Below are 115,343 nucleotides of genomic sequence, written 5' to 3'. Positions count from 1 at the left end.
GCGGACGCGGCGACCGGGTCGTGGGTCACCATGATGATCGTCTGGCCGCCGCTGGACACCGTCTCGCGGAGCAGTTGCAGCACCTCGATGGTGGTCTGGGTGTCCAACGCGCCGGTCGGCTCGTCGGCGAAGATGACCGCCGGCCGCATGATGAGCGCCCGGGCGATCGCGACCCGCTGCTGCTGCCCGCCGGAGAGTTCGCTCGGCAGGTGCTTGCGCCGCTCCGCCAGCCCCACCCGGCCCAGCACCTCCACCACGGAGGAGCGGTCGGGCCGGCGGCCGGCCAGCCGGAACGGCAGCCCGACGTTCTGCTCGACGGTGAGCGCCGACATCAGGTTGAACGCCTGGAAGATGAAGCCGACCCGCTCGCGGCGCAGCATGGTCAGCTGGTTTTCGTTCATGCCGCTGAGTTCCTTGCCGTCCAGCACCACCGAGCCGGACGAGGGCACGTCGAGCCCCGCCGCGCAGTGCAGGAAGGTGCTCTTGCCGGAGCCCGACGGCCCCATCACGGCGGTGAAGCTGCCCCGCGGGAAGCTCATCGTGACGCCGCGCAACGCGTCGACCCGGTTCTCACCGCGCCCGTACGTCTTACGGACGTCCCCCAGCCGGACCGCGTCGACGGCACCGCCGGTGGGCGTCCGATTATCTTTATTCCAGTTCACCTTCATGCTCCCCGCAGAAGAACGTCGCCAGACGGCGGTGGGTATAGGTTCACGGTATGCAACGGGCGGCCGGCGCTCTATGGAGCTAATGACCCGAAGCGGTGGGTCTAGACCCACCGCTTCGGTTCGGGTTCTTGAGCCTTCCGCACCAGCTCAGCTCGCCTGTACTGCTGCCGACTCCCAGTGCGGCCAGGAGCGCTCGGCCCCGCTCGGCGCCACCGCCAGCAGTCCGGCCCCGGTGGCGTCCATCGGGAGGCCCAGCGACAACTCGGTGCGTCGCCGGACGTTGAGCTTCCGGTAGACCCGGGTCAGGTGCTGCTCGACGGTGCTCACCGTGATGTACAGCTTCTTGCCGATCTCCCGGTTGGTGTGACCGAGCGCGGCCAGCGTGGCGACGCGCTGTTCGGCGTCGCTGAGCCGGGACATCTCCTCGTGCTCCGGCGGGGCGTCCGCCTCGTCGCCGCCGCCGGGCAACAGCCGACGACACAGCGCCTGCGCCTGGATGTCCTTGGACAACTGCATCGCGCTGCGGGCCACCACCCGGGAGGTGTTGAACTCGCCGCGCCCGTAGTGCGCGCTACTGAGCGCGGCGAGGGCGAGGAAGAGCTGGTAGCGGTCGCCGGCCTCCTGGAGCAGGTTGGCCGCCTGACGCAGGGTGTTGACCCGTTGTTTGACGTCGAGCGCCGACCCGAGCAGCCGCAGCGAGATACCCCTGGTCCGGGCGTTCTCGGCACCGGGCCGGGAGAGCTGCTCGGTCACCATGCCCCGGGCCAGGTCGGGCCGGCCGGACCGCAGGTAGACCTGGGCCAGGTCGCCCCGCCAGGGAAGCAGGGTGGGCAGATCCAGCCCCCACTGGGTGGCCAGCTGCCCGCAGGTCTCGAAGTCGGCGAGCGCGGCGTGTGACCGTCCTCCGGCCAGGTGCAGGTGGCCGCGGGCGCGCAGGTAGAGCGGCCAGAACCAGGTGTCCCGCATGGCATCCGGCATGACGTGCTTGAGCTGCGCCTCGGCCTCGTCCAACTTGTCCATGCCGATCTTGGCGAACAGCAGGTTGGACAACGGCGAACCGATCGCGACACCCCAGTTGTGCGGTGACATCGCGTCCAGCGCCTCGCGGGCGAACCGTTCACTGAGCGGCAGGTCGCCCTGCCGCAGCGCGATGTGCGACCGGACGTCGGACAGGATGGCGTGCCAGGTGGTGGCACCCCGCGCCCCGGCCTCGGCGCCGAGTACGTCGCACCAGTGCACGGCCCGGTCCATCCGGTCGGCGTAGACCAGCGTCTGCAACGCGCACAGGGCCGACTCCAGTCCGACGTCGACCAGCAGGTGGCTGCCGAGCACCTGCTCGGCGCGGGCGATCACGTCGTCGGTCACCCCGTCGGTGAGGACGGCGGTCAGCGACGGCGTGGCCGACCCGAGCGGGCCCTCCGAGCGGGCCGCGGTCATGGCCGGCGTGGTCACCGACGGGACGCCGGGGGTGGCGTCGAGTTCGGCGAAGGCGACCGGGAAGTGCAGCCGCAGCCACTCGGTGCACCCCTCCAACTCGGCTGCGGTGGTGGCGTCCCAGTGCTGCCGCGCGGCGCGCAGATGGCGCAGCGTCTCCTGGGCGTCCTCCCGATGGCCGTGCCAGAGCTGGTAACGCAGCAGCGCCGCGGCATGCCGCTCGGAGAGGTGCCCGGCCCGCAGCGCGTCGCGCTGGGACTGGAGGTGCTGGCTCACCGCTGCCGGATTGATCCGCCACTGGCAGTCGGCCAGCAGCGCGGTCAGCGCCGCCCGGCGGGGGACGTCGTCACACATCTCGTGGGCCAGTTTGAGTGACTCCACCGCGTCGTCGACGCGGTCATCGGCGAGCGCGTGTGTCGCCGACTCCTGGAGCACGGTGATCGCCCAGGGCTCGACCAGGCCGCCGGCCGCGAGCAGGTGACCCCCGATCGCCGAGGCGGGCGCGCCCTCGGCGTGCAGCAGCTCGGCCGCGCGGGCGTGCATCTCGGACAGCGCCTCCGGGGCGAGGTCGTGCAGCACCGCCGCACCCGCCGCCGGGTGGCGGAACCGGCCGGCGTCCAGCAGTCCGGACGTGGCCAGCGCGTCGAGTACCCATTGGACCCGGGCCGGCTTGCTGTCCAGCAGTCGGCCCAGCAGCGCCGGGGTGGCGAAGTCGCCGAGCAGGGCCAACCCGTGGGCCGTCTCCAGGATCGCCGGGTCCCACCGCCGCAGGCAGGCCAGGACGGCCTGGCGGAACTGGTCGCCGACGACCACCTCGGTGCCGTCGGCCGACCCGGCGGCGCGCCGGTCCTGGCCGAGGGCGTGCAGCAGCAGCGGGTTGCCGCCGCTGACCCGGTGGTACGCCGGAGCGAGCGCCGCGGCGGTGTCCCGGCCCATCCAGCCGCTCAGCAGCTCGACGACCCCCGCCTCGGAGAGCGGAGCCAGCTGGATGTTGCAGAAACACGCGTGCCGGGTGAGCTCGGCGCGGAACTCCGGGTTGAGCGGTTGGGGTTGGGGTGACTCGGTGAGCACCACCAGCAACTGCGCGGCGGTGAGCCGGCGTTGCAGGTAGAGCAGGGTTTGCAGGGTGGTCTCGTCGGCGAACTCGACGTCGTCGACGAGCAGGACGAGCGGCCGGTCACGGGCGATGTCGAGCAGTTCGGCGCACATCCCGCGTACCGCGCTGATGTCGACCGTGCCCTCGGTCGTGGTGTCCCCTGGCTCGATGAACGCTGCGATGCGTCCGAGCGTCTCGGCCGGCAGCGGCACGCTGTGGAACAGCTGCCCCATGACGGCGGCAGGCAGCAGTCGCTCGGCCCGCGAGCAGGCGGCGCTCAGCACCAGAGCGCCGGTCGCCTCTACGCGGTCGGCGAAGGCCCGCAGCAGCTCGGTCTTGCCCGTGGCACCGGGGCCGCTGATCAGCGCGACCCGTCCCCTGCCCGTGGCGCTTCCGGAGTAAAGCTCCCGCAAGATGTCAAGCTCGCGGCTTCTCTCCACGAATTCCACCCGTCTCCCCCCAGGTCAGCGATGACGCATCGAACGGGGCGCTGTCGCCTGGCGGGACAGGCCCCCGACGAAACCGTTCGGCTCGATGCCACGCGGTCCGCCGAGGCCCACCCGACCACTGACCACGTCAGCCCGAAAACCGGGTCTTTCAATGATGATGGTCAATTAAATGACGGCTTTCGCCACGCCTCGACGGCGACCCCAGCATACATAGACACCCGTACAAGACGGTAGTGGGGTGATGATACTTCGTCACTGATATGACGTACGGGCGTGGCGTTTTGTCAGGTTGTCGGCGCCGGCCATCAAATTACCAATCGGTAGCAATTACATGATCCAAGAACCGCCTCACCCCTCCCACCTGCACAGATGGCCGCAGAATCAACCACCCCACAGGTCGCTGACCTGGAAAAGGTCTGCCCCAGAGGGTCCTTACCGGAACTTTGGCATCAAGTCAGCCTCATACCCCACTGACCGCGACGACCTCGTCACACCATCATCCAGGGGACCAGAGGTATTAAAACGGGCAATTCACTCTTGAGGAAAAATTGAGTTTCAGCGAGAAGACGGAGCTATTACGGGCGCAATTCAGAGCTTCCCGCATTCCTGTCGACCTTGCGACATCAGCACGGGTATCGCAAATGCGGCCTGCCGGGTCAGGAAAGTGGCCGCAGGTTGGCCGGCGGTGGAAATCTGGTGGCGGACCGGCGGGTTAGGGGTCGCTTCCGGGTATACGCGGGCCTTCGTTGCCGCCAGGCTGGACCCATCCGAGGGCAGTGACGTACAACACGGTATCGAAAAACGTCTCCGCCCCCAGCCGAGGAGGAAAGCGTGGACGATCTCACATCGGTGAGCAGCGCGCGGCGATTCAGCGACGTTCGCGGCGACGAGCACTTCGAGGTGGTCCTGGAGGGCGGCCCGGTCGGGCTGCCAGCCACCACCCGGGCCCGCAGCGCGCCGACCGGCACCGGCCGGATCAAGGTGCCCTATCTGGGCGGCTACGAGCACTTCGAACGCTCCGGTGACCACGACGGCCTCAACGACGACGCCTCGCGGGTGGTGATCTTCCGCTGGACCATGCGGACGAAGATCGCCGAATGACGGTACGACACAGGGGGCACCGTGGCCGGTGCCCCCTGTGTCGTCGTCGGGATCAGCCGGTCGGCTCGCCGGGCGGCAGCGACGCCAACTCGGTGGCGATCAGCCGGATCACGTCGGCGGCATGGTCGTTGAGGTAGAAGTGCCCGCCCGGATACACCCGTACGTCGCACTCGCCGGTGGTGTGCCGACGCCAGTCGTCCGCCTCGTCCAGGGTGGTCACCGGGTCGGCATCGCCGGTGAGTACGGTGATCGGGGCGGCCAACCGCTGCTCCGGGTCGGCCCGGTAGGTCTCCACCGCCTTGTAGTCCCCGCGCACCGCGGGGAGAATCATCGGCAGCAACTCCGGGTCGCCCAGCACCCGCGGGTCCGACCCGCTGAGCCGGGCCAGTTCCCGCAGTACCCCGGCGTCGTCGCGGGTGTGCACGTACCGCTCGTCGCGGACCCGGGACGGGGCCCGGCGGCCGGAGGCGAACAGCCGTACCGGCGGCCGGCCGGTCTCCCGCTGCAACCGCAGTCCCACCTCGTAGGCGAGCACCGCACCCATACTGTGGCCGAACAGCGCCACCGGTCGGTCAAGCCACGGCTGCAGCGCGCCGAACACCCCGTCGGCCAGGTCGGCGACGGTGTCCAGCACCGGCTCGTGTCGACGGTCCTGCCGGCCGGGGTACTGGATCGCCAGCACCTCCACGGCGGGCGAGAGGGCCCGGGAGACCGGAAACAGGTAGCTGGCCGAGCCACCGGCGTGCGGCAGCGCCACCAGCCGGATCGCGCTGGACGGCGACGGGTGGAACCGCCGTACCCACAGGTCGTTCTCTAGCGTTGCCGTCATCACTGGTCCTCTGGGGATCGACGCCGCGGGCACGCCCGCAGCCGGAGGTTCCCGGGCCGGCGGTGCCTCGGCCGGCACGCCAACAAGCTCGCTGCGGTGCCGGCGCCCACTGACGAAGCGAGCGTAGGAACACCGGGAGAACGGGACAACCCCTAAGCGGGGCGTCTGCCCCCTAGCGCGGCAAGGGGGCAGACGGCCCATCGGGGCACCGGCAGCGGCGTGAGGAGGCGGAGCCGGTCGGCCGCGGGGTGGCGTTCCCGCCCCTGCGCGGGAACGCCACCCCGGCTCAACGGTGCGGTCAGGCCACCGGGTGGGCCGGCCGGGTGCTGGCCGGAGGGGCCGGGACCGGTCCGATCCGGACCTCGGGGCCGGGCACGCCACCGGCGGGGCCGGCGCCCTCGGCGACCCGGCCGACCGGCACCGCGCCGGCCGGAACAGGCGCGGCGTCGGCCGTGGCGGCGTCGGCTTCGGTGTCGACAGCCCCTTCGGCGGGTGGCGGGGTGGCGGCCGACGGGGTGGCGGGGTCGCCCGACCCACCCGACGTGTCCTGTCCGGGCACCGACGCGCCCACATTGCGCAGCAGCACAGCGGCCAGCACCGCCGTCACCAGCAGGATGCCGGCGGCGACGACCGCGGCGACCCGCAGCTCGGCGGCGAAGGCGGCGCGCGCCAGCGCCACCAGCGTGTCCGCCGCGACGGTGGCGAGCCCGCGGCTCTCCTCGACCGCGCCACCCAGGGTCTCCCGGGCGGTGGCCCAGGAATCCGCCGACACCCCGTCCGGTGCCGCACCGGAGAGTTGCTGCCGGTAGACGAACGTGCCGATGCTGCCGAGGATCGCGACGCCGAGCGCCGCACCCAACTGGCTGCCGGTCTCGGAGAGCCCGGCAGCGGCACCGGCCCGCTCCGGCGGCGCGGTGGAGACGATCAGCTCGGCGCTCAACGTGAGGACCATCGCGACGCCACCGGTCATCAGCGCCTGACCGGCCACCACCTGGGCCAGTCCCGCCGCGTCGCCGACCTGGGCGAGCACCAGGCAGCCGGCCGCCCCCACCAGCAGACCACCGGCCGCGACGTAGGCCCGCCGGAAGCGCTGCGCCAGCATCGGGGCCAGCACCGCCGCGCCGATGCCCGCCGCGGCGGCGGCCGGCAGCGACCACAGCCCGGCGGTGAACGGGCGCAGCCCGAGCACCAGTTGGAGGTACTGGCTGATGAAGAACATGAAACCGACCAGCGCGAAGTTGGCGAGCACGTTCATCACCACCGCCGCGCTGAACGCCGGTGCGCGGAACAGCCGAACGTCGATCACCGGGTCGGCGAGACGCCGTTGCCGCCATACGAAGACGGTCAGGAAGACCAGCCCGCCGACCACGCCGGCCACCGGGGGCCAGTCCGCCCCGTGCTCGGCGAACTGCTTGATGCCCCAGACCGTCGGCAGCACCGCGACGAAGGCCAGCACCGTGCTGATCAGGTCGAACCGCCCGGCCGCCGGATCGCGGAACTCGGGCAGCAACAGGGGGGCCAGGATCAGCAGGAGCAGCATGATCGGCACGTTGATCTCGAAGACGGCGCCCCAGGAGAAGTACTGGAGCAGGGCTCCGCCGGCCACCAGACCGATGACGCTACCGGCGGAGAAGCCGGCCGCCCAGAGCCCGATCGCGGCCCGACGCTCGTTCTCGTCGTGGAACATGTTGCGGATCAACGACATGGTCGACGGCATGAGGGTCGCACCGGCGGCACCCATCACCGCCCTGGTCCCGATCAGCATGCCGGGACTGGTGGAGAGGGCCGTGGCCACGGATGCCGCACCGAACACCGCCGCGCCGATCATCAGCAGCCGACGGCGCCCGATCCGGTCCCCCAGCGTTCCCATCGGGATCAGCAGGCCGGCCAGCACGAAGGCGTAGACGTCGGTGATCCAGAGGAGTTGGCTGCTGGTCGGCTCAAGGTCCGCCGTGATGAACGGCAGGGCGTACGACAGCACGGTCATGTCCATGCTGATGATCAGTGTCACCATGACGAGTACCGCGAGGCCGATCCACTCGCGACGGCCGGCCTTTGCCTGCGCTGTAGCCATGGCCGAAAGCTATCACCGGTTATATACAAGCGTATACATCCGGTGGGTGAATTAGGGGGTGGTTCCGAGTAGGGTGACGCCCGTGGGTCATCGGGAACGCCTGCTGGCAGGGGCCAGAGTCTGCCTCTACGAACGCGGCTACACACGCACTACCGCCCGTGACATCGTCGCCGCCTCGGACACCAACCTGGCGTCGATCGGGTACCACTTCGGCTCCAAGGAGGCGCTGCTGACCGCAGCCCTGGTCCAGGCGTTCGAGGAGTGGGGCGTCGAGATCGACCGGGTGCTGCGCGACGGCACGCAACCCGACCTGATGGACCGGCTGGAGTCGATGTGGACCGGTCTGGTCGAGTCCTTCGGCTCGCACCGGCCGCTCTGGGTCGCCGGGATCGAGGCGTTCGCGCTGGCCGAGCACCTACCGGTGCTGCGGGAGCAGTTGGCCGAGAGCTACACCCGGGCCCGCCCGGCGCTGGCCGCCTTCGTCCTCCAGAGCGGCGGCGAGAACGTCACCGAGGAGACCCGCAAGGCCATCGGTTCGTTCCTCCTTGCGCTGATGATCGGATTGACGGTGCAACGGCTGCTCGACCCCGAGGCCGCCCCCTCCGGCAAGGAGCTGGCCGCGGCGCTGCGGCTGATCATCGGCGCGGTCCACGACACCGCCGGAGACTGACCTCCGGAGCAGTGCCCCCTTGCGGGTGACGGACCGGAACAGGGGCCCGGATAGGGGTCGTCTCCGGCCACCCGATCACTCCACCCGCACCAGACCGGCGCGGAGCATGTCCTCCACCCAGACGTCGACGTCCCGCCGGGTGGCCGCCGGATCGGCCGCCCACTGCCGGGCGAGGACGCCAGCCGCGCGCTCCGCCGAGCCGCCCTGCTGCTGCAACGCGATCCACATGGCCGCGGCGGTCGCCCCGAACCGGTATCGCAGTCCGTCCCGTTCGGAGGTCAGCTCCAGCTGCCCACTCCGGGTGACCTTCGCGATGATCCCCTGTTCGAGTCGCACCCGCATCCTCCCTACCTCTCCGCGTCCACCTGGTGGCACCTGCGGCGAACCGGCCCGTCCACCCCGTCCGACCACTACCGTACGAGGTCGGGCGGTAACGCGATACGGTCATGGACCCACGCCGAAGGTGGACAAATACCCACCCTCTACCGGGTAGGAAGCCCGAGGTCCGCCGGCCACCGTGGGTGTCGGCGGACCTCGGGTCCGACAGCCGGAGGGTCAGTCCGACGCCTCCAGTTCGTCGTCGAGGATGTCGAACAGCTCGTCGGCGGACACCGACGCCAGATCCCGGGCCGCCGGCTCCACACTGGCCGTGCCGTACGCCGTGTTCCACCGGGCCATCAACGCCTGGAGCCGGACGGTGATCCGACCCCGCTCCGCGTCGTCCGGCACGGTGCCGTCCAGCAGCACCTCCAACCGGGCCAGCTCGGCCTCCAGCGACGGGGTGCCCGGCAGGTCACCGGAGAGTTCCGTCCGGACGAACCGGGCCACCGCCGCCGGGCTCGGGTGGTCGTAGATGAGCGTCGCCGACAGCCTCAGCCCGGTGGCCGCACCGAGGCTGTTGCGGAACTCCACCGCCGCCAGGGAGTCGAAGCCCAACTCCAGGAAGCCCTTGTCCATGTCGACGACGTGCGGACGGTCGTGGCCGAGCACCTCGGCCGCCCGACTCCGGACCAGCTCGGTGACCAACCGGTCCGCCTCCTCCGCCGGCAGACCGGCGAGCCGGTCGGCCAGCGACCGCTCCCCGGCCACCGCACCGGCCGCCACCCGCCGCGCCGGGGCGCGGACCAGACCGCGCAGCACCGGCGGCACCCCCTCGGCCCGGGCCCGGAACGCGGCCAGGTCGAGGCGTACCGGCAGTGCCAGGGCCGGGATGGGGTGGGTGGTGGCGTCGAACAGGGCCAGCGCGTCGACGGTGGACAACGCGGTCACCCCGGACCGGGCCATCCGCCGCAGGTCCGCCTCGCCCAGGTGGCCGGTCATCCCGCTGCCCGACTCGGCCCACAGACCCCAGGCCAACGAGGTGCCGGCCAGGCCGTGCGCCCGGCGGTGCTGGGCGAGGGCGTCCAGGTAGGCGTTGGCCGCGGTGTAGTTGGCCTGGCCGGCCGCGCCGAGCGTGGCCGCCGCCGAGGAGAACAGGACGAACCAGTGCAACGGCAGGTGCAGGGTGAGTTCGTGCAGGTGACGGGCGGCCTCGGCCTTGGGGGCCACCACCGCCGCCAGCCGCTCGGGGGTCAGCGCGGGCAGCAGACCGTCGTCGAGCGCGCCGGCCGCGTGGACCACCCCGGTGAGCGGGTGCGCGGCGGGCACCGTGTCGAGCAGGGCGGCCACCGCCGACCGGTCGGCCAGATCGCAGGCGGCCACCGTCACCTCCGCACCGGCCGCCGTCAGCCGGGACACCAGCTCGTCCGCACCGGGCGCGGCCGGGCCGCGCCGGCTGACCAGCAGCAGCCGCCGTACGCCGTGCCGGGCGACGAGGTGTTCGGCGACGAGCCGGCCCAACCCGCCGGTGCCGCCGGTGACCAGCACGGTGCCGTCCGGGTCCGGGCCGGCGGGCAGCTCACCGGCGGGCACCGGCAGCGGCGCGAGCCGGGGCGCGAGCAGCCCGCCGGGGCGTACCGCGAGTTGCGGCTCGGCACCGGCGGCGAGGGCCGCGCGCAGCCCGGCCGGGTCCACGCCATCGACGTCGACCAGGACGAACCGGCCCGGATTCTCCTCCTGGGCGGCCCGGACCAGACCCCAGAGGGTCGCGTCCACCGGCCGGGGCAGGTCCTCACCGTCGCTGGTGGCGACCGCGCGGGTCGTCACCAGGACCAGCCGCGACCCGCTGAACCGGTCGTCGGCGAGCCACCGCTGGACCAGGTCCAGCGCCCCGGCGGCAGCCGGCACCGTCGAGTCCGACAGGGCCCGCCAGGGCAGCACGACGGTCTGCGGCGCGTCCCCGGTCCGCTCGATGTCGGCCGCGAGCGCGGCCAGGTCCGGGTGGTGGGGCACCCCGAGGCCGAGGTCGCCGTCGCCGAGCACCACCGTCCGGTCGGCGGACCCGGCCTCCCCGGTCGGCACCGGCACCCAGTCGAGCTGGTACAGCGCCGAGCCGTGGGCGGCCCGCGCCACACCGAGCTGGTCGGCCGCGAGCGGCCGGACCACCAGCGCGGCGACCGAGGCGACCGGGGCACCACCGGCATCGGCCAGCTCGAAGGCGACCTCCTCCGGACCGGTCCGGGTCAGCCGGACCCGCAGCGCCGTGGCACCGGTGGCGTGCAGGGCGACGCCGCGCCAGGCGAACGGCACCTGCAGCCGACCGTCGTCGGGCTGGTCCCCCTCGGCCAGGTCGAGGGCGTGCAGCACCGCGTCGAAGAGCGCCGGGTGCAGACCGAACCGCGCAGCCGAGGACCAGGCGTCCTCAGGGAGCGACACCTCGGCGTACACCTCGTCGCCGCGCTGCCAGGCGGCCCGCAGGCCCTGGAACAGCGGGCCGTAGTGGTAACCGGCATCGGCGAGCCGGTCGTAGCGCCCGTCCAGGTCGACCGGGGTGGCGCCGGCCGGCGGCCAGGTGTCGCCGACCGGTGCGGCCGGGACGGTGGACGCCGCCGGAGCCAGCACGCCGGTGGCGTGCCGGGTCCACCCGTCGACGCCGTCCGCCGGGCGGGAGTGCACGGTGACCGGGCAACGGCCGGTCCCGTCGGGCGCCCCGACCACGACCTGAAGGTCCACCCCGCCGCGCGGGGGAACGGTCAGCGGAGCCTCCAGGGTCAGCTCCTCCACCAGGCCGCAGCCGACCTGGTCACCGGCGCGGACCGCCAGCTCGACGAAGGCCGTCCCGGGCAGCAGCACCGTCCCGGCGAGGGCGTGGTCGGCGAGCCACGGGTGGGTCCGCAGGGAGAGCCGGCCGGTCAGCACGGTGCCGTCGACGCCGGCCAACCCGACCACCGCGCCGAGCAGCGGGTGGGCGGCCGGGCGCTGGCCGAGGCCGGGCACGTCGCCGCCGCCGTCCGCCGCCGCGTCCAACCAGAGCCGGCGACGCTGGAACGGGTACGTCGGCAGTTCGGTGACCCGGGCGCCGGTCGGCGCGAACCAGGCCCGCCAGTCCACCGGCACGCCCCTGGTGTGCAGGGTGGCCAGGGCGGTGAGCAGGGTAGTCGCCTCGTCCCGGCCGCCCCGCAGCACCGGCACCAGGGCGACGCCGTCGGTGCCGGTGACACAGTCCCGGGCCAGCGCGGTGAGCACCGCGTCCGGGCCGACCTCCAGGTACGTGGTGACGCCTTCGGCCTCCAGGGTGGTGATCCCGTCGCCGAACCGGACTGCCTCCCGGACGTGCCGCACCCAGTAGCCGGGGTCGCGGATCTCGTCGGGGTCGGCGAGCCGGCCGGTCAGGTTGGACACCACCGGCACCCTCGGCGGGGCGAAGGTCAGGCCGGCGAGAACCTCGTGGAACTCGGCCAGCATCGGCTCCATGTGCGGCGAGTGGAACGCGTGGCTGACCCGCAGCCGCTTGATCCGGCGACCCCGGGCCCGCCAACCGTCGGCGATCGCGCCCACGGCGTCGTGGTCACCGGAGATCACCACCGCCTGCGGCCCGTTGACCGCGGCGATGCCCAGTTCCGCCTCGCGGCCGGCCAGGTCCCCGCGTACCTCCGCCTCGGACGCCTCGACGGCCACCATCGCGCCGTCCTCGCGCATGTTCTGCATCAGCCGGCCGCGCGCGGTGACCAGGGTGGCGGCGTCGGGCAGCGACAGCACCCCGGCGACGTGGGCCGCGGCGACCTCGCCGATGGAGTGCCCGGCGACCAGGTCGGGTCGGACCCCCCACGAGTCGAGCAGGCGGAACAGGGCCACCTCGATGGCGAACAGCGCGCTCTGGCTGTAGACGGTCTGGTCGAGCAGGGCCGCGTCGGCCACGTCCGGCTCGGTGTAGAGCACCTCCCGTAGCGGTCGGTCGAGCTTCGCGTCCAGGTGCGCGCTGACCTCTGCGAACGCCTCCGCGAAGGCCGGGTACGCGGCGGCCAGCTCGCGGCCCATGCCGAGGCGCTGGGCACCCTGACCGGTGAAGAGCATGGCCAGTTTGCCGGCGACGGGGACGCCCCGCACCACCTCGCTGCCGTCGCTCCCCTGGGCCATCTCCCGCAGGGCACGCACCGCGTCGTCCCCGGCGGCGGCGACCACCACGGCCCGGCGTTCCAGCGCCGCCCGGGTGGTGGCCAGCGAGTACGCCACGTCGAGGCTGGCGCCGGTGCCGGCGACCAGGTCGGCCTGGGCGCGCAGCGCCTCGTCCGAGCGGGCCGCGAGCAGCCACGGCAGGACGGACGGGGCGACCGTCACGTCGACCTCGGCCGGGACGTCCTGCTCCGGGGGTGCCTGTTCGATGACGATGTGGGCGTTGGTGCCGCTGATCCCGAACGACGACACCCCGGCCCGACGCGGCCGGTCCAGCGCCGGCCACCGCTGCGGCTCGGTGAGCAGCCGCACCGCTCCGGCGGACCAGTCCACCTGCGGGGACGGCTCGTCCACGTGCAGGGTGCGGGGGAGCAGCCCGTTGCGCATCGCCAGCACCATCTTGATCACGCCGGCCACCCCGGCCGCGCCCTGGGTGTGGCCGATGTTCGACTTGATCGACCCGAGCCAGAGCGGCCGGTCCTCCGGCCGCCCCTGCCCGTACGTGGCCAGCAACGCCTGCGCCTCGATCGGGTCGCCCAGGGTGGTGCCGGTGCCGTGCGCCTCGACCAGGTCCACCTGCTCGGGGGCGACGTTCGCGGCGGCCAGCGCCTGCCGGATCACCCGCTGCTGGGAGGGGCCGTTCGGCGCGGTCAACCCGTTGGACGCACCGTCCTGGTTGATCGCCGAACCCCGCACCACGGCGAGCACGTGGTGACCGTGCCGCTCGGCGTCGGAGAGCCGCTCCAACAGCAGCATGCCGACACCCTCGGACATCGCCGTCCCGTCCGCGCCGGCCGCGAAGGACCGGCACCGGCCGCCGGCGGCCAGCCCCCGCTGGAGGCTGAACTCGACGAACGTGCCCGGGGTGGACATCACCGTCACGCCACCGGCCAGCGCCAGCGAGCACTCCCCGGCGCGCAGCGCCTGCACCGCCAGGTGGATCGCCACCAGCGACGACGAGCAGGCGGTGTCGACGCTGACCGCCGGACCCTCCAACCCCAGGGTGTACGAGATCCGCCCCGACGCGACGCTGGACATGCTGCCGTTGCTCAGGTAGCCGGCCAGCTCGTCCGGTACGGACGGCAGTCGGCTGCCGTAGTCGTGGTACATCACGCCGGTGAAGACGCCGGTCGGGCTCCCCTTGAGCGACGTCGGGTCGATGCCCGCCCGCTCCAGCGCCTCCCAGGAACTCTCCAGCAGCAGCCGCTGCTGCGGGTCCATCGCCACCGCCTCGCGCGGGCTGATGCCGAAGAAGTCGGGATCGAAGTCGGCCGCGTCGTAGAGGAAACCACCCTCCAGGGAGTACGTCCGGCCGGGCTTGCCGGGCTCCGGGTCGTAGAGGCTGTCGAGGTCCCAGCCCCGGTCGGTGGGGAACGCCGAGATGGCGTCCCCGTCGTCGACGAGGAGCTGCCACAGCTCCTCCGGGCTGCGGACACCACCGGGGAAGCGGCAGCTCATCGCGACGATCGCGATGGGTTCGTCGGCCACCGGGCGGGGCGCGTCGGCCGACCGGACGTCGACCGGGCCGCCGACGATGGTGTGGTGCAGGTGGTCGGCGAGCGCGGTGGGGTTCGGGTAGTCGAAGACCAGGGTGGCGGGCAGCCGCAGCCCGGTGGCGGTGTTCAGCTTGTTGCGCAGCTCCACGGCGGCGAGCGAGTCGAAGCCGAGTTCCTTGAACGCCCGGGTCGGTTCGACGGCGGTGCCGCTGTCGTGGCCGAGGACCGCCGCGACGCTGGCCCGGACCAGGTCGAGCAGCAGACGCCGCTGGTCGTCCACGCCCAGGGTGGCGAGCTGCCGCTGGAGTCCGGAGCCGGTGACCGGGGCGGCCCCGACGGCCGCCGCCCGGCGGGCGGGCAGCCGGACCAGACCCCGGAACAGCGCCGGCATCTGCTGCCCCTGGGCACGCAGCGCGGCGGTGTCCAACCGGATCGGCACCAGCACCGGCTCGGCGGCGGCGACCGCCGCGTCGAGCAGGCCCAGGCCCTGGTCGGAGCTGATCGGCAGGACGCCGGAGCGGGCCATCCGGGCCACGTCGGCGTCGCCGAGGTGCGCGGTCATCCCGCTGCGCTGCTCCCAGAACCCCCAGGCCAACGAGGTGGCGGGCAGACCGAGCGCACGCCGGTGCGCAGCCAGCGCGTCCACGAAGACGTTCGCGGCGGCGTAGTTGCCCTGCCCGGCCCCGTCGATGACCCCGGCGGCCGACGAGAACAGCACGAACGCGCTGAGATCCCGGTCGCGGGTGAGGTCGTGCAGGTGCCAGGCCGGGTCGGCCTTGCCCCGCCAGACCGAGTCGAGCTGCGCCGGGGTCAGGGTGGCCAGCAGCCCGTCGTCGAGGACACCGGTGGTGTGCACCACCGCGGTCAGGGTGGGGATGCCGTCGAGCAGGGCGGCGACGGCGTCCCGGTCGGCCATGTCACAGCCGACGATCTCGACGGTCGCGCCCAGGGCGGTCAGCTCGTCGACCAGTTCCGCCGCGCCGGGGGCGGCGAGCCCCCGCCGCGAGGTGAGCACCAGGTCACGGACGCCGTGCCCGGCGACCAGATGCCGGGCCACCAGCGTACCCAGCACACCGGTGCCGCCGGTCACCAGGACGGTGCCCTCGGCCCGCCATACCTCGCCGGAGCCGGCGAACCGGGCCAGTCTCGGCACCCGCACCTGCCCGGCCCGCAGGGACAGCTCCGGCTCACCGGTTCCCACCGCCGCCAGGATCTCCTCCACCGGCGTCTCCGGGTCGGCATCCACCAGCACGAACTGGCCCGGGTTCTCCGCCTGTGCGGCCCGCACCAGACCCCAGACCGGGGCGTGGGCCAGGTCGGTGCCGCCGTCGACGGCACCATGGGTGACCACCACCAGCTGGGCGGCGGCCTGCGCCGGGTCGGCCAGCCAGGACTGGAGCAGGGCGAGGGTCTCCCCCACCGCCCTCCGGGCGGCGGTGGCCGGGTCGGTGTCGTCGCCGGCCGGGGAGAGCGGGGCGAGCACGACGTCGGGGACGCCGAGGCCGATCCCCTCCAGGTAGCCCCACGACTCGGTGGCGGTGCCGGTGGGGACGGTCGTCCAGTCGATGCGGTAGAGGTCGCCGTCGGTCGGGGCGGCGGCGCTGAGCTGGACCGGACGGGAGACGAGGGCACCGACGACGGCCACCGGGGCCCCGTCGGGGTCGGCAAGGTGCAGGGTGGCGGACTCCGGCCCGGTGGCGGTGATCCGGACCCGCAGGGCGGTGGCCCCGGTGGCGTGCAGGGTGACGTCGGTCCACGCGAACGGCAGGTACGGCGGCCGACCCGCGGGCACCGGCTCGCCGATACCCACCGCCTGGAGGGCGGCATCCCACAGCGCCGGATGCAACCCGAACCGGGCCGCGTCCGCGTGCGCCTCCTCCGGCAGGGCCACCTCGGCGTACACCACGTCGCCGGCCCGCCACGCCGCCTGCACGCCCTGGAACATCGGCCCGTACTCGTAGCCCTGGGCCATCAGGTCGTCGTACAGACCCGCCGTCGGCACCGGCACCGCGCCCGGCGGCGGCCAGGCGGTCAGGTCGAACGCGGGGTCGGTGGTGTCGGCGGAGAGGATTCCGGTGCCGTGCCGGACCCAGCTCTCGGTGTGCTCCGGCCGGGAGTGCACCGTCACCGCGCGTCGGCCGGCGTCGTCGGGAGCGCCCAGCAGGAGCTGCACCTGGACGGCACCCTGCGCGGGCAGGACCAGCGGAGCGTGCAGGGTCAGCTCGTCGAGGTGGCCGACACCGGCGTGGTCACCGGCGTGCAGCACCAGTTCGACGAGGCCGGTGCCGGGCAGCAGCACCGTGCCGTTGACGGCGTGGTCGGCCAGCCACGGATGGGTGTCCAGGGAGATCCGCCCGGTGAAGAGCACCTCACCCGACTCGGCCATGCCGATCGCGGCGCCCCACAGCGGGTGACCGGCGGAACCGAGCCCGGCGGCGGCGAGGTCGGCGGTGCTGCCGGTGGCGTTGATCCAGTACCGGCGGCGCTGGAACGGGTAGGTGGGCAACGGCACCTCGCCGCGCGGACGCGCCGGCAGCACCGGCGACCAGTCCACCGCGACGCCCCGGCTGAACGCCTCACCCAGCGAGGTCAGCCACCGTCGCAGACCACCCTCGCCACGGCGCAGCGAGCCGACGGCGGCCACCTCGACGCCCCCGTCGGCGGCGGTCTCCTCGATACCCATGGTCAGCACCGGGTGGGCGCTGCACTCCAGGAACGTCCGCATGCCGGCGGCGAGCAGGACCCGGGTGGTCTCCTCGAACCGCACCGTCTGCCGCAGGTTCGTGTACCAGTACCGCGCGTCCAACCCGGCGGTGTCGAGCACCCCCGCGGTGACCGTCGAGTAGAACGGCACGCGGGACGCCCGGGGGGTGATCCCGGCGAGGACGTCGAGCAGCCGCTGTTCGATCAGCTCGACCTGGGCGGAGTGCGAGGCGTAGTCCACGTTGACCCGCTTGGCCCGGTGCCCCTCGGCGGTGAGGGTGGCGACCAGGTCGTCGACCGCGTCGGGGTCGCCGGAGACGACCACCGAGGAGGTGCCGTTGACGGTGGCGACGGAGATCCGCCCGGCGTAGCCGGTCAGCCGCTCGGCCGCCGCCCGCTCGGGCAGGCCGACGGAGGCCATCGCGCCCCGCCCCGCCAGGTCCTCCGCGATGGCCAGGCTCCGCAACGCCACCACCGCGGCACCGTCACGCAAGGACAGACCGCCCGCCACCACGGCGGCGGCGATCTCACCCTGCGAGTGACCGATCACCGCGTCCGGCTCCACGCCGTACGAGCGCCACAGCCCGGCCAGCGACACCATCACCGCCCACAACACCGGCTGCACCACGTCCACCCGGTCCACCGACGGGGTGCCCTCCACCCCCCGCAGCACGTCGGTCAACCGCCACGGCACGAACTCCGACAACGCCGCACCGCACTCGTTGATCCGCTCGGCGAACACCGGCGACGAGTCCAGCAGCTCCACCGCCATGCCCAGCCACTGCGAGCCCTGCCCGGGGAAGACGAAGACGGTGCCGCCCTGGAGCACCCCGGGGGCGGTGCCGTTCTCGGCGAAGGCGCGCGCCCCGGCGACGAACTCGGCCCGGTCGCCGACCAGCACCGTCCGCCGGTCCAGCAGCGCCCGCCCGGTCGCCAGCGTGTACGCGAGGTCACCCGGCCGTGCGGTGTCGCTCTCGGCGACGGCTGCCACCCGCCCGGCCTGCTCCCGCAGCGCCTGGTCGGTGCGGGCCGACAGCACCCAGGGCAGGATCTCCGGCTCGGGGGCGTCGGCCGGGGCCTCCTCGGCCGGGGCCGCCTGCTCGATGATGACGTGGGCGTTGGTGCCGCTGATGCCGAACGACGACACCCCGGCCCGACGCGGCCGGTCCACCGTCGGCCAGCGCTGCGGCTCGGTGAGCAGCTGCACGTCGCCGGCCGACCAGTCGACCTGCGGCGAGGGCTCGGTCACGTGCAGCGTGCGCGGCAGCAGCCCGTTGCGCATCGCCAGCACCATCTTGATCACGCCGGCCACCCCGGCCGCACCCTGGGTGTGCCCGATGTTCGACTTGATCGACCCGAGCCAGAGCGGCCGGTCCCCGGGACGGTCCTGCCCGTAGGTGGCCAGCAACGCCTGCGCCTCGATCGGGTCACCGAGGGAGGTGCCGGTGCCGTGCGCCTCCACCACGTCCACCTCGGTGGTGGGGATGCCGCCGGCCGCCGCCAGGGCCTGCCGGATCACCCGCTGCTGGGAGGGGCCGTTCGGCGCGGTCAACCCGTTGGACGCACCGTCCTGGTTGATCGCCGAACCACGGACCACGGCGAGCACGTGGTGACCGTGCCGCTCGGCGTCGGAGAGCCGCTCCAGCAGCAGCATGCCGACGCCCTCGGACATCACGGTGCCGTCCGCACCGGCCGAGAAGGACTTGACCCGGCTGTCGGCGGCCAGCCCGCGCTGGAGGCTGAACTCCACGAAGGTGTCCGGGGCGGACATCACCGTGACGCCGCCGGCCAGGGCGAGGGAACACTCCCCCGCCCGCAGCGCCTGCACCGCCAGGTGGATCGCCACCAGCGACGACGAGCAGGCGGTGTCGACGCTGACCGCCGGACCCTCCAACCCCAGCGTGTACGAGATCCGCCCCGAGGCCACGCTGGCCATGCTCCCGTTGCCCAGGTAACCCACCAGGTCCTCGGGCACCTCCGGCAGCCGGCTGGCGTAGTCGTGGTACATCACGCCGGCGAACACGCCGGTGAGGCTGCCGCGCAGCGAGGTGGGGTTGATGCCGGCCCGCTCCAGCGCCTCCCACGAGGTCTCCAGCAGCAGCCGCTGCTGCGGGTCCATCGCCACCGCCTCGCGCGGGCTGATGCCGAAGAAGTCGGGGTCGAAGTCGGCCGCGTCGTGCAGGAAACCGGCCTCCATCGAGTACGTCTTGCCGGGCTTGCCGGGCTCCGGGTCGTACAGGTTGTCGAGGTCCCAGCCGCGGTCGGTGGGGAACGGCGAGATGGCGTCCGTCCCGTCGACGAGGAGCTGCCACAGCTCCTCCGGGCTGCGGACACCACCGGGGAAGCGGCAGCTCATCGCGACGATCGCGACGGGCTCGTCGTCGGCGATCGCGGTGGCGACGGTCGGGGCGACCGGGGCGACCGCGCCGAGGAGCCGGGTGTGCAGGTAGTCGGCGAGCACCGTGGGGTTCGGGTAGTCGAAGACCAGGCTGGCCGGCAGCCGCAGTCCGGTGGCGGTGTTGAGCCGGTTGCGCAGCTCCACGGCGGCCAGCGAGTCGAAGCCGATCTCCCGGAACGCCCGGGCCGGTTCCACGGTGGCCGGGCTGTCGTGACCGAGCACCGCGGCCACGTCGGCCCGGACCAGGTCGAGCAGCAGACGCCGCTGCTCGGTGTCGGTCAGACCGGTCAGCCGCCGTTGCAGCGCCGACCCGCCGGCCGGCGTCCGGCCCGCCTCGGCGGCCCGCCGGGCCGGGAGCCGGACCAGGCTCCGGAACAGGGCCGGCATCGACTGGCCCTGGGCGCGCAGCGCGGCGGTGTCCAACCGGATCGGCACGAACGTCGGCTCGCCGGTGGCGACCGTCGCGTCCAGCAGCGCCAGCCCCTGTGCGGAACTGATGGGCAGGATGCCGGAGCGGGCCATCCGCGCCAGGTCGGCCTCGCCGAGGTGTGCGGTCATCCCGCTGCGTTCCTCCCACAGCCCCCAGGCCAACGAGGTCGCCGGGAGGCCGAGCCCACGCCGGTGCTCGGCCAGGGCGTCGAGGAACACGTTCGCCGCGGCGTAGTTGCCCTGCCCGGAGCCGTCCACCACGCCGGCGGCCGAGGAGTAGAGCACGAACGCCGACAGCTCCCGGTCCCGGGTCAACTCGTGCAGGTGCCAGGCGGGGGTGGCCTTCGCCCGCCACACGCCGTCGAACTGCGCCGTGGTCAGCGAGGTCACCAACCCGTCGTCGAGGATGCCGGTGGTGTGCACCACCGCCGCCAACCCGGGAATCCCGTCGACCAGGGCGGCGACGGCCCCCCGGTCGGTCAGGTCACACGCGACCACCTCGACGGCGGCACCGAGACCGGCCAGTTCCTCGCGCAGCTCCAGCGCGCCCGGCGCCGCCGGCCCCCGCCGCGAGGCCAGGACCAGATCGCGGACGCCGTGCGTGGCGACCAGGTGCCGGGCGACCAGCGCGCCCAACACGCCCGTGCCGCCGGTCACCAGGACCGTGCCCTCCGCCCGCCAGCCGGTGTCGCCGGTGGCGGCGCGGGCCAGCCGTGGCACCCGTACCTGCCCGTCGCGCACCGACAGCTCCGGCTCGCCGGTGCCCACCGCCGCGACGATGTCCTCGACCGACGTCTCCGGGGCGGCGTCGACCAGCACGAACTGGCCGGGGTTCTCCGCCTGCGCGGCCCGGACCAGACCCCAGACCGGGGCCTGGACCAGGTCGGTGACCCCGTCGGCCGCGCCGCTGGTCAGCACCACCAGCCGGGACTCCGCCGACCGGGGGTCGGCCAGCCAGCGCTGGAGCAGCCCGAGCGTCGCCACGGCGGTGGCCCGCGACGCCGACTCGACGTCGACGGCACCGTCCGGGGTGGCCGACGGGTCGCCGGCCGCCGGGGTGGTGAGCCGGGTGATCACCAGCTCCGGCGCGTCGTCGCCAAGGTCCTCCAGGTACGCCCAGGAGGTGGCCGCGGCGGTGAGCGTCGGCACCGGGGTCCAGTCGACGCGGTAGAGGTTGCCGTCGGCGGCGGTCCCTGCGGCGAGCTGCACCGGCCGGGACACCAACGCACCGACCTCGGCGACCGGTGCTCCCGTCGGATCGGCCAGGTGCAGGGCCACCGCCTCGGTGCCCAGCGGAGTGAGCCGCACCCGCAGGGCGGTCGCGCCGGTGGCGTGCAGCGTCACTTCCGTCCACGCGAACGGCACCGACGGCGGCCGGTCCGCAGCCACCTCCTCGCCGATGCCCACCGCGTGCAGCGCCGCATCGAGCAGCGCCGGGTGCAGGCCGAACCGCGCCGCGTCGGCGTGCGCGTCCGACGGCAACGACACCTCCGCGTACACCGTCTCGCCGGCCCGCCACACGGCCTGCACGCCCTGGAACACCGGGCCGTACTCGTACCCCTGGGCCACCAGATCGTCGTAGAAGCCGTCCACCGGCACGGGCACCGCGCCCGGCGGCGGCCAGGCGGTCAGGTCGAAGGTGGGGACGGCCGGGGTGTCGGCGAGCACCGCGGTGGCGTGCCGGGTCCACGGCAGGTCCGGGTCGGCGTGCTCGGGACGCGAGTGCACGCTGACGGTACGGCGGTTCGCCTCGTCGGCGGCCGTCATCAGCAGCTGGACCTGCATCGCGCCGCCCGTGGGCAGCAGCAGCGGGGCGTGCAGGGTCAACTCTTCGAGGTGCCCGAGGCCCACGTGGCCCCCGGCGTGCAGCACGAGTTCGACGAAGCCGGTGCCGGGCAGCAGCACCGTGCCGGCGACCGCGTGATCGGCCAGCCACGGGTGGGTGTCCACGGAGAACCGGCCGGTGAACAGCACCTCGCCGGACTCGGCCATCGACACCGACGCGCCCCACAGCGGGTGGCCCGCCGCCCCGAGGCCCACCGACGCCACGTCGGTCGCCGCGGTGGTGGCGTTGATCCAGTAGCGACGGCGCTGGAAGGGGTAGGTGGGCAGTGCGGTGGTGCGGGCGCCGGTGGGCGCGAACCAGGCCCGCCAGTCCACCGGGACGCCCCGGGTGTGCAGGGTCGCCAGGGCGGTCAGCAGGGTCGTCGGCTCGTCCCGGCCGGCCCGCAGCACCGGCACCAGGGCCACCGCGTCCTCGTCGGTGACGCAGTCCCGGCCCATCGCCGTCAGCACCGCGTCCGGGCCCACCTCCAGGAACGTGGTGACGCCCGCCGCCTGGAGGGCGGCCACCCCGTCGCCGAAGCGCACCGACTCCCGTACGTGCCGCACCCAGTAGCCCGGGTCGCGCAACTCCTCGGGGTCGGCCACCGCACCGGTCACGTTGGACACCACCGGCAGTTGCGGCCGCGCGAACACCAGACCGGAGAGGACCTCGTGGAACTGCGCCAGCATCGGCTCCATGTGCGGCGAGTGGAAGGCGTGACTCACCCGCAGCCGCTTCGTCCGCCGCCCCTGACCCCGCAGACCTGCGGCGACCGACTCCACCGCCTCGGCGTCACCGGAGACGACCACCGCACGGGGCCCGTTCACCGCCGCGACGCCCACCCGCGCCTCAAGGCCGGCCAGCGCGGCACGCACCTCCGCCTCGGACGCCTCGACGGCGACCATCGCGCCGTCCTCCCGCATCGACTGCATCAGCCGGCCCCGCGCCGTCACCAGGGTCGCCGCGTCAGCCAACGACAGCACCCCGGCCACGTGGGCCGCCGTCACCTCGCCGATCGAGTGCCCGGCCACCATGTCGGGCCGGACCCCCCACGACTCCAGCAGGCGGAACAACGCCACCTCGATGGCGAACAGCGCCGCCTGGCTGTAGACGGTCTGGTCCAACAGCGCCGCGTCGGCCACCTCCGGCCCGGTGTAGAGCACCTCCCGCAGCGGCCGGTCCAGCTTCGCGTCCACCTCCGCGCACACCTGCGCGAACGCGTCGGCGAACACCGGGTACGCCGCCGCCAGCTCACGGCCCATCCCCCACCGCTGCGCGCCCTGGCCGGTGAACAGCACCGCCAGCTTCCCGACCGACGGCGAGCCGTACACCACGTCGGCCGAGTCGGCCCCCTCCGCCACGCACCGCAGGGCGCGGACCGCATCCTCGCCCGCCGCGGCCACCACCACCGCCCGGCGCTCCAACGCCGCCCGCGTCGTCGCCAACGAATACGCCACGTCCAGGCCCGCACCCGTGCCGGCGACCCCGCCGGCCTGCGCCCGCAACGCCTCCACCGAGCGCGCGGACAGCACCCACGGCAGCACCGCCGGGACGACCGGCGCGGTCACCCCGGCCGACGGGGGCTCCTCCTCCGCCGGGGGCGCCTGCTCGATGATGACGTGGGCATTGGTGCCGCTGATCCCGAACGACGACACCCCGGCCCGACGCGGTCGGTCCAGCGCCGGCCACCGCTGCGGCTCGGTGAGCAGCCGCACCTCCCCGGCCGACCAGTCGATCTGCGGCGAGGGCTCGTCGGCGTGCAGGGTGCGCGGCAACAGGTCGTTGCGCATCGCCAGCACCATCTTGATCACGCCGGCCACCCCGGCCGCACCCTGGGTGTGCCCGATGTTCGACTTGATCGACCCGAGCCAGAGCGGCCGGTCCTCCGGCCGACCCTGCCCGTACGTGGCCAGCAACGCCTGCGCCTCGATCGGGTCACCGAGCGCCGTGCCGGTGCCGTGCGCCTCCACCACGTCCACCTCGGTCGCCGGGATGCCACCGGCGGAGGCCAGGGCCTGCCGGATCACCCGCTGCTGGGAGGGGCCGTTCGGCGCGGTCAGGCCGTTGGACGCGCCGTCCTGGTTCGTCGCCGAACCCCGGATCACGGCGAGTACCTGGTGACCGTTGGCCCGGGCGTCGGAGAGGCGCTCCAGCAGCACCATGCCCGCGCCCTCGCCCCAGCCGGTGCCGTCGGCCCCGGCGGCGAAGGACTTCGACCGGCCGTCCTTGGCCAGGCCACGCTGGAGGCTGAAGTCGAGGAACGTGTCCGGGGTGGACATCACGGTGACGCCGCCGGCCAGCGCCAGGGAGCACTCCCCGGCCCGCAGGGCCTGCACCGCCAGGTGGATCGCCACCAGCGACGACGAGCACGCCGTGTCGATCGACACCGCCGGCCCCTCCAGCCCCAGGGTGTAGGCCACCCGGCCGGAGACGATGCTGGCGAGGCTGCCGTTGCCCAGGTAGCCGGCCAGGTCGTCGGGCACCTGGTGCAGCCGCAGCGCGTAGTCGTGGTACATGACGCCGGCGAAGACGCCGGTCGGGCTGCCCTTGAGCGAGGTCGGGTCGATCCCGGCCCGCTCCAGCACCTCCCACGAGGTCTCCAGCATCAACCGCTGCTGCGGGTCCATCGCCACCGCCTCGCGCGGGCTGATACCGAAGAAGTCCGCGTCGAAGTCGGCCGCGTCGTAGAGGAAGCCACCCTCCATCGAGTACGTCCGGCCGGGCTTGCCGGGCTCCGGGTCGTACATGCCGACCAGGTCCCAGCCCCGGTCGGCGGGGAACGACGAGACCGCGTCGACCCCGCCGTCGAGCAGTTCCCAGAGCTGCTCCGGGGTGGCCACCCCACCGGGGAAGCGGCAGCTCATCGAGACGATCGCGATCGGCTCCTGGGTGAAGGAGGCCGGTGCCAGCTCCGGCGTCGCCACGTCCGCGCCGGTGCCCAGCACGGTGGAGACCACGAACTCGGCCAGCGCCGCCGGGGTCGGGTAGTCGAACGCCAGGGTCGCCGGCAGCCGCAGCCCGGTGGCCGCCTTGAGCCGGTTGCGCAGCTCGACCGCGGCCAGCGAGTCGAAGCCCAGTTCGTTGAAGGCCCGGCGCGGTTCGATCGCGTCCGCGCTGTCGTGCCCGAGCACCGCGGCGACGTGCTCGCGGACCAGGTCGAGGGTGAACCGGTCCCGCTCGGCCTGGCTGAGCGCGGCGAACCGCCGGGCCAGGCCCTGCGTGGCGTCGGCCGGACCGGCCGCCTGGGCACTGCGTCGCGCCGGCAGCGGCACCAGGCCACGCAGCAGCGCCGGCACACCCTCCGGCCGGTTGCGCAGCGCGGTCAGGTCGACCCGGATCGGGGCGAGCACCGGCTCGTCGACGCCGAGCGCCGCGTCGAGCAGGGCCAGGTTCTCCGCCGGGCTGAGGCCGGGCATGCCGGAGCGTTCGATGCGTTGCAGGGCGGCGGCGTCCAGCTGGCCGCCCATCCCGCTGTCCCCGGTCCACAGCCCCCAGGTGAGCGCGACGGCGGGCCGGCCCTCGGCCCGGCGGGCGACGGCCAGCGCGTTGAGGGTGGCGTTCGCGGCGGCGTAGTTGCCCTGCCCCGCGCAGTCGAGCAGGCTGGCCAGGGAGGAGAAGAGCACGAACGCCGTCAGGTCGGCGTCGCGGGTCGACGCGTCGAGGTTGACCGCGCCGTCCAGCTTGGCCTTCAGCACCGCGTCGAGCCGGTCCGGGGTGAGCGAGCCGATCGTCGCGTCGTCGACGATGCCGGCGGCGTGCACCACCGCCCGCAGCGGCCGGTCGGCCGGGACGGCGGCGAGCAGCGCGGCCAGGGCGTCGGCGTCGGCCGCGTCGCAGGCGGCCACCTCGACGGTCGCCCCGGCCGCTTCCAGTTCCCCGCGCAGCTCCGCCACGCCGGCCGCCGCCGGCCCACGACGACTGGTCAACAGCAGGTGGCGTACGCCGTGCTGCCCGGCCAGGTGCCGGGCGACGTGCGCGCCGAGCCCGCCGGTGCCGCCGGTGACCAGCACCGTGCCGTCGGTCGGCCAGCCGATACCGGCAGCGGTACCGCTCGGGTCGACCCCGGCGGAGACGTCGTCGGCACCGGTGGTGGCGGCAGCGGTCGTTGCGGTCCCGGTGGCAAAGGTGGTGGCGACCCGGGCGAGCCGGGGCACACTGATCTCGCCGTCGCGCAGCCGCAGCTCCGGTTCGCCGGTGGCCAGGGCGGCGGCCAGCAACGGCGTCGGGGCGTCGGCGAGCCGGACGGTGACGAACCGGTCCGGGTTCTCCGTCTGGGCGGCCCGGACCAGGCCCCAGACCGCCTCGGTGGAGAGGTCGTCGACCCGGCTGACGAAGACCAGCCGGGTGCCGGCCAGCCGCGCGTCGGCCAGCCACTGCTGGAGGATCTCCAGCGCCCCGGCGGTGGCGGTCCGGACGTCCTCGGAGGTGACGCCGACGAACGCCCACTCGGGGGCGGTGGCGCCGGCGTCGATCGCCGCACCCAGCGCGGCCGGGTCGGCGTGCCGGGGGGCCGTGCCGATCCGCTCGTCGCCGAGCACCACCCAGCGGGGGGTGCCCGTCGGGGCGGGCCGCTGGCCCAGCTTCGTCCACTCCAGCCGGAACAGCCGCTCGTGGTAGCCGCCCCGGGCGGCGGTGAGCTGGGCGGTGGAGACCGGCCGGGAGACGAACGACCGCACCGAGGCGACCGGTGCGCCGGTGGCGTCGGCGAGGGTCACCGACACGCTGTCCCCGGCCGCGGGGGCGATCCGGACCCGCACCTCGGCCGCGCCGGCGGCGTGCAGGGTGACGTCGGTCCAGGCGAACGGGATGCGCACCTCGTCGTCGGCGGGTTCGCCCCGACGGGCCGCGTCGATGGCGTGCAGGGCGGCGTCCAGCACCGCCGGGTGCAGGCCGAACCGGGCGGCGTCGGCCCGGCTCTCGGCGGGGAGCGCGACCTCGGCGTACACCTCGGTGCCGCGTCGCCAGACGGCCTTGAGGCCCTGGAAGACCGGGCCGTAGCCGTAGCCCTGGCCGGCCAGCTCGGCGTAGCTGCCGGTCAGGTCGACCGGGCGGGCGTCGCGCGGCGGCCACTCGGTCAGGGGCTGCCCGGCGTCGGCGGCCTCCGGGGCGAGGAAGCCGTTGACGTGCCGGGTCCAGAGCTGACTGTCGGGCGCGTCCGGGCCGGACCGGTCGGGGCGCGAGTAGACGGCCACCGGGCAGCGGCCGGCCGGGTCGGCGGCGCCGACGACGACCTGGAGGGCGACGCCGTGCTCGTCGAGCGCCAGCGGGGCCTCGAGGGTCAACTCCTCCACGGTGGGGCAGCCGACCTGGTCGCCGGCACGGATCGCCAACTCCACGAAGGCGGTGCCGGGCAGCAGCGCCACCCCGGAGATGGTGTGGTCGGCCAGCCACGGGTGACTGCGCAGCGACACCCGGCCGGTGAGCACCACCCCGTCGCCGCCGGCCAGGCCGACGACCGCGCCGACCAGCGGGTGACCGGCGGCGAGCTGACCGAAGCCGGTCGCGTCGGCGCTGCCGCCGCCGGACTCCATCCAGAACCGGCGACGCTGGAACGGGTACGTGGGCAGCGCCACCTGACGGGCGCCGCGCGCGGCGAAGAACGCCGTCCAGTCCACCGGCACCCCCCGCACGTGGGCGCGGGCGACGGCGGAGACGACGTCGGTCTCCTCGTCCTGGTCGGCGCGCAGCAGCGGGGCGAAGACCGCGTCGGCGTCCTCGGCCAGGCAGGCCGGACCCATCGCGGAGAGCACACCGGCCGGCCCGAGTTCGAGGAAGGTGCCGACCCCCTCGTCGGCCATCGCCCGGACCGCGTCGGCGAACCGGACGCTGTCGCGGACGTGCCGCACCCAGTACTCGGGGTCGCACAGCTCGCCGGAGAGCACCGGCCGGCCGGTGACCGTGGAGACGATCGGGATGGTCGGCGGCCGGTAGCTGAGCACGTGGGCGAGCCGGCCGAACTCGGCGAGCATCGGCGTCATCAGCGGCGAGTGGAAGGCGTGGCTGACCCGCAGCCGCTTCGTCTTGTGCCCGGCGGCGGCGAGGGCGGCGACCACCTCCAGCACGGCGGCCTCGTCACCGGAGACCACGACCGAGGTCGGGCCGTTCACCGCCGCCAGGCCCACCTGCGCCTCGCGGCCGGCCAGCAGCGGGCGGACCTCCTCCTCGGTGGCCTGCACCGAGATCATCGCGCCCTCGGCGGGGAGCTGCTGCATGAGCCGGCCGCGCGCGGCGACCAGGAGCGCGGCATCCTCCAGGGAGAGCACCCCGGCGACGTGGGCGGCGGCCAGCTCACCGATCGAGTGCCCGGCGAGCAGGTCCGGCCGGATCCCCCAGGACTCCAACAGCCGGAACTGGGCCACCTCCACGGCGAACAGCGCGCACTGGGTGTAGGCGGTCTGGTCGAGCAGGGCCGCCTCGGCGGTGCCGGGCTCGGCGAAGAGGACGTCGGCCAGCGGCACGTCCAGTTGCAGGTCCAGCCAGCCGCAGGCGTCGTCGAAGGCGGCGGCGTAGACCGGGTAGCTGCGGTACAGCTGCCGCCCGGCGCCGAGCCGCTGGCTGCCCTGCCCGGTGAAGAGGAAACCGAGCCCACCGCCGGTCGCCTGCCCCAGGTGTACGCCGGGCACACCGCCCCCGGCGGCGAGGGCCGCCAGGTCCCGGACGACGCCCGCCCGGTCCCGGGCCACCAGCACCGCCCGGTGCTCCAACGCGGTACGGGTGGTCGCCAGCGAGTAGGCGACGTCGAGCAACTCCGGGGCGTCCTCGTCGGTGTCGACGAGAGCGAGCAGCGCGGCGGCCTGGTCGCGCAGCGCCGCCCGGCCCCGGGCGGAGAGCACCACCGGCAGCACCTCGCTGGGCAGCTGCGGCACGGCGGCGACGGCCTCGTCGGTGACCGCCGGGGGCTCCTCGACGATGACGTGCGCGTTGGTGCCGCTGACCCCGAACGAGGAGACCCCGGCGCGGCGCGGCCGGTCCGGTGCGTCCCACTCGCGGGCCTCGGTGAGCAGCGCGACGGTGCCGGCGGACCAGTCCACGTTGGGGGTGGGCGCGTCGACGTGCAGGGTACGCGGCAGCAACCGGTGCTTCATCGCCATCAGCACCTTGATCACCCCGGCCACCCCGGCGGCGGCCTGCGAGTGACCGATGTTGGACTTCAGCGAGCCGAGCCAGAGCGGCCGGTCGGCGGGGCGTTCCCGGCCGTAGGTGGCGATGATCGCCTGCGCCTCGATCGGGTCGCCGAGCCGGGTGCCGGTGCCGTGCGCCTCGACCAGGTCGACGTCGGTGGGGGCCAGGCCGGCCGAGGCCAGCGCGGACATGATCACCCGCTGCTGGGACGGCCCGTTCGGCGCGGTCAACCCGTTGGACGCGCCGTCCTGGTTGATCGCCGACCCACGGATCACCCCGAGCACCCGGTGGCCGTTGCGGCGGGCGTCGGAGAGCCGCTCCAGCACCAGGATGCCGACGCCCTCGGCCCAGCCGGTGCCGTCGGCCGCCGCCGCGAACGGCTTGCACAGCCCGTCCGGGGCGAGACCCCGCTGCCGGCTGAACGCGGTGAACGCGCCCGGGTGCACCATCACCGCGACGCCACCGGCGAGCGCGGTCGTGCACTCCCCGCGCTGCACCGCCTGGCAGGCCAGGTGCAGGGCGACCAGGGAACCCGAGCAGGCGGTGTCCACGGTCAAGGTCGGCCCCTCGAAGCCGAAGGTGTAGGCGAGCCGGCCGGACACCACGCTCGGCGCGTTGCCGGTGAGCAGGTAGCCGTCCAGGCCCTCCGGAGCCTCGTGCAGCCGGGGGCCGTACTCCTGCGGCTCGGCGCCGATGAAGACGCCGGTCTGGCTGCCGCGCAGCGACGCCGAGTCGATGCCGGCGTCCTCCAACGCCTCCCAGGCGGTCTCCAGCACCAGCCGCTGCTGCGGGTCCATCGTCATCGCCTCGCGCGGGCTGATGCCGAAGAAGTCCGCGTCGAACTCGGCCGCCCCCTCCAGGAAGCCACCCTGGCGGACGTAGGTCTTGCCGGGCTTGCCCGGGTCCGGGTCGAAGAGCCCTTCGGTGTCCCAGCCCCGGTCGGTCGGGAAGTCGGAGATCACATGCCGACCCTCGAAGACCAGCCGCCACAGGTCGTCGGCCGAGGTGCTGTGCCCGGGGTAGCGGCAGCCGATGCCGACCACGGCGATCGGCTCGTCGTCGGCGGCGGCACGGCGCAGCGGCGCGGCGGCCGGGGCGGGTGCGGCGTCGCCGCCGAGCAGCGTCCGCAGCAGCCGTCCGACCGCCTGCGGCGTCGGGTGGTCGAAGACCAACGTGACCGGCAGGTCGAGGCCGGTGGCCAGGGTGAGCCGACGGTGCAGCTCCACCGCGGCGAGCGAGTCGAAGCCCAGGTCACGGAACGGACGGCCCGGCTCGACGGCGTCCGGACCGTCCGGCAGTACGGTCCGCAGCACGTCGCGGGCCTGCTCCCGGACCAGGGCGGTCAGCGCCCGGCCCTGTTCGTCGGCCGTGCGGCCCTCCAGCCGTCGCCGCAGTGCCGACAGCGCGTCGGGCTCGGCACCGGTGGGGTTCACGGACTCGCTCATGGCACGCTCCACTAGGTCTCCGGGTTCGACGCCCGGCTCGGTGTGTCGGCTTGCGGCGCCCGATCACGGCGAGGCCGCCGCGACCGGTAGGGGAACCGGTCGCGGCGGCCTCGCGGCGACCGGTGGGGTTCACCGGTCGGGGCTGTGGTTCACTCCTCGGGCGCGAGCAGCGCGCCGGAGGCGGCGTCGCGGACCGTGATCGCGGACATCGGGCACATGTCGGCGGCGTCGATGACCGCCTCGTCTGGGGCGGTCTCCGGGGCCAGGGCGGACGCCTTGCCGTCCCGGATCTCGATCTGGCGGGGGGCCGCGCCGGCGCAGACCCCGGTGCCGATGCAGGCGTCCCGGTCGACGGTGACCGTCCAGCGGGTGTCCACCGCGGTCACCAGGCCACCAACAGCTTGTTCGGGCCGCGGACCAGCAGGCCGGACTTCCACGACACGCCCGCGTCACCGTCGGCCAGACGCAGCTCGGGGAACCGGTCCAGGATGGTGTGCAGGGCCACCTGCAGCTCCATCCGGGCCAGCTGCGCGCCGAGGCAGTGGTGTGGGCCGTGGCCGAACGCGACGTGCGGGTTCTGCTCGCGGGTGAAGTCGAAGGTCTCCGGGTTGTCGAAGATCTCCGGGTCGCGGTTCGCGCCGGGCAGCGAGACCAGCACCGGCTCGCCGGCGCGAACGGTGATCCCGCTCAGTTCGACGTCCTCCACCGCGTAGCGGGGGAACATGGCGGCCGGGTTGAGCGGGATCATCCGCAGCAGTTCCTCCACGGCGGCCGGCACCAGACTCCGGTCGGCGCGCAGCTGCGCCATCAGCTCCGGCTTGGTCAGCAGCGCGTAGACGAAGTTGGGGATGTGCGTGGAGACCGTCTCGACGCCGGTGAGCAGCAGCCCGACCCCGGCGATGGAGAGCAGCTCCTGCTCGGTCAGCCGGTCGCCCTCGTCGCGGGCCTTGACCAGCGCGCCGAGCAGGTCGTCGGTGGGCTGCTCACGGCGCTGGGCGACGAGGTTGCCCATGTAGCCGAACAACTGCTCGACATAGACCATGAGCTGCTCGCTGGTGCTGGTCAACCCCTCGGTCCAGATCCGGAACTGGGCGCGGTCCTCGAACGGGACGCCGAGCAGCTCGCAGATCACGGTGATCGGGAAGGGCAGCGCGAACATCTCGACCAGGTCACCGGGAGAACCCTTGGCGACCATGTCGTCGAGGTACTCGTTGGCGATCCGCTGCGCGTCCTCGCGAATCCCGTTGACCCGGCGGGCGGTCAGCGCCTTGCCGGCCAGCTTGCGCAGCCGGGTGTGGTCCGGCGGGTCGAGACCGATGATGCCCTCGTAGGTCATCTCCTCACGGAGGCGGGGCTGGTCCTGGCCCTGCGCGGCGGCCCGGCTGAAGCGCGGGTCGGTGAGCACGGTCTTGACGTCCTCGTACCGGGTGGCCAGCCAGCACACCTCGCCGTACGGCAACTGCACCCGGGCCAGCGGCTCGGTGCTGCGCAGCAGCCCGTACGTCGGGTCGATGTCGATCCCGGGCGACTCGCTGAACGGATACTTGCGGATCTCCTGATCGATCGTCACGGAGCACTCCCTCGGGTCGCACCGGGCGCACGTGATCCGGCGCTGGCATCGATGTCTCTTCGGCCGCTCGGTGCGGTACGGCGTATCCGGGCGACACGCCGGGCGCCGGCCGGACCAGGCGAGGGATACGTAATCAGGAAAGGAAATCCACCTACACCCCCGCGACGCCCCTAGCCTCCCCCTACCGGCGGCGCTAAGGGGCGGCTCTGGGGTGCCGCTAGGGGTCCGGGCGGACGGCCCGCCACTAGCGTGGGGTCGAGGCAACGCGCTGTTGACCGTCGAGCGATTCTCGCGGGCGCGCACCGGTGATTGAGTCACGACACGTCGGTGGGCGCAACCCCCCCATGGAGGATGGTTGATGTCCCTGCTCGTTTCCACGACCGCCGATCCGGGGCGGTTCCACTCCTTCGGGCCGCACCACATCGATGAGCTGGGTGCCCGGTACGGATTGTCGGCCGACAATCTGCACGCGATCCGCACCATTTCCCAGGTGCTGCCGTTCCGGGTCAACGAGTACGTCCTGTCGCACCTGATCGACTGGGACCGTATTCCGGACGACCCGATCTTCCGGCTGGTGTTTCCGCAGCGCGGCATGCTCGCCGCCGCCGACGAACGGATCGTCGGCGACCTGCTGCGCGCCGGCGACCGCAAGGGACTGCGCGGTGAGGTGGCCCGGATCCGGGCCGGGCTCAACCCGCACCCCTCCGGACAGCAGCAGCACAACGTGCCCAGCCTGGACGGCCAGGAGTTGCCGGGCATGCAGCACAAGTACCGGGAGACGGTGCTGTACTTCCCGCAGCAGGGGCAGACCTGCCACGCGTACTGCACCTACTGCTTCCGCTGGGCGCAGTTCGTCGGGGACGCCGACCTGCGGTTCGCCGCGCCCGGCCCGGAGCAGCTGGTGGCGTACCTGCACCGGCATCCGGCGGTGACCGACGTGCTGGTCACCGGGGGCGACCCGATGATCATGTCGACGGAGCGGCTGCGCAGCCACGTGGAGCCGCTACTGAAGGTGGACACGGTGCGCACCATCCGGTTCGGCACCAAGGCGGTCGCCTACTGGCCGTACCGGTTCGTCTCCGACAGCGACGCCGACGACCTGCTGCGACTGTTCTCGCAGGTGGTCGCGTCCGGCCGCAACGTCGCGGTGATGGCCCACTTCAGCCACCCCCGGGAGCTGGCCACCGAGGTCGCCACCCGGGCCATCGCCCGGATCCGGTCGACCGGGGCGGTGGTCTACTGCCAGGCCCCGCTGATCCGTTACGTCAACGACGACGCCCGCGTCTGGAGCGAGATGTGGCGGGCCGAGCTGGCCGTCGGCGCGGTGCCCTACTACATGTTCGTCGAGCGGGACACCGGCCCCCGGGACTACTTCCAGGTGCCGCTGACCCGGGCCGCCGACATCTTCCGCACCGCGTACCAGGACCTGCCCGGGCTGGCCCGCACGGTGCGCGGGCCGGTCATGTCGGCGACCCCCGGCAAGGTGCTGGTCGACGGCGTCGAGCGGACCGCGGACGGCGACTTCTTCCAGCTCCGGCTGATCCAGGCCCGCGACCGCCGGCTGGTCGGCCGGCCGTTCCGGGCCCGCTGGTCGGCCGACGCGGCCTGGCTGAGCGACCTGGAGATCGACCCGGCTGCCCCGGCGGACATCCTCGCCGCCGTCAGCCCCAGCGCGGCCCGCCCCGGCGCGGCCGTCACCGCCTGAGTACGTACCGACCCGAAGGGAGCTGGCGATGGCCGGCCGGAAGATATCCCCCAACCTCGCGCTCGACCAACTGGTCGCGCAGCGGATCGCCGCCGGCGAGTCCATCGTGCACCTGGGCTTCGGCGAGTCCCGGCTGCCGGTGTTCGCGCCGCTGCGGCGGGCGCTGACCGAGGGCGCCGACCGCAACGCGTACGGGCCGGTGGTCGGTGACCCGGACACCCGGGACGCGCTGGCCGGGTACTTCTCCCGTCGCCGGCTGCCCACCGAGGCGGACCAGGTGATCATCGCGCCGGGCAGCAAGCCGCTGCTGATGGCCCTGCAACTGGTGGTCGGCGGGGACACCATCGTCGCCGCGCCGAGCTGGGTCACCTACGCCCCGCAGGCCCGGCTGGCCGGCAAGACCGTGCTGGGGGTGCCGATCCCGGCGTCCTGCGGTGGGGTGCCCGACCCGGCGGCGCTGCGGGAGACGATCCGCGCCGCCCGGGTGCTCGGTCACGACCCGCGCATCCTCGTGCTCACCTCGCCGGACAACCCGACCGGCACGCACGCCCCGGACGACCTGGTCCGCGAGCTGTGCGCGATCGCCGAGGAGGAGGACCTGCTGATCGTCTCGGACGAGATCTACCGGGACATCCTGCACACCCCGGGCACGGACCTGCTCTCCCCCGCCGAGGTCGCCCCCCGGCGGACCGTGGTGATCACCGGGTTGAGCAAGAACCTGGCGCTCGGCGGCTGGCGGATCGGGGCGGCCCGGTTCCCGACCGGCGGGTGGGGCGAGCGGCTCCGCGCCGACGTCGCCGCGGTGGCCAGCGAGATCTGGTCCACCCTGGCCGGCCCGATGCAGTCGGTGGCCCGGTACGCCTTCGCCGAACCGCCGGAGATCCGCGAGCGGTTGACGGCGGACGCCGCGCTGCACGGCGCGGTGGCCGGCGCGGTGCACCGGATCATGGTGGACGCGGGTGCCACCTGCCGGCCGCCGACCGGCGCGTTCTACGTCTACCCGGACTTCGCGCCGCTGCGGGAGCCGCTGGCCGAGCAGGGCATCACCGACGGCGCGGGGTTGCAGCGCCACCTGCTGGAGGAGCTGGGCGTCGCGGTGCTCTCCGGCCACCACTTCGGCGACCGGCCGGAGGGGCTGCGGTTCCGCGCCGCGACCAGCATGCTCTACGGCGACACCCCGGAGCAGCAGCGGCAGACCCAGACCGCCGCCGACCCGCTGGCCGTGCCGCACGTCGCCGACGCGCTGATCCGCATCGAGCAGGCCCTGGCCAAGCTCCCCCGGTGACCTCCCCGCCCGGCTCCCCCACCGACCGCGCCCGCGCCGGTCTGCCCCCGACGACAAGGACGCCCCAGATGACCAGCGCCATCGTCTTTCCCGGGATGGGCCCGTGCGACTTCGCCGACGTCGCGAAGTTCATGCTCATCGACCGGGACGCCCGCGAGCTGCTCGCCGCCGCCAGTGACGCCCTGGACTACGACCTGTTCACCCGTTATCGGGACAGCGACAGCGACTACTCCGAGTACGCCCAGGTCGCCTTCCTGGTCAACTGCGTGGCGCTGGCCCGCTGGGCGGAACGGACCATGGACCTGCGGCCGGACCTGATCGCCGGGCCCAGCTTCGGGGGCAAGGCCGCCGCCGTGTTCAGCGGCGCGCTGGACTTCGCCGAGGCGGTCCGGATGACCGCCCGGCTGTCCCGGATCGAGACGGAGTACTTCACCGCCGAGCAGCGCGGCGTGGTGACGATGTCGTTCGTCCGTACCCCGGCCGAGCGGCTGCGGGAGATCCTGGCCGAGCTGGACGAGGCCGGTGAGTGGTACGAGATCTCCTGCTATGTGGACACCGACTTCTGGATGGTGACCCTGCACGAGGCACGTACCGACTGGTTGGCGCAGCGGCTGCGGGCCGGCGGTGGACTGCCGCTGTACGTGATGGACCCCCCGCTGCACGCCGCCGCGTTCCAGCCGCTGCGGGACCGGGTGGAGGCGGAGCTGTTCGGTTCGCTGCACTTCACCGACCCGCAGATCCCGGTGGTCGCCGACCAGGACGGCACGGTACGCACCACCGCCGACGGCGTCCGGACCATGCTGCTGGACGGGATCGTCACCCCGGTGCGCTGGCCGGACGTGGTCGCCACGTTCCAGCAGTCCGGGGTGGAGACGGTGCACGTCTGCGGACCGGACCGGCTCTGGGGTCGGGTCGGCGCCACCGTCCGCAACTTCCGGACCACCATCGTGGACCCCCGGCGGGCGATGCGGCCGATCCGCCGCACCGTGGCCGCCTGACGGTCGGCAGAGCACGGAGGACGAGATGACCCAGCACACCGACTACGCCCTGCACGGCCGGTTCCTCCAGGGGCTGGCCGCCGCACCCCGGGCCACCGCCCTGCACCTGCCCACCGGCCCGGTCAGCTACGAGGAGCTGCACACCACCGCGCTGCGCTGGGCCGGGGCGTTGGCCGCCGGCCCGGACGGGCCACCCCGGGTGGTCGGCATCCTCGCCGGCAAGACCCTGGAGTCGTACGCCGGGCTGCTCGCCACCCTGTACCTCGGGGCGACCGCCGTGCCGCTGCACCCGGAGTTCCCGGCGGCGCGGACCGCCGGGATGCTCACCGCGTGCGGGGTCTCCGTCCTGCTGCTCGACGACGCCGGGCTGGCGGTCCGGGCGGAGATGGGCGACGCGGTGGCCGGGGTGCCGGTGTTCGCGCCGGTGGTGGACCCGCGCGGCAGCGGCACCGGGTTGCGGCTGCCGGTGGTCTCGGCGACGCCGCTGGCCGCGCCCCGCTCCGCCGGCCCCGACGACGTGGCCTACGTGCTGTTCACCTCCGGCTCGACGGGGCGGCCCAAGGGGGTGCCGATCACCCACGGCAACCTGCGGCACTACTTCTCGGTGCTGGACGACCGGTACGACTTCGGGCCCGACGACCGCTTCTCGCAGTCGTTCGACCTGAACTTCGACTGCGCGATGTTCGACCTGTTCTGTGCCTGGGGCGCGGGGGCGAGCGTGCATCCGGTGCCGCCGGCGGCCTACCGGGACGTGCCGGCGTTCGTCGCCGAACGGGGCCTGACCGTGTGGTTCTCCACCCCCAGCGCGATCACCCTGGTCCGACGGACCGGTCGGCTGGGGGCGGCGGCGATGCCGTCGTTGCGGTGGAGCTTCTTCGCCGGGGAGGCGCTGCACGCCGCCGACGCGGTGGACTGGCAGGCGGCGGCCCCCGGGTCGACGCTGGAGAACATCTACGGCCCGACCGAGCTGACCGTGACCATCACCGGGCACCGCTGGTCGCCGCAGACCTCGCCGGGGCTCTGCGTCAACGGCCTGGTCCCGATCGGTGCCCTGCACGACGGGCACGACGGGGTGCTGCTCGACGCCGACGGCGCGGCCAGCGAGGTGGAGGGGGAACTCTGCATCACCGGCCCCCAGCTCACCCCCGGTTACCTCGACCCGGCCGACGACGAGGGCCGGTTCCTGGTCCGCGACGGTCGGCGCTGGTATCGCACCGGGGACCGGGTCCGGCGACTGGAGAACAAGGAACTGATCTATCTGGGGCGGCTCGACTCGCAGGTGCAGGTGCACGGGTGGCGGGTGGAGCTGGCCGAGATCGAGCACGCGCTGCGCGGCTGCCCCGGCATCGAGGACGCGGTCACCGTGGCCCGCGCCGGGGCCGGCGGCACCGAGCTGGTGGTCTTCTACACCGGTGTGCGGACCGCCCCGGCGGAACTGTCCCGGCAGCTGCGGCAGATCCTGCCCAAGGGGATGCTGCCGCGCTCCTACCGGCACGTGCCGGAGTTCCCGCTGAACTCCAACCGCAAGGTGGACCGCTCCCGGCTGGCCCGCGAGGCCGCGGAGGGCTGACCCGGTTGATCGACGCTGTTGCGCCGAGGTGGCGGCATCCGACGGACCGGATGCCGCCATTTCAGCGACCTGGCGGCGACGCAGAGAAACCCCTGGCCGGTCCCCCTCCTGAAGGGACCGGCCAGGGGTCGTTCGGGGGCGGGTCAGCGCTGTGCGGGCTGTCCCGCGCGGTCGGCCAGAGCCCGCCGGTCGACCTTGCCGTTGGCGTTGACCGGCAGCTCGTCGATGACCCGGACCTGCTGCGGCACCATGTAGTCGGGCAGCGCCTCCAGGCAGAACGCGCCCAGCTCCATCTCCTCCACGCCGGTGACGCCCTCGTCGAGCACCACGAAGGCGGCCAGCACCGGGTCCTTGCCCTCCTGGGGCAGCATCAGCGCGGCGGCGCCGGCGATGCCCGGGAACTCCCGGACCCGACGCTCCACCTCGCCCAGTTCGACCCGGTTGCCGCGCACCTTGACCAGGGAGTCGGCCCGGCCGGTGAAGTAGAGTTCGCCGCCCTCACCCCGGTAGGCCAGGTCGCCGGTGCGGAAGACCACCTGCCCGGTGGCCGGGTTGAGCGGGTCGGGGACCAGCGCGGCGGCGGTGGCCTCCGGGTCGTTCCAGTACCCGTGGAACAGGGCGGCGCTGCGCAGGTGGATCTGGCCGATGACACCCGGCTCGTCGACCGGCCGGCCGTCCTCGTCGATCAGCAGCATCTCCGCGCCGGGGTGGGCGTGGCCGATGGAGATCCGGTCGATGTCGTCGGGCAGCGGATTCGGCACGTCGGTGAAGGACGCGGCGATGGACTCGCTGCTGCCGAAGCAGTTGACCACCCGGGCGTGCGGCAGGGCACGTTGCAGCTCCCGCATCTCCGGCAGGGGGAAGTTCTCGCCGGAGTAGAGCACCCCGCGGATCTGCTCACCGAGCGCGGCCAACCCGGCGAACTCGTGCCGCAGCACCCCCCGCCAGATCGACGGCACGCCGTTGACCTGGGTGGCCCCGCTGTCGGCGAGGAACTGCACGAAGCGGCGCGGCCAGCGCAGCAGCGACCGGGGCACCGGCACCACGGCCGCGCCGCTGCCCAGCGCCAGCCCGATGTCGAGCAGCGAGAAGTCGAACTGCAGCGGCGAGGTGGTGGCGACCCGGTCCTCGGCGGAGACGATGCCGTGCCGCAGCATCCCCCGGAAGAAGGCGAGCACGCCCCGGTGGCTCATCACCACGCCCTTGGGCCGGCCGGTGGTGCCCGACGTGAAGATCATGTAGGCCGGGTCGGTGGGGACCAGCTCCCGGCGGTGCCGGGTGCGCGGCGCGGGCGCCCGCTCGACCTGGATGCCGTCCGGGCCGAACCGGGCGGTGCCCAGCGGCGCGGGCACGCCGTCGCGGCGGCCGTCGACGGGTTGCAGGTGCAGCGCGGCGGCGGTGCTCTCGGCGATCAGCGCGAGCCGCTGGGCGGGGGTCTCCGGGCTGACCGGGATGAACGTCAGGCCCAGCGAGGAGCAGGCGAGGAAGACGGCGATGGCGGTCGGCGAGGTGTCCGACTCCAGAATCACCCGGTCGCCGATGTCCAGGCCGAGTTCGTCGAGGGCGGCGGCGTAGCCGTCCACCCGCTGGGCGAGCTGACGGTACGAGATGGAGCCGACCTCGCCGCCGACGGCCTGGATGACGGCCGGCTTGTCGGGCGTCAGCCGGGCGCCCGCCAACAGGAACTCGTGCAGCGTCTCCACGGAGGCGTGCGTGCGCGCGAAGTTCTCTCGACTCATGGCCGGAGCGTATCCGCGGCCCCGGCGGCCCCCACCCGCATCGACCCCCCTAGCCACCCCTTACCCCGACCGGCCGGGGACCGGAGATTTGTCGGGTCGTCACCGTCCGGTGGGCATTGTTAGCGTCTTCTCACCCTGCACCGGAAGGAATCGCGGACATGTGGGATCAACGGTTCGAGGCCATCCTGCGCCAGCACCTGCCCTTCCTCGACCCCGAGGAGCCGCTGCTGGACGGCACCAGCCTGCGCGACTCGGGCCTGGACTCCCTCGCCATGGTCGAACTGCTGGCCACCCTGGAGAGCGAGTACGACGTGCGGTTCGTCGACGAGGCGATGTCGATGGAGACGTTCGCCACCCCGCAGACGCTGTGGCGCGTGCTGACCGACATGCGTGGCGCTCCCGCTCCCGTGTGAGCGGCCCGCGTCCCAGAAAGTGCCCGTGACCAGGCTGGTCACGGGCACTTTCCATCACCTCAGCCGGTCAGCGGCCGATCTCGTCCAGCGCGGTGAGGTCGTCGGTGGAGAGTGTCAGCCCCGCCCCGACGACATTTTCCCGCAGGTGCGCCACCGACGAGGTGCCGGGGATGAGCAGGATGTTGGGCGAACGCTGCAACAGCCAGGCCAGGGCGACCGACATCGGCGTGGCGTCCCGCCGGGCGGCCACCGCCGAGAGCGCCGCGGACTGGAGTGGGCTGAAGCCACCGAGCGGGAAGTACGGCACGTAGGCAACCCCCTGCCCGGCGAGCCGGTCGATCAACGCGTCGTCCCGGCGGTACGCGAGGTTGTAGCGGTTCTGCACGCAGACGACGGGCGCGATCGACTGCGCCTCGGCGACCTGCTCGGCCGTCACGTTGCTCACCCCCAGGTGCCGGATCAGGCCCTGCCGCTGGAGTGTGACGAGCGCCCCGAACGGCTCGGCGAGCGAGCCGGGCCGGGGTCCCTCGGCGTCACCCAGCCGGAGGTTGACCAGGTCGAGCACCCCGACGCCCAGGTTTTCCAGGTTCTCGTGCACGGCCCGGCGCAGTTGCGCCGGCTCCCGGGCCGGTGGCCAGCCGCCCTGCCGGTCCCGCGTCGCGCCGACCTTGGTCACCAGGCGCAGCCCCTCGGGGTACGGGTGCAGCGCCGCCCGGATCAGCCGGTTGGTGACGTGTGGCCCGTAGGCGTCGCTGGTGTCGATGTGGGTGATGCCGAGGGCGACCACCTCCCGCAGGACGGCGAGCGCGCCGTCGGGATCGGCGGGCGGTCCCATCACCCACGGGCCGGCGAGCTGCATGGCGCCGTAGCCGAACCGGGTGACGGTCAGGTCGCCGAGCGTCCAGGTGCCGCCGGGCAGGGAACGGGTGAGCATGTGGTTACCTCGGGCTTTCGTGGTGAGCGGAGTGCTGCCCGACCACTATCCGTGGAGTAGCTTTCTGCCGGGAAGTAGGCACCTGGAAGTGCGTAGCGCACCGGGCACGGGAGGAACGACCGATGGCGACGAGGACGGCAGCCCTGCGACGGGCGGAGGCGGCTGCGGGATATGACGCCTTCCTGGCGCAGTGTCCCAGTCGGGAACTGCTCGCCCGGATCTCCGACAAGTGGGTGGCGCTGGTGCTGGCCGCGCTGCGCACCGACGGCTCGCACCGGTTCGGCGCGGACTGCGCCGGCACCCCCCGGCCGATGCGCTACTCGGAGCTGTCCCGCCTGCTGGCCGGCGTCAGCCAGAAGATGCTCACCCAGACGCTGCGCTCCCTGGAACGCGACGGCCTGGTCATCCGCACCGCGACGCCGACCGTGCCCGTCACGGTCACCTACGAGCTGACCGACCTCGGCTTCTCCCTGCACGAGATGATGCGCGGCCTCAAGACCTGGGCCGAGCGGCACCTGGACGACGTGCACGCCCACCGCGCGACGTACGACGCCCGCCCGTCCGAGCCGGACGCCCGCCCCGCCTGAACCGGCGGCGCGGGCGTCGAGGCGGGTGGCTCAGAGCTTGTCGAGGAACTGGGTGAGCACCTCGGTGAACCGCTGCGGGGTCTCCAGGTGGGGCAGGTGGCTGGCCCCCTCGATGATCTCCCAGTGGGCCCCGGGGACGAGGTCGTGGAAGGGGCGGACCGCGGCGGGGGTGACCTCGTCGTGCTCGCCGCTGATCACCAGGGTCGGCGCGTCGATCTGCGGCAGCCGGTCGACCAACGAATAGTCGCGCAGCGTGCCGATGATGTGGAACTCGCTCGGCCCGTTCATCGCGTGGTAGACGGTCGGGTCCCCGTTGATCTCCATGAAGGAGGCCATCAGCTCCGGGGGCAGCGGCTTGCACCGGCACACGTGCCGCTGGTAGAAGACCATCATCGCGGCCGTGTAGGCGGCGCTGTCGGTGGTGCCCGCGGCCTCGTGCCGGCGCAGCGTCGCGTCCACCCCCGGGGGCAGCGCGGCCCGCAGCACGTCCAGCTCCGGCAGCCACAGCGGGTACGACGCGGGCGCGTTGGCGATCACCAGGCCGCGCAGCCCGGCCGGCCGGCGCACCGCGTGGGCCGCCGCCAGCACCCCGCCCCAGGACTGCCCCAACAGCACATACCCGTCGGCGATGCCGAGCCGCCGCAGCAGGTTGTCCAGTTCGGCCAGGAACAGGTCCACCGTCCAGAAGTCGGCCCCCCGCCCCCGCAGGTGGGTGGAGCCGCCGTTGCCGAGCTGGTCGTAGTGCACCACCGGCCGGCCGGTACGGCTCAGCTCGGCCAGGTTGAGCAGGTAGTCGTGGGTGCTGCCGGGGCCGCCGTGCAGCACCACCAGCGGCGGCCGGTCGCCGGGCAGCTCCCCCGTCACCCGGTACCACGTCCGGTGGTCGCCGAACTCGACGGTGCCCTTGGCGGTCGGTGCCAGTGTCATGTCGTCCACTCCAGCTGTCGTCACTGCGAGATCCAGTCCCGGACCACCCCGGCGGTCGTGCCGACCTGACCCTCCATCATGGTGAAGTGGTCGCCGGGCACCTCCCGGAGCGTGTGCGGGGTTTCCCAGGTGGCCCGCCACCCGTCGTCGTCGCCACCGGCCACGATGGACTCCTGCGGCCGGACGAAGAGCACCGGCGCGTCGATCGCCTCGATCGGGCAGCTCTCCAGCAACCGGATGTAGCGGCCCATCGCCGACAGCCGGGCGCTGCTGAACTCGCCGAAGGCGGCCTCCTTGGCCAGCAACGACTCGAGCATGTGGGTGAAGAACGTCGCCGTGGTGCTGCCGGTGGTCAGGTAGGTGTCCAGCAGCACCACCCCGGTCGGGCCGTGCCCCTGCCGCGCCAGCTCACCGGCGGTGGCGTGGGCGAACAGCCCGCCGGAGGAGTAACCGACGATGACGTACGGCCCCTGTTCGGCGATCGGGCGGACCATCTCGGCGAAGACCCGGACCGCCGCGTCGGACGAGGCGGGCAGGCTGTCGTCGCGATTGAAGCCCGGCACCGGCAGGGTCCACACGTCCCGGGTGCCGCCGAACTCGGCGGTGAACCGGGCGTACTGCTGGTCGCCGCCGAGTGCCATCGGGGAGGGGAAGCAGACGATCGCCGGCCCCCGGTCGCCTCGGGCGAGCCGCCGGGGGGCGGGGATCTGCGGCAGGTCGGCCGGCCCGTCGAAGCTGGGTCGGATGTCGGCCACCGCGTGCAGCAACGCCAGGCCCTGCTGCACCCGACCGCCCCGGACGGCGGTGCCGAACAGCGCACTCATCGTGTCGGCGGCGGCGTCGGGCGCACCGGCGCCGTCCTGCGCCGGCGGGGCGGCCAGCTCGGTCCGCAGCAGGGCGGCGAGTTCGTCGACGCTGCCGTGGTCGAAGACCACCCCGGTGGCCAGCCGCAGCCCGGTGGCCTCGTTGAGGGCGTTGCGCAGCTCCATCGCGGTCAGCGAGTCGAAGCCCAGCTCGACGAAGCGCAGCGCCGGGTCGACGTCGTCCGGCCCGCCGTGGCCGAGCACCGTCGCGGCCCGCGCCCGGACCAGGTCGCGCAGCAGCGCCGCCTGGCCGTCGTCGTCGAGCCCGCCGAGGGTACGCCGCAGCGCCGCCGGGTCGGGCCGGGCGCTGCCGGACGCGGTACGCCGGGCCGGGGTGACCAGGGACCGGAGGATCGGTGGCACCTCTGCGCCCGGCTGGCCGCGCAGGTCGGCCTTGACCGGGACGAGCACCGCCTCGGTACGGGCCAGCGCCGCGTCGAGCAGCGCCAGCCCCTCCTCGGCGGACATCGGCAACACGCCGCCCCGGGACATCCGGGCCCGGTCGGTGCCGCCGAGGTCGTCGGCCATCCCACCGCCGGCCCACGGACCCCAGGCCAGGGACTGGGCGGGCAGCCCGGCCGCCCGCCGGGCTCCGGCCAGCGCGTCGAGGAAGGCGTTCGCCGCCGCGTAGTTGCCCTGGCCCGGCCCGCCGAGCACCCCGGCCGCCGAGGAGAACAGCACGAACGCGGTGAGTCCCGCGTCGCGGGTCAGCTCGTGCAGGTGGCTGGCCGCGTCGACCTTGGGGCGCAGCACCGCGTCGAGGCGGTCCCGGGTCAGCGACGGGATGATCCCGTCGTCGAGCACCCCGGCGGCGTGCACCACCCCGGTCAGCGGGTGCGCGGCGGCCACCCCGGCCAGCAGCGCGGCGACCGCGTCCCGGTCGGCCAGGTCGCAGGCGGCCACGGTGACCTCGGCGCCGGCCGCAGTGAGCTCGGCACGCAGCGCGGCCATCCCGTCCGCGTCGGGGCCACGCCGGCTGGCCAGCAGCAGGTGCCGCACCCCGTACGCGTCGACCAGGTGCCGGGCGACGAGCCTGCCGAGGGTGCCACCGGCCCCGGTGACCAGGACGGTGCCGTCGGCGGTGAAGGCGCTGCCGGGGGTGCCGTCGGGCGTGGTGGCGGGCACCAGCCGGGCGGCGTGCGCGACGCCCTCGCGGACGACCAGTTGCGATTCACCGCCGGCCAGCACCGCCGGGAGGGCCTGCGCCGACTCGTCGTGGTCGTCGAGGTCGACCAGGACGATCCGGCCCGGGTTCTCCGACTGGGCGGAGCGGGCGAGACCCCAGGCCGCTGCGGCGGCGGGTTCGGTGACCGGCGTGCCCTGCGCGCCGTGGGTGAGCACCAGCAGGCGGGACGACGCCAACCGCCCGTCGGCGAGCCAGCCCTGGAGCAGGGTGAGGAGCTGCCCGGTGGTGTGCCGGGCTCCGGCCGCGAGGTCCCGGGAGTCGGGCTGCACGCTGGCGACCAGCACCACGTCCGGTGCCGCCTCGCCCGCGTCCAGGGCGGCGGTGAGGGTGGCCAGGTCCGGGTGGGTCTCGGCGCGCAGGCCGACGGTGTCGAGCGCGGCGGCCACCTTGAACTCGTCGGCGCCGACCAGCGCCCAACGGCCGGTGGCGGGGGTGGCGGGCAGCGGCACCGGAGTCCAGTCGACCCGGTAGAGGTGCTCCTGCCGCCCGGTGCGGGCGGCGGCGAGCTGGCTCGGTTCGATCTCCCGCAGCACCAGCGAGTCGACCCGGGCGACGGGCAGGCCGGCCCCGTCGGTGAGGGTGAGGGCCACCTCGTCGGGCCCGGCGGGGGTGACGGTGACCCGCAGGGTGGCCGCGCCGGTGGCGTGGACGCTCACCCCGGTCCAGGTGAACGGGACGGCGGGCGCGCCTTCGCCCCGGCTGAGGCCGATGGCGTGCAGGGCCGCGTCGAACAGGGCCGGGTGCAGGTGGAACCGGTCGGCGTCGAGCACGTCGGCGGGGAGCGCGACCTCGGCGTACACCTCGTCGCCGTGTCGCCAGGCGGCCCGCAGGCCCTGGAAGACCGGGCCGTAGACCAGGCCGGCGTCGGCCATCCGCGGGTAGAGGTCGTCGAGGTCGACGGGGGTGGCGGCGGGCGGCGGCCACACCGCCGGTCCGTCGGCCGGCGGGCTGGTCGGGGTCGGGGTGAGCAGGCCGGTGGCGTGCCGGGACCAGGGTGCGTCCCGGTGCCGGGAGTAGACGGTGACCGACCGGCCGCCGTCGTCGCCGGCGGCCCCGACGGCGACCTGCACCTGCACACCGTCGTCGTCGGGGACGACCAGCGGGGCCTGGAGGACGAGTTCGGCCAGCCGGCCGCAGCCGACCTGGTCACCGGCCCGCACGGCGAGTTCGACCAGCCCGGTGCCGGGCAGCACGATCGTGTCGCCGAGCGCGTGATCGGCCAACCACGGGTGGGTACGCCGGGACAGCAGCCCGGTGGCGATCAGCCCGTCGGTGTCGGGCAGGGTGGTGACGGCCGACAGCAGCGGGTGCTCGGCGTCGAGCAGCCCGGCGGCGGTGACGTCCCGGTCCGCGCCGGTGTCCTGCATCCAGTAGTGCTGGTGTTGGAACGCGTAGGTGGGCAGGTCGACGGACCGGCCACCCGGGTTGACCGCCGCCCAGTCGAGGTCGACGCCGCTGATCCACGCCTGCGCCATCCCGGTGGCGTAGGCGGTCAGCGGGTCCCGGTCGCGGCGTTGCAGCGGGATGGTCACCGCCTCGTCGAGGGTGTCGGCGACCATCGCGGTGAGCACGCTGTCCGGCCCGATCTCGACGAACCGGGTGACCCCACGGGCAGCCAGGGCGGCGACCGCGTCGGCGAACCGCACCGTGCCCCGCACCTGACCCTGCCAGTATTCGGCCGAGCCGAGTTCGGCGTCGCCGGCCAGGTCGCCGGTGGCGGTCGACACCAGCGGGATGTCCGCCGGGTTGGCGGTGACCCCGTCGAGGACCAGCCCGTAGCCGGCGAGCATCGGGTCCATCAGGTGTGAGTGGAACGCGTGCGACACCCGCAGGCGGCGGGTCTTCACCTCCAGCGACGCCTCCAACGCGGCGATCTGCTCCTCGGTGCCGGACACCACCACGGCCCGGGGGCCGTTCACCGCCGCCACATCGATGTCACCGAGATCCAGCTCCGTCAACGGAGCGGCGATGGCCAGCATCGCGCCGCCGGCGGGGAGGGCCTGCATCAGACCACCCCGCGCGGCGACGATCCGGCAGGCGTCCGCCAGGGACCACACCCCGGCTACGTGCGCGGCGGCCAACTCACCGATCGAATGCCCGGCCACGAAGTCCGGCTTCAACCCCCACGACTCCGCGAGGCGGAACAGGGCCACCTCCACCGCGAACAGGGCCGGCTGCGTCCACCCCGTCTGATCCAGCACACCATCCGGATCGGCGAACATCACCTCCCGCAGATCACCACCCAGCAACGGCCCGAACGCCGCACACACCTCGTCCAGGGCGGCGGCGAACACGGGGAACGACGCCGCCAGGTCACGACCCATGCCGACGCGCTGCGCGCCCTGACCGGTGAACAACACCGCCGTACGGCCGGTGGTGATCCGACCCGACAGGCCGCCACCGGCGGTCAGGGCTTCGAGGCCGGCGGCCAGGTCGGCGGCCGTACCGCCGACGGCGACGGCCCGGTGGTCCAGGGCGGCCCGGCCGGCGGCCAGGGAGTGCCCGACGTCGACCGGTCTCTCGTCGGTGAGGAAGTCGCGCAGGCGGGTGGCCTGCGCGGTGAGGCCGGTGGTGGAGCGGCTGGCCAGCGGCCAGAGCACCACGGCCGGAGCCGGCGTCGGCTCGGGTGTCACGACGGGCTGCGGGTACTCCTCGACGATGACGTGCGCGTTGGTTCCACTGATGCCGAACGACGACACCGCCGCCCGGCGGGGGTGACCGTCGGCCGGCCAGTCGACGGCCTCGGTGGCGAGCCGTACGTCACCGGCGGACCAGTCCACGTGCGGACTCGGCGCGTCCACGTGCAACGTCCGGGGGACCACCCCGTGCCGCATCGCCAGCACCATCTTGATCACACCCGCCACACCGGCCGCAGCCTGCGTGTGGCCCAGGTTCGACTTCACCGACCCCAACCACAGCGGCTGCGCCCGGTCCCGACCGTACGTCGCCAGGATCGCCTGCGCCTCGATCGGATCACCCAGCGTGGTGCCCGTACCGTGCGCCTCCACCACGTCCACCTCGGCGGCCGACACCCGGGCGTTCGCGAGGGCCTGCCGGATCACCCGCTGCTGCGCCGGTCCGTTGGGCGCGGTGAGACCGTTGGACGCGCCGTCCTGGTTGACCGCCGAACCGCGGACGAGGCCCAGGATCTGGTGCCCGTGCCGACGCGCGTCGGAGAGCCGTTCGAGCACCAGCACGCCGACGCCCTCGGACCAACCCGTCCCGTCGGCCGACGCCGCGAACGGCTTGCACCGACCGTCCCGTGCCAACCCCTGCTGCCGGGAGAACTCCACGAACGTCTCCGGCGTCGCCATCACCGTCACCCCACCGGCCAACGCCAGATCACACTCACCCGACCGCAACGCCTGACCCGCCAGATGCATCGCCACCAACGACGACGAACACGCGGTGTCCACGGTGACGGCGGGGCCTTCGAGGCCGAGGGTGTAGGCGATCCGGCCGGAGACGACACTGCCGGCGCTGTGCCCGGTCACGTAGTCGTGGTACATGAGGCCGGCGAAGACGCCGGTGGCGGAGCCGCGTACCGAGGCGGGGTCGATGCCGGCCCGCTCGAACGCCTCCCAGGAGACCTCCAGCAGTTGCCGCTGCTGCGGGTCCATCAGGACGGCCTCGCGGGGCGAGATGCCGAAGAAGGCCGGGTCGAAGCCGGCCGCGCCGGGCAGGAACCCGCCCTGGTCGGCGTAGCTGGTGTCGGGGCGGGTGCCGGTCGGGTCGTAGAGCCGGGCCAGGTCCCAACCCCGATCGGTCGGGAAGCCGTCGATGGCGTCGACGCCGTCGGCGACGAGCCGCCACAGGTCCTCGGGCGAGGAGACCCCACCGGGGTAACGGCAGGCCATCCCGACGATCGCCACCGGGTCGTCACCGACCGCCGTGCTGGCGGTCTGCCGGGCCTGCGGTACGTCGAGAGCACCGCTCAACTCGCCGTACAGGAACCCGGCGAGGGCGACCGGCGTCGGGTAGTCGAAGATCAGGGTGGCCGGGAGTCGCAGGCCGGCCGCCGTGGCGAGCGCGTTGCGCAGCTCGACGGCGGTGAGCGAGTCGAAGCCGAGACTCTGGAACGTCCGGTCCGCCTCGACGGCCTCCGGGCCGGCGAGGCCGAGCACGGCGGCGACGTGGGTGTGCACCAGGTGCCGGACGGCCCCGGCCCGCTCGCCCGCCGGCACCCCGGCCAGCCAGTCGCCGCCCGGCCGGTCGGTGGCGGTGGCGGCGGTGCGCCGGGTCGGACCGGCCAGGCCACGCAGCACCGGCGGCAGCCGGTCACCGAGGGTACGCAGCGTCGGCACGTCGAGCCGGGCCGGGACGAGGGTGGCCGGTCCACCGGCGACGGCGGCGTCGAGCAACGCCAACCCGTCCTCGGTGGTCAGCGGCAGCACCCCGCCCCGGGACATCCGTTCCCGGTCGGTGTCGGCGAGCTTGTCGGTCATCGCCGAGCCCTCACCCCACAGCCCCCACGCCAGCGACACCCCGGGCAGTCCCGCGGTACGACGGGACACGGCCAGCGCGTCGAGGTAGGCGTTCGCCGCCGCGTAGTTGCCCTGCCCGGGCGCGCCGATCACCCCGGACAGCGAGGAGAACAGCACGAACGCCGACAGGTCCCGGCCCCGGGTCAGCTCGTCCAGCAGCGCCGCCGCGTCCACCTTGGGGCGCAGCACCCCCGATACCCGCGCTGCCGTGAGCGACGAGACGACGCCGTCGTCGAGCACCCCGGCCGTGTGCACCACCGCCGACAGGTCCGGCACCCCGGCCAGCACGGCGGCCACCTGCTCCCGGTCGGCCACGTCGCAGGCGACCAGGTCGACCTGTGCGCCGGCCTCGGACAGCTCCGCGACGAGGTCGCCCGCGCCGGCGGCCGCCGTACCGCTGCGTGACAGCAGCAGCAGCCGGGACACCCCGTGTGCCGTCACCAGGTGCCGGGCCACCGCCGAGCCGAGTGCACCGGTCGCGCCGGTGACCAGCACCGTGCCGGTGCCGTAGCGCGGGGCGTCCGGCGGGGTCGTCGGCAGCGTCCGGCGGACGATCCGGGGTACCCGGACGACGCCGTCGCGGATCAGCACCTGCGGGTCGCCGGTGGCCAGGGCCAGCGGGAGGACATCGTCGAGCCGGTCGGTGTCGGCGTCGACGAGGAGGAACCGGTCGGGGTTCTCCGCCTGCGCGGAGCGGATCAGCCCCCACACCGCAGCGCCGGCCAGGTCGGTCACGTCGTCGCCGACGGCGTGCCGGGTGAGCACGACGAGCGGGGCGGGGGTGGTCCCCGCCAGCCAGCGCTGGGCGACGTCCAGCACCCGGTTCACCTCGGCGTGCACGTCGTCGGTGCCTCCGGCGCGCAGCACCACCAGCTCGGCCGCGCCGTCGGCGGTCGCCGTGCCACCCTCACCGTCACCCGGTGCGGCGGTCGTGGTGTGGCCGTCGCCGGTCGGGGCGGTGTCGGGGTGCCAGGTCCAGGCGGTGGCGGTCGGGGTGACGGTGACGGGCTGCCAGTCGAGGCCGAACAACGCGTCGGCGACGCCGGCGGTGGCGGTGGCGACCTGCACCGGGCGAAGCACCAGCGACTGCACGGTGGCGACGGGCGCGCCGACCGCGTCGGCGACGGCGATCCGCACGCCGGCGCCGGCGGGGGTGAGCCGGACCCGCAGGCTGGTCGCGCCGGTGGCGTGCAGCGCCACCCCGGACCAGGCGAACGGCAGGCCCCGGTGGGTGTCGCCGTCGGCGCGGGTGAGGACGTGCAGGCCGGCATCGAAGAGGGCCGGGTGCAGTCCGTAGCCGTCGGTGTCCGTACCGTCGGGGAGGTCGATCTCGGCGAGGAGTGCGTCGCCGGCCCGCCAGGCGCGACGCAGGCCCCGGAAGGTGGGGCCGTAGTCGAGGCCGCCGGTGGCGAGGTCGTCGTAGAGGCCGGCCAGCGGCAGGGGTTCGGCGTCGGCGGGGGGCCACTCGGTGAGGGCGACGCCGGGGCTGTCCCCGGCGGTGAGGACGCCGGTGGCGTGCCGGGTCCACGGGGCGTCGTCGCGTTCCCGGGAGTGCACCTGGACGGCACGCCGGCCGCTCGGGTCGGGCGGCTCCACCGCGACCTGCACCTCGACGCCGCCGCCCTCGGGGACGACCAGCGGCGCGTGCAGGGTCAACTCGTCGAGCAGACCGGTGCCGACCTGGTCGCCGGCGTGGATGGCGAGTTCGACCAGGCCGGTGCCGGGGAACACGACGGTGCCGCCGACGGCGTGGTCGGCGAGCCACGGGTGGGTGTGCCGCGACCAGCGGCCGGTGAAGACGACACCGTCGGTGTTGGCCAGCGGCACGGCGGCGTCGAGCAGCGGGTGGGTGGCGGCGAGCAGTCCGGCCCCGACCAGGGCCGGGTCGTAGAGCCAGTAGTGCTGGCGTTGGAAGGCGTAGGTGGGCAGGTCGACCTGCCGGGCGGTGGGTTGGATGGCCGACCAGTCGAGGTCGACGCCGGTGGTCCACGCCCGGGCCATCCCGGTGGCGTAGCCGGTGACCTGGTCCCGGTCGCGGCGCTGCAACGCGATGGTCACCGCGTCGCCGACGCCCTCGGCGACCATGGCGGTGAGCACGCTGTCCGGCCCGATCTCGATGAACCGGGTCACCCCACGGTCCTTGAGTACGGCGACCGCGTCGGCGAACTTGACGGTGCCGCGCACCTGCCCCTGCCAGTACCCGGCGGAGCCCAGCTCGTCGTCGGTGGCGAGGTCACCGGTCGCGGTCGACACCAACGGGATGGCTGCCGAGTTGGCGGTCACTGCATGGAGGACCTGCCCGTAGCCGGCCAGCATCGGGTCCATCAGGTGCGAGTGGAACGCGTGCGACACCCGCAACCGGCGCGTCTTCACCTCAAGCGACGCCTCCAACGCCGCGATCTGCTCCTCGGTGCCAGAGACGACGACGGCCCGCGGACCGTTCACCGCCGCCACATCGATGTCACCGAGATCCAGCTCCGTCAACGGAGCAGCGATCGCCAACATCGCCCCACCCGCCGGCAGGGCCTGCATCAGACCACCCCGCGCCGCCACGACACGACACGCATCCTCCAGCGACCACACCCCGGCGACGTGCGCGGCAGCCAACTCACCGATCGAATGACCCGCCACGAAATCCGGCTTGAGACCCCACGACTCCGCCAGACGGAACAGGGCCACCTCCACCGCGAACAGGGCCGGCTGCGTCCACCCCGTCTGATCCAGCACACCATCCGGATCGGCGAACATCACCTCCCGCAGATCACCATCCAGCAACGGCCCGAACGCCGCACACACCTCATCCAGGGCGGCGGCGAACACCGGGAAGGCGTCCGCCAGCTCACGACCCATGCCGACCCGCTGCGCGCCCTGACCGGTGAACAGCACCGCAGTCCGGCCGGTGCTCAGGTGGCCGTGCACGCCCTGACCGGCGGCGAGCGCGCGGAGACCGGCGACGCCGTCACCGACGGCCACCCCGCGGTGTTCCAGCGCCGCCCGGCCGGTGCCGAGGGTCAGCGCGACGTCGGCGGGGTGCAGGTCGGTGTCGGTGAGGAAGTCGGCGAGGCGGGTGGCCTGGGCGGCGAGGCCGCTGGCGGAGCGGCCGGAGACCGGCCAGAGCGACACCGGCGCGGTGACGGGGTCGGTGACCCTCGTGGTGGCGGAGCCGGCCGTCGGCGCGGTGGCGGGGGCCTGCTCCAGGATCAGGTGGGCGTTGGTGCCGCTGATGCCGAACGACGACACCGCCGCCCGACGCGGACGACCCTCCACGGGCCAGTCCACCACCTCGGTGGCGAGCCGCACCTCACCCGCCGACCAGTCCACGTGCGGACTCGGCGCATCCACGTGCAACGTCTGCGGCACCACCCCGTGCCGCATCGCCATCACCATCTTGATCACACCCGCCACGCCCGCGGCAGCCTGCGTGTGACCCAGGTTCGACTTCACCGACCCCAACCACAACGGCCCCACCCGGTCCCGGCCGTACGTCGCCAGGATCGCCTGCGCCTCGATCGGATCACCCAGCGTGGTACCCGTACCGTGCGCCTCCACCACATCCACCTCGGCCGCCGACACCCCCGCATTCGCGAGCGCCTGCCGGATCACCCGCTGCTGAGAAGGACCATTGGGCGCGGTCAGACCATTCGACGCGCCGTCCTGATTCACCGCCGAACCCCGCACCACACCCAGAATCCGATGCCCGTTACGCACCGCATCCGAAAGACGTTCGAGCACCAACACCCCGACACCCTCGGACCACCCCGTACCGTCCGCACCCGCCGCGAACGGCTTGCACCGACCGTCCCGCGCCAACCCCTGCTGCCGGGAGAACTCCACGAACGTCTCCGGCGTCGCCATCACCGTCACCCCACCGGCCAACGCCAGATCACACTCACCCGACCGCAACGCCTGACCCGCCAGATGCATCGCCACCAACGACGACGAACACGCGGTGTCGACCGACACCGCCGGTCCCTCCAGCCCGAACGTGTACGCCACCCGACCGGTGACGATGCTGCCGGAGCTGTGCCCGGAGACGTAGTCGTGGTACATCACCCCGGCGAACACACCGGTGGACGAGCCGCGCAGGGTGCCCGGGTCGATGCCGGCCCGCTCGAACGCCTCCCAGGACGTCTCCAGCAGCAACCGCTGCTGCGGGTCCATGATCACCGCTTCGCGGGGGGAGATGCCGAAGAAGACCGGGTCGAACTGGGCGGCGTCGGTGAGGAACCCGCCCTTGTCCACGTACGTGGTCTCCGGGCGGGTGCCGGTCGGGTCGTAGAGCCGGGCCAGGTCCCAACCCCGATCGGTCGGGAAGTCGTCGACGGCGTCGGCGCCCTCGGCGACGAGCCGCCACAGGTCCTCCGGCGAGGTGATGCCGCCGGGGTAGCGGCAGGCCATCCCGACGATCGCCACCGGCTCGTCGGCGACGGACGTGGTGACCCGCTGCACGGTGTCGGCGTCGTCCGGGCCGGCGATCTCGCTGAGCAGGTGCCGGGCCAGGTCACGCGGGGACGGGTAGTCGAAGATCAGGGTGGCGGGCAGCCGCAGACCGGTGCTGACGGAGAGTCCGTTGCGCAGCTCGACGGCGGTGAGCGAGTCGAAACCCAGCTCCTGGAACGCCCGGCCGGCGTCGATCCGCTCGGCGGAGGTGTGCCCGAGCACCGTGGCCACCTGGCTGAGGACCAGGGCGGTCGCGGCGCGGTCGCGCTCCTCGGCGGAGAGCGCGGCGAGGTCCGCCGCCCACCCGGTCGCGGTGGTCCCGGCGGCACGGGCGGCCGTCCGGCGGGCCGGGCGGACCAGGCCGTGGAACGGCAACGGCAGGTCGTCGCCGAGGGCACGCAGGGCGGCCAGGTCGAGCCGGGCCGGCACCGCGGTCGGGTACGGGTTGGCGACGGCGGCGTCGAGCAGGGCCAGCCCGTCGGCGGTGGCCAGCGGCAGCACCCCACCCCGGGACATCCGCTCCCGGTCGGCGTCACCGAGCCGGTCGGTCATCGCCGAACCCTCACCCCACAGCCCCCACGCCAACGACACCGCCGGCAACCCGGCGGCACGACGGGTGACCGCCAGCGCATCCAGGAAGGCGTTCGCCGCCGCGTAGTTGCCCTGCCCCGGCGCACCCAGCACCCCGGACAACGACGAGAACAGCACGAACGCCGACAGGTCCCGGCCCCGGGTCGACTCGTCCAGCAGCGTCGCCGCGTCCACCTTGGGACGCAGCACCGCGGAGAGTCGGGCGGCGGACAGCGACGACACCACGCCGTCGTCCAGCACGCCCGCCGTGTGCACCACCGCCGACAGGTCCGGGTGGCCGTCGACCAGGGCGGTGACCTGAGCCCGGTCGGCCACGTCGGCGGCGACCAGCTCGACCTGCGCGCCGGCCCCGGTCAGCTCCGCGACCAGGTCGTCGGCGCCCTCGGCGGCCGGGCCCCGGCGGGACACCAGCAGCAGCCGGGCCACCCCGTGCGTCGCCACCAGGTGCCGGGCCACCGCCGTGCCGAGGGCACCGGTCGCACCGGTGACCAGCACGGTGCCCGTACCGAACAGGGGGGTGTCCGGGGTGGACGGGGCGACGACCTGGCGGGTGAGCCGGGGCACCGAGACGACGCCGTCGCGGACCCGTACCTGCGGTTCACCGGTCGCCACCGCCACGGCGAGGGACGCGGCCACGTCCGCGTCCGGGTCGGTGTCGACCAGCAGCAACCGGTCGGGGTTCTCGGCCTGCGCCGAGCGGAGCAGGCCCCACACGGCCGCCCCGGTCGGATCGGTCCCGTCGTCACCGACGGCGCGTCGGGTGAGCACCACCAGCCGGTGGGTGTCCGGGCCGGCCAGCCACTCCTGCACCAGGCCGAGCACCCGGTTCACCTCGTCGTGCACCGCCTCGGGGCCGGTGACGTCCCCGGCGGCTCCGGCGGTCAGCACCAACAGTTCGAGGTCGGACGCCGCCGGGGCCGACGTGGTCGGGGCGGTGCCGGTGGGCCGGGCGGCCGGGTGGTGGGCCCAGTGCGGGGTGGTCGTGGTCGTGGGGGTGCCGATCTCCTGCCAGGTCAGGTCGAACAGCGCGTCGGCGACCCCGCCGGGGCGGGCCACCTGGACGGGGCGCAGCACCAGCGAGTCGACCGTGGCGACCGGGGCGCCGACCGCGTCGGCGACCGCCACCCGGACCCCGGAGCCGACCGGGGTGAGCCGGACCCGGACGCCGGCCGCGCCGGTGGCGTGCAGGGTGAGACCGGACCAGGCGAACGGCAGCCCCCGGAAGGTGTCACCCTCGGCGAGGCCGAGGGCGTGCAGGCCGGCGTCGAGCACGGCGGGGTGCAGGCCGAACCCGTCGGCGTCCACCCCCTCCGGCAGGCTCACCTCGGCGTAGAGCTCGTCGCCGCGTCGCCAGACCCGGCGCAGGCCCCGGAAGACCGGGCCGTAGACCAGGCCGCCGGTCGCCAGGTGGTGGTAGAGGTCGTCGGTGGGCACCGGTTCCGCACCGGCGGGCGGCCACTCGGTGAGGGCAGTCCCGGTGGTACGCCGACCGGCGGCGAGCACCCCGCTGGCGTGCCGGGTCCACGGGGCGTCGGTGTCGGCGCTGCGGGCGTACACCTGAAGGGTGCGGGCCTGGCCGGCGTCGGCGGGGCCGACCACGACCTGGAGTTGGACACCGCCGCGTTCGGGCAGCACCAGCGGGGTCTCGATGGTGAGTTCGTCGACGGTCTCGACGCCGACCTGCGCGCCGGCGTGCAGGGCGAGGTCGACGTAGCCGGTGCCGGGGAAGACCACCGCGCCGTCGACGGCGTGGTCGGCGAGCCACGGGTGCCGGTCGAGGGAGAGCCGGCCGGTGAGGACGGCCCCGTCGGCGTTGGCGAGGGTGACGGCCGCGCCGAGCAGCGGGTGGTCGGCGGAGTCCAGCCCCATGGCGGTGGCGTCGCCGGGGTCGGCCGGGGCGTCCAGCCAGAAGCGTTGGCGTTGGAAGGCGTAGGTGGGCAGGTCGACGGACCGGCCGCCCGGGTTGACCGCTGCCCAGTCGAGGTCGACGCCGCTGATCCACACCTGGGCCATCCCGGCGGCGTACGCCTCGACCTGCGCACGCTTGCGGCGCTGGAGCGGGATCGCGGTGGCGTCCTCGACGCAGTCGGCGACCATCGCGGTGAGCACGCTGTCCGGCCCGATCTCGACGAACCGGGTCACCCCGCGCGCCGCCAGGGCAGCGACCGCGTCGGCGAACCGCACAGTCCCCCGCACCTGCCCCTGCCAGTACCCGGCCGAGCCCAGCTCGGCCTCGGTCGCCAGGCCGCCCGTCGCCGTCGACACCAACGGAATAGTCACCGCATTGGCGGTCACCCCGGCGACGACCCGCCCGTACTCGGCCAGCATCGGATCCATCAGATGCGAATGGAACGCGTGCGACACCCGCAGGCGGCGGGTCTTCACCTCAAGCGACGCCTCCAACGCGGCGATCTGCTCCTCGGTGCCAGAGACGACGACGGCCCGCGGACCGTTCACCGCCGCCACATCCACGTCACCCAGATCCAACTCCGCCAACGGCGCAGCGATCGCCAACATCGCCCCACCCGCCGGCAGGGCCTGCATCAGACCACCCCGCGCCGCCACCACCCGACACGCATCCTCCAGCGACCACACCCCCGCCACATGCGCGGCGGCCAACTCACCGATCGAATGCCCGGCCACGAAGTCCGGCTTCAACCCCCACGACTCCGCGAGACGGAACAGGGCCACCTCCACCGCGAACAGGGCCGGCTGCGTCCACCCCGTCTGATCCAGCACACCGTCCGGGTCGGTGAACATCACCTCCCGCAGATCACCATCCAGCAACGGCCCGAACGCCGCACACACCTCATCCAGGGCGGTAGCGAACACCGGGAACGCCGCCGCCAACTCACGACCCATCCCCACCCGCTGCGCACCCTGACCGGTGAACAACACCGCCGTACGACCGGAAACCACCCGGCCGGACAGGCCACCACCGGCCGCCAGGGTCTCCAGGCCGGCCACGTCGTCGCCGAGCACCACGCCCCGGTACGCCGCGCTGCCCCGGGTGGTGCCGAGCGAGTACCCGACGTCCACCGGACGTTCGTCGGTGAGGAACTCCCGCAGCCGGTCCGCCTGCCCGGCGAGCGCCGCCGCCGACCGACCCGACAGCGGCCAGAGCACCACCGGCGGCTCGGCGGCCTCGACCGGCGCGACGGTCTCGACCGGCGGGGCCTGCTCCAGGATCACGTGCCCGTTGGTGCCGCTCACCCCGAACGACGACACCCCGCCCCGGCGCGGCTGGCCGTGGTCGGGCCACTGCCGCGCCTCGGCCAGCAGTTGCACGGTGCCGGCGGACCAGTCCACGTGGGTGGACGGCTCACCGACGTGCAGGCTCTTGGGCAGGACGCCGTGGCGCAGCGCCATCACCATCTTGATCACACCGCTGACGGCGGCGGCGGCCTGGGCGTGGCCGATGTTCGACTTGACCGAGCCGAGCCAGAGCGGCCGGTCCGCCGGCCGGTCGCGCCCGTACGTGGCGATCAGCGCCTCCGCCTCGATCGGGTCGCCGAGGGTGGTGCCGGTGCCGTGCGCCTCGATCAGGTCGACGTCGCCGGAGGTGAGCCCGGCGTTGGCGAGCGCCTGGAGGATGACCCGCTGCTGAGCCACCCCGTTGGGGGCGGTCAGCCCGTTGGACGCGCCGTCCTGGTTGATCGCGGAACCCCGGATGACGGCGAGCACCCGGTGGCCGTTGCGCTGGGCGTCGGAGAGCCGTTCCAGCAGCAGCATGCCGACGCCCTCGCCCCAGCCGGTGCCGTCGGCGTCCTCGGAGAACGGCTTGCAGCGGCCGTCGGAGGCCAGCCCCCGCTGCCGGCTGAACGCGACGAACGCGCCGGGCGTCGACATCACGGTGACGCCGCCGGCCAGCGCCAGGCCGCACTCCCGCTGGCGCAGCGCGTGCGCGGCCAGGTGCAGCGCGACCAGCGACGACGAGCAGGCGGTGTTGATGGTGACCGCCGGCCCCTCCAACCCCAGGCTGTACGCGACCCGCCCGGAGATCACCGCGCCGGAGCTGCCGGTGCTCATGTACGCCTCGACCGGCTCGGGCAGCACGGTGAGCCGGTCCCAGTAGTCCTGCCCGCCGCAGCCGACGAAGACGCCGACCGGGCCGCCGCGCAACGAGTCGGGGTTGATGCCGGCCCCTTCGCACGCCTCCCAGCTCGCCTCCAGCACCAGCCGCTGCTGCGGGTCCATCGCCAACGCCTCGCGGGGCGAGATGCCGAAGAACTCGGCGTCGAACTCGGCGGCGTCGTGGACGAAGCCGCCCTGCTGGACGTAGCTGCTGCCGGCGGTGTCCGGGTCGGCGTCGTAGAGGGCGGCGGTGTCCCAGCCCCGGTCGGTGGGGAAGTCGCCGATGGCGTCGACACCGTCGGCGACCAGCCGCCACAGGTCCTCGGGCGAGTTGACCCCGCCCGGGTAACGGCAGGCCATGCCGACGATCGCGATCGGGTCCTGCTCCTGCGACTCGACCTCGCGCAGCCGCTCCCGGGTGCGGTGCAGATCGGCGGTGACCCGCTTCAGGTAGTCGAGGAGCTTCTCTTCGTTCGCCATCCGAACCTCACCAAACTCGTTGCCAGCGGGACACGTTGCTCCGGGAGCGCGGTGGCGGCTCAGGTCATGCCGAGTTCCTTGTCGATCAGGTCGAACACGTCGTCGGCGGAGGCCGTTTCCAGCCGGTCGGCCAGGGTGGCGCCCGCGGTGGTGCTGAGGGTCTCGTTGAGCTTCGCCAGCAGCGACTGGAGCCGGCCGGTGACCCGGTGACGTTCGATCTCCTCCGGCGTGAGGCCGGCGACGGTGACCTCCAGCCGGTCCAGCTCGGCGAGCAGGCCCCCGGCGGTGTCGCCGGTGTAGCCGAGTTCGGCCCGCAGCTGGTCGGCCAGTGCGGTCGGGTTGGGGTGGTCGAAGACCAGGGTGGCGGAGAGCCGTACGCCGGTGGCGGCGCTGAGCCGGTTGCGCAGCTCGACGGCGGTCACCGAGTCCATCCCGAGTTCCTTGAACGCGCGCTGCGGCTCGACCGGGTCGGCGTCGCCGTAGCCGAGGACGGCGGCCACATTGGTGCGGACCGTCTCCAGCAGCAGGGCACGTTGTTCGGCCTCGGGCAGCGTGCCGAGCCGGTCGGCGAGCGCCGAGGACGACGCCGGGTCGGGGGCCCCGGTGTCCTCGGGCGCGGCGTCGGGCAGCTCGGCGAGCAGCGGCCGGGGCCGGGCCAGGGTGTAGATGGGGCCGAACCGGGCCCAGTCGACGTCGGCGACGACGAGGTGGCTCTCGTCGTGGTCGAGGGCCTGACCGAGCGCGCCGACGGCGAGCCGGGGGTCCATCACACCGACGCCGAGCCGGTCGAGGTGGGCGCCGACCTCACCGCCGGCCATCCCACCGCCGCCACCCCAGCTACCCCAGGCCACCGAGGTGGCCACCGCACCCCGGGTCCGCCGCCGGTGCGCCAACGCGTCGAGGAAGGCGTTCGCCGTCGCGTACCCGGCCTGCCCGGCGCTGCCCCACACCGCCGCACCGGACGAGAACACCACGAACGCGTCCAACGGCCGGTCGGCCAGCAACTCGTCCAGGTGCACCGCGCCGAGCACCTTGGCCCGGCACACGTCGGCGAAGTCGTCGAGGCCGGTCTGCCCCAACGGCATCTCGGGGTGCAGCACCCCGGCGGCGTGGAAGACGGCGGTCAGCTCGTCACCGAGGTCGGCCAGGAGCGCGGCGACCGCGTCCCGGTCGGCCACGTCCAGAGCGACGACGTCGACGCCCGGGTGCCGGGCCATCAGGTCGGCCGCGCCCGGGGCGGCCGGGCCGCGCCGGCTGGCCAGCACCACCCGCTGCGCGCCCTGCGCGACCAGCCACTCGGTGACGTGCCCGCCGACCCCGCCGGTGCCGCCGGTGACCAGCACGGTCCCGGTGGGTCGCCAGTGCCGCTCGGGCGTCCCGGTCACCGGGTGGCGGACCATCCGGCGGGCCAGCGGACCGGACGGACGCAGCGCGACCTGGTCCTCGCCGCCGCCGGTCAGCACGTCGGCCAGCCGGTCCACGGTCTCCGGCTTCCACTCGGCGGGCAGGTCGACCAGGCCGCCCCACCAGCCGGGGTAGTCGAGGGAGAGCACGGTGCCCAGGCCCCACAGCGCGCCCTGGGCCGGGTCCGCGACCGGCTCGAACCGGTCCACGCCGACCCCGCCGGCGGTGACGCACCAGAGCCGGCCGGTGAAGTCGGACGCGGCCAGCGCGTGCACCAGCGACACGGTGGCGGTGATCCCGGCGGACAGGCCGACGCCCAGCGGGTCGGGGCCGTCGTCCAGGGCGAGCAGGGAGAGCACCCCGGCGGGGGCCTCCCGGCCGGCGTGGTCGGTGCCGGTGACGGTGACCACCTCGGCGCCCCGCGCGGCCAACCCGTCGGCGAGGGTACGCAGCCGGTCGTCGTCGGCCAGCGTCGCCGGGGCGACCACCCACCACACCCCGCTGAGCTGACCACCGGCCGGCAGCTCGGTCGGCCGCCATGCCACCCGGTAGCGCCAGCCGTCCACGGTGGCGACGTCGCGCTGCCGGGACCGCCACGACGTCAGGCCGGGCAGCACCTCGCCGACCAGCGCGCTGGCGACGCCGAGGCCGTCGGCGAGCGTGTCGACGTCGGCGCGTTCCACCGCGTCCCAGAACCCGGCGTCGGTGCCGCCACCGGCCGGGGCGGCGGTGGCCGGCGCGATCCAGTACCGCTGGTGCTGGAAGGCGTAGGTGGGCAGGTCCGCCCGGCGGGTGCCGGGCAGGGCGGCGGCCCAGTCCACCGCGACGCCCCGCACGTGCAGTTCGGCCAGGGAGGTGAGCAGCCGGTCCAGGCCGCCGTCGTCGCGGCGCAGGGTGCCGGTGACCACCGTCGGGCGGTCCGCCGACTCCAGCGTCTCCTGCATCCCCATGCCGAGCACCGGGTGCGGGCTCACCTCCACGAACCCGGTCCAGCCCTGCCCGGCGAGAGAGCGGATCGCCGGGTCGAACCGGACCGTGTTGCGGAGGTTGTCATACCAGTAGCGGGCGTCGAGGGTGGCGGTGTCCACCCAGTCGCCGGTGACGGTGGAGAGCATCCGGATCGTCCCGGTACGCGGGTTGATCGGGGCCAGGTCCTCCAGCAGCCGGTGTTCCAGCGCCTCCACCTGCGCGGAGTGTGAGGCGTAGTCGACGGCGACCTGCTTGACCCGGACCCCCTCGTCGGTGAGCACGGCGATGAGTTCGCGCAGCGCCTCGGGGGTGCCGGAGACCACCACCGAGCCGGCCCCGTTGACCACGGCGAGGGAGATGTCGCCCGCCCACCGGGCGATCCGCTCCTGCGCCCGGTCGGCGGGCAGCCCGATCGAGACCATGCCGCCCCGACCGGCCAGCTTCTCGCCGATGGCCCGGCTGCGCAGGGTGACCACCCGGGCCCCGTCGGCGAGGGACAGTCCGCCGGCCACGCAGGCGGCGGCGATCTCACCCTGCGAGTGCCCGACCACGGCGTCGGGTTCCACGCCGTACGCCCGCCAGGTGGCGGCGAGGGAGACCATCATCGCCCACAGGGCGGGCTGCACGACGTCCACCCATTCCAGCGACGGCGCACCGGGCACCCCGCGCACCACGTCGAGCAGGTCCCAGTCGACATAGGCGCGCAGTTCGGTGGCGCAGCGGCGCATCTGCGCTTCGAAGACCGGCGAGGAGTCCAGCAGCGCGGCGGCCATGCCGACCCACTGGGCGCCCTGGCCGGGAAAGACGAAGACGACCCGGCCGGCGGCGTCGGCGGTGCCGGTGACGGCGTTCGGCGCGGGCTGGCCGGCGGCGACCGAGGCGAGCCCGGCCCGCAACTGCGGCAGGTCCCCACCGAGCACCACGGCCCGGTGCGCGAGCCGGGCCCGGCCGACCAGCGTACGGCCCACCGCGGCGGGGTCGGCCGGAGCGGCGTCCAGGTGGGACAGCAGCCGTTCGGCCTGGGCACGCAGCGCCCGGTCGGTGTACCCGGAGACCACCCACGGCAGCACGGTGGGAGTGGCCGGCTGCGCTTCCTCGTCGGCCGGGGGCACCTCCTCCAGCACCACGTGGGCGTTGGTGCCGCTGATGCCGAACGAGGAGACCGCGCAGCGGCGGGCCCGACCGGTCTGCGGCCAGTCGACCGGCTCGGTGAGCAGCTTCACGGTGCCCGACGACCAGTCGATCTCGCCGCTGGGCTCGTCGGCGTGCAGGGTACGGGGGAGCAGCCCGTGCCGCATCGCCTGCACCATCTTGATCACCCCGCCGACACCGGCGGCGGCCTGCGAGTGGCCGATGTTGGACTTCAGTGAGCCGAGCCAGAGCGGCCGGTCGGCGGGGCGGTCCCGGCCGTACGTGGCGAACAGCGCCTGCGCCTCGATCGGGTCGCCGAGCCGGGTGCCGGTGCCGTGCGCCTCGACCGCGTCGATCTCCTGCCCGGCGAGCCGGGCGTTGGCGAGCGCGGACCGGATGACCCGGCGCTGGGAGGGGCCGTTGGGGGCGGTGAGGCCGTTGGACGCGCCGTCCTGGTTGATCGCGGAGCCCCGCACGACGGCGAGCACCGGATGCCCGTTGCGGCGGGCGTCGGAGAGCCGTTCCAGCACCAGCACGCCCGCGCCCTCGGCCCAGCCGGTGCCGTCGGCGGCGGCGCCGAACGCCTTGCACCGGCCGTTGAAGGACAGCGCCCGCTGCCGGGAGAACTCGACGAACGCGGCGGGGGTGCCGATCACGGTGACCCCGCCGGCGACGGCGAGCGACGACTCCCCGGCGCGCAGCGACTGACACGCCCAGTGCAGGGCGACCAGCGACGACGAACAGCCGGTGTCGACGGTGACCGCCGGCCCCTCCAACCCGAGGGTGTACGACAGCCGGCCGGAGACGATGCTGCCGGCGCCCCAGCTGTCCGGGTAGTCGTGGTAGACGACGCCGGTGAACACGGCGGTGGGGCTGCCCTTGAGCGACAGCGGGTCGATGCCGGCCCGTTCCAGCGCCTCCCAGGACGTCTCCAGGAACAGCCGCTGCTGCGGGTCCATCTCGGCGGCCTCGCGGGGCGAGATGCCGAAGAACGTCGGGTCGAAGTCGGCGGCGTCGTAGAGGAAGCCGCCTTCCCGGGTGTAGCTGGTGCCGGGGTGGTCCGGGTCCGGGTCGTAGAGCCGGTCGAGGTCCCAGCCCCGGTCGGTGGGCATGCCGGAGATGGCGTCGGTGCCGGCCACGACGAGGTCCCAGAGGGCCTCGGGCGAGTCGACCCCGCCGGGGTAGCGGCAGCCCATGCCGACGATGGCGATCGGCTCGGCGGCGCGCTCCTCGATGTCGCGGAGCCGCTCGCTGGTCTCGTGCAGGTCGGCCGTGACCCGCCGCAGGTAGTCACGAAGCTTCTGTTCGTTGGACATCAGGAACCCATTCCTGGACGGGGCCGACGGAGCGGACGGATCATGAGGTGCCGAACTTGCTGTCGATGAAGTCGAAGAGGTCGTCGTCGGAGGCGGTGTCGAGGTCCTCGGTGACGCTGGCGACCTCGGCCGGGCGTTGACCGGTGGTCCAGGCCGCCAACAGGCCCTTGAGCCGCTCCCCCACCCCGGCCCGGGTGCTCTCGTCGAGGGCGGCGACCGCGTCGGCGTCCAGGGTGGACAGCGCGGCCTGGAGCCGGTCGAGGTCGTCGAGCAGGGTGACGCCCCCGGCGTCGGCGGGCACCAGCTCGGTGAGCAGTTGCTGGGCCAGCTCGGTCGGGGTCGGGTAGTCGAAGACCAGGGTGGCGGGCAGCCGCAGCGCGGTCTCGGTGCCGAGCCGGTTGCGCAGCTCGACGGCGGTCAGCGAGTCGAAGCCGGCCTCCTTGAACGCCCGCTCGGGGTCCACGTCGGCACCGGAGGCGTACCCGAGGACGGCGGCGACCTGGTCGCGGACCAGCGCCAGGACGGTGTCGAGGCGGTCCGGTGACGGCATCGCGGCGAGCCGGCCGGCGAGGTCGGCGGTCGTGGCGACCGGGGCGGCCGGTTCGGTCTCCGGGTGGGCGTCGGGCAGCGCGGCGAGCAGTGGCCGGGGCCGGGCCAGGGTGTAGACGGGGGTGAACCGGGCCCAGTCGATGTCGGCGACGACTAGGTGGCTCTCGTCGTGGTCGAGGGCCTGACCGAGCGCCCGGACGGCGAGCCGGGGGTCCATCGGCGGGGTGCCCTGTCGGCTCAGGTGGGCGCTGGCTTCCCCGTCGGCCATGCCGCCGCCGGCCCAACTGCCCCAGGCGACCGACGTGGCGACCGCCCCCCGGGTCCGCCGCCGGTGCGCCAACGCGTCGAGGAAGGCGTTCGCCGTCGCGTACCCGGCCTGACCGGCGCTGCCCCACACCGCCGCACCGGACGAGAACACCACGAACGCGTCCAACGGCCGGTCGGCCAGCAACTCGTCGAGGTGCACCGCGCCGAGCACCTTGGCCCGGCACACGTCGGCGAAGTCGTCGAGGCCGGTCTGCCCCAACGGCATCTCGGGGTGCAGCACCCCGGCGGCGTGGAAGACGGCGGTCAGCTCGTCACCGAGGTCGGCCAGGAGCGCGGCGACCGCGTCCCGGTCGGCCACGTCCAGAGCGACGACGTCGACGCCCGGGTGCCGGGCCATCAGGTCGGCCGCGCCCGGAGCGGCCGGGCCGCGCCGGCTGGCCAGCACCACCCGGTCCGCACCGTGGTCGAGCAGCCATCCGGTGAGGTGCGCGCCGATGCCCCCGGTGCCGCCGGTGACCAGCACGGTCCCGGTGGGTTGCCAGCGGCGTTCGGGGCTGCCGGCGGCGGGCCAGCGGACCAGCCGCCGGGCCAGCACCCCGGCGGTACGGACGGCCACCTGGTCCTCCGCACCGGTGGCGAGGACGTCGGCGAGCCGCGCCACGTGCTCGCCGGTCCAGTCGGTGGGCAGGTCGACCAGGCCACCCCAGGAGTGCGGGTACTCCAGGGACAGCACGGTGCCGAGGCCCCAGAGCGCGCCTTGCGCGGGGTGCGGCAGGTCCTCGAACCGGTCGACGGCGACGCCGCCCACGGTGAGGCACCAGATCCGGCCGGCGAAGTCGGTGGCGGTGAGCGCCTGGATCAGCGCCACGGTGTCGGTGACGCCGACGGAGAGCCCGGCGTCGGTGGCGTCGGGGGTGTCGTCGAGGGCGAGCAGGGACAGCACCCCGGCGGGGGTGTCCCCGGCGGGCAGGTCGGTGCCGGTGACGGTGACGACGTCGGCGCCCCGGGCGGCCAGTCCGTCGGCAAGGGCGGTCACCCGCGCGTCGCCGGTCGATGCCGGCGGTACGACGAGCCACCAGGTGCCGGTCAGCTCCCCGCCGTCGGGCAGTTCGGTGGAGCGCCACACCACCCGGTAGCGCCAGTCGTCCACGGTGGACGCGTCCCGTTGGCGAGCCCGCCAGGCGGCGAGGCCGGGCAGCACCTCGGTGACGACGCCGGGGGCGACGCCGAGGCCGTCGGCGAGCAGGTCGGTGTCGCCCCGGTCGACGGCGTCCCAGAACCCACCGTCGGCGTCGTCGGTGCCGGTGCCGGTGGTGGGGTCGGGCTCGATCCAGTAGCGCTGGTGCTGGAAGGCGTAGGTGGGCAGCTCGACCGGCCGGCCGCCGGGGTGGATGGCGGCCCAGTCGAGGTCGACGCCGGTGGTCCAGGCCCGGGCCATCCCGGTGGCGTAGGCGGTGACCTGGTCGCGGTCCCGGCGTTGCAGCGGAATGCAGGCGACCCCGTCGACGCTGTCGGCGGCCATCGCGGTGAGCACGCTGTCCGGGCCGATCTCCACGAACCGGGTCACACCCCGCGCGGCCAACGCGGCAACCGCGTCAGCGAACCGCACCGTCCCCCGCACCTGCCCCTGCCAGTACCCAGCGGAGCCCAACTCGGCCTCGGTCGCCAGGTCACCCGTCGCCGTCGACACCAACGGAATAGTCACCGCATTGGCGGTCACCCCGGCGACGACCCGCCCGTACTCGGCCAGCATCGGGTCCATCAGGTGCGAGTGGAACGCGTGCGACACCCGCAACCGGCGCGTCTTCACCTCAAGCGACGCCTCCAACGCGGCAACCTGCTCCTCGGTGCCAGAGACGACGACGGCCCGGGGACCGTTCACCGCCGCCACATCCACGTCACCCAGATCCAACTCCACCAACGGCGCGGCGACCGCCAGCATCGCCCCACCCGCCGGCAGGGCCTGCATCAGACCACCCCGCGCCGCCACCACCCGACACGCATCCTCCAGCGACCACACCCCCGCGACGTGCGCCGCAGCCAACTCACCGATCGAATGACCCGCCACGAAATCCGGCTTCAGACCCCACGACTCGGCCAAGCGGAACAACGCCACCTCGACCGCGAACAACGCCGGCTGCGTCCACCCCGTCTGATCCAGAACCCCATCCGGATCGGTGAACATCACCTCCCGCAGATCACCATCCAGCAACGGCCCGAACGCCGCACACACCTCGTCCAGGGCGGCGGCGAACACCGGGAACGCGTCCGCCAACTCACGACCCATCCCCACCCGCTGCGCACCCTGACCGGTGAACAGCACCGCCGTACGACCGGCGCTGACCCGGCCCGAGAGTCCGGTGCCGGCTGCCAGAGCCGCCAGGCCGGCGGTCAGGTCGGGGCCGCCCGGGACCGACGGGTCCGCGCCCGGCTCGGTGCCGTCGGTCGAGGCCGACCGCCCGGCGGTCGGGTCGGTGCCGGGTCGGCCGACGACCACGCCCCGGTGGTCCAGGGCGGCCCGGCCGGCGGCCAGCGCGTGCCCGACGTCCACCGGCCGTACGTCGGTGGGGAGTTCGTCGTGGAGCCGGGCGGCCTGCCCGGCCAGCGCGGCGGCGGACCGGGCGGACAGCGGCCAGAGCACCACCGGCGGCTCGGCGCCCTCGACCGGCCCGGCGGACTCGACCGGTGGGGCCTCCTCGACGATCACGTGCGCGTTGGTGCCGCTGATCCCGAACGACGACACCCCGGCCCGGCGGGGCCGGCCCCCGGCCGGCCAGGCGACCGGCTCGGTGAGCAGCCGGACGTCCCCGGCTGCCCAGTCGATCTGTCGGGACGGGGTCCCGGCGTGCAGGGTGCGCGGCAGCGTCCCGTGCCGCATCGCCATCACCATCTTGATCACCCCGGCCATGCCGGCGGCGGCCTGGGCGTGCCCCATGTTCGACTTGATCGAGCCGAGCCACAGTGGCCGGTCCCGGTCCCGGCCGTACGTGGCGAGCAGCGCCTGCGCCTCGATCGGGTCACCGAGGGTGGTGCCGGTGCCGTGTGCCTCGACGGCGTCGACCTGGTCGGGGGTGAGCCGGGCGTTGGCCAGCGCCGCCCGGATCACCCGCTGCTGGGCCGGCCCGTTCGGCGCGGTCAACCCGTTGGACGCCCCGTCCTGGTTCACCGCCGAACCCCGGATCACCCCGTAGACGCGGTGACCGCGCCGCTGGGCGTCGGAGAGCCGCTCCAGCACCAGCACGCCGACCCCCTCGGACCAGCCGGTGCCGTCGGCGTCGTCGGAGAACGACTTGCAGCGACCGTCCGGGGCGAGGCCCCGCTGCCGGCTGAACGCCACGAACGGGGTGGGGTTCGACATCACCAGCACCCCGCCGGCGATGGCGCTGTCGCACTCCCCGGCCCGCAGCGCCTGGGCGGCGAGGTGCAGCGCGACCAGCGACGACGAACACGCCGTGTCGATCGTCATCGACGGCCCCTCGAACCCGAACGCGTACGACACCCGGCCGGAGATCACCGACGCGGAACTGCCGGTGCTCAGGTACGCCTCCGACTCGGCGGGGGCGAGACCGAGCAGGTCGCCGTAGTCCTGGGCACCGGAGCCGACGAAGACCCCGACCGGGCTGCCGCGCAGCGCCTCGGGGTTCATTCCGGCCCGCTCGCACGCCTCCCAGGTGACCTCCAGCATCAACCGCTGCTGCGGGTCCATGGCGATCGCCTCGCGGGGCGAGATGCCGAAGAACTCGGCGTCGAACGCGCCCGCCTCGTAGACGAAGCCGCCGGAGCGGACGTAGCTGGTGCCGGGCCGGTCCGGGTCGGCGTCGAAGAGCGCGTCGGTGTCCCAGCCCCGGTCGACGGGGAACGGGCTGATCGCGTCGGTGCCGCTGTCGACCAGCTGCCACAGGTCCTCCGGGGACCGGACGCCCCCCGGGTAGCGGCAGCTCATCCCGACGATGGCGATCGGCTCGTCGGGGTCGGACCCGCCGCCGGAGGTCACGTTCGTCGGGGCGGTGGTGCCGACGAGTTCGTCGTACAGGTGGCGGGCCAGCACGGCGGGGGTCGGGTGGTCGTAGACCATGGTGGCCGGCAGGCGCAGCCCGACGGCCGCGCCGAGGGCGTTACGCAGCTCCACCGCGGTCAGCGAGTCGAAGCCGAGTTCCCGGAATGGCCGCTGGACGTCCACGGTGGTGGCCGCGTCGTACCCGAGGACGGTGGCGACCTGCGCGCGGACGGTGTCCAGCAGGTACGGCAGCCGCTCGGCGTCGGGTAGGCCGGCCAGCACGGAGGTGTCGGCGGGCGTGGCCGGGGCGGTGGCTGCCGGGCCCTGGTGGGCCTCGGGGAGCGCGGCGAGCAGCGGCCGGGGCCGGGCCAGGGTGTAGATCGGGGTGAACCGGGCCCAGTCGATGTCGGTGACCACGAGGTGGCTCTCGTCGTGGTCGAGCACCTGCTGCAACGCACCGAGGGCGAGGCGCGGCGCCATCGGCGGGGTGCCCTGGCGCAGGAGGTGTTCGGTGGCCTGCTCGTCGACCATGCCACCACCGCCCCAGGTGCCCCAGGCGACGGAGGTGGCGGTCCGACCCCGGCGGCGGCGCTGGTGGGCGAGCGCGTCGAGCCAGGCGTTGCCGGTGCCGTAGGCGGCCTGCCCGGCGCTGCCCCAGACGGCCGCCCCGGAGGCGAACAGGACGAACGCGTCGAGCGGCCGGTCGGCGAGCAGCGCGTCGAGGTGGGTCGCGCCGCGCACCTTGGCCCGGCACACGGCGGCGAAGTCGTCGAGGCTGGTCGCGTCGAGGGGGGCGGGGTCGTGGAGCACCCCGGCGGCGTGGAAGACGGCGGTCAGGTCGTCGCCGATCCCGTCGAGCAGCGCGGCGACCGCGTCCCGGTCGGCCACGTCGCACGCGACGACCTGCACGCCGGGCAGGCGGGCGGCCAGGTCGGCGGCGCCGGGGGCGGCCGGTCCCCGCCGGCTGGCCAGCACCACCCGCTCGGCGCCCTGGTCGAGGAGCCATTCGGTGAGGTGCGCGCCGATGCCGCCGGTGCCGCCGGTGACCAGCACGGTGCCCCGGGGTCGCCAGCGCCGGTCGGGGCTGCCGGCGGCCGGCCAGCGGACCATCCGCCGGGCCAGCACGCCGGCGGTACGCACGGCGACCTGGTCCTCACCGCCATCGGCGAGCACGTCGACGAGCCGGTCGAGGTTGTCGGGCGTCCACTCGGTCGGCAGGTCGACCAGGCCGCCCCACCAGCCGGGGTAGTCGAGGGAGAGCACGGTGCCGAGGCCCCAGAGCCCGGCCTGTGCGGCGTGCGGCAGGTCCTCGTACCGGTCGACGGCGACACCGCCGCTGGTGAGGCACCAGAGCCGGCCGGTGAACCCGGCGGCGGCGAGGGCGTGCACCAGCCGTACGGTGCCGGTGACCCCGACGGACAGCCCGGCGTCGTACGGGTCGGGGGTGTCGTCGAGGGCGAGCAGCGAGACGACCCCGGCCGGGATGTCCCCGCCGACGGGCCCGGCTGCGTCGCCGCTGCCCTCGGTGTCCCGGTCGGGTCCGGTGACCTCGCTGGCGGTACGTCGGATGACGGTGGCACCACGGGCGGCGAGCGCGTCGGCGGCGGCGGTGACCCGGGGGTCGTCCGTGAGCGCGTCCGGCGTGACGATCCACCAGTCCCCGGTCAGCTCCGGGCCGGTGGGCAGGTCGGTGGCCCGCCACACCACCCGGTAACGCCAGCCGTCGGTGGCGGTGGCCGGCGCGGCGGTGGGCGTCTCCAGCCAGTACCGTTGCCGGGCGAAGGCGTAGGTGGGCAGGGCGACCTGGCGGGCGTCGGGGTGCACACCCGCCCAGTCCAGGTCCGCCCCGGTGACCCAGGCCTGGGCCATCCCGGCGGCGTAGCCGGTGACCTGGTCGCGGTCCCGGCGTTGCAACGGGATCGCGGCGGTGTCCTCGACACACTCCCCCACCATCGCGGTGAGCACGCTGTCCGGCCCGATCTCCACGAACCGGGTCACGCCCCGCGCGGCCAGTGCGGCCACCGCGTCGGCGAACCGCACGGTGCCGCGCACCTGCCCTTGCCAATACTCCGCCGAACCCAGCTCGGCATCGGTGGCAAGACCACCGGTCGCCGTCGACACCAACGGGACGACCGCCGGATTGGCGGTGACCCCGTCGAGGACCCGCCCGTACTCGGCCAGCATCGGGTCCATCAGATGCGAGTGGAACGCGTGCGACACCCGCAACCTGCGGGTCTTCACCTCAAGCCGAGCCTCCAGCGCCGCGATCTGCTCCTCGGTGCCCGACACCACGACGGCCCGGGGACCGTTCACCGCCGCCACATCGACGTCACCGAGATCCAACTCCGCCAACGGCGCGGCGATCGCCAACATCGCCCCACCGGCGGGCAGCGCCTGCATCAACCCACCCCGGGCCGCCACCACCCGGCAGGCATCTTCAAGCGACCACACGCCTGCCACATGCGCCGCAGCCAACTCACCGATCGAGTGACCCGCCACGAAATCCGGCTTCAACCCCCACGACTCCGCGAGGCGGAACAACGCCACCTCCACCGCGAACAACGCCGGCTGCGTCCACCCCGTCTGGTCGAGAACCCCGTCCGGATCGGTGAACACCACCTCCCGCAGATCACCACCGAGCAACGGCCCGAACGCGGCACACACCTCGTCCAACGCCGACGCGAACACCGGGAACGCGGCGGCAAGCTCACCACCCATCCCGACCCGCTGCGCACCCTGACCGGTGAACAACACCGCCGTACGACCGGTGGTGACCCGACCCGACACACCCGACCCGGCGGCCAGTGCCGCCAGGCCGGCGGCGAGGTCGGCCGTCTCCCGACCGACCGCCACGCCCCGGAACTCCAACCCGGCCCGGCCCGCACCCAACGAGAACCCGACATCCACCGGACGCGCGTCGGTGCCGGCGGCGTACTCCGCGATGCGGGCGGCCTGGCGGGCGAGTCCCTCGGGCGAGCGTCCCGACACCGGCCAGAGGGTGACCGGCGGGGTCGCCCCCGGCGGGACGTCCTCGACGGCCGGCGCCTGCTCGACGATGAGGTGCACGTTGGTGCCGCTGATCCCGAACGACGACACCGCGGCCCGGCGCGGCCGGTCCACCACCGGCCAGGCGACCGGCTCGGTGAGCAGCCGGACGTCCCCGGCGTCCCAGTCGACCTGCCGCGACGGCGTCTCGGCGTGCAGGGTGCGCGGCAACGTCCCGTGCCGCATCGCCATCACCATCTTGATCACCCCGGCGACCCCGGCGGCGGCCTGGGCGTGCCCGATGTTCGACTTGATCGAGCCGAGGAAGAGTGGCCGGTCCCGGTCCCGGTCCCGGCCGTAGGTGGCGAGCACCGCCTGCGCCTCGATCGGGTCACCCAGCGTGGTGCCGGTGCCGTGCGCCTCGACCACGTCCACGTCGGCGACGGAGAGCCGGGCGTTGGCCAGCGCCGCCCGGATCACCCGCTGCTGGGCCGGCCCGTTCGGCGCGGTCAACCCGTTCGACGCCCCGTCCTGGTTCACCGCCGAACCCCGGATCACCCCGTACACCCGGTGCCCGTGGCGCTGGGCGTCGGAGAGCCGCTCCAACACCAGCACCCCGACCCCCTCGGACCAGGCCGCGCCGTCGGCACCGTCACCGAAGGAGCGGCACCGGCCGTCCGGGGACAGGGCGCGCTGCTTGCTGAACTCGACGAAGAGCTGCGGGGTGGCCATCACCGCGACCCCACCGGCCAGGGCCAGGCTGCACTCCTCCTTGCGCAGCGACTGGCAGGCCAGGTGCATCGCCACCGACGACGACGAGCAGGCGGTGTCGACGGTGATCGCCGGCCCCTCCAGGCCCAGGTGGTAGGCGACCCGGCCGGAGACGAGGCTGCCGGAGGTGGTGCTGTCGACGTAGTCGTGGTGCATCACCCCGACGAACACGCCGGTGGCGCTGCCCTTCATGGCGACCGGATCGATGCCGCCGTGCTCGAACGCCTCCCAGGACGCCTCCAGCAGCAACCGCTGCTGCGGGTCCGTCTCGACCGCGTCCCGGGGGCTCATCCCGAAGAAGCCCGGGTCGAAGTCGGCGGCGTCGTGGAGGAAACCGCCCTGCCGGGTGTAGCTCTTGCCGGGCTTGCCGGGCTCCGGGTCGTAGACGCCGTCGACGTCCCAGCCCCGGTCGGTGGGGAAGCCGGAGATGGCGTCGGTGCCGTCGGCGACGAGCCGCCACAGGTCCTCCGGTGACCGGACCCCGCCGGGGTAGCGGCAGCCCATGCCGACGATCGCGATCGGCTCCTGGTCCCGGCCCTCCACCTCACGCAGCCGCCGGTTGGCCTGTTGCAGTTCGGCGGTGGCGCGCTTGAGGAAGGTCCGGAGCTTGTCGTCGTTCGCCATCGTTCACACCAATCTTTCCCGCGCCGGAGGTTCGTCGAGACTGCCGTCAGGAGATGCCGAGCTCGTTCTCCAGCACGTCGAACAGTTCCTCGTCGGTAGCGGACTCGTAGTCGTGCGGGGTGTCGTCGTCGGGGCGGCCGGCCCGGTCCTGCCAGCCGCGCAGCACCGCCTCCAGCCGGGCGGTCAGCCGGGCGTACTCGTCGCCGGGCACCTCGGCCAGGGCCTTCTCCAGCCGGTCGAGGTCGGCGAGCACCGCACCGGCCGGGTCGGCGTCGGGCACCACCAGTTCGGCCTTGAGCGCGCGGGCCAGGGCGGTGGGTTCCGGGTGGTCGAAGACGAGGGTGGCGGGCAGCCGAAGCCCGGTGACGGTACTGAGCACGTTGCGGAACTCGACGGCGGCGAGGGAGTCGAAACCGAGATCCTTGAACGCCCGGCCGGGTTCCACCGACGCCGGGCCGGGAAAACCCAGCACGGCGGCGGCGTGCGTGCGGACCAGGTCGAGCAGCACGGTTTCCCGGTCGGCATCGGAGAGACCGGCGAGCCGCTGCGCCAGCGGCGGGCCGCCGGCCGTCGCGCCGGTGGCGCTGGCGGTGGGCCGGGCCGGGGTGCGGACCAGGCCGCGCAGCACGGCGGGGAGCGCATCGGTGCGCCGCCGCAGCGCGTCCAGGTCGACCCGCACCGGTACGACGGTGGCCCGGCCGGCGGCGACGGCCGCGTCGAACAGCTCCAGCCCTTCGTCGGTGCTCATCGCAGGCATCCCGAGCCGGCGCATCCGGTGCAGGTCGGCGTCGTCGAGGTGACCGCCCATCCCGGTGCCGGTGGCCCAGAGGCCGAAGGCCAGCGAGGTCGCGGGCAGCCCGTCGGCGCGGCGGCGTTGGGCGAGCGCGTCGAGGAAGAGGTTCGCCGCGGCGTAGTTGGCCTGCCCGGCGCCGGCCGCCCAGCCCGCCGACGAGGAGAAGAGCACGAAGGCGGTCAGGTCGTGGTCGCGGGTGAGGTCGTGCAGGTGCCAGGCGGCGTCCACCTTGGGCCGCAGCACCCGGTGCAGCTGGTCGGGGGTGAGGGCGTCGACCAGCGCGTTCTCGGCGGTGCCGGCGGCGTGCACCACCGCCCCGAGCGGGCGGTCGGCGAGCAGGGCGGCGACCGCGTCCCGGTCGGCGACGTCGCAGGCGGCGACCGTCACGTCGGCACCGGCGGCGGTGAGGTCCGCGACCAGGTCCGCCGCGCCGGGCGTGGCCGCGCCGCTGCGCCCGGTCAACAGCAGCCGGCGTACGCCGTGCCGGGTGACCAGGTGCCGGGCGACGAGGCTGCCCAACCCGCCGAGTCCACCCGTGATCAGGACGGTGCCGTCGACGGGCCACGGGCTGTCCACGGCGGTGTCGACGGCCAGCCGGGCCAGCCGGGGCACCAGCAGCTGTCCGTCCCGGACGGCCACCTCGGGTTCACCGGTGGCCAGGGCCGCCGCGAGGTGTGCGGTGCCGGCTCCGCCGGGGTCCACCCGGTCGGCGTCGACCAGCACGAACCGGCCGGGGTGTTCGGCCTCGGCGGCCCGGACCAGCCCCCAGAGGGCTGCGGAGGCCGGGTCGACCGGGGTGTCGCCGGCCCCGACCGCGTCCCGGGTGAGCAACGCCAGCGTGCTGTGGGCGTACCCCGGGTGGGTGAGCCAGCGGCGCAGCAGCCCCAGCAGGCGTGCGGTGGCCTCGTGCACGGCGGCCGGCGGGGTGCCGGGCGGGTCGAGGGTGACCACGACGGTGTCCGGGGCCGGATCGGGCAGCTCCGCATCGACGTCGACCAGGGTCCAGCCGTCGGCGACGGCGTCCGGGGTGGGGACCGGCTGCCACTGCACCTCGTACAGGTGGCGGTGCTGGCTGCGGGCGGCGGCGTCGAGCGCGTCGGCGGCGACCGGTCGGACCACCATCTGGTCGATGGTCGCGACCGGGTTGCCGTGGCCGTCGGCGACGGTGACGGCCAGCTTGTCGCCGGTGGCCGGGGAGATCCGGATGCGCAGGCTCGCGGCGTGCGCGGCGTGCAGGGTGACCCCGCGCCAGGAGAACGGCAGCGGGGTGTCGTCCGCGCCCTCGTCGACGAGGTTGGCGTGCAGGGCCGCGTCGAGCAGCGCCGGGTGCAGCAGGAACCGGGGCGCGTCGGTGGCGGCCACCTCGGGCAGCGCCGCCTCGGCCCAGATCTCGGTTGCGTCGCCGTCACCGCGCCGCCATACCGCGCGCAGCCCCTGGAACACCGGCCCGTAGCCGTAACCCTGGTCGCGCAGCCGGTCGTAGAGGCCGTCGAGGTCGACCGGTTCGGCCCCGGCGGGCGGCCACTCGGTGAGGTCGGCGGCGGCCGGGTCGGCCCCGGCCTGCCGGACCAGGACCCCTTCGGCGTGCCGGGTCCAGTCGGTGCCGTCGGCCGCGTCGTCGGCCCGGCTCCAGATGCCGAGGGTACGCGCGCCGCTGTCGTCGGCGGCGTCGACGGTGACCCGCAGGGCCAGGCCGCCGTCGGTCGGCAGCACCAGCGGCGCGCTGATGGTCAACTCGTCGAGTACGGGGCAGCCGACCTGGTCCCCGGCGCGCAGGGCGAGTTCGACCAGTCCGGTGCCCGGGACGAGCACGGTGTCGAACACCGCGTGGTCGGCGAGCCACGGCTGGACGGTGCGGGAGAGCCGGCCGGTGAGCAGCACGCCGCCGGTGCCGGGCAGGTCGACGACCGCACCGAGCATCGGGTGTTCGGCGGGTAGCTGGCCGAGTCCGGTGGTGTCGCCGGCACCGGGGGGCACGTCGAGCCAGTAGCGCTGGTGCTGGAAGGCGTAGGTGGGCAGGTCGACCTGCCGGCCACCCGGGTTCACCGCCGCCCAGTCCAGCACGGACCCGCTGATCCACGCCTGCGCCATCCCGGTGGCGTACGCCTGCACCTGGCCGTCGTCGTGCCCTGACGCCGGGTCGTGCGCCTGTCCCCGGTGACGTCGCTGCAACGGGATCGCCACCGCGTCCTCGACGCAGTCGGCGACCATCGCGGTGAGCACACTGTCCGGCCCGATCTCGATGAACCGGGTGACTCCCCGGGCGGCGAGGGTGGCCACCGCATCGGCGAACCGGACGGTCCCCCGCACCTGCCCCTGCCAGTACCCGGCCGAACCGAGCTGGTCGTCACCCGCCAGGTCACCGATGGCAGTCGACACCAACGGAATCGTCGCCGGACTCGCGGTCACCCCATCGAGGACCCGCCCGTACTCGGCCAGCATCGGGTCCATCAGATGCGAGTGGAACGCGTGCGACACCCGGAGCCGACGCGTCTTCACCTCCAGCGACGCCTCCAGAGCGGCGATCTGCTCCTCGGTGCCGGACACCACCACCGCCCGGGGGCCGTTCACCGCCGCCACATCGACGTCACCGAGATCCAACTCCGCCAACGGCGCGGCGATCGCCAACATCGCCCCACCGGCGGGAAGTGCCTGCATCAACCCGCCCCTGGCCGCCACCACCCGACACGCATCTTCGAGAGACCACACCCCCGCCACATGCGCGGCAGCCAACTCACCGATCGAGTGACCCGCCACGAAATCCGGCTTCAACCCCCACGACTCGGCAAGGCGGAACAACGCCACCTCCACCGCGAACAACGCCGGCTGCGTCCACCCCGTCTGATCCAGGACACCATCCGGATCGGCGAACACCACCTCCCGCAAGTCACCGTCCAACAACGGCCCGAACGCGGCACACACCTCGTCCAGCGCGGCCGCGAACACCGGGAACGCCGCCAACTCACGACCCATCCCCACCCGCTGCGCACCCTGACCGGTGAACAACACCGCCGTACGACCGGTGGTGATCCGACCCGACAGGCCGGCACCCGCGGTCAGGGCTTCCAGACCGACGGACAACTCGGCCGCCGCCCGACCGACCGCCACCCCCCGGAACTCCAACCCGGCCCGGCCCGCACCCAACGAGAACCCGACATCCACCGGACGCTCGTCGGTCAGGAACCCGCCCAGCCGGGTAGCCTGCCCGGCCAACGCGTCCGCCGACCTGGCCGACAGCGGCCAGAGCAGCACCGGCGGCGCGGGGACCTCGACCGGCTCGGCGGACTCGACCGGTGGGGCCTGCTCCAGCACCACGTGCGAATTGGTGCCGCTGAGCCCGAACGACGACACGGCCGCCCGGCGGGGTCGCCCGGTTTCCGGCCAGGCGACCGCGTCGGTGAGCAACCGGACGTCGCCGGCCGTCCAGTCGACGTGCGGGGTGGGCCGGTCGATGTGCAGGGTGCGGGGCAGCACGCCGTGCTGCATCGCCAGCACCATCTTGATCACTCCGGCGGCCCCGGCGGCGGCCTGGGTGTGCCCGATGTTCGACTTCACCGAACCCAGCCAGAGCGGCTGCTCCCGATCCCGGCCGTAGGTGGCGAGGATCGCCTGGGCCTCGATCGGGTCACCGAGCCGGGTGCCGGTGCCGTGTGCCTCGACGACGTCCACCTGGTCGGCGGTGAGCCGCGCGTTGGCCAGGGCGTCGGCGATGACCCGGCGTTGCGACGGACCGTTGGGGGCGGTGAGGCCGCTGCTCGCGCCGTCCTGGTTGACCGCGGAGCCGCGTACCACGGCCAGCACCCGGTGGCCGAGGCGTTGGGCGTCGCTGAGCCGCTCGACCAGGAGCACCCCGACGCCCTCGGCCCAGCCGGTGCCGTCGGCGGCGGCGGCGAACGGCTTGCACCGGCCGTCGACGGCCAGCCCCCGCTGGCGGCTGAAGTCGATGAAGGTCTCCGGGGTGGCCATCACCGTCACACCGCCGGCCAACGCCATGGTGCACTCCTCGCGGCGCAGCGCCTGAATCGCCAGGTGCAGCGCGACCAGCGACGACGAGCAGGCGGTGTCCACGGTGATCGCCGGGCCTTCGAGGCCCAGCACGTAGGCGACCCGGCCGGTGAAGATGCTGCCGGTGTTGCCGTTGCCGATGAAGCCCTCCAGCTCGGCGGGCACCACCGGCAGCCGGCTCGAATAGTCGAGGTACATCAGCCCGGCGAACACCCCGGTACGACTGCCGCGCACCGACGTCGGGTCGATACCGGCCGATTCGAACGCCTCCCAGGACGCCTCCAGCAACAGCCGTTGCTGCGGGTCCATGGCGATCGCCTCGCGCGGGGAAATGCCGAAGAAGTCGGGATCGAAAAGTGCGGCGTCGGAAAGGAACCCACCGGTCCTCGCGTACGTCTTGCCGGCCTTGGAATCGTCGGGGTCGTAGATGTCCTCGACGTTCCAGCCCCGGTCGTCGGGGAAGTCGGAGACCGCGTCGGTCCCGTCGGCGAGGAGTTGCCACAGCGCCGCCGGATTGTCCACCCCACCGGGGAAACGGCAGCTCATACCGACGATGGCGATCGGGTCGTACTCCCGACGCTCGGCCTGGCGCAGCTGCCGGCGAGCCTCCCGCAGATCGGTGGTGGCCCGCTTCAGATACCCGAGAAGCTTCTCTTCGTTCTCCATCTACGCCTCCCGCCACTAGCCCAGCCGGGCAGACCCGGGCCAATATCGACGCACGGGTCAGCACGGTGGCAATTGTCGAAACAGAGAGCTTCTTCAGGCATTGTTGGTTGTTCGCGATGACCCTACGGCGGCCCGGCGCACCCTTAACCCCCTACCGCCCCCAGAGCGCCCCCTAGCCCGCGACCGTCCGACCTCGACCGTGGGCAGCCACTCCCCGGCTCACCCCGGCGGCGGCTGGGGTGAGCCGTCGGGGTGGCTCCGGCTTCCCGCCGTCGCGGCGGACGTGAGTCCGGACATGACGGATGGCTTCTCGGCGCGCGCCGAGAAGCCATCCGTCATGTTTCGCCGCGCCCCCTCACGGGTGCACCACCCACACGGCACGGCGCGTCCGCATCAGTGCGGTGCCGGGCATGACACCCGGCGGGCCTGACACACCATCGAGCCGTATGACGGTGCGGCATGAATATGCCGACCGTCATACCGTCACCCGGGGACGTTGTCCTCCGGGCGGCACCACCAGCGGACGCCCCCGCAGAGGGTCGCGCGGGGCCCCGGCCGGCAGATCGGGACGAGGTCGGCTCAGGTCAGAAGCGGGACCACTTCTGGCTGCTCACCCCGAGGCAGTCCCACAGGTGCAGTTTGCCGCCGTTGTTGGGGTTCTGGTCGCGGACGTCGACGCACCGGTTGGCACTGAGGTTGACCAGGTCCCCGGCACCGCTCAGGGTGAACCGTTGGGCCGGGTTGCCGTTGCAGGTGACCAGGTTGACCTCGGTGCCGTTGGCGGTGCCGGCCCAGGCCGGATCCATGCACTTGCCCATCGCCCGGACGGTGCCGTCACTGGCGAAGGTCCAGGCCTGGGCGGCGCTGGTGTTGCAGTCCCAGATCTGGAGCTTGGCGCCGTCCACCGGGTTGGCGCTCGGGATGTCGATGCACCGGCCGCTCTGCGCGCCCCGGAGCCGGGTGGTGCCGGACGGCGGGTTGCCCCCACCGGGCACGTAGCCGGAGACCCGGACGTAGTCCACGAGCATCTGCTGGGGGAACTGGGTGGAGCCGTCGGGGTAGCCGGGCCAGTTGCCGCCCACCGCCACGTTGAGGATCATGAAGAACGGGTGGTCGTAGACCCAGCGGTTGCCGCCGAGCCGGGACGGGTCGACGCGGTGGTACTCGACGCCGTCGAGGTACCAGACGATCAGGTTCGGCTCCCAGTCCACCCGGTAGGTGTGGAAGGCGTCGGCGAGGGGCTGGCCGATGGTGCGGCTGCCGGTGATGCCGCCTCCGCCGGAGTAACCGGGGCCGTGCACGGTGCCGTAGACGGTGTTCGGCTCCCGGCCGATGTTCTCCATGATGTCGATCTCACCGGCGGCGGGCCAGCCGGCGCTGCCCATGTCGTTGCCGAGCATCCAGAACGCCGGCCAGATGCCCTGACCACGCGGGATCTTGATGCGCGCCTCGAACCGGCCGTACGCCTGGGTGAAGGTGGCGGCGGTGAGCAGCCGGGCGGAGGTGTACTCGCACCGGCCATAGTGGCACTGGTAGTTGGCCGGGTTCTCCTTGCGGGCGGTGATCACCAGGTTGCCCTGTCCGTCGTGGACGGCGTTGCTGGTGCTGTTGGTGTAGTACTGCCGCTCGTTGTTGCCCCAGCCACCGCCGCCGGTGTCGAAGCGCCACCTGTTCTGGTCGACGGGGGTGCCGGCGGAGGAGTTGAACTCGTCCTGCCAGGTGATGCCGCCGATGGCGGCCGAGGCGGGCTCGGCCTGGGCCGGCAGGACGAGGGCGGCGGCGAGGGTGACCAGGGCGACCGCCGCGCGTACGAGGGATCGTGGGACGGGTCGGGTGGTGAGCACGAGATGCTCCTTGGGACGACATCGGGGGCGGGTGGGCTGCACGCGCCGAGGGAGAGCGCTCTCCACGAAGGATGTCGATACGCCACGCTTCTGTCAAGAATGTTGCCAATTGAACTCGGGTGCCCATGGGCAGCTCAGGGCACTCTGGTAACGGAAAATTCACTCTCCGTAATCAGGATTGTTGTGCGGTAGTTCCGCCGGGGCGGGCCTCCCCGAAGGGGGCGCTCAACCGGGGGCGGACGCGGGGGCCGATGACCTTCGACCGGGCCCGGGACGCTCCCACCGGGGGCCGGATGCGGGCGGGACGCGGTGCGGACCGCCCGCCGGCCGGCTCGGCCGATCAGTGATGCAGCCCGCGCCAGGAGGGGTTGCTGCCACGCCAGGCGTCGGCGAGGATTACCGCCGCCGCCCGGCTCGGGCACTGCTGCACGCGGGAGCGACCCGACGCCCCGCCGATCTGCGCCTGGACCTCCCAGGCCTCCCCGTCGGTACGGATGTACACGTCCCGCCGCCCGCGCGGGCTCGGGTCACCGTTCCACCAGTGCTCCTCGACCATCATTTGCCGACCGTATAGCAAATCGGCCTCAGGACGTGAGTCACGAATTCGTGGAGGTCCCCCACCGGCCCGGCCCGGTCACCCCTGCCGGGGGGTGAGCAGGTAGTCGTCGGCGTCCGCGCTCCAGGCCAACGCGACCTCGTTCGCGGTGGCAGCAGCCTTGCAGAACTGGAGGAAGCTGCGGTAACCGAGCTTCTTCTCACTGAACTCGGGGCGGGCCCGGCGGAGCTGGTTCTTGAGGCCGGAGAGCGCCACCGGGCCGCCGGACCCGGCCAGGTCCGCCACCACGCTGCGGAGCAACGCGAAGGCCACCTCCTGGTCGCCGTGCTCGGGCAGGGACACCTCGGGATCACCCTTGGCCGGCCCCTCCGCCAACTCGACGACGTTGAGCCCGGCGAGGTGGCGCAGCAGCTCGCCGAAGGTGCGGAAACCGTAGTCGGACTCACTGAAGGTCGGGTCCTTGCGCAGCAGGGTGCGCTTGAGCCGGGAGGCGGTCACCTCGCCGTCGGAGCTACCCTGGAGGCCGGCCACGGTCTGTGCGACCAGCACGGCGAGCGCGTCGGCGTCGCGTACCGGCTCCTCGGCCGCTGGCGGGCGCTCCGGCTCCACCTGCTCCTGCTCCACCGCTTCCGCCTGCTGCGGCTCCGCCGCCCGGGCCGGGCGACCCCGTCGGCCCCGGACGGGCAGGACGTCGACGCCCTCCAGCCGGTCGTAGTAGAGGAACTCGTCACAGGCGGGCGGGAGCAGCGCCGAGGTGGACTTCTCCACTCCGACCCCGATGACCCGTTTGTTGAGTTCACGAAGTTTGTGCACCAGGGGGGTGAAGTCGCTGTCCCCCGTACAGATCACGAAGGTGGAGATGTAGCCGCGCTCGAAGGCCAACTCCACCGCGTCGACCGCCATCTTGATGTCGGCGGCGTTCTTGCGGGACGCCCCCATCCGCTGTGGAATCTCGATCAACTCGACGTGCGAGCGGGTGAGCATCCGGCGGTCCTCGTCGAAGTACGACCAGTCGGCGTACGCCCGCCGCACCACCACCCGACCCCGCTCCGCCAGGGCGTCGGCGATCGGGCGGAAGTCGAAAGCCCGCCCGCCATGGTGGTCCCGTGCACCCAGCGCCAGGTTCTCGTAGTCGAGAAACAGCGCGATCCGATCCTCTTGATCCACCCCACCACCCTAATCCCGCCCCCTCCCCCCACCGCCCCGCCACGTCGCAGCACCCCGATTACCGTCCGGTGATCAAGAGAAAAGGGTCACCCGCGGAACGGATCCTGACGCATTTCTCTTGATCACCGGGCTTCGCCCGGGGGAGGGGAGGGTGGGGGGCGGGGGTGGGGTGGGGGGTGGGGGTGGGTGGGGTTAGGGGGTTCGGTTTTCGGCCAGGGCCTTGATGCCGTCGAGGACGGACTCGATGTGGGAGCGGAGCTGGCCGAGGCGGGACTCGACGATCTGCTCCTCGTGCTCGGGAGCCTGGTCGATCACGAGGCTGAGCCCGGACCGGCCCGGACCGACCCGCACGGTCTGCCGCAGCCGCGTGCCGTTCTCCTCCGGCTCCAGTTCGAACCGCCAGGTGGCGGCCGGCGAGGCGACGTCGGCCCGTCCGGCACCGTCGGGGCCGGCGAATGCGCCGTCCACGTCGGTGACGACCCACCCGAAGACCCGTTGCTGGTCCAGCTCGGTGACGTACGACGCGGTCCGCCAGTCACCGATGCGCGGGTGGCTGTTGTACCCGAGGAAGCCGGCCCCCTTGGTCAGTTCGTCGGTGCCGTCGAGCCACTCCACCCGCTGCAACTCGGGACTCAGCCGGGCCGGCAGGTGGATGTCGGTCACCAGTTCCCAGACCCGGGACGGAATCGCCTCGACGTAGACCTCGTAGGTCACGCCCGGTCCATCGGCATAACGCAAAACGGCCACCTTCACACTCAGACCCGGCTCGCCGGATCACCCCACAATATGATCGACGATAATGCATATCAGCAATGGGCGGCAGGGTCGCCCGACGCTGAAGCGGTCACCGCCGACAGGGTCGCCCGACGCTCAGGCGATCACCGCCGACAGGGTCGCCCGATGCTCGGCCGGTCACGGACGGCCGGGTCGCCGGCTCCGGACGACCGGACCGCCCCGGTATCAGCCGGGCCGGTCCGGCGGGGTGAACCGGGCCCGGTCCGGCGGGGTCACCGATCCGGCCCGGCGGCCGGTGGCGTGGCCATCTTGTGGTTCTGCCCCGGGATACGGAAGTGGTGGAAACTGACCGTGGCGCTGACCTCCAACGCCTCCACCCAGTGCCACCAGCCCACCGGGACGAACAACAGCTGACCCGGCTCCAGGACGGTGTCGAGCACCGTCGCCTCGGCGTACCGGGGGTGCCGGGTCAGGTCCGGGCTCGCCGCGTCGACCGCGCTGAACGTGCCGCCGCGCGGATAGACCAGGTGCCGCTCGTACGACGGGACCAGCCGGACGCGTTTGCGGCCGAGCACCTGGCCGAGCAGCACCGAACTGTTGTCGACGTGCAGCGGGGTCACCGTGCCGGCCGGCCCGAGCAGCAGGTGCCCGAGCCCCGACGGGTCCACGATGCCCTCCGGCGTACGGATGTCGGCGGCGAGCGGGCGCAGCGCGCCGGACCAGTTCTCGTTGCGCGGCACCATGTAGTAGTCGTTGGTGCGGGTGCCCGAGCCGAGCAGCGCCAGGTAGTCGCGGAACGTCATGCTGGTGCGGTGCCGGTCGTACTGCCAGGCGTGGTCCGGGTTGGCGTTCCGCCCGGTCATCACCTCGACCACGGCGTCGCCGCAGGCCGCGGCCAAGCCGTCCAGCGTCCAGCCGAGCGCGGGCCAGTCGGCCATCAGGCCGTCCAGCACGACCGGCCGGTTGCCGAAGTAGTAGCGGGAGAAGAACTCGTCGGGCGTGAGGTCCGCGCGCCGCTCCAGGGTCCGACCGCCGTCGCTGTTGCGCAGCGTCCGGTACGTGTCGAGCACCGACTCCAGCCAGTCGTAGCGCAACGCGAGCCGGCGGCACACCGCGAGGTACGGATGGTCGGCCAGTTCCCGCAGCTCGGCGTCGACGGCGGCCGGGTCGGCGGACCCGGCGACGGCGGCGGCCCGCGCCTCGGCCACCGACGCGCCCATGGCGAGGTTCTCGACGAGCCACTCCCGCCAGGCGGGGTCGAGTCGGGGCGGGGCGAGTGTGGTCATGCCAGGGCCGCCGGTACGACGGTGAGCCGGGCCGGTCGCGCCGCCTCCTGGCAGGTCGGGTACGAGTTCTTCACGTGCTCGGGGAGGTGCCCGGCGGCCGGCGGCGGGGTGAGCCGCACCTCGCGGGCGTACTCCTGGCAGTTGACGTAGGAGTTCTTGACGTGGGCCGGGATGTGGTCCGGCGGCGGGGTGAGCCGCACTTCGCGGGCGTACTCCTCGCAGTTGACGTAGGAGCCCTTGACGTGGGCGGGGAAGTGGTCCGGAAGGTTGGTCATGGGCCCAGTCAACGGGCCGCCACGTCCCGCCCACCAGGGACCGGCGTCCCGGCCGCCCGGGACGTTCCCGCAGGTCATGGGTAGACTTCCCGCCGAAACGATCATCGGAAGGGCCATGACGAAGAGCTACGAACTGCCGCTGCTGGTGCTGACCGCGGCGACCGGCGCGGTCGACGGCGTCAGCTACCTCGCCCTGGACCGGGTCTTCACCGGCAACATGACCGGCAACGTGCTCTTCATCGGCTTCGGGCTGGCCGGGGTGTCCGGCCTGCCGGTGCTCAACAACCTGGTGGCGCTGCTGGCGTTCATGCTCGGTGCGGTGCTCGCCGCCCGGTTGACCCGGGGTGCGTCGGGGCCGGCGAAGCTGCCCGCCGCCGGCCTGGCCATCCTGGTCGGCGGCAGCGTGCTGTCGCTCGTCCTGGCCGGGATCTGGCTCGCCACCGGCCCGCCCGCGCACGGCACGATGCTGGTCGTCACCGGGCTGCTCGCCCTGGTGCTCGGCGCGCAGGCCGCGGCGGTCAAGCACATCGGCATCCGGGACCTGTCCACGGTGGTGGTGACGATGACCATGGTGAACCTCTCCACCGACAGCCGGGCCGCCGGTGGTCCCGGTACGGCGTGGCTCCGACGGTTCGCGGCGATCATCGCGATGGGGCTGGGCGCGTTCGTCTCGGCGGTGTTGACGTTGCGGGTGAACGGGGCGGTGGCGTTGGTCGTGGCCGGTGTGCTGTTGACGGCCGGCACGGCGCTGATCGCGGTGATCCGCCACCGCGAGGTCGCCGCGGCGTCGACGCCGGGCGGGGCGACCCCCACCGGTCCCTGACCCCGGCACCCACCACGCGCCGGCCCACCACCACGCGCCGACCGGCCCGCACCCCGATCGCGCCGTCGCGGACGGCCCGGCGCAGCAGTGGACCGGCCGCCTCCTCCATCGTCGCCGAGCAGCTGTTCTCGTGCGCCGGGTCGGCCGGAGCGCCGTCGTAGGCCAACGCGGCGGCCAGCCCCCGGGCGGCGACGGAACAGCTGAGCACGCCGTCGAGCCATTCCAGAGCGCCGTCCGGCTGTCCCCTGCCTGTCGATGGCCGAGATCGCCGAGGTGCTCTCCCGGGCGCTGGGCGTCCGGCTGTCCGCGCCGCAGATGACCGAGCGGGAGGCCCTCGCCGGCGGCAGGCCGGCGGCGGGCGCCCACCACGAGTGGCTCAACGCCGTGCCCCCACCGGACCGCCCACGGTACGCGCGGGAACTCGGCCTCCCACTCACCAGCTTCGACACCTGGGCGCACGAGCACATGCGGGCGGACGCCTGACCCCTCAACCTGGGGCGGGTGGCGTGGAGCCGGCCACCCCCGGGCGGGGAGGACCAAAAACTCTTGTGGGGTTCCTACAACGGTCACCGCTCAGGGTTCGGTGATTACGACATGGCGCTACCGGCCGGCACCCGGAAGGGTGATCGCTGTCGGGGGTCGATGCCTTGCGGCGCGTACTCGTGGATCTACCGGAGGAGTCGGTCGGGTGTTCAGCCGTGTCGCCATCGTCAACCGGGGTGAGGCCGCGATGCGCCTCATTCACGCGGTCCGAGAGTTGGCCGCGCAGACCGACACCCGGATCGAAACCGTGGCCCTCTATACCGACGTCGATCGCACCGCGACGTTCGTCCGCGAGGCCGACATCGCCTACGACCTCGGTCCCGCCTCCGCCCGACCGTACCTCGACCTGAAGAAGCTGGAGCACGCCCTGGTCGAGACCGGGGCCGACGCCGCGTGGGTCGGGTGGGGCTTCGTCGCCGAGGACCCGGCCTTCGCGGAGCTGTGCGAGAAGATCGGGGTCACCTTCGTCGGGCCGAGCCCGGACGCGATGCGCAAACTCGGTGACAAGATCGGCGCGAAGCTGATCGCCGAGGAGGTCGGCGTGCCGGTCGCGCCGTGGAGCCGGGGCGCGGTGGAGACCCTGGAGGCCGCGATCGCCGCCGCCGCCGAGATCGGCTACCCGCTGATGCTCAAGGCGACCGCGGGCGGCGGTGGGCGGGGCATCCGCGTCGTCACCAGCGACGCCGAACTGGCCGACGCCTACCAGCGCACCAGCCAGGAGGCGGCCCGCGCCTTCGGCAGCGGAATCGTCTTCCTGGAACGACTGGTCACCGGTGCCCGGCACGTCGAGGTCCAGGTGATCGCGGACGGTCAGGGCACCGCCTGGGCGCTCGGCGTACGGGACTGCTCGGTGCAGCGGCGCAACCAGAAGGTCATCGAGGAGTCCGCATCGCCGGTGCTCGGCCCGGAGCAGACCGCCGAACTCAAGTCGTCGGCCGAGCGGCTGGCCGTCGCGGTCGGCTACTGCGGCGCGGCGACCGTCGAGTTCCTCTACCACCCCGGCGATCGGCTGTTCGCCTTCCTGGAGGTCAACACCCGACTCCAGGTGGAGCACCCGATCACCGAGCTGACCACCGGGTTCGACCTGGTCAAGGCCCAACTGCACGTCGCGTCGGGCGGCCGGCTCGACGGCGTGCCGCCGCTGGAGCGCGGGCACGCCATCGAGGCCCGGCTCAACGCCGAGGACCCCGACCGCGACTTCGCACCCGCCCCCGGCCGGATCGCCCGGCTGGACCTGCCGGCCGGGCCGGGCATCCGGGTGGACACCGGAGTGAGCCAGGGCGACACCATCCCGGCCGACTTCGACTCGATGATCGCGAAGATCATCGCCTACGGTCGGGACCGTGACGAGGCGCTCGGTCGACTGCGCCGGGCGATGGCCAACACCACGGTGATCATCGAGGGCGGCGCGACGAACAAGAGCTTCGTGCTCGACCTGCTCGACCAGCCCGAGGTGATCGACGCCAGTGCCGACACCGGCTGGATCGACCGGGTACGCGGCGAGGGCCGGCTCGTCTCGCACCGGCACTCCGCCGTCGCGCTCGCCGCCGCCGCGATCGAGGCGTACGAGGAGGAGGAGCGCGCCGAGCAGCAGCGGCTGCTGTCGACGGCGTTCGGCGGGCGTCCGCAGGTGCAGCACGCCAGCGGCCGGCCGTTGGACCTCAAGCTGCGCGGCGTGGGCTACCGGATGCGGGTGGCCCGGGTCGGCGCGCACCGCTTCCGGGTCGGCATCGAGGTCGGCGGCGACGTCCGCACCGCCGACGTGGAGTTGGACCGCTTCGACCGGCACACCGGGCAGATCGCCGTCAACGGCGCGCGGTACCGGCTGCTCACCGGGACCCACGGGGCGATCCACCTGGTCGAGGTGGACGGCGTCACGCACCGGGTCGGCCGCGACGAGGGTGGCGTGATCCGCTCGCCGATGCCCGCGCTGGTCGTCGCGACGCCCGTCGAGGTGGGCGCCGAGGTCGAGGCGGGCGCACCGGTGCTGGTGCTGGAGGCGATGAAGATGGAGACGGTGCTGCGGGCACCGTTCCGGGCCCGGCTCAAGGAGTGCGACGTCTCCGTCGGCAGCCAGGTGGAGGCCGGCGCGGCGCTGCTGCGGCTGGAGCCGCTCGCCGACGACACCGACGAGCCCACGGACGCCCCCGCCACCGCACCGGTCACCCTGGACCTGCCCGTTGCGCCCGACCTGGCCCCGGCGGTCGAGCGTTCCCGGCGCGGCCAGGAGGATCTCCGTGGCCTGCTGCTGGGCTTCGACGTGGACCCGCACGACGACGGCCGGGTGCTCGACGAGTACCTCGCCGCCCGGCGGGCCGCCATCGAGGACGGCCACCGGCCGCTGGCCGAGGAGATCGACCTCGTCGACATCTTCGCCGACCTCGCGGAGCTTTCCCGCAACCGGCTGACCGGTGAGGACGGCACCGGCGACCGGCACGTCCCCAGCGCCCGCGAGTACTTCCACACCTACCTGCAGAGCCTCGACGTCGAGCGGGCCGGGCTGCCGGCGCCCTTCCAGGCCAAACTGGCCAAGACGCTCGGGCACTACGGCGTCACCGACCTGGAGCGCTCCCCCGGGCTCGAGGCGGCCGTGTTCCGCATCTTCCTGGCCCAGCAGCGGGCCACCGCCGACGCCACGGTCGTCGCGACGCTGCTGCGCGCCTGGCTGCGGGAGCCGCCGCCGGACGCGGTGCTGCGCGAGCCCGCCGGTCTCGCGTTGGAGCGGCTGGTGGCGGCGACGCAGGTCCGCTTCCCGGTCGTCGCGGACCTGGCACGCGGCGTGGTGTTCGCCTGGTTCGCCCAGCCGCTGCTGCTGCGCAACCGCGCCCGGCTGTACGCCTCGGTCCGCCGCCACCTGCGCCACCTGGACGCGCAACCGGACGCGGCGGACCGCGCCGAGCGGGTCGCCGAGATGGTCCGCAGCACCGAGCCACTGGTGCGGGTGCTCGGCCAGCGGCTCGTCCGGGACCACCTCGACAACGCGGTGATGCTGGAGGTGCTGACCCGGCGGTACTACGGCAACAAGGGCCTCGCCGACGTACGCACCCGCCAGGTCGCCGACTGCACGTTCGTGGTCGCCGAACGGGCCGACTCCAGCCTGCTCTCCGCAGCCGTACGGTTCGACGCGCTGGGCGACGCGCTGCGCGGGCTCGGCGAGCTGGCCGGTGACGGGTCCGCCGTCGACGCCGACATCTACCTCGGCTGGGAGAACCAGCCGGAGGACTTCGACGCGATGGCCGCCGCCCTGCTGGAGGTCATCAACGCGCACCCGCTGCCGGCCCAGGTCCGTCGGCTCACCACCACCGTCGCCGGGCGCGGCGGCGCGGTGATGCACCACCACTTCACGTTCCGCCCGTCGAGCACGGGGATGAGCGAGGAGCGGCTGATCCGGGGCCTGCACCCGTACATCGCGCAGCGGATGCAGTTGGAGCGGCTGCGCAAGTTCGACCTGACCCGGCTGCCGTCGTCGGACGAGGAGGTCTACCTCTTCCAGGCCGTGGCGCGGGAGAACCCGTCGGACGAGCGGCTCGTCGCGTTCGCGCAGGTGCGTGATCTGACCGCGCTGCGCGAGCAGGACGGACGGCTGGTCGCCCTGCCGACGGCCGAGGACATCGTCGCCACCTGCCTGGACTCGATCCGCCGGGCGCAGACCCGCCGCCCGTCCAAGACCCGCTTCCACACCAACCGGATCGTGATCTACGTCTGGCCGCCGAGCGACCTGACCCGCGAGGAGATGGAGATGATCGCCGGGCGGGTCCGCCCGACGACCGTGGGCGCCGGGCTGGAGGAGATCCTGTTCATCGCGCGGCAGCGCGACCGCCGCACCGGCGAGCTGACCAAGGTCGCGGTGCGGATCTCCTTCGACGCCACCGGCGGGGCCGAACTGACCATGGGCGAGCCGCCGGTCGACCCGGTCGAGCCGCTCGACGACTACCGGCTGAAGGTGCTGCGCGCGAGCAGCCGCAACACGGTCTACCCGTACGAGCTGACCGGGTTGCTCGGCCAGTTCGTCGAGCACGACCTCGACGGCGACCACGCGCTGGTGCCGGTGGACCGGCCCCGGGGGCGCAACACGGCGGCGATCGTCGCGGGGGTGGTCTCCACGCCGACCCCGAGGCACCCGCAGGGCGTCACCCGGGTGGTGCTGCTCGGCGACCCGACCAAGTCGCTCGGCGCGCTCTCCGAGGCCGAGTGCCGGCGGGTGATCGCCGCCCTGGACCTGGCCGAGCGGCTCCAGGTGCCGCTGGAGTGGTACGCCCTGTCGGCCGGCGCGCGGATCTCGATGAGCTCCGGCACCGAGAACATGGACTGGGTGGCGGCGGCGCTCAAGCGGATCGTCGAGTTCACCCAGGACGGCGGCGAGATCAACATCGTCGTCGCGGGGATCAACGTGGGCGCCCAGCCGTACTGGAACGCCGAGGCGACGATGCTCATGCACACCCGGGGCATCCTGGTGATGACGCCGGAGTCCGCGATGGTGCTCACCGGCAAGCAGTCGCTCGACTTCTCCGGTGGGGTCTCCGCCGAGGACAACTTCGGCATCGGCGGCTACGACCGGGTGATGGGCCCGAACGGGCAGGCGCAGTACTGGGCGCCCAACCTGACGGCCGCGCGGGACGTGCTGATGTCGTACTACGACCACACGTACGTCGCGCCCGGAGAGGACGCCCCGCGCCGGGCGACCACCGCCGACCCGGCCGACCGGGACGTCTCCACCTTCCCGCACACCGTGGCCGGCAGCGACTTCACCACCGTCGGCGAGATCTTCTCGGCCACGGCGAACCCGGACCGCAAGAAGCCGTTCGACATCCGTACGGTGATGCGGGCGCTCGCCGACCAGGACCACCCGGTGCTGGAGCGGTGGGCGGGCATGGCCGACGCGGAGACCGCGGTGGTGCAGGACGTCCACCTCGGCGGCATCCCGGTCTGCCTGCTCGGCATCGAGTCGCGGTCGGTTCCCCGGCGGGGCTTCCCGCCCACCGACGGCCCGGACACCTACACCGCGGGCACGCTGTTCCCCCGCTCCTCCAAGAAGGCCGCGCGGGCGATCAACGCGTCCAGCGGCAACCGGCCGCTGGTGGTGCTGGCCAACCTGTCGGGCTTCGACGGCTCGCCCGAGTCGATGCGCAAGCTGCAACTGGAGTACGGCGCCGAGATCGGCCGGGCGATCGTCAACTTCCGTGGGCCCATCGTGTTCTGCGTGATCTCCCGGTACCACGGCGGGGCGTTCGTGGTCTTCTCCAAGGCGTTGAACCCGAACATGACCGTGCTGGCGCTGGAGGGCTCGTTCGCCTCGGTGCTCGGCGGCGCCCCGGCGGCGGCGGTGGTGTTCTCCGGTGACGTCAACGCCCGTACCGCTGCCGACCTTCGGGTGCGTGACCTGGAGGCACGGGTGGCGGCGGCCACCGGCACCGAGCGGGCCGCGTCGACCGCGGAACTCGACGAGATCCGCTCGGCGGTACGCGCGGAGAAGCTCGGCGAGGTGGCAGCGGAGTTCGACCGGGTGCACAACATCCAGCGGGCGGTGGAGGTCGGCTCGGTCGACGCGGTGATCCGGGCCGCCGAACTCCGCCCCCGCATCATCGAGGCGATCGAGTCCCGACTGCGGTGACGCCGACCGGCGGGGCCCGGTAGGCCCCGCCGGTCGACTGACCCGCCGGTCAACTGACCCGCCGGGACGACCGACTGACCGGTCGGCCGACCCGGCGGGGTGACGGTCACTGACCGACCCGCCCGGGGGACGTCGTCAGTCCGGTGTGGCGGCCGCTGGTCGACCCGGCGGGGGGCGGTCGCCGGTCCGGCGGACCTACCGACGGGCCGCAGCTGCGGCCCGAACTCCCGGAGCCGACCGGCCTGGGAGTGGTTGTCGTGGACAGCGTTATGCCGCACCGTCATGAATATGACGGCGCGGCATAACGCTGTCTGCGCATCCTGACGTCGGGTCGGATCGGATCGGGACGGCACGGGACGGGACGGCACGGGACGGCACGGGACGGCCGCCGCAGTGAGGAGTGGCAGGCAGCAGAGCAGCCGGCTGCCGGGGACACCTGGCGCCGGAGGCAGCCCGGACCGGCCGCCGGAACGCCGGCACCCAGACAGCCCGTCGCGACCGGTCGGAGCGCAGCCCGGCAGAACCGACCAGGGCGCAGCCGGCCGCCGAGCGACCGGTGCGCAGCCGTCAGCCCGTCGCGGGTGCCCCGGCGTCGGCCAGCAGCCGCTGGCGCATCAGGAACTTGCGGACCTTGCCGGTCGGACCCATCACCACGCCGTCGTCGGGCACCGTGACCACCCGCCGGAGCGTCCCGCCGACCACCGGTCCGAGCGCGGCGCGGACCTGGTCGGCGCGGTCGAGCGCCGGATCGGCGTCCCCGGCGAGCAGGAGCAGCACCTCGGTCACGGTGCCCTCGTCGGCCTCCTGGACCGCGATGACGGTGCAGTCACGCACGTCCGGGCAGTGCTTCAGGATGCGCTCCTCGGACAGCGCCGTGTAAAGCCAGTTGCCGTCACCCAGGTCGACCGCGTCGCTGGCCCGGTCGACATGGTGGTAGTTGCCCTCCGGGTCGCGGTACATCAGGTCGCCGGTCAGGTAGTAGCCGTTGAGCCGGGTGCGGTAGGTGTTGACCGAGTCGTTCCAGTACCCGATCGCCAGCGTCGGTGACTTGAGCCCGACGTGGCCCACCTCCCCCTCGGCGACCTCCTCGCCCGTCGTCACGTCGAGCAGGGCGATCTGCGCGAACGGGTACGGCTTGCCGACGCAGCGGTCGTAGCGGTCGCTGCCGAGGCGGTGGCTGATCCGGAACGCGCCGTGGCCCATCTCGGTGGAGCCGAGCATGTCGACGAACTTGGAACCGGGCACGTCGACCATGCCGTCCCGGGTGTACGCCGGGTGACTGCCGACGGCGACCAGCCGCCGGACATGTGACTCGTGGGCGCAGTCCCCGGTGTTGAACCAGTTGCGCACCGAGCTCAGGTCACGGGTGGTCAGGTCGTACCGCGCCAGCTCCGACCAGGTCACCGCGAAGCCGAAGACGCCGGTCGGCCGCCAGCGTTCGATGGCGTCGATGATCGTCTCGGCGCTGCGCGCGAACGGGCCACCCTGCGCCGACAGGTAGAGCAGCTGGTAACCGTTGCAGAGCGCCTGGTTGACGGTGATGATGCCGGCGGTGTGCGCGGCCGGCAGGACGGAGAGTTCCCGCACCTCGCCGTACGGGCGGGACTCGGTGAGCCGGACCGCCCGGATGGCGGCGAACAGCCCGTGGTGCGAGTGGGCGATCGCGGCCGGCACCCGGGTGGTGCCCGACGAGTGGGTGATGGCGACCGGGTCCTCGGGGTGGTGGCGGTAGTGCGGTGGGGCCTGGTCGGGATCGCCGGTGCCGGTCTCCGCGGCGTCGCCCAGGATCGGCACCCCGAGGTCGTGCTCGCGCAGCGCGGCGTGGTCGGCGTCGATGACGACCCCGACGCCGCGCAGCCGTCGGATGAACTCGGCCGCCAACTCGATCGGCATGTTGCCGTTCATCAGGGCCGGGATCGCACCGAGCCAGTTGAGGGCCAGGAAGTTGAGGAACACGTCGGGCGCGGACGTCACATAGACCGCGACCGGGTCGCGCCGGCCGATGCCCCGTCGCCGGAACCAGTCCGCCCGGGCGGCCACCCGGTTGGTCAGGGTGGCCAGCGACAACGGCGTCCAGGCCGGAATCCCGTCCACGTCGACGTCGAAGGTCACCCGCGGCATGTCCGGGTCGGCACCGTGCTCGGCCAGCCGGAGCAGGACGTTGCCGGCCCCCAGCTCCATGTCGGCCGCCAGCGTCGCCCGGAAGTTGTCGGCACCCAACGAGTTGTCTCCTCACCCTGACACGCTCACGGTCGCCGCACCCCGGCGCGACGGCCGATCTGGGACACGCTCAGGCTAGAGCGCGGACCACCGGCAGACAATGGCCAACATCAATCCTGGGTACGCCGGCCCGGTATCCGCCCGTCGCAGGCCACGATCCGCCCCGGCAGGGCCGCGAACCGCAGCCGTCAGACCGCGAACCGCAGCCGTCGGACCGCGAACCGCAGGCGTCGGACCGCGAACCGCAGCCGTCAGGAGACCTCGCGGTTGAACAGGTGCGACGACCAGACCAGACTGACCGCCGCCAGCCCGATCATGATGAGCGCGCCCTGCCACACCACGGGTTGGCCGATCTGACCGTTGAACAGCGCCCGCATGCCGTTCGTCGCCCAGGCGAACGGATTCCAGAACGCGACCCGCTGGATCCACAGTGGTGCAAGCACGAGCGGGATGAGCACCCCGGCGAGCAACGAGATCGGCTGACCGACGGTGTTGACCAGCACGCCGAGGCTGTTCTCGTTGCGCACCAACAGCGCGATGTCGTACGAGATCGAGGTGCTCAGCAGCACCATCACCGCCAGCAGGGCATACGAGATGAGCAGGTTGCCCAGGTGCACCCGCAACCCGAACGGCAGCGCCACCAGCGTGATGATCACCGCCTGCACCACGTTCAGGCAGACGTGCATCAGGGCCCGGCCCAGCAGCAGCGCGGTACGGCTGACCGGGGTCACCCGGCACCGGTCGATGATGCCGGCGCGCAGGGCGCTCAGCAGCCCGTAACCGGCGAACAGCCCACCGAACAGGCCCATCGCCACGAACAGTCCGGGCACGTAGATGCGGTAGGCGTCCGCGTACGAGGAGGCGCCCTGGTCGACCATCACCACCTTGAGGAACGGGGCGAACAGGACCAGGTAGGTGATCGGCTGGGCCAGACTGAACGCCACCATCACCGGGTTGCGCACCATCAGGCCGACCTCCTGCTGGAAGATCAGCCAGGTGTCGCGGACCAGTTTCACTGCGGCTCCTCTCGCACCGGCGGTCACTCCTCGAGCGAGCGGCCGGTCTTGGCCAGGAAGACGTCGTCGAGGCTGGGGCGGCGGGCCTCGATCGCCCCGGGCTCGATCCCCCGGCCCAACAGGGTGCGCATGATCTGCGGGATGGCCGTCGCGGCACTGTCCACATAGAGCCGCAGGGTCCCGTCGACGGCCTCCGACGAGCGCACGTACGGCTGCTCGGCCAGCAGCTTCGTGGCCACCGGGAGATCGGTGTCGACGGCGTCGTCCACGACGTCGGCCCGGGTGAGGTCGACCGCCACCACGTCCCCGGAGATCTCCCGCTTGAGATCCGACGGGGTGCCCTCGGCGACGATCAGACCGCCGTCGATGATGGACACCCGGTCGCACAGGGTGTCGGCCTCGTCGAGGTAGTGCGTGGTGAGGAAGACGGTCATCCCCTCCGCACGCAACCGCCGGACCTCCTGCCACATCCGGACCCGGCTGGGCGGGTCCAGCCCGGCGGTCGGCTCGTCGAGGAAGATGACCTGGGGTGAGTGGATGACCCCGAGCGCGACGTCGAGCCGCCGCCGCTGCCCACCGGAGTACGTCCTGATCCGGCGGTCGGCGAAGTCGTCGAGCTGGAACGCCCCGATCGCCGCCTCGGCCCGGCGCTGCGCCTCGGCCTTGCCGAAGCCGTACAACCGGGCCTGGAGCACCAGGTCACGGCGGGCGGTCGAGTCCTCGTAGGTGCCGCTGGCCTGGGCCACGAAGCCGATCTGCCGGCGGACCTGGGCGGGGGTCCGCAACAGGTCGACACCCGCGATCGTGGCCCGGCCCCCGTCGGGCCGGATCAGCGTGGCCAGCATCCTCATGGTGGTGGACTTGCCCGCGCCGTTGGGCCCGAGGAAGCCGACGATCTCGCCGCGCCCCACCGCGAAGTCGACCCCCCGCACCGCCTCGACGGTGCTGGCGCTGCGACCACGCCCGACCCGGTAGGACTTACGGAGGCCGGTGGCCTCGATCATCGAGCCTCCTCGTGCGGCGACGACGCCGGGCCACGTCGGTGTCGTCCATGGACGGCGACCCCCGCGCGGGTGCGTCAGGTCAGGCTAGTGTGGCCGTACCCGTAGGACAATGGTCGATGGGTCCACCGGCCAGGGCGGCCAGGTGCCGGGCCGCCGCGACCGCGCCACCGGCGGCGGCGAACGACTCACCGACCCGGCGGGCCTGCGCCCGGTGGCCCGGATCGTCGAGCACGGCGGTGAGCGCGGCGGTGAGCTCCGCCGGGGTGGCCGACCCGAACGGGACCTCGATGCCGGCGCCCGCGTCGGTCACCTGCCGGGCCACCATCGGGTGGTCGTGCCGGATCGGCGCGACGACCACCGGGACGCCGTGGGCCAGCGCCTCGGTCACCGTGCCCAGCCCGCCGTGGGAGACCACCGCGTCGAGGTGGGGCATCAGCTCCAGCACCGGCACCCGGGGGGCGACCAGCACGTGCGCGGGCGGGTCGGGCAGCACGTCGACCGAGGCGGTGAGCACCACCTGCACCTGGTCGGCGAGCGGCGCCGTGGCCGCCAGTATCCGCTGGAAGAAGTCCCGCGCCAGGTGCTCGGCCATCGTCCCGACGGTCACCAGGACGTGCCGGCGGGCCGGGTCCCAGGCGTCCCAGGCGAAGGCCGGCGCGTCGGGACGGTGGCCCAGGGCCGGGCCGGTCAACACGCACCGCGCCGGTAGCGGCGTCGTGCCGGTCAACGCCGTGCTGGTCAGGCCGATCACCAGGTACGGCGAGAAGCGCAGGTCGATCGTCTCGTCGACCGGCAGGTCGGTCAGCGCCCAGACCCGGGTGAGCTGGCTGCGTACCCACTCGTCGAACTCGGGTAGTTCCCGGGTCGGCGGGGTGAGTTCCAGGGTGCCGACGCAGAAGGTGGCCCACGGCACCCCGTGCCGGTGCGCGGCCAGCGCACCGGCCATCGCGTACTGGTCGACGACGGCGACGTCCGGCCGGTAGTCCGCGACGGCCTGGTCGGCGGCGTCGCGGATGAACCGGTTGACCGGCAGCACGTGCCCCTCCCAGAGGCTGCGCACCGAGGCCATGCCGGTGTCGCCGCCGTTGCGGAAGTAGCGCTTGCCGGTCGGGTAGAGCGTCGCGTCGGGGCCGATCAGCGGACGCAGGTCGCTGCGGGGCCCGCACCAGGCCACCTCGTGCCCGGCCGCCTGGAGCGCCTGGCCGATGGCGAGCGGGGCGTTGAGATGGGACGCCACCGGCAGCACGACGAACAGGAAGCGGGCCACGTCGATATTGTGGCACGCACGCGTTGACAGCGGCGGACGCCGCTGATGGGATTCAGCGCGTGGTGGTCGACGACGTAGGGACGGTGGCATCGTCCACTGTGGTTGTCGCCCGGTCGGCATGACGGCGCTCGACGCGGTCTCGGTCCACCTTCCCCAGCGCCGGGTCCCGATCGAGAGCCTGGCCGGCCCGCTGGAACTGACCGACATGCAGGTCCGGCTGTTCCGCCGGTTCCACGGTCTGGACCAGGTGCGCCGCGATCCCGACCTGTCGCTGCCCGACCTGCTGCGGCACGCCGCGACCGGGCTCACCGCCCTGCGCGGGCAGGAGCACCGGGTCCGGTTCGTCCTGTACGGGCGGGCGTTCCCCGTCGTCACGCCGTACCCGGTCAACCCGCTGCACGACGTCTGCCGCGCGCTGGGGCTCGGTCATGCGGTCGCCTTCACCCTGACCCAGCAGTCCTGTGCCAGCGCGTTGCTCGCGATCGAGATGGCCGGCCGGCTCCTGGCCGCCGAACCACCCGGGCGGCACGGGCCGGACGACGGTCCGTTGGCGCTGGTCCTCACCGGGGAGAAGGCGTTCACCCGGGACGCCCAGTTCATCCCGGAGACCTCGGTCTTCAGCGAGGGGGCGTCCGCGTGCCTGGTCAGCGCCGACGGGCCCCGGGACCGGCTGCTCGGCTACGCGTGCGCGCAACGGGGCGAGTTCGACGTCGCCGGTGGCGCGTCCGGCGCCCAGTTCCAGCGCGAGTACCGGCCGGCGCTGGCCGAGGTGATCGGGCGGGCCCTGACGGTGGCCGGGGTGGCCCTCGACGACATCCGGCTGGTCCTGCCGCACAACGTCAACGTCGTGACCTGGCACCGGCTGTGTCGGCTGATCGGGCTCCCCCGCGACCGGGTGCTGCTGGACAACGTCCCGGAGACCGGCCACGTCTTCTGCGCGGACGCGTTCGCCAACTACCTGACGGCACGCGAACGCGGCCTGCTGCGCCCGGGTGACCGCTACCTGGTCGCCGCCGTCGGGGCCGGCGACGGCGCGACCTTCGCCGCGATGGTCTTCGCCCACTGACCACGTGCCGCAGGGACCCGGTCGGTGCGCGCCGACCGGGGTGAGGAAGGAGAGCCGTGCCGGCAGCCCCGTCGACCGACCTGCACCTGATCCGGGCCGCCCGGCAGGCTTTTCCCGGACCGGCCGCGCTGCTGCACGACCCGGTCCACCGGGACCGGTCCCGACGCTACCTGACGGACCTGGCCCGACAGGACGGGCGGGAGGTGCCGGCCGGCCTGTTCGACACGGCGTCCGAGTCGCTGGGGCAGTCCTACGCGGAGATGGCCGAGGCGTTGATCGGGGCGCTCCTCGCGCCGGACGAACCGGTGGACCTGCTCGTCCTGGCGTTCTCCCGACACGACATGCTGCCCGGCCGGGCCACCGCCACCTATCTGAGCCACGTCTGCCCGGGGACCCCGCTGTCGTTCGCCGTCTGCGACCAGGGCTCGGCGGCGGCCTTCAGCGCACTGCGGCTGGCACACGCGTACGCGGCGTCCGGCGGTTGCCGGCGGTTCCTGCTGATCGCCGTCGAGCAGACCGTCCTGCCCTACGCCACGTCGACCCCCGGCCCGGCCCGGCACCAGGGAGTCGCCCTGCTGTTCCGCACCACCGGGCAGGACACTGCCGCACCGGGCGCGCACCCGGTGCCGCCCGACGCTGCCACCGCAGCGGAGCCGGCGGGCCTCCCGGTGGGGCCGGGCACCGACTCCGCCGGTCCGGCGGGGTCCACCGGGGACGTCGTGGGCGCTTCGGCCCGGCTGGGCGTCGTCCGCCAGCACCCGGACGTGGCGGCCGACGAGGTCGCCGCGCTGGCCGCGTCCGAACTGGCCGCGCTGGCGGCCGGGCGTCCCGACGTCCGGGTGGTGCTGAGCGCCGACCTCGCCGCGGCCTGGCCGGCGCACCCCGTCGAGGGGGTGACCGTCACGCCGCCGGGACAGCCGACCACCGGCCTGTGGTGGACCCTACTGGGCCGGCTGACCGACCAGCCGGGCCGGTCCCGGCCGGTGGTGGCCGCCGACTACGACCCCGACCTGCGCTACCTCTGCCTGGTCACCTGGGAGGACGCCGCCACCGCGGACGACGGGTGACGACTCCGGCCCGACAGGCGACGGGCGACCCGACCGGTGACGACTCCGGCCCGACAGGCGAGGGGCGACCCGACCGGTGACCACCCCGCGCCGGCTGGTCAGAGCCCGGCGGCCAGGGCGGTCCGGACGAAGGCACACAGCCGGGCGTTCGCCTCGCCCGTGCCGACGGTGATCCGCACCCCCGCGCCGGGGATCGCCATCACCAGGATGCCGGCCTCGCGGGCCCGGTCGGCGAACGGCGTCGCCCGCTCGGCCAGCGGCAGCCAGACGAAGTTCGCCTCGCTGGGGGCCACGGTGAGGCCGAGGCCGCGCAGGTCGTCGATCAGCCGGCTACGCGACACCGCCAGCTCGGCGCAGCGCCGGGTCAGCTCGGGGGTGACCGCCTCGTCCAGGCTCGCCACCGCCGCCGCCTGGGCCAGGCTGTTCGGGAAGAACACCGCGCCCGTCATCGCGGCCAGCGGCGTCACCCGGGGTGGCACCACCGCGTACCCGACGCGCAGCGCGGCCAGCCCGTACGCCTTGGAGAAGGTCCGCAGGACGCAGACGTTGCCGTGGGCGCGGTAGAGGTCCATCCCGTCGGGCACCTGCGGATCGGTGACGAACTCCCGGTACGCCTCGTCGATGATGACCGGCACGTCGGCCGGGACCCGGGCCAGGAAGTCCTCGATCTCGTCGCGGTGCAGCACCGCCCCGGTCGGGTTGTTGGGGTTGCACAGCAGCACACACCGGGTCTGGTCGGTCACGGCGGCGGCCAGCGCGGGCAGGTCGTGGCGGTAGCCGTCCATCGGCACGGGCACGCCCCGGGCCCCGACGTTGCGGATGATCAGCGGGTAGCCCTCGAAGGACAGCGCCGGGTGGACCACCTCCGGTTTCGGCCCGAGGGCCTGCACGAGGTGCTGGCACAGCCCGGCCGAGCCGGGCCCGACGAGGATCGCCTCCGGCCCCACGCCCAGCCGCGCCGACAACGCGCCCACCAGGGCCGACGAGGTACGGTCCGGATACCGCTGGAGCGCGCCGGCCCCGTTCTCGACGATCCGCCGGATGCTCGGCAACGGCGGGTAGGGCGTCTCGTTCATCGACAGGTCGGCCGGCGGCTGGGTGCCGACCGTGGTCGCAGTGCTCATCGTCGCTCACTTCGTTGCGGGGCCGGGACGGGCGAATGGGCGTGCCGGTCGGCGAGCACGCCGAGCTGGTACATCCGGTCGACCAGGGACAGCGGCCGGACGTTCGTGCCGGACAGGTTGCCGGCGGTCAGCCCGAGTAGCCGGGGGTTCGCCGCGGTGCGCCGCATCATCCGCGCCCCGAGCAGCCGGGGCAGCCCCGACACGCTGGTGATCATGCGGGCGGCGTTGTGGCTGACCGTGGCGACGTGGTCGAGGTGGGGGCGGCGGGCGGTGTCGAAGTCCCGCAGCGCCCGGTCCACCCCGGCGTCGTCCGGGCGGTCACCGGTGGCGGTGAGGGTGGCTGCCAGGGTCTCGGCATCGGTGAGGGAGCTGTTGACGCCCTGGGCCGCCATCGGGTGCACCGCGTGGGCGGCCTCGCCGACGAGGGCGAGCCCCGGCACGGTCAACCGCGCCGCCCGCAGCCGGTAGACCGCGAGGAGCTGCCGCCGGTGCAGGTTGGCCCGCAGCGCCGTCCCCAGCGGCCGGATCGCGGGCACCTCGGCGAGCAGCCGGTCACACCAGTCGGCCAGGTCGGCCGCGCTGCGGCCCCGGAACTCGTCCGGGGTCACCTGGACATAGAGCCGGCAACGCCCACCGGGCAGCGGATAGACCAGGCAGAGCCCCCGGTCGGTGCGGTAGGCCGACACCTCGTCGGCCACCTCCACCCCGGTCACGTCGAAGGCCACCAGGCCGTGCGGGTACTCCCGCCGCTCGACGTCGATGCCGACGGCCTTGCGCAGCGGCGAGGACATCCCGTCGGCGGCGACCACCAGCGCCGCCCGGATCTCCTGCTCGCCGTCGCGGCCGGTGAACCGGACCCCGGTGACCCGGCCGTCGGCGGCGCGCAGCGGGCCGGTGACCCGTTGCCCCCAACGGATCTCGACGGCGGCGGGCAGCCCGTCGGCGAGCACGCCGCGCAGGTCGCCGTAGTCGGCGCAGAGGATCTGCCGGTGCCGCCCCGGCAGGGTGCGGTAGTCGAGGGCGAGCAACGGGCTGCCGTGCGGGTCGCGGATGGCCAGTTGGTCGACCGGGCACGCGCCGGTGGCCCGCAGGGCGTCGAGCACGCCCCAGCCGTCGAGGATGCGTACCGTCTCGGGTTGGAGGATCTCGCCCTTCGCGATCGACGCGGGGGTGCGTTGCCGGTCGAGCACGAGCACCCGCAGCCCGCGTGCGCCGAGCGCCCGGGCGGCGGCCAGGCCACCGGCGCCGGCCCCCACCACGACGACGTCGGCGCTCATCGGGCGACCGCGCCGGGCGCGACGCCGGCCCGCCCGGCGATGGCACGCCGGTATTCACCGAGCGCCCGCAGCGCGACGGCCTGGGTGATCACCGCGTTGGGGTAGCGCAGGTGGTGACGGATGTAGTTGCAGACCCGGGTGGGTGGCCAGCCGCCGTCCGGCCCGACCGAGGCCAGCAGCCAGCCGACCCCCCGGTCGACCGCGTCGGCGTGCCCGGGGTCACCGGTGGCCAACAACCCCTGGACGGCCCAGCCGGTCTCCTCGACCGACCCGGCGGTGCCGTCGCCCGGCCCCCACGACCCGTCCGGCAGTTGGGTGTCGCGCAGCCAGCCGGCCGCCCGACGGACCACGTCGTGCCGGGCGTGCCCGACCCGGGACAGCGCCGCCACCACCACGGCCGTGCCCGAGGTGTGGTCGCGGTACCAGAGGTTCTCGAACGTGCCGTCGGGCCGCTGGGCGGTCAGCAGCCAGGCCGCGGCGGACGCCACCGCCGGGTCGTCGTCGGGGCGGCCGGCCTCGTGCAGGGCGAGCACGGCCTGGCTGGTGATGGCGGGGCAGGGCCCGTCGTTGGCGAGCTTGGTGTCGCGCACCCACAGGCTCCACGAGCCCCGGGTGTCCTGCCGGCCGACGAGCCAGGCCAGGCCGCTGCACAGCACCGGATCGGCGGCGGCGTCGGGATAGCCGGCGAGCGCCGCGAGGATCTCGGCGGACTCCAGGGTCACCGGCCAGCCGCCCACGTTGGAGTAGCTCCACCCGCCCGGCGGCACGTCCAGCACCGTGAACGCGGCCGGCTTCTGGGTGGCGTGGAAGAAGTCCCGGGTCGGGCCCAGCCGGGGGTCGGCGGCGTAACCGGCGGCGATCAGCCCGGTCACCGCGTACCCGGAGCGGGTCAGGTCCAGGTTGGTCACCGCGTCCCAGGCGCCGTCGGGGCGGACCGCGCGACGCAGCCAGCCGACGACGGCCGCCGCGATGTCCGGGGCCTCGCCCGAGCGGGCCAGGCCGAGCAGCACCAGGGCGGCGGGCCACGGGTCCTCGCTCAACGCGCCGGTACGGCCCTCGTGGTCGTAGATCGCGCGCAGCAGCCGCAGCGCCGCCGGGCGGGCCCGACGCAGGGTGGCCCGGCGCAGCCGGCCGGTGGGCAGTAGGTCCGCCTGCATCAGGGCCAGCCCGATGAACGGCGCGGTGCGGAACGACAGGCGCTGCCGGCGGACCCGGTCGAACAGCACGATCTCCAACGGCAGCCGACGCAGCGGACCGGCCTCAGCGGTCATCCCGGCCAGGGTGAGCAGTTGGCGGCAGAGCAGCGAGATGGCCGGGTCGGTCACCGTGTCGACGCCACCCATCGCGGCCAGCCGGGCCCGGCCGGCGGCGATCGCCTCGGCGCTGGCCTCCGGCGCGGTCAGGGCCAGTGCCGCGACTGCGACGGCGGTGGCGACGACCTCGCTGTCGGCCCCCACCACGCCACCCCAGCCGCCGTCGTCGTGCTGCTGCCGGCGCAGCCATCCGGTGCCGGCGTCGACGAGGTCGGCGCTGCCCACCGGGTCGGCGGCGTGCAGGGCGGCGACCGTGCCCGCGGTGCCCAGCACCGAGGCCGGCGGGTCGTCGCCGAAGACCCCGTCGGGGCGCTGCCGGCGCAGCAGTGCCTCGGCGCCGTTGCTGATGGCCCCGTCGAGAGCCTCGGTGGGCACAGTGGTCATGACACGTCCTCCAGGGCGGCGCGGCGGGGGGTGGCCAGGGCCAGCGCCGGTCGCCCGGTGCCGAGTTCGTGCCGGGCGCGCATCAGGTGCTGGGCCCACCAGGTCAACCCGACCATCGGCAGCACCAGCAGCAGTTGCATGCCGATGCCGAGCCGCAGCCCGACCAGGGCCGAGGCCAGCACCACCCGCTCGACGACCAGGACGGAGTGCGCCCGCAACGCCACCACGACGGGCATGTCGGCGCGGTGCGTCACGAGCGGCGTCAACGCGACGACCCCCAGGACCAGGACGACCAGCAGCGTGGCCAGGTAGCCGACCCGGCCGGCCGGCCCGGCCAGCAGCCCGGCGGTGAGCGCGGCGACGACGGTCACGGCGTAGAGCGCCAGCACCGTGCGGACCGCGAACGGCGCACCCCGGCGTACCGGCAGCGTGCGGTAGCCACCGGCCCGGTCCCCGTCGATGTCGCGCAGCGCACCGACCAGGTTGGACATCGTGTCGTGCGACCAGAACGCGACCATCGCCGCGAGCAGCACCGGCACCGTCGACCCGGGGTCCGCAGAGAGCCCGACGGTCAGCGCCCCGTAGAGCAGGGCGATCGCGCCGAGCGCGCCCCGGACCAGGTTCCCGGCGATACCGCGCGCCTTGCACCAGCGACTGTAGGCGACGATGCCGAACGCGGCGAGCACCGCGGCCGAGGTGGTGCCCCACCCGCCGAGCACCGCCAGCAGCGCGAGGACCGCGAAGCAGATGCCGCCGCACCACGATGCCGTGCGGGCGCCCAGCCGGCCGGACGGGATCGGCCGGTGCGGCTTGCTGCCGGCGTCGAGTTCCCGGTCGAAGTAGTCGCCGAGGTAGTGGCCGCCGAGCCAGCCGGCGGTCGGAGCGGCCCAGGCCGACGCGAGCAACCAGGGGTGGTGCGGGCCGTCGGCCAGGGCCGCTCCGGCGAGCCCGACCAGCCCGACATACCAGAGGGTGTACGGCCGCCAGGTCTCGACGTGGGCCCGCAGCGCGCGTACGGCGCCGGCTGTGCTCACGCCGTCTCGCTCGTCATCCAGTGCGCGATGCCGGTGAGCACGTCGGTGCTGGCGGAGGGGGCGAGCGCGGTCAGCTCCGCCAGGGCCCGCTCGGCGTGCTCCGCCATCTGCCGCCGGGCGCCCTGCACCGCGTCGACCTCGTCGAGCAGGCCGGCGACCCACTCGACGTCCCCCGGGCCGGCGCCGCGCCGGTGCAGCACCGCCATCAGCTCCACTCTGGAGGTGTCGGTGGCCGCGTCGTAGGCGAGCAGCAGCGGCAGGGTCGGTCGGCCGTTGTTGAGGTCGCTGGTCGCCGGCTTGCCGGTCTGTTCCGGAGTGGCCACGTAGGACAGCAGGTCGTCGCGGATCTGGAAGGCGATGCCGAGGTGTTCGCCGTAGCGGGCCAGGCCGGCGGCGAGCTGCGGGTCGGCGCCGCCGAGCAGCGCGCCGACGTGGCACACGGCGCGGAACAGCGCGCCGGTCTTCAACCGGATCATCTCCCGGTAGTGCCGGGCGCCCGCGTCCAGGTCGCCGACCAGTTGCGTTTCGAGCATCTGGCCCCGGCACAGGTCCCGGCCCGCCTCGGCCAGGGCCGCGACGGCGGCGGCGACGTGTCCGGGGGGCACCGCCGCACCGCATTCCACAATGGACTGAAAGGCCGTGAAGATGAGGTGGTCGCCCACCACGATGGCACTGGGGATACCGAAGGCGACCGGCACCGCCGGGCGGCCCCGCCGCAGCGTGTCGGCGTCGATGATGTCGTCGTGCACGAGCGTCGCGACGTGGAGGTACTCCATCCCCAGCGCGGCGGGCAGGACGTCGGACGGCGACCCGCCCACCGCCTCCGCCGCGTGCAGCGTCATCATCGGACGGAGCAGCTTGCCCGCCGGCAGCAGGGCGTACCGGGCGATCCCGACCAACTGGTCGGCCGTCTCCGGCCACCGACGCTCGAACTCCGCGTGCAGCAGCCGCCCCGATTCACTACGGGCAAGGTCGTCGATAAAGGGCGGAAATCGAGTAAAGCCAGTAACCGTCATAGCGTGTCGACCCTTTCGCAAAGGCTCGGCCCAGCCGCCACGCGAGACGTTACCTGCCGGTCCCGCCCTGAACAACCATCGGAAAACCGCCCTCCCGATGGAGAAACACGAATGTCACGAACCAATTCACCATCAAATCGGTTGATGCCCAGAGAAATCCGCTGACCTGCTCACCGTGCGTCACACCGATCGACGGGATTCGGTACGAACGTCGGATCACCGGCCGCCGGATCAGGCGTCCGCCGCGAACTCCAACAGGGTCAGTCCGTCGGTGCCGCGATAGGTCCCGACCGGTGCCAGACCCGCCGCCGAGGCCAGCGCCACATGGTCGGCCACATCCCGCTCCCGGCCACCCACCAGCACCAGCATCTGCAGGTCGTACGGCGACCGGTGCGGCACGTACGGGTCGGTCGGCAGCACCTCCACCACCAGCACCCGACCGGTCTTCCCGGCCGCCTCGGCACACCGGCGCAGGATCGCCGTCGCGTGGGTGTCGCTCCAGTCGGTCAACGCCCGGGACACCACGTAGACGTCGGCGCCGGCCGGCAGCTCGGCGAAGAAGTCCCCGACGACGGTGTCGACCCGGTCGGTCAGCCCGTGCGCCGCGAACGTCCGGGCCGCCGTCGCCACCGGCTCGCTCCGGTCGACCAGGGTGCCCCGCAGGTGCGGGTGGGTGCCGAGCAGCTCCCGCAGCAACCCGCCGGCGCCCCCGGCGACGTCGACGACGTGACCCACCTGGTCCCACGGATAGAGCGCCGCCACCTGGGGTGCGGTGAACCGCTGCTGACTGAGCATCAGCGCGTCGAAGTAGGCCCGGTAGGACGGGTGCGCGTCCAGGTCCGCCCAGAAGTCCCGCCCGTGCACCGCCTGGTAGCCCGGCCCGCCGGTGCGGATCGCGTGCGGCAGCCCGGTGTAGGCGAGGTCCATCCGCGCGCCGAGACCGTCGAGGTCCAGGTAGCCGCCGTGCCCGCCGCCGTCACGGTCGCGGAGCAGTTCACCGACGTCGGTCAGCGCGAACTCGCCCGGCGACGGCTCGACGAACACGCCCCGGTGCACCAGGTAGCGCAGCAGCCGGCCCAGGGCGTCCGGGTCGGCGTCGCACCCGGCGGCCAGCTCGGCGAGGCGGGTGGTGCCGGCCGCGATCCGCTCCGGCACCCGCAGGGTCACCGCCGTGCGCACCGCGAACGGGGTCGCCAGGTCCGTCAGCCGGCCGAGCCGTGCCGCCGCGTCGTCATCGGTCGAGGTCTCGATCGTCACCCGGACAGCCTCCCCGTCACGCCACGCGTCCACGATGGCCGTGGCCGTCGTCCGGCGGTCCCGAATGTTCTCAAGGGCGGTGCGACGGAGTCAACATCGACGGTGGAGAACCCATTCACGCCCGTGGAAGAATGCGCCGACGGGCCCCACGCCCAAGACCGGAGGAAGCACCGATGACCACTTCCCTCGTGCCGGAGGTACGGCTCGTTGCGGGCGCCCTGGGCGCCGAGGTCCACGGCATCGACCTGAACACCCTGACCGACGAGGGGTTCGCCCACCTGCACCGGCTGCTGCTCGCGCACCAGGTGGTCTTCGTCGCCGGCCAGACCGGGTTGACGCCGCAGGCGCACATCGCCTTCGGCCGGCGCTTCGGCGAGGTCGAGCTGCACCCGTACCTGCCCCGGTTGGAGGGGCACCCGGAGATCGTCCTGATCGATTCCGAGCACGGTGGCAAGGTCGACGTCTGGCACACCGACATGACCTTCCACCAGAGCCCGCCGATCGCCTCCATCCTGCACCTGGTCCAGCTGCCGGAGACCGGCGGCGACACCATGTGGACCAACCAGTGCCGGGTGTACGAGGCGCTCTCCGCGCCGCTGCGCGACCTGCTCGACGGGTTGACCGCCGTCCACGTCATCCGGATCGGCACCGAGTTCACCAGCCGGGCCGAACACCCGGTGGTCCGGGTGCACCCCGAGACCGGCCGCCGCTCGTTGTACGTCAACCGGCTGTTCACCTCGCACATCCCGCAGTTGAGCCGCAACGAGAGCGACGCGCTGTTGGAGTATCTGTTCGCGTTCTCCGAGGGCCCGCAGTTCACCTGCCGCTACCGCTGGCGGGTCGGCGACGTGGCGATCTGGGACAACCGGGTGACCCAGCACTACGCGATCAACGACTACGACGGCCTGCGGCGCGGGCAGCGGATCACCGTGCTCGGCGACCACCCGACCGGTGACGCGCCCCGGTGGGACCACTACGTCGCCGCGCCCGGCCAGCGCTACTGGCCGGACCGGGTCAACGCGGTGGACAACTACTGACCGCCCGGTCCGGCGCACCGACCGCCGGGTGTGCGTCGTTCCCGGTCACCAGGTGACCGGGAACGACGCGATGCCGCCGTTCATCCGGTCGTGCCGCCACGGGATCTCCTCGATCGGCACCGCGGGTGTCAGCCCCGGCAACCGTCGCAGCAGCTCGCCGATCGACAGCTCCACCTGCATCCGGCCCAGCGCGGTGCCCAGGCAGAAGTGCGGCCCGAAGCCGAAGGTGAGGTGCGGGGTGGTCGGCGCCCGGTCGATGTCGAAGACGTTGGGGTCGGGGAAGACCCGCGGGTCGCGGTTGCCCGCCCACGGGATCGCCATCACGCAGTCCCCGGCGCGCATCGCCACCCCGCCGAGGGTCAGGTCCTCCTGCACCACCTGGACCCGGAACATGCTGCTCACCGACGTGTAGCGCAGGATCTCGTCGGTCGCCGAGGAGAGCTTGTCCGGGTGGGCCCGCAGCTTCGCCAACTGCTCGGGGTGCTGGAACAGCGCGCGGATCCCGGCGCTGGTGGAGTTGATCTCCAGCCCGCCGAGCAGCACCCCCATCGCCAGCTCCACCAGTTCAGCGTCGACCAGCTCGTGCGCGTCCCGGCCGAGCACCCAGGCCGAGAGCAGGTCGTCGCCGGGGTCCACCCGCTTGTCGGCCAACTGCCCGGCCAGGTAGGCCCGTAGCTCCGCCTGCGCGGTGGCGGCGTCGGCCGAGCCGTACGCGGTGACCGAGTTGAGGCCCTCGATCCAGCCGTAGAACCGGGGCCGGTCGGCGACCGGCACCCCCAGCACGTCGCAGACCACGTACACGGGCAGCGGCGCCACCAGCGCGGCCACCAGGTCGGCGGGGCGGGGGCCGGCGAGCAGGTCGTCGATCAGCGCGTCCACCAGCCGGCGCACCCGCGGGCGGAACGTGTCGATGCGGCGGGCGGTGAACGCCCGGCTGGCCACCCGGCGGACCACCGCGTGCGCCGGACCGTCCATGTTCAGCTCGCGCGGGCCGACCCCGTCGGGGGCCGCGGTCGCACCCGGCGGAAGCCGGGAGAACCGGGGATCGGCCAGGACCGTGCAGCAGTCCTGGTAGCCGAGCACCAGCCAGGCCGGCCGGCCGTCGGGCAGCCGTACCCGGCTGACCGGGTCGGACACCACCATGTCGAGCAACTCGGCCGGCAGGTCACCGGTGAACGGCGCGAACGGATAGTCCCGCAGCTCGGAGACGACGGTCATGACGAGCTACCCACCTGTCGGTCGGCGGTCCACATCGGGCACCGGTAAGACTCGGCCATCGGTGCGGCCGGCGTCAATATCCATTGGTACGCCGGGCGATCTTCCGGGTACCGACATCCATCGCCTAGCATCTGTGCACCAGGACAGCCCGGTGACGCGCGCGGATGGGTCGGACTTGACTGCGGCTTTGCGGATTCTGATGTCGACGTGGGGCTGGCGGTCGCACTTCTACGGCCTCGTCCCCCTCGGTTGGGCCCTCCAGGCGGCCGGCCACGAGGTACGGGTGGCCAGTCATCCCGCGCTGGTGCCGGCGATCACCGCGGCCGGCCTGGCGGCGGTGCCGCTGGGTGCGGATCTCGACTTCGCCGAGGCGTTCGCGGGCCGGATCGGTGCGGTGGGCGCCCTGGACGGGGCCACCCGCGCCGCCGAGCCGGTCGACGCGGTGGAGCCGGCGATCACCGCGGACGGCGGCGTGGTCCGGTTCGCCGACGCCCTCCTCGACGACCTGGTCGCCTTCGGTCGGGCCTGGCAGCCGGACCTGATGGTCTGGGAGCCGTTCAACCTCGCCGCCGCGGTGGCCGCGGCCGCGCTGGACGTGCCCGGGGTGCAGCACCTGTGGGGGCCGGACTCCTCGGTCACCCTCCGGCTCGACCCGGAGGAGGTGCTCGGCCCGCTCGCCGGCCGGTTCGGGCTCGCCGCCACCGATGTGGACCTCACCGGCGTGCTGACGCTCGATCCGGTGCCACCACCGATGCAGGTGCCGGCGACCCGCCCGGGACAACCGGTCCGGTACGTCCCGTACAACGGCCCGGCGGTCCTGCCGTCCTGGCTGCACCGCCCGCCGCAGCGGCCCCGGGTCTGTGTCACCGCGGGCACCATGATGGCCGGTGCCGGGCTCAGCGACCGGCTGGACCTCCCCCGGGTCATCCGGGTGGTGGCCGGGCTGGACGTCGAGGTCGTCGTGCTTGTCGAACGGGCCCAGCAGGCCGGGTGGGGCGGGTTGCCGGGCAACGTCCGGCTGGTCGACGGCCCGCTGGCCCTGCGGCTGGTGCTGCCGACCTGTGCCGCGCTGGTGCAGCAGGGCGGCGCGGGGACCACGATGACGGCACTCGGCCTCGGGGTGCCCCAGCTGATCCTGCCGCAGGTCAGCGACCAGCACTTCAACGGCGAGCGGTTGGCGCTCACCGGCGCCGGGACCTGGTTGCCCACCGCGCGGGCCGACGACGACACGCTCCGCGAGCTGGTCGGCCACCTGGTCGGTGACGGCCCCTGGCGCGGGTCCGCGGCGTTGATGCGCGACCGGGTCCGCGCGATGCCCACCCCCGCCGAGGTGGTGCCGGCGCTGGTGGCTCTCGCCGCGCGCCCCCGCAGCTGAACCACCGGCCTGTCGGACCACCCTAGGAGTCGTCGATGACGCAAGAGCCCATTCCGTACCCGCTCGCTCCGGCTCCCACCATCTACCACCCGTCGCCGGACTACACCCGGCTGCGGGAGACCTGCCCGGTGGCGCCCATCGCGCTGCCCGACGGGGCGTCGGCCTATCTGGCCACCCGGCACGCGGACGTCCGCCGGGTCTTCACCGACCAGCGGTTCAGCCGGGCCGCCGCGGCCGGGCCCGACCGCCCGACCCGGGAGCTGGGTTCGCTCGCCGAGGACTCGCTGATCGGGATGGACCCACCCCGGCACACCAAGATGCGGCGGGCGGTGTCGCACGCGTTCACCGTCCGCCGGGTGGAGGCGTTGCGCCCGACGGTGGCCGCGCTCGTCGACCGGGGGATCGACGCCATGGTGGCGGCGGGTCCGCCGGCCGACCTGATCCCCCACCTGTCCGCGCCGCTGCCGATCTACGTGATCAGCAAGCTGTTCGGCATCCCGGAGCAGGACCAGGAGCGGGTACGGCAGTGGTCCGACGCGCTCGTCGGTGACTGGGACGCCGACCCGGCGGCCCCGCAGGCCGCCCTGGACGCGTTCGGCGAGATGATCGTCGAGCGTCGTCGCGAGCCCGGCGACGACCTGATGAGCGCTCTGATCAACGCCTGGGACGCCCACGACGACCTCACCGAACGGGAACTCGTCTCGGTCACCGCCGGCATCTTCGTCGGCGGCCACGAGACCACCACCAACCAGCTCAACCTGTTCCTGCTGGTGCTGGCCCGGCACCCCGAGCAGCTGGCCGGGCTGCGCGGCGACGACCCGGTCGCGGTGGCCCGCGCGGTCGAGGAGCTGTCCCGCTTCATCCAGCTCGGGGACAACGGGGTGCTGCTGCCCCGGGTGACCACCGAGGAGGTGGAGCTCGGCGGGGTGTGTCTGCCGGCGGGCACCCCGGTGCTCCCGGCGATCGCCTCGGCCAACCGGGACGCGTCGGTGTTCGCCGGGGCGGACACCCTCGACCTGACCCGGGTCGACAATCCGCACCTGGCGTTCGGCGCCGGTCCGCACCACTGCCTCGGCGCGGCGCTGGCCCGGATGGAGTTGCAGGAGGCGCTGGGCGCGTTGTTGCGCCGGCTGCCCGGCCTGCGCCTGGCCGTGCCCGAGGAGGAGCTGCGCTTCAAGCCCGGCCTGGTGGTACGCAGCCTGGAGGAGCTTCCGGTGACCTGGGACCGGGTCGACCGGTGACCTGACCCGAACCGTCAGCCGGCGATCCGGGTCGGGGCAGCCGGGTCGAAGGCCGCCTCGACGGCCACCTCCTCCACCCCGCGCAGCAGCGCCTCCGCCTGGGCCTCGGTGAAACAGCCCAGGTCGAAGATCACCTGGAGGAAGATCGTCTCCGGCTGGTCCTCGACGGTGATGAACGCCTGCTCGGGCAGGTGGTCGAGGGTGCCGTCCCAGACCAGGAACGTCTCGGCCGCCTTCCGCCGGATCTGCTCCGGGGTCACCTCCTCGGCCCGCGCGCCGTCCTCCGCCGCCTGCCGGGTCACCACCCGACGGTCGTTGATCCGGCAGGTGACCCGGGCCGGATAACCGCGCTCGTCGTCGAGTCGGGCGCTGGCCTCGGCGAGCTGCACCGGGTCGTAGTAGGCGTACATCCCGGCGGCGACGGAGGCCCGACGGGCCCGGACGACCACTTCGTCCACAGTGGTGTCGGTGGCGTCCACGGTGAGCACGCCGTTCTGGCTCAGCGGGGCGATGGCCTCGGCGAAACCCGGCCGGAACCGGTTGCCCACGATGAGCTTCGCGGTCAACGGGCTGGCCCCGGTGGCCCGGCCGACCGCCACGGCGATGACCGCGAGCAGCACCCGGGAGGTGTCCGTCCTGGTCCGTCGGGCGATGGCCTGCACCGCCAGGTAGGCGGCGGGTGAACTGAACCGGCCGTGCCAGAACCGCCGGCCGTGTCGCCCGGCCGGGTTGGTGACCTCGCCGAAGGTCGTCGGCGCGATGGTGCGCAGGTGCGCCTCCCAGTGCCGGACCGCCCGGTCACTCACCCGGCGCAGCGGCGGCGTGCGCTCCCGCCGGCCGAGGTCGAGCAACTGCACGGTACGTGGATCGGGCGCGCGCCGGGCCGCCAGGTCGACCAGCCCCAGATCGGCCATCAGCAGGGCGGTCGCGGTGCCGTCGACCACCAGGTGGTCGAGGGTCAGCACCCGGTGCACCAGGACACCGCGGTGCCGGATCACCGCCATCCGCACCGACCAGTCCCGGTAGAGGTCGTAGGGGGCGAGCAGCCGGGCGTGGCCCAGCTCGTAGGCGAACTTCGCCACGTCGGCCGGGTCGGCGTCGTCCGGGACGTCCAGCACGTCGAGGGCGACCTCCCCGGCGGCGGACACCACCTGACAGGGTTCGCCGTGCTCGTCGGTGCCCAGCCGCATCCGCAACGCCGGGTGCCGGCTCATCAGGTCGCCGAGCTGCGCCGCCACCTCCGCCACGGTGACCCCGGCCGGAACCGGGTGCGCGCCGCTGACGTTGTGCGTCCACCCGGTCTCCCGCATGTCCTGCATGATCGCCAGTTGACCCCAGGTCAGCGGCGCGGTGCCGGCCCCCGGGCCGGCGAACGGGACGAGCACCTGCGCCTCGGCGGTCTGCGGGAACATCGGTCCATCAGAGCAACGGGGATCGGCACGTGTCAACGTCACAAATCGCCGCCCGCCGGTCGGGCCGGCAACGGCGTGACGGTGACGAGATCGCGGTGACGAGAAGGCGGTGACGGCGTGACGGTGACGAGGTCGCGGTGACGATGTGGCGACGACGAGAGGGCGGTGACGGCGGATCAGGGCGACCACGGCGCGACCACCGGACGACGAGAGCGCGACGACGCCTGCGGGCCACGACGGCGTTAGGGTACGGCCCATGCGCGACGCCGTCCGGATCTGGATCGTGTCGACCCGGGTGGGCCCGGACGAGCTGGCCCGGCACCACGCGCTGCTCGACGCGGACGAGCGGGCCCGCGCGGCGGCGCTCACCCAGCCGGCCACCCGGGACCGGTTCACGGTGGCGCACGGCGCACTGCGCCTGCTGGTGGGCCGGGCCCTGGACGTGCCACCCGAGCGGCTGAGCTGGCGTCGGGGCCGGCACGGCAAGCCGACGCTGACCCGTCCCCGGGGCGGGCCGCAGACGAGCCTGTCCTACTCCGACGACCTCGTCGCGGTGGCCGTGGGCGGCGACCGGGCGGTCGGGGTGGACATCCAGCATCCGACGCCGGGGCTGGACCCGGTGGCCCTGGCCCACCGGTTCTTCGCCGCCGAGGAGGCGCGGCAGGTCGCCTCGGGGGCCGACGCCGCCACCCGGGCCGACCGGTTCGCCCGGCTGTGGGCCCGCAAGGAGGCGGTGGTCAAGGCCGCCGGGGGCCGGCTCTGGCCCCACCTGGCGCTGCCGGTGCACCGGGACGACGTGGTGCGGTGCGGCGACCCGGCGGGCGTGCACCGGGTCACCGACGTCGCCACCCCGGGCGGGTACCGGGTCGCGGTGGCGCTCGCCGGCGACGCGCCGTACGACGTCGCGACGGCGCACGGTCTCATCGGGTGAACCGGACCGGTGTCGCGGCACCCCGGCTGAAGATCGTCGCACCCGTTGACACCCGCCGATCACGTTTGCTCTGATGACTCCATGGTGGAACGCAGGGTCCAGTGACAGAGCCCGACACGGCCATTGCGCCGCAGCTGCGCGCGCAGGTCGTCGACAGCATGACCACGCTGCTGACCCGGATGCTCAGGCCACCGGTGCCGGTCACCGAACGGACCCAGCTGATGGACGAGCTGGGCCTCAGCTCCTCCCTCGCGTTGGAGCTGCTGCTCGAGATCGAGGACGAGCTGGAGATCCAGATCGACGTGGAGGATCTGGACGAGGACCAGATGACCACGGTCAGCGATCTGGCCGACTACATCACCGCGCACTGCACCCCCCGCTGACGGCCGCGACGGGGGCCTGGCCGGCGTTTTCGAAGGAGTCCCATGCCGACCATGGACCAGCCCCGGCTGAGCGTGGTGATCCCCGCCCACAACAACGGTGCGGCGCTCGACACGACGCTGGCGTCACTGACCCGGCAGACCCTCCCGCCGGACGAGTTCGAGGTCATCGTCGGCGACGACGGCTCGGCCGTGCCGCTCACCACCGTCGCGCAGCGCTTTGCCGACCGGCTGCGGATCGACTGCGTACGCAGCGAAGCCAACCGGGGGCGCAGCGCCAACCGCAACGCGGCGGCGGCCCGCGCCCGGGCCGACACCCTGCTGTTCCTGGACGCCGACACGGTGGCGCACCCCACCCTGCTGGCCCGGCACCGGGCCCACCATGACGCACTCGACGGCCGGCCCGGGGTCCTGCTGGGTCAGCGGTACGACCTCGACTGGGCCGGTGCGGACGCGTTGCGCCGGGGCGAGCCGATCGGGGCGGAGATGCTGGACGCCGAGCGTGGCGACCCCCGGCTGGAGGACATCTCCCATCCGCAACGGATCCGGGACTTCCCCAGCGCGCCCTGGGTGCTCGGGTTGACCCACAACGCGTCGGTGGACCGGAAGTCGTTCCTACGGGTGGGTGGTTTCGACGAGACGATGGTCAAGTGGGGGTTCGAGGATCTGGAGTTCTTCTACCGGATCTTCCACCTGCACGGGGCCCGGCCCGACCTGTTCGAGCTGGACGTCGAGGCGCTGTCCTACCATCTGCCGCACTTCCGCAAGACGTCCAACGGGCTCGCCTCGATGGACAACATGAAATACCTGCTGCGCAAGCACCTGCGCTACGACGTCGAGGTGCTGTACTCGATCAACACGTTCGGGCGGCACCTGGGCCGGATCCGGCTCTACGGCCAGGCCATCGACGCGTACCGGCGGGAGGGGTTGGGGCGGCCGGCGGCGCTGCCCGCCGCGCTGCGCGCGGAGCTGGCCACCCGCGCCGCGCTGGTCGTCGGCAACGGGGTGTCCACGATGGATCTGGGTCCCGACTCGCAGACCTTCGACCACGACGCGCCGCCCGGCCCGACCAACTCGCATTTGCTCGGCACCGTGCTCCAGCAGTTCAAGGCCGGTGCGCTGGATCTGATCGTCAACATCGACCTGTGGCGGTGCTTCCTCCCCGAGGACCTGCCGGCCTTCCTGACCCGGGGGCTGCTCAAGGCCGACCGGATCGAGCTGGTCGCCACCCACGCCGCGCCGGACCAGCGGGCGATGCTGCCGGTACCCCTCGTGGCCGACCTCGACTACCTGACCGACATGCTGCACCAGCACTTCGACGTCACGGTCGGCGTGCACGACACCGCGACGGTGCTCACGATCCGCTGAACCGCCCGGTGCGGGACCGCCCGGCAGGGCCAGCAGGTCGGGCGGCCCCGGGCGGTCATCCTGCGGCGGGGCCGAACACCAGGCTCACGTTGTGGCCACCGAACCCGAACGAGTTGGACATGACGGTGCGCACCGGGACGGTCCGTGGTTGCTTACGGATGTGGTCGACCTCGTCGGCCGGGTCCGGGTCGTCGAGGTTGTGGGTCGGCGGCAGCAGACCGCGTCGCAGCGCCTCGATGCCGATGGCCGCCTCGATCACCCCGGAGACGCCGAGCAGGTGCCCGGTGACCCCCTTGGTGGAACTCACCGGCGGGGTGGCCGTGCCGTAGACGTCGCGCAGGGCGGCGACCTCGGCCGCGTCACCGGCCTTGGTGCTGGTGCCGTGGGCGTTGAGGTAGCCGATGTCGTCGGCGTGCAGACCGGCGTCGCGCAGCGCGGCCCGCATGCAGTGCGCGGCACCGGACCCGTCGGGGCGTGGGGTGGTGGGATGGTAGGCGTCGTTGTTCGCCCCCCACCCGAGCAGGTCGGCGTGCCGTCGGGCGGCGCGCGCCACCGCGTGCGCGGTGCGCTCCAGGACGAACACCCCGGCCCCCTCGCCGAGGACGAGACCGTTGCGCCGCCGGTCGAACGGGCGGCTCGCGGCCGTCGGGTCGGACCAGCCGTGGGCGAGCGCGCGGGCGTTGCCGAACGCGTCGGCGAAGGCCGGGAAGAGCGGCGCCTCGCTGGACCCGCAGACCACCATGTCGGCCTCGTCGGCGCGCAGGATCCGCAGCGCCTCACCGAGGGACTGGGCACCGGACGCGCAGGCCGTGCCGATCGACGAGGTGTAGCCCCGGATGCCGAACCGGATGGCGATCCGCGCCGCGCCCATGTTCGGCAGCGTCCCGGGCAGCAGGTACGGGCTGACCCCGAACCGGCCCCGCTCGGCCCGCGCGAGCACCTG

53 protein-coding genes and 1 pseudogene (2 of these 54 cut by a window edge) are annotated in these 115,343 nt (G+C 73.7%); 19 read left to right on the top strand and 35 right to left on the bottom strand.

What is annotated here, in order from left to right; translation table 11 throughout:
* Together ACQP1S_RS09655 and ACQP1S_RS09650 are read right to left on the bottom strand one after the other, a co-directional pair.
* A protein-coding gene (locus ACQP1S_RS09655; protein WP_432905376.1) for an ABC transporter ATP-binding protein crosses the window boundary here: on the bottom strand, nucleotides 1-668 show its 5' portion. The gene continues 148 nt to the left of window position 1, outside the view; only the first 668 of its 816 coding nucleotides appear in the window; the start codon lies at nucleotides 666-668; the stop codon falls past the left edge of the window.
* A 147-nt stretch (nucleotides 669-815) separates the two neighbouring features.
* Nucleotides 816-3,647: an AAA family ATPase gene (locus ACQP1S_RS09650; protein WP_432905373.1), complete on the bottom strand. Its 2,832-nt coding sequence runs from the start codon at nucleotides 3,645-3,647 to the stop codon at nucleotides 816-818.
* Nucleotides 3,648-4,478: 831 nt separating this feature from the next.
* Here ACQP1S_RS09650 and ACQP1S_RS09645 point away from each other — a divergent pair.
* Entirely contained in the window at nucleotides 4,479-4,748 is a 270-nt protein-coding gene (locus ACQP1S_RS09645; RefSeq protein WP_432905370.1) for a DUF5988 family protein, read from the top strand.
* A gap of 52 nt (nucleotides 4,749-4,800) precedes the next feature.
* On the opposite strand, the gene ACQP1S_RS09640 is transcribed toward ACQP1S_RS09645, so the two are convergent.
* Both ACQP1S_RS09640 and ACQP1S_RS09635 read right to left on the bottom strand, forming a co-directional pair.
* A complete protein-coding gene (locus ACQP1S_RS09640) occupies nucleotides 4,801-5,577 on the bottom strand; it encodes a thioesterase II family protein (RefSeq protein WP_091253916.1) in 777 nt (258 codons plus the stop codon).
* A gap of 298 nt (nucleotides 5,578-5,875) precedes the next feature.
* On the bottom strand, nucleotides 5,876-7,651 hold the full coding sequence (locus ACQP1S_RS09635; RefSeq protein ID WP_432905366.1) for an MFS transporter: 1,776 nt from the start codon (nucleotides 7,649-7,651) through the stop codon (nucleotides 5,876-5,878).
* 82 nt (nucleotides 7,652-7,733) lie between these two features.
* On the opposite strand from ACQP1S_RS09635, the gene ACQP1S_RS09630 reads away from it, so the two are divergent.
* Nucleotides 7,734-8,321 (top strand): TetR/AcrR family transcriptional regulator, encoded by a 588-nt coding sequence (locus ACQP1S_RS09630; protein ID WP_091253921.1) that lies wholly within the window; start codon nucleotides 7,734-7,736, stop codon nucleotides 8,319-8,321.
* A gap of 75 nt (nucleotides 8,322-8,396) precedes the next feature.
* Here ACQP1S_RS09630 and ACQP1S_RS09625 read toward each other — a convergent pair whose 3' ends face one another.
* The 4 genes from ACQP1S_RS09625 to ACQP1S_RS09610 all read right to left on the bottom strand — a co-directional run bounded on the left by ACQP1S_RS09625 (nucleotide 8,397) and on the right by ACQP1S_RS09610 (nucleotide 31,800).
* Nucleotides 8,397-8,663: a PqqD family peptide modification chaperone gene (locus ACQP1S_RS09625; RefSeq protein WP_432905363.1), complete on the bottom strand. Its 267-nt coding sequence runs from the start codon at nucleotides 8,661-8,663 to the stop codon at nucleotides 8,397-8,399.
* 213 nt (nucleotides 8,664-8,876) lie between these two features.
* Nucleotides 8,877-30,218, bottom strand: coding sequence for an SDR family NAD(P)-dependent oxidoreductase (locus tag ACQP1S_RS09620; RefSeq protein ID WP_432907926.1), 21,342 nt, complete (start codon nucleotides 30,216-30,218; stop codon nucleotides 8,877-8,879).
* Nucleotides 30,219-30,379: 161 nt separating this feature from the next.
* A complete protein-coding gene (locus ACQP1S_RS09615) occupies nucleotides 30,380-30,616 on the bottom strand; it encodes a ferredoxin (RefSeq protein WP_091253929.1) in 237 nt (78 codons plus the stop codon).
* Nucleotides 30,613-31,800, bottom strand: coding sequence for a cytochrome P450 (locus ACQP1S_RS09610; RefSeq protein WP_091253932.1), 1,188 nt, complete (start codon nucleotides 31,798-31,800; stop codon nucleotides 30,613-30,615). Before ACQP1S_RS09610 ends, ACQP1S_RS09615 begins: the two co-directional genes overlap by 4 nt.
* A gap of 358 nt (nucleotides 31,801-32,158) precedes the next feature.
* Between ACQP1S_RS09610 and ACQP1S_RS09605 the strand changes: the two genes are divergently transcribed.
* From ACQP1S_RS09605 to ACQP1S_RS09590, 4 genes are all read left to right on the top strand, one after another.
* Nucleotides 32,159-33,505 carry a KamA family radical SAM protein gene (locus ACQP1S_RS09605; RefSeq protein WP_091253934.1) on the top strand — a complete coding sequence of 449 codons (1,347 nt, stop codon included), beginning with the start codon at nucleotides 32,159-32,161 and terminating at the stop codon, nucleotides 33,503-33,505.
* Nucleotides 33,506-33,533: 28 nt separating this feature from the next.
* The gene (locus ACQP1S_RS09600) at nucleotides 33,534-34,790 is read left to right on the top strand and encodes a pyridoxal phosphate-dependent aminotransferase (protein ID WP_091253937.1); all 1,257 of its coding nucleotides are present in this window, start codon (nucleotides 33,534-33,536) and stop codon (nucleotides 34,788-34,790) included.
* Between the two features lie 68 nt (nucleotides 34,791-34,858).
* Nucleotides 34,859-35,788 carry an ACP S-malonyltransferase gene (locus tag ACQP1S_RS09595; protein WP_432905359.1) on the top strand — a complete coding sequence of 310 codons (930 nt, stop codon included), beginning with the start codon at nucleotides 34,859-34,861 and terminating at the stop codon, nucleotides 35,786-35,788.
* A gap of 25 nt (nucleotides 35,789-35,813) precedes the next feature.
* Nucleotides 35,814-37,358: an AMP-binding protein gene (locus tag ACQP1S_RS09590; protein ID WP_432905356.1), complete on the top strand. Its 1,545-nt coding sequence runs from the start codon at nucleotides 35,814-35,816 to the stop codon at nucleotides 37,356-37,358.
* A gap of 143 nt (nucleotides 37,359-37,501) precedes the next feature.
* Here the strand turns inward: ACQP1S_RS09590 and ACQP1S_RS09585 are convergent, their stop codons facing one another.
* Nucleotides 37,502-39,097 (bottom strand): D-alanine--poly(phosphoribitol) ligase, encoded by a 1,596-nt coding sequence (locus ACQP1S_RS09585; RefSeq protein WP_091253945.1) that lies wholly within the window; start codon nucleotides 39,095-39,097, stop codon nucleotides 37,502-37,504.
* A gap of 158 nt (nucleotides 39,098-39,255) precedes the next feature.
* On the opposite strand from ACQP1S_RS09585, the gene ACQP1S_RS09580 reads away from it, so the two are divergent.
* On the top strand, nucleotides 39,256-39,510 hold the full coding sequence (locus ACQP1S_RS09580) for a phosphopantetheine-binding protein (RefSeq protein ID WP_091253948.1): 255 nt from the start codon (nucleotides 39,256-39,258) through the stop codon (nucleotides 39,508-39,510).
* A gap of 67 nt (nucleotides 39,511-39,577) precedes the next feature.
* Here ACQP1S_RS09580 and ACQP1S_RS09575 read toward each other — a convergent pair whose 3' ends face one another.
* Nucleotides 39,578-40,444, bottom strand: a complete 867-nt coding sequence (locus tag ACQP1S_RS09575) for an aldo/keto reductase family oxidoreductase (protein ID WP_432905352.1) — start codon at nucleotides 40,442-40,444, stop codon at nucleotides 39,578-39,580.
* 122 nt (nucleotides 40,445-40,566) lie between these two features.
* Here ACQP1S_RS09575 and ACQP1S_RS09570 point away from each other — a divergent pair, with 122 nt between their 5' ends.
* Nucleotides 40,567-41,031 carry a winged helix-turn-helix transcriptional regulator gene (locus ACQP1S_RS09570; protein WP_091253954.1) on the top strand — a complete coding sequence of 155 codons (465 nt, stop codon included), beginning with the start codon at nucleotides 40,567-40,569 and terminating at the stop codon, nucleotides 41,029-41,031.
* Nucleotides 41,032-41,061: 30 nt separating this feature from the next.
* Here ACQP1S_RS09570 and ACQP1S_RS09565 read toward each other — a convergent pair whose 3' ends face one another.
* From ACQP1S_RS09565 to ACQP1S_RS09515, 11 genes are all read right to left on the bottom strand, one after another.
* Complete coding sequence (locus tag ACQP1S_RS09565; protein WP_432905350.1) at nucleotides 41,062-41,967, bottom strand: proline iminopeptidase-family hydrolase; 906 nt, start codon at nucleotides 41,965-41,967, stop codon at nucleotides 41,062-41,064.
* An 11-nt stretch (nucleotides 41,968-41,978) separates the two neighbouring features.
* On the bottom strand, nucleotides 41,979-58,076 hold the full coding sequence (locus ACQP1S_RS09560; protein ID WP_432905347.1) for an SDR family NAD(P)-dependent oxidoreductase: 16,098 nt from the start codon (nucleotides 58,074-58,076) through the stop codon (nucleotides 41,979-41,981).
* 59 nt (nucleotides 58,077-58,135) lie between these two features.
* Nucleotides 58,136-62,899, bottom strand: a complete 4,764-nt coding sequence (locus ACQP1S_RS09555; RefSeq protein ID WP_432907923.1) for a type I polyketide synthase — start codon at nucleotides 62,897-62,899, stop codon at nucleotides 58,136-58,138.
* Nucleotides 62,900-62,936: 37 nt separating this feature from the next.
* A complete protein-coding gene (locus tag ACQP1S_RS09550) occupies nucleotides 62,937-72,089 on the bottom strand; it encodes a type I polyketide synthase (RefSeq protein WP_432905344.1) in 9,153 nt (3,050 codons plus the stop codon).
* A 46-nt stretch (nucleotides 72,090-72,135) separates the two neighbouring features.
* Nucleotides 72,136-77,553, bottom strand: a complete 5,418-nt coding sequence (locus tag ACQP1S_RS09545; RefSeq protein ID WP_432905341.1) for an SDR family NAD(P)-dependent oxidoreductase — start codon at nucleotides 77,551-77,553, stop codon at nucleotides 72,136-72,138.
* A gap of 584 nt (nucleotides 77,554-78,137) precedes the next feature.
* Nucleotides 78,138-79,397: a family 16 glycosylhydrolase gene (locus ACQP1S_RS09540; RefSeq protein WP_432905339.1), complete on the bottom strand. Its 1,260-nt coding sequence runs from the start codon at nucleotides 79,395-79,397 to the stop codon at nucleotides 78,138-78,140.
* 340 nt (nucleotides 79,398-79,737) lie between these two features.
* Nucleotides 79,738-79,956, bottom strand: a complete 219-nt coding sequence (locus tag ACQP1S_RS09535; protein ID WP_091251726.1) for a hypothetical protein — start codon at nucleotides 79,954-79,956, stop codon at nucleotides 79,738-79,740.
* 75 nt (nucleotides 79,957-80,031) lie between these two features.
* Nucleotides 80,032-81,120, bottom strand: a complete 1,089-nt coding sequence (locus ACQP1S_RS09530) for an NYN domain-containing protein (protein WP_091251728.1) — start codon at nucleotides 81,118-81,120, stop codon at nucleotides 80,032-80,034.
* Nucleotides 81,121-81,312: 192 nt separating this feature from the next.
* Nucleotides 81,313-81,834: an SRPBCC family protein gene (locus ACQP1S_RS09525; RefSeq protein WP_357898444.1), complete on the bottom strand. Its 522-nt coding sequence runs from the start codon at nucleotides 81,832-81,834 to the stop codon at nucleotides 81,313-81,315.
* Between the two features lie 293 nt (nucleotides 81,835-82,127).
* Entirely contained in the window at nucleotides 82,128-83,141 is a 1,014-nt protein-coding gene (locus ACQP1S_RS09520; protein ID WP_432905336.1) for a cupin-like domain-containing protein, read from the bottom strand.
* A complete protein-coding gene (locus ACQP1S_RS09515) occupies nucleotides 83,138-83,416 on the bottom strand; it encodes a hypothetical protein (RefSeq protein ID WP_091251735.1) in 279 nt (92 codons plus the stop codon). The genes ACQP1S_RS09520 and ACQP1S_RS09515 overlap by 4 nt, the downstream gene beginning before the upstream one ends.
* Before the next feature lie 115 nt (nucleotides 83,417-83,531).
* Here ACQP1S_RS09515 and ACQP1S_RS09510 point away from each other — a divergent pair, with 115 nt between their 5' ends.
* A complete protein-coding gene (locus ACQP1S_RS09510; RefSeq protein WP_432905333.1) occupies nucleotides 83,532-84,239 on the top strand; it encodes a YoaK family protein in 708 nt (235 codons plus the stop codon).
* A 115-nt stretch (nucleotides 84,240-84,354) separates the two neighbouring features.
* Here ACQP1S_RS09510 and ACQP1S_RS09505 read toward each other — a convergent pair.
* A pseudogene (locus tag ACQP1S_RS09505) lies at nucleotides 84,355-84,447 on the bottom strand (hypothetical protein); the annotation flags it as partial.
* Between the two features lie 47 nt (nucleotides 84,448-84,494).
* Between ACQP1S_RS09505 and ACQP1S_RS09500 the strand changes: the two are divergent.
* On the top strand, nucleotides 84,495-84,722 hold the full coding sequence (locus ACQP1S_RS09500) for a hypothetical protein (protein WP_432905331.1): 228 nt from the start codon (nucleotides 84,495-84,497) through the stop codon (nucleotides 84,720-84,722).
* Between the two features lie 205 nt (nucleotides 84,723-84,927).
* Complete coding sequence (locus ACQP1S_RS09495) at nucleotides 84,928-90,393, top strand: carboxyl transferase domain-containing protein (protein WP_432905329.1); 5,466 nt, start codon at nucleotides 84,928-84,930, stop codon at nucleotides 90,391-90,393.
* Nucleotides 90,394-90,960: 567 nt separating this feature from the next.
* Here ACQP1S_RS09495 and ACQP1S_RS09490 read toward each other — a convergent pair.
* From ACQP1S_RS09490 to ACQP1S_RS09475, 4 genes are all read right to left on the bottom strand, one after another.
* Nucleotides 90,961-92,613, bottom strand: a complete 1,653-nt coding sequence (locus ACQP1S_RS09490; RefSeq protein ID WP_432905327.1) for a class I adenylate-forming enzyme family protein — start codon at nucleotides 92,611-92,613, stop codon at nucleotides 90,961-90,963.
* Nucleotides 92,614-92,864: 251 nt separating this feature from the next.
* Nucleotides 92,865-93,629 (bottom strand): ABC transporter permease, encoded by a 765-nt coding sequence (locus ACQP1S_RS09485; protein ID WP_432905324.1) that lies wholly within the window; start codon nucleotides 93,627-93,629, stop codon nucleotides 92,865-92,867.
* Between the two features lie 23 nt (nucleotides 93,630-93,652).
* Nucleotides 93,653-94,633, bottom strand: a complete 981-nt coding sequence (locus ACQP1S_RS09480; RefSeq protein ID WP_091251749.1) for an ATP-binding cassette domain-containing protein — start codon at nucleotides 94,631-94,633, stop codon at nucleotides 93,653-93,655.
* Between the two features lie 79 nt (nucleotides 94,634-94,712).
* Nucleotides 94,713-95,900: a glycosyltransferase gene (locus ACQP1S_RS09475; protein WP_432905321.1), complete on the bottom strand. Its 1,188-nt coding sequence runs from the start codon at nucleotides 95,898-95,900 to the stop codon at nucleotides 94,713-94,715.
* A 118-nt stretch (nucleotides 95,901-96,018) separates the two neighbouring features.
* Here ACQP1S_RS09475 and ACQP1S_RS09470 point away from each other — a divergent pair, with 118 nt between their 5' ends.
* Together ACQP1S_RS09470 and ACQP1S_RS09465 are read left to right on the top strand one after the other, a co-directional pair.
* Complete coding sequence (locus ACQP1S_RS09470) at nucleotides 96,019-96,966, top strand: 3-oxoacyl-[acyl-carrier-protein] synthase III C-terminal domain-containing protein (protein ID WP_432905318.1); 948 nt, start codon at nucleotides 96,019-96,021, stop codon at nucleotides 96,964-96,966.
* 56 nt (nucleotides 96,967-97,022) lie between these two features.
* Nucleotides 97,023-98,033: a 2-hydroxy-acid oxidase gene (locus ACQP1S_RS09465; protein WP_432905315.1), complete on the top strand. Its 1,011-nt coding sequence runs from the start codon at nucleotides 97,023-97,025 to the stop codon at nucleotides 98,031-98,033.
* A gap of 98 nt (nucleotides 98,034-98,131) precedes the next feature.
* On the opposite strand, the gene ACQP1S_RS09460 is transcribed toward ACQP1S_RS09465, so the two are convergent.
* The 6 genes from ACQP1S_RS09460 to ACQP1S_RS09435 form a co-directional block, all read right to left on the bottom strand.
* A complete protein-coding gene (locus ACQP1S_RS09460; protein WP_432905312.1) occupies nucleotides 98,132-99,157 on the bottom strand; it encodes an aminotransferase class I/II-fold pyridoxal phosphate-dependent enzyme in 1,026 nt (341 codons plus the stop codon).
* The gene (locus tag ACQP1S_RS09455; protein WP_432905310.1) at nucleotides 99,154-100,434 is read right to left on the bottom strand and encodes an FAD-dependent oxidoreductase; all 1,281 of its coding nucleotides are present in this window, start codon (nucleotides 100,432-100,434) and stop codon (nucleotides 99,154-99,156) included. Before ACQP1S_RS09455 ends, ACQP1S_RS09460 begins: the two co-directional genes overlap by 4 nt.
* Nucleotides 100,431-102,131, bottom strand: coding sequence for a prenyltransferase/squalene oxidase repeat-containing protein (locus tag ACQP1S_RS09450; RefSeq protein WP_432905307.1), 1,701 nt, complete (start codon nucleotides 102,129-102,131; stop codon nucleotides 100,431-100,433). Before ACQP1S_RS09450 ends, ACQP1S_RS09455 begins: the two co-directional genes overlap by 4 nt.
* Nucleotides 102,128-103,165 carry a UbiA family prenyltransferase gene (locus tag ACQP1S_RS09445; protein ID WP_432905304.1) on the bottom strand — a complete coding sequence of 346 codons (1,038 nt, stop codon included), beginning with the start codon at nucleotides 103,163-103,165 and terminating at the stop codon, nucleotides 102,128-102,130. The genes ACQP1S_RS09450 and ACQP1S_RS09445 overlap by 4 nt, the downstream gene beginning before the upstream one ends.
* Nucleotides 103,162-104,181 (bottom strand): polyprenyl synthetase family protein, encoded by a 1,020-nt coding sequence (locus ACQP1S_RS09440; protein ID WP_432905301.1) that lies wholly within the window; start codon nucleotides 104,179-104,181, stop codon nucleotides 103,162-103,164. The genes ACQP1S_RS09445 and ACQP1S_RS09440 overlap by 4 nt, the downstream gene beginning before the upstream one ends.
* A 231-nt stretch (nucleotides 104,182-104,412) precedes the next feature.
* Nucleotides 104,413-105,438, bottom strand: coding sequence for a methyltransferase (locus ACQP1S_RS09435; RefSeq protein WP_432905298.1), 1,026 nt, complete (start codon nucleotides 105,436-105,438; stop codon nucleotides 104,413-104,415).
* Nucleotides 105,439-105,611: 173 nt separating this feature from the next.
* Here ACQP1S_RS09435 and ACQP1S_RS09430 point away from each other — a divergent pair, with 173 nt between their 5' ends.
* Entirely contained in the window at nucleotides 105,612-106,475 is an 864-nt protein-coding gene (locus ACQP1S_RS09430) for a TauD/TfdA dioxygenase family protein (protein ID WP_091251766.1), read from the top strand.
* 45 nt (nucleotides 106,476-106,520) lie between these two features.
* Here the strand turns inward: ACQP1S_RS09430 and ACQP1S_RS09425 are convergent, their stop codons facing one another.
* Nucleotides 106,521-107,693, bottom strand: a complete 1,173-nt coding sequence (locus tag ACQP1S_RS09425) for a cytochrome P450 (protein WP_432905294.1) — start codon at nucleotides 107,691-107,693, stop codon at nucleotides 106,521-106,523.
* A gap of 187 nt (nucleotides 107,694-107,880) precedes the next feature.
* On the opposite strand from ACQP1S_RS09425, the gene ACQP1S_RS09420 reads away from it, so the two are divergent.
* Both ACQP1S_RS09420 and ACQP1S_RS09415 read left to right on the top strand, forming a co-directional pair.
* Nucleotides 107,881-109,068: a nucleotide disphospho-sugar-binding domain-containing protein gene (locus ACQP1S_RS09420; RefSeq protein WP_432905291.1), complete on the top strand. Its 1,188-nt coding sequence runs from the start codon at nucleotides 107,881-107,883 to the stop codon at nucleotides 109,066-109,068.
* 35 nt (nucleotides 109,069-109,103) lie between these two features.
* The gene (locus ACQP1S_RS09415) at nucleotides 109,104-110,309 is read left to right on the top strand and encodes a cytochrome P450 (RefSeq protein ID WP_432905290.1); all 1,206 of its coding nucleotides are present in this window, start codon (nucleotides 109,104-109,106) and stop codon (nucleotides 110,307-110,309) included.
* Nucleotides 110,310-110,323: 14 nt separating this feature from the next.
* Here ACQP1S_RS09415 and ACQP1S_RS09410 read toward each other — a convergent pair whose 3' ends face one another.
* A complete protein-coding gene (locus ACQP1S_RS09410; RefSeq protein WP_091251776.1) occupies nucleotides 110,324-111,721 on the bottom strand; it encodes a condensation domain-containing protein in 1,398 nt (465 codons plus the stop codon).
* Between the two features lie 256 nt (nucleotides 111,722-111,977).
* Between ACQP1S_RS09410 and ACQP1S_RS09405 the strand changes: the two genes are divergently transcribed.
* From ACQP1S_RS09405 to ACQP1S_RS09395, 3 genes are all read left to right on the top strand, one after another.
* Nucleotides 111,978-112,652: a 4'-phosphopantetheinyl transferase family protein gene (locus ACQP1S_RS09405; protein ID WP_432905287.1), complete on the top strand. Its 675-nt coding sequence runs from the start codon at nucleotides 111,978-111,980 to the stop codon at nucleotides 112,650-112,652.
* A gap of 101 nt (nucleotides 112,653-112,753) precedes the next feature.
* Entirely contained in the window at nucleotides 112,754-113,035 is a 282-nt protein-coding gene (locus ACQP1S_RS09400) for a phosphopantetheine-binding protein (RefSeq protein ID WP_245722749.1), read from the top strand.
* A gap of 42 nt (nucleotides 113,036-113,077) precedes the next feature.
* Complete coding sequence (locus ACQP1S_RS09395) at nucleotides 113,078-114,400, top strand: glycosyltransferase family 2 protein (RefSeq protein ID WP_432905285.1); 1,323 nt, start codon at nucleotides 113,078-113,080, stop codon at nucleotides 114,398-114,400.
* Nucleotides 114,401-114,455: 55 nt separating this feature from the next.
* Here the strand turns inward: ACQP1S_RS09395 and ACQP1S_RS09390 are convergent, their stop codons facing one another.
* A protein-coding gene (locus ACQP1S_RS09390; RefSeq protein WP_432905282.1) for a beta-ketoacyl-[acyl-carrier-protein] synthase family protein crosses the window boundary here: on the bottom strand, nucleotides 114,456-115,343 show its 3' portion. The gene runs 348 nt beyond the window's last position; the window shows 888 of its 1,236 coding nt (coding positions 349-1,236); its start codon lies off the right edge, out of view; the stop codon is at nucleotides 114,456-114,458.

Source organism: Micromonospora matsumotoense (genome assembly GCF_050951065.1).
GTDB lineage: Bacteria > Actinomycetota > Actinomycetes > Mycobacteriales > Micromonosporaceae > Micromonospora > Micromonospora matsumotoensis.
The sequence above is the reverse complement of the archived record's forward strand: the minus strand, read 5'-3'. Positions and strand labels throughout refer to the sequence as shown.

Excerpts from the sequence above, each read along its gene's own strand:
- ACQP1S_RS09570 (WP_091253954.1), top strand. The coding sequence starts at position 40,567 with ATGGCGACGAGGACGGCAGCCCTGCGACGGGCGGAGGCGGCTGCGGGA.
- ACQP1S_RS09450 (WP_432905307.1), bottom strand. The coding sequence starts at position 102,131 with ATGACCACTGTGCCCACCGAGGCTCTCGACGGGGCCATCAGCAACGGC.
- ACQP1S_RS09640 (WP_091253916.1), bottom strand. The coding sequence starts at position 5,577 with ATGACGGCAACGCTAGAGAACGACCTGTGGGTACGGCGGTTCCACCCG.
- ACQP1S_RS09470 (WP_432905318.1), top strand. The coding sequence starts at position 96,019 with ATGACGGCGCTCGACGCGGTCTCGGTCCACCTTCCCCAGCGCCGGGTC.
- ACQP1S_RS09480 (WP_091251749.1), bottom strand. The coding sequence starts at position 94,633 with ATGATCGAGGCCACCGGCCTCCGTAAGTCCTACCGGGTCGGGCGTGGT.
- ACQP1S_RS09460 (WP_432905312.1), bottom strand. The coding sequence starts at position 99,157 with ATGAGCACTGCGACCACGGTCGGCACCCAGCCGCCGGCCGACCTGTCG.
- ACQP1S_RS09425 (WP_432905294.1), bottom strand. The coding sequence starts at position 107,693 with ATGACCGTCGTCTCCGAGCTGCGGGACTATCCGTTCGCGCCGTTCACC.
- ACQP1S_RS09410 (WP_091251776.1), bottom strand. The coding sequence starts at position 111,721 with ATGTTCCCGCAGACCGCCGAGGCGCAGGTGCTCGTCCCGTTCGCCGGC.
- ACQP1S_RS09580 (WP_091253948.1), top strand. The coding sequence starts at position 39,256 with ATGTGGGATCAACGGTTCGAGGCCATCCTGCGCCAGCACCTGCCCTTC.
- ACQP1S_RS09545 (WP_432905341.1), bottom strand. The coding sequence starts at position 77,553 with ATGGAGAACGAAGAGAAGCTTCTCGGGTATCTGAAGCGGGCCACCACC.
- ACQP1S_RS09595 (WP_432905359.1), top strand. The coding sequence starts at position 34,859 with ATGACCAGCGCCATCGTCTTTCCCGGGATGGGCCCGTGCGACTTCGCC.
- ACQP1S_RS09585 (WP_091253945.1), bottom strand. The coding sequence starts at position 39,097 with ATGAGTCGAGAGAACTTCGCGCGCACGCACGCCTCCGTGGAGACGCTG.
- ACQP1S_RS09510 (WP_432905333.1), top strand. The coding sequence starts at position 83,532 with ATGACGAAGAGCTACGAACTGCCGCTGCTGGTGCTGACCGCGGCGACC.
- ACQP1S_RS09560 (WP_432905347.1), bottom strand. The coding sequence starts at position 58,076 with ATGGCGAACGAAGAGAAGCTCCTCGACTACCTGAAGCGGGTCACCGCC.
- ACQP1S_RS09440 (WP_432905301.1), bottom strand. The coding sequence starts at position 104,181 with ATGACGGTTACTGGCTTTACTCGATTTCCGCCCTTTATCGACGACCTT.
- ACQP1S_RS09405 (WP_432905287.1), top strand. The coding sequence starts at position 111,978 with ATGCGCGACGCCGTCCGGATCTGGATCGTGTCGACCCGGGTGGGCCCG.
- ACQP1S_RS09515 (WP_091251735.1), bottom strand. The coding sequence starts at position 83,416 with ATGACCAACCTTCCGGACCACTTCCCCGCCCACGTCAAGGGCTCCTAC.
- ACQP1S_RS09605 (WP_091253934.1), top strand. The coding sequence starts at position 32,159 with ATGTCCCTGCTCGTTTCCACGACCGCCGATCCGGGGCGGTTCCACTCC.
- ACQP1S_RS09635 (WP_432905366.1), bottom strand. The coding sequence starts at position 7,651 with ATGGCTACAGCGCAGGCAAAGGCCGGCCGTCGCGAGTGGATCGGCCTC.
- ACQP1S_RS09550 (WP_432905344.1), bottom strand. The coding sequence starts at position 72,089 with ATGGCGAACGACGACAAGCTCCGGACCTTCCTCAAGCGCGCCACCGCC.
- ACQP1S_RS09430 (WP_091251766.1), top strand. The coding sequence starts at position 105,612 with ATGACCACTTCCCTCGTGCCGGAGGTACGGCTCGTTGCGGGCGCCCTG.
- ACQP1S_RS09600 (WP_091253937.1), top strand. The coding sequence starts at position 33,534 with ATGGCCGGCCGGAAGATATCCCCCAACCTCGCGCTCGACCAACTGGTC.
- ACQP1S_RS09415 (WP_432905290.1), top strand. The coding sequence starts at position 109,104 with ATGACGCAAGAGCCCATTCCGTACCCGCTCGCTCCGGCTCCCACCATC.
- ACQP1S_RS09590 (WP_432905356.1), top strand. The coding sequence starts at position 35,814 with ATGACCCAGCACACCGACTACGCCCTGCACGGCCGGTTCCTCCAGGGG.
- ACQP1S_RS09625 (WP_432905363.1), bottom strand. The coding sequence starts at position 8,663 with ATGCGGGTGCGACTCGAACAGGGGATCATCGCGAAGGTCACCCGGAGT.
- ACQP1S_RS09520 (WP_432905336.1), bottom strand. The coding sequence starts at position 83,141 with ATGACCACACTCGCCCCGCCCCGACTCGACCCCGCCTGGCGGGAGTGG.
- ACQP1S_RS09455 (WP_432905310.1), bottom strand. The coding sequence starts at position 100,434 with ATGAGCGCCGACGTCGTCGTGGTGGGGGCCGGCGCCGGTGGCCTGGCC.
- ACQP1S_RS09395 (WP_432905285.1), top strand. The coding sequence starts at position 113,078 with ATGCCGACCATGGACCAGCCCCGGCTGAGCGTGGTGATCCCCGCCCAC.
- ACQP1S_RS09500 (WP_432905331.1), top strand. The coding sequence starts at position 84,495 with ATGGCCGAGATCGCCGAGGTGCTCTCCCGGGCGCTGGGCGTCCGGCTG.
- ACQP1S_RS09575 (WP_432905352.1), bottom strand. The coding sequence starts at position 40,444 with ATGCTCACCCGTTCCCTGCCCGGCGGCACCTGGACGCTCGGCGACCTG.
- ACQP1S_RS09535 (WP_091251726.1), bottom strand. The coding sequence starts at position 79,956 with ATGATGGTCGAGGAGCACTGGTGGAACGGTGACCCGAGCCCGCGCGGG.